The following is a 115,343-nucleotide window of genomic DNA, read 5'->3' as shown; positions in this document are numbered from 1 at the left end:
GTTTCCAATAGACGAAAGAGCTGCTCAAGCTGGAATATCATCTTTATTTCAATACTTAGGTATTATATTCGCCATGGTAGTAACCCCTTTGCTTGTAACTTATACTTATATTAATGGTGAAAAGGTTTATGATTTAAAATTTATGCTTATGTTTTATGCTATTATGTCCATTATAAGTGTAATCTTAGTTTTATTGTTTTTAAAAGAAAAACCTCCAATTCCCCCTGCAAAAGAAAGTTCAGAGAAGAGGTTAAAAACTGTTGAAGGAATTTTGCATATGCTTAAACAAAGAGATATGATATTTTTATTAGTTATATTTTTCTTTGGTCTTGGAATGTTTAATGCTATAAGTACATGTATTGATAAAATATGCGGTCTTAAAGCTTTAGATGCTAATAAGACAGGAATTGTAGGCGGAGTAATGTTAATTGGGGGTGTGGCAGGAGCATGTATACTTCCTGCTCTATCTGATAAATTTAAAAAGAGAAAGTTGTTTTTAATTTTGCCTCTTTTGTTCTCTTTACCAGGGCTTTTAGGGCTTACTTTTGCTAATACTTATATTGAAACTTTAATAGCTTCATTTATTTTTGGATTTTTTCTTATGAGTGCTGCGCCAATAGGTTTTCAGTATAGTGCAGAAATAAGCTTTCCAGCCTCGGAGTCATTATCTCAGGGCTTAATCATACTTTCAGGACAAATTTCTGGGCTTTTCTTTATTGTGGCTATGAACATGTTCTCAACACAGATATGTATGTATATATTTATTTTACTTACAGTAGTTAGCTTATTATTAAGCTTCATTATTAAAGAATCTCCTATGATTTTGTCGGAGGAAAGTAAAGCAAGTTAAAATTAAGGCTGTATCTACTTTAAAAATTAACATTTGTTTAAAGTAGATACAGCCTTATAATATTGGCTAAAGTTTAAATTTAAGAACCATCTCATTTAACTTTTCAGCAAGTTCTGCCTGACTTACAGCAGTTTTTGAAACCTGTTCTATTGCTTTTGTATTTTCATCCACACTTATCTTTATTACATCTGCTTTTTCAGATGATCTTTGAGCTACTTCGGTCATATTTTCTACAGCTTCACTTACTTGTCCAACGGAAGCCGCAAGTTGCTGTGACATTGCAGCAATTTCCTCAGACATTTTGCTTACAAAATCTGAATCATTAAAATACTTATTACCAATCATTTTAAATTCCTCAAATTTTGGATCTACATTATTATTTATAAACTGCAAAACATCACTTCCATTTTCAGAAAGATTTTTGAAGGCATCCTGAACTTTTATAATTGTATCCTGTATACCTATGACTGCTTCTGATGATTGTTCTGCAAGTTTTCTGACTTCTTCTGCAACTACAGCAAACCCTTTGCCCTGTTCTCCTGCTCTAGCTGCCTCTATAGCTGCATTTAATGCAAGCAGATTTGTTTGACCTGATATACTGGCTATAGTGTCTGCCATTATCTTTATATCTTGAACAACCTTACCATCTTCAATGGCCGTCAGCATACTCTTTCTCTTTAATGTATATATGCTCCTTGCTTCTTCTACAGCTTCTTTTCCTTTTTTCTCAGCTTCAGTAGCTCTTTCTTTAGATTCATTTGCATTATTACTTCCATCCATAGCTTTTCCAGATAATACATTAATACTTGAATCTACTTCCTGAACAGATGCAGATATCTCTTCAGAAGTTGCGCTTGTTTCTTGAATTCCATTTGTTATACTTGTTACTGCATTGTCAATTTCTTCAGATTTTGATGAAAGCTCTTCAGCTGTAGCAGAAAGTTCATCACTTGCATCACTCATATTTTTAGAATTTTCCAAAATGTGTGAAATAAGCTGTTTAATATTTTCTTGTGCTTTTGAAAATGCAATACCAGTTTTGCCGAACTCATCTTTTCTTACGATATCAACACTATATGTCAAATCAAAATTAGCCATATGTTCTGCTAAATTAAGCATATTAGATAGCGGTTTGTTTATTTCTCTTGAAACAATAAGTCCAAAAGCAATTGCAACCGCAAATCCTAGCACCGCCATTACATCCATTGTGGTATTTGCTTTAACAAATATTGAATGATTACTGTCATTGTCTTTTTTTGCACTATTACGATTTAAAGTAACTAATTTATCAGCAGTAGCTAATAAATTAGTATTAGCAGCTGCAAGATTATTATATTCCTTAACAGCTTCATCTAAATTTCCATTATCAACAAGATTAATGGCTTTTTCTCTTAGTGTTCTGGACACTTCTATTTGATTATTAAGTTGAGTCCAAACCTGCTTTTCAGCATCCGTCTTTGGCATTTTGTTATAAGTTGCTATGTACTGATCATCTTCATTTTTATTAGCTTGAATATCTTTTTCTAAACTATCCTTCATTGAACTGTCTTTTTCAAAAATCAATCCTAAAGTATCGCTTTTAATTTCAGTTATGTTTTGCTGCATATCCGTCAGCATATAAACGCTAGTCAAGTTATTACTATACATATTTTCTGAATTAGTTTCTACAGTTTTTAATGACTTTATTGCTATACCACCCACTACAGCTATTAATACTGCAACAATGATATAAGAACCGATTAATTTTACTCTAACCTTTAAATTTTTCAAAAGTCCCATTCTACTCCACCCCTTTAATATAAACTAGTATTTATTGCAAAATAATTTTTTTTCCAAATTCATATTCTCCTTATAAACTTTATTTACTGTAACTTGCTAGTTTATAATTATATAATACTAAGCAACCGTTAGCATTGTCAAATTTTAAGTAAAAATAATAAAATCACCTGTAGAGGTAATATAATATTCTTGTCAGCTAAACATTTGTTATGTACATATCCTTTAATTAATTAGCATATTATGTTACAAAGTCTTTGAAGGGAAAGATTCTTATGTATAAGACAAATCCATATTACTTTAATCCCCCAATGTACAACAATATATGTCGTACATGTGAAATATTTTCATGCCCTTACTGCACTAATTCGCAAATTATCACCCCACAATTAGCTAATTGTACAAATGGTGGAAATGGAAATATTGTGAATTTTATTTCCATATTAGATAGAAATGGGTTCATTGTTCAGGAGGGAAAACTAAAATATATAGATATACTTCAACTTTGTAGTGAAGGAATAGTTGACAATTGTATGGGCAACAACGTAGGTGCTCCATATGCAGTATGCTTGCTTCCGCCAGCTCCTAATCAAAACCCATCAAAAGGTCAAAAACCTCCAATAGGATATACTCCTGATAATCCAAACAACTATCCTTATCTAGTTCCTGGATTCACCTTTAAATTGCGTCCTGACGAAGCTATTGTATTAATTGGAGAAACACCTCCACATGTCTTATATTATTGCTTCCGAAGTTACCTAGGCTTTATTGAAAATAAACTAGAGAAAAACTACAGTGAATATATCAAGGCTGGTAATGATTATACAGGCTTTTACCATCTTGTATTTGCAAGTCTAGGCGATCAATTAAATAATTATAACATTTGGACTGATAATACTCCTAATGGAATACCTGGAGAACCTTATAACAGCTCTTCAATTATAATTAGCACCGCTGACAAGAACATAAACAAACAAATTCGAAATGCCTTAGGTATAGCTGGATATAGTTCGGACATTATGAATGATGACAATATTCCTATAGAATTAGTTAATATGGGTTTAGAAGCTGGAAAAGATACCTTCATATATATGATGAGATTTGCATTGTGGGCGGATCAAAATGCTGGCAACCAATACATTAGTAATATTGATAAATTTATTAAAGTATTGCGAATTACACCTAAAGTTCCTCATAACAATCTAAATCCATGGGAAGTACCAACCCTTAAAATCAGAGAAACAGGTATTACTGAATATCAAGTTGTTCCTAACAGTAGGAATGATCTTGATTATCTTCGAAATCAGATTATAAACAAATATGGAGGTACGGAATACAACCATGTAGATTTAGACTTGACTGTGGCCATTCCTGACAATTTTAATGCTATATTGCGGGATGTTAACGTTTATGGAGATGATAGAGATGGTGTGTATTTTAAAACAGAAGATTTCCAATTATCCAGCGATGACGATTTTGTTATTGTATATGGTATAAATCATGAACGAACTGGAAAGGCAATATATTCCAATGCAAGTTTTTATGGAGCAGAATTATTTAATGGAGTTGCCGGAGCATTCAGTACAGTTCAATTTCCAGATACAGCCTTGGAGTTTTTCCCTACTGGATATGAAAATGCTGGATACTATTATGTATATAAAATGGCAAGAAAAGCTGATGAAGAAAATGTTGTTATTATCCCCTATAGTACTGGTAATCCTCTAGGGAAAGCATACGGAGTTGATAATAATCAGGACGCTCGTATACTATTTAGAGTTTATTTAGATAAAATAGCTATGGTTGGTCCATACATTTTTGATATCATTTGGGACCAAGCAATACTTTTTAAAAAATCCAATATTCTTTAATAATACTTTTAAGCTTAAGTTAGTCTTCCAAATAATAACAAGCAGCAGCTGTCAGCTCCTGCTTTATTATTTATTCGGTGAAACCTGAAAGTTAAGGCTTCACCGAATTTGTATTTTTTTGTTTATATTTTTGCTTATATTTGTACATCTTTGTATCCGCTAGCTGAATGATATGATCAATACTGTAATTATTATCAGAATCCACTTGAATTATACCATAACTAAATGAAACATCATACGGTTTTAACTTCTTTGTGTTTTCATTTTCTATATTAGATAAAATTATACTTAATATATTTTCTATATCCTCTTGTTTGCTGTTTGGGAAAAGGATTATAAACTCATCTCCACCAAGCCTACATAAAATATCACTGTCACTAATAACATTTTTTATAAATTTACAGGTCATTACAATAAGTTCATCACCTTCAAAATGTCCAAAGTTATCATTTACATATTTTAAACCATTAATGTCTATGTAACATATAGAAAAATATCCTCTGTTTCTTCGTATATTATTAATCTCATTTTGTAGAAATGTAATTCCCATTCCTCTATTATAGCAACTAGTAAGTGAATCTATGGCAGCAATATATTTAAGCTTCTCCTCTGCCCTAATTCTATCTTTAATTTCCCTTCTTAACTCATTTTGTATTTTATGAAGATATTCTTGCTGTCCATCCCCAATTCTAATTATTTTTTCTGCATCTCTAATTAATTTATCAAACTGATCAACCATTAAAGTAAGCATATTGGTTAAAGTTTTTTCATCATAGTTTTTATTATTAATTAATTCCTTAGCTTCTCTCACCAAAGTATTTTCATCTTCAAATAAACTTAAATTAGTTTTTCCCATACTACCACCACCTTATATTAATTTATTTTATTTTAAAACCAACTATAGTTATGTCATCTCTTTGTTCTTTATCCTTCATATACTGTTCCAATTTAGTTTCATATTCTTCCCTCATAAAACTTAAATTCTTTGCCTCATTTTGTTCAAGCATACTATAAAATCTTTTTTTTCCAAAAGGATAATTTTTATCTCCACCATTTTGATGTAAAAAACCGTCAGTTGTAACTATAAAAATATCATCTTCTTCAATTTGTATAGATTCACTTTCAAATGATTCATTTATATTTATGTAACTATAACCCACACCTCTACACTGAGGCTGCAAAATTTTAACTTTTTCTTTATTTTTTATGTATAAACTTAAATTAGCTCCTGCATATAATAATAGCTTAACCTTATCTTTAATGCAAAATATTGCAATATCTAAGCCATCATCCACACTGTCAGAATTTAAATCCTTATTTAAAGCTTCCTTAAGTCTTATATGCAATTCTTTTAATATTAAGCTTGGATCTTCCTTATTTATAGTTGTAACTATATTATGTAAAATAGCATTTACAGTCATTGTCATAAGTGCACCTGGAACACCATGTCCAGTACAATCACCTACTGCAAAAACAACAACATCTTCTATTTTCCTTAACCAAAAGAAATCTCCACCAACTATATCTCTAGGTCTCCAAATAACAAAATTATCTTTAAATATTTTTTTCATTTCTCCTTGTGACGGCAAAATAGACTCCTGCAATCTCTTTGCATATTGTATACTGTCAATTATCTTTTCATTAGATTCCTTTAATTCTAAAGTTCTTACATCTACCTCATTTTCTAATTCTGCGTTCATTAACATGGCTTGCTTATAGGGGTTAGCAATTTTTTTTGAAGCAAAATAAAATAATACTATAAAGCATAACAATACTATAATTACCGTTAAAATCATGTTAGTTTTCAACGAGCTAATTATAGATACACTCTCTGATCTTGGTATTTGATAAAACAAAGTCCAATTACAAGAACTCAATTTACAATATGCATAATCTACAATTTCATTTTTACTATTAACATATTGTGCTACAGTTATGTTGTCTGTATCTTTACTAGGTTGACTTTTAATGGTACTGATTACCGACTTAGGTAAAAACTTATTATAATTAGTCCCTACATTACTTCTATTGTCAGATAACTTAATTATACCTTTATCATCTATCATCCATAGATTACTGTTTTGTCCAACTTTACATTGACTAAATTGTTTTACTATATCACTAAGACTTAATCCAACTCCACATATACCTACAGGATTATCAGCACTCCCCATCCTAGTATTAATAAAAAGAAAAGTATTGTCCATTACCCTATCGTAATTCACATTAAAATCTACTTGTTTTTTTTCCTTTTGCCAATCAAAAAACCACTTATCTGCTGCATTACTTTCAGATAAAATCGTAGTATTATTTTCACTTTTCTTATTATCAGACTTCTCCGCAAAATAATCATGTCTTGTCTTTATACCTACTATAAAAAAATTGCTATAATCATAATCAGAAGCTATACTATCTACCCTTTTTAAAACTAAATTGCCAAGTTCTTTATTTTTCTCTTCTCCTTCTACCCAATTAACGTTAGATGGATCCTTTGCAAAAATGTAAGATGTTTCTAGCGCTCTATTTAAACGTCCATCTATCTTATTTGCCATAGACTTAACAATAAAAACAAGATCCTGAGATTTCTCCTTACTTATAATAGATTTTTTTGTATTATTATATCCTAAAATTCCCGTGATAATTACTGCAAAAGAAATACTTATACTGGCTATAAATATTATTCTATAAATATTTTTTGTATAAGACTTACTGAATTGTTTACTTTCCATGACTTTTTTCATTTCTATTCCTCATCACTAATTGAAATAAATTCAAAAGGGATGTCTATATCCATTTTAAAGTCTTGTCCCATATCATAATCAAACCCATTTTCTTCATCATAATACCAATTGATATTTATTTTTTTGCCATCTAAATAATTGGTATTTAATTTATCCAAAAGTATAATTAAACATTTTGTGCTACTTGTATTTATATATGAAAGTTGAAAATTTGCACTAAGTTCTTCATGAACTTCAAAATATTCATCTATTAATTTATAAATAGGTTCATAAAAGTTATATGCATTTTCTGGATAAGATTCACCTTTAAAAATTAAAGTCTTATTTGTATAATCGAATTCTACATATGGAGTACTCTTCGTATTATTAACAACAAAATTGTTCATTTATTAATCACCTCATATTAAGACAGTTAACGTATAATAAGAATAACTGTCGTCTATTTTTTCAAATTTATATTGAATTTTATTAGCAGTTTTTCTAGCAATTTGAATTAATCCAAGTCCTGCTTTTTCATTCTTCATATCAATTTCTTTTCTTGATACTTCTCTAAAATAACTTCTAAGTTCTTCTTCATTCATTGATATTATTTTATCTAATTTTTCTTTTAATTTTTCAACATCATCATTAAAAATAATGTTTCCAGAGTTTATACAATGTCCGTTATCATCACTCGAAATAGCTATTACTCCAGAACCCGCAATAACCGAAAATTGTTCTGTATTTTCTTTTGAAACTTCATATTGTTTTATATTTTGTGTTTGCTCAACAAAAGTAAAAAAAACAGAACTAATTTTACTTTTTGCTGCTTGCTGAAGCTGAAGCCTTTGTTTTAATGCTAACCCAAGTTCTTCTATAAGTCCTTGAGAAAATATTCCTGAAAATATAAATTCAATATTTGATTCTTTTAATTTTTTTTGAAGTTCATATATTTGGTTTTTCAATGCTCTCACTCCTATTATATATATTATATTTATATTTATTTTTATTTTTTAATTATACAATACTTGTTATGTAAAGACAATTTATGCTAAATCGTTTTCAAAATTGTGATTCTCTTGTTAATTTAATTAAAAATCCTTCGATAATAGAGCTACAGGCTCAATTTATAATAAAAGGGGGATAAAAAAATGAGTTTTAAAAATATGAAATTAACAAACAAAATCATTTTAGGCTTCAGTACAGTTTTACTTTTAATTGTTGGCATTTGTGCCTTCTCCATAGTAAGGATCAGTCAAATAAATTCTTCTTTTAAAGAAGTAACTCAAATCGATAATAAAAAATGTCAGCTTGCTTATGCAATGAGAGGTGATATATATGCAACATCATTAAGTATTAGAAACCTTGGTATTAGCTCAAGTCCTGACTATATAAATTCGCAAAAGAAAATAATTGATTCTAAATTGAGTGACTATGAAAATAAAAAGAATCAACTAAAAAAATTGATTGTTACTGATGCAGGGAAAAAGGCAATGAAGGTAATTGAAAGTAATGAAAACGTTTCGCTGCCTCTTTTTAATAAAGCAATAGCTATAGGCTCAGCTTCTAATGTCTCCACTGCTGAATTAGAAGATATTTTCAATCAATTTAAAGGCCTTTCAGAAATTGCAGATAAAATTTAAAAAGGCGATTTTACTTTCAAATTAAAATCTAATTCTAAGGATGAAATAGGCCAGACAATTAACTTGCTAAATAATGCAATAGATACGCTGAAAAACACAGTAGGTACAGTAAAAAATGAAAGCATCAATATTACTGAAAGCATTAGGAAAACGGAAGAGATGTTTAATGATGTTAACTCACAAATTGAACAGGTTTCTGCAGCTACAGAAGAAATTTCTGCCGGAATGGAACAATCTTCAGCTTCTGTTCAAGAAGTAGCTTCAATGTCTTTCACTGTAAAAGAAGAAGTTAATACTTCTGCACAAAAAGCTAAAGAAGGACTCTCCATTGCTTTGGAAATCCAAAAAAAAGCTGATGAAATAAATGCCAGCTCCTTAAAGTCAAAAGAAACTGCTGACAAGGTATATGATAAATCTAAAATTAAATTAGAAAAAGCTATAGAAGATTCTAAAGTTGTTCAAAACATATCTGAAATGGCAGACAGTATTTTAGATATTGCTGAACAAACTAATCTTTTAGCATTAAATGCAGCAATTGAAGCTGCAAGAGCTGGTGAGCATGGAAAAGGTTTTGCTGTTGTTGCAGAAGAAGTCAGAAAGCTTGCTGAACAATCATCAGCGGCAGTTAATGAAATCCAATCTAATGTAAAAAAAGTTTTATCAGCAGTAAAAGACTTGTCCACCTCCTCAAGAGATATATTAAATTTTATAGATAAAGATGTTAAAAATGATTATGAAAACCTTGTGAATGTAAGTATTCAATATAAAAATGATGGTACTACAGTAAAAAATATTGTTGAAAACTTTGCAGAAATATCAGAAAACATATCAACTTCTGTTGATCAAATTTCAAAGAGTATGGACGAAGTTGCAACTGCCGTGTCTGAAGTTGCCAAGACATCTGGAGAAATTGCCGAAAATGTCACAATTGTTACTGAACGTACTGATTCAATATGTTCTGAAACAAAAAACAACTCTCTAGGTGCTGAGAAATTGCTAACTTCTATAGAGAAGTTTAAAATAGATTAGTCATCAAAAAATCCAAGGATTTTATTCAAATGAAAGCCTTGGATTTTTTTATATTGGGGTTTATATATAGGTTTCAAGCTCTGTTAATTCATTAATAATTTTTATGATATTGTTTATATAATTTTTTTCTATTTTGAATCCTATCCCAATTTCTTTTTCTTTACTCATTTCAATTCTTTTTCCTATATCCTCAACCTTTAAAGTATCATTATAAAAATCATTTAAATATTCTTCAATGCCGTACACTTCAAATTTATACTTCAATAATCGACTAAAATCATATTTGATGGCTTTATCCCTTTTCATCTTCGTTTCAATAAATATATATTTTATATCAAAACCAATATCACAAAGTTGTGCTACTGTTATTACAGGAATAGGAAAATACTCAGTAATCCAATTGCCACTTTTATCCTTGATTGAATGATTATTATAAAAACCTTTTTTGCTTGCATATCCATTTTTTTTTAAATCATTTTGAATATTTTCACACCATTTGCATATTGGTTCATATATGTTATTTAGCACTTCTATATATTCCACAGTTGTCAACTTCCCCTCATAATATTATACAAACAATTCATAAAGCGTTTTTTAAACATACTTATCCAGGTATTTTATGCTCTAATAATATCCGTTACCCAGCTACTTTCTGGCAAAGGAAGCTCTGGGTGGAGAGCAAAACTTTCAGCAATACCTTGAATAGCACCCCAATATGCCACAGCAAGAGCTACAGGATTACCTTTTTTTATTTCTCCAAGTTTCTGTCCCCTTTCAATGATGGGAATTACGGGATTAATGGCATCAAAACTTTTTAGCATTTCTTTAACGCTTTCTGGTGCAACTTCTGAATTCACTGTTTGCGCCATAAGTAAAAACATTTTTGCAGTAATTGAAGAAGTTTTTAGTGAATCAAAAATACTTTCAGTTATATTTTGAAAAATTTCTATTGGAGATCCTGTTTGGAAATCTAACTTCAACACGTTTCCTGGACCCTCTATTCCAATCCTCACCAATTCCTCATAAACTTCTGCTTTTGATGAAAAATAATTAAAAAACAACCCTAAACTGATTCCAAGCTTTTTTGCTATATCCCGTATCTTAGTAGCTTCATATCCACGACTCACGATCATATCAAGGCTACATAATATTATTTGATTTCTTCTATCTATTCTTTGCTGTTCTCTTTTGTTCATACTATTGCTGTTCACCTTCCGTTTTATATATACTTCTGCACTGAGCTTGCTGCAGACTTACCACTTGCAACTGCTGTACAAATTCCGCCACCTACAGTTGTCCACTGTCCACTAAGATACAAACCCTTAACTCCTTTTACAGTTTTGCTTATATTTTTCTTCAGCAATTCGGGCGTAGGGACAAAACCCTCCCAGGAAGCCTTATAAAGATTTGCATAGCGTATATATGTTGCGGGCGTTGCAACATCGGTCAACTCTATTGAAGCTTTAAAACCTGGAATTCGATGATCTAGATAGTCTGCTACTTTATCTGCAAGTTGCTGCTTCCTAATTCTATATTCATTTATATTCGTATCTCTAAGATTCTTCCAGAAATCTAGTTTTGATCCTAATAGCACCATAACACTACTGCAATTTTCAGGAGCAGCTGACGGATCAAATTCAAAGGATCTTAAATTTAAACTGTAATCCACAAAATCAGGTGCAGTCTGAATACCTTCAGGGCAATCAAAGGCCTGAGAGTAAGGTAAATTAAAACGATTATTAAGGCCAAAGGATACAAGTACAATTGGATGAAAAAGTTCTGCTGATTCAAGCATAGAATCAAGCTGTGGGTGTTTATATCTACCTCCAAGCATATTTTTCAAAGTATCATACATGTCACAAGCTGCAATAACTGCATCAGCAGGATATAAATTCCCCTTTGATTTTATGGAAACGGCTCTCCCATTTTCAATAACAATCTCATCAACTTTTGAGTTGAAGTTTATCTTACCTCCAAGCTGATAATATTTATTTTTCATTCTGCTGATTACTCCATAAGATCCACCAATAGGATAACCTGCATTGTTTCCCATTCGTGTACCTAACATCATAATAAGTGCAACCATTGAGTATTGAGGTGACATTAGTTCATAAATTAGTTTCTTTATTACTGGATCTTTAAATCTTTCTACATATGATTTAACTGGAATCCCAACATATTTTCGGGCCAAACTTAAAAATCCTCGGCTATCTTTTAAAAGGTTTGTTAATTCAGATATGTTCGAAGGTGGTCCAATTGGCATTTGGGTATCTCTCATTGTTTCAATAAGATGACAAAAATCATTTATTAAATCACTGTCTTCAGGAGAAAGTTTCAACATAAAATTCTTAAATTCTTCAAGCTGCATTGGAATTTCATAAAAAGTGCCATCTATCTCTATCTTTATTGATTTTGAATTATATATCTCTGTATCCTCTACAAGAGCATCAACCTCACGGTATATCTCATTAATAGGATTCCCAGGTGCTGTTCCAACCATCCAGTGAATACACCCATCAAATCGGAACCCTTTGCGATTCCATGCAATACACATTCCACCTGCTTCACCGGAAATCTCAAATATTTCTGTCTTCACTCCCATTTTCTGAAGGTGAATGCCTGCACTCAAACCAGTTAGTCCAGCTCCTATAATGATAACTTTACTTCCCATAATCCACACTCCCCAAAACTATTTTATATTAAACATTTGTTCATTGAACATTTGTTTAATATAAGTATAATATAAATTTTACCAAATGTCCATATCTTTTTGTAATGCCATCAGCCGTGTTATGTACTGAAATGATACAAATCTATAATATAGCTGATATAGAAGTATATACTCCTAACAGTGCTATTAATAAAATTGTAATATTCCTAAATATGCGTTCATTAATTTTAGCTGACACTACTATACCAACTAATGCTCCAATTACAAGGGCTAAAAGGTATACTATGGTAAAATGCAAAACTGAAACATTAATAATGCCTTCAAAACAAAAAAGTATAACTGCAAAAACATTGGTAATTAGGCCAAAGAAAGTAAGGTTTGCTCTAAATACGTCCTTTTCTGTATTTTGATTTGTTAAAAACAAAACTATGGGAGGTCCACTAAGACCCGCACTTCCATTTAAAATTCCACTTAAAACACCAACAACGCCATATGATATTCTTTCATTTTTTATCTTGATTTTAAAATCTTTAAACATGAAAAAAGCAGTAATGACACTAACTATTCCTATGATAAGCTTCAAAATTTTAACATTAACACAAATAAGCATATAGGTCCCTATAGGTGTTGCTATTATTGCAAATATAACTAAATACATGATTCTTTTAAAATCAATATGACTTCTGGATTTGTATACGATAATAATATTTGTTATAAGACTACAAATAACAATAATAGGAGTGATATTCCTAAGTTCAGGTATAAAAAAAGAAAGTAACGGAACTGCTATTAATGCAAAGCCAAAACCTGTGACCCCTTGTATAAATGAAGCAAGTAAAATTGATATAAATCCAAACATATTGAACACCCCCCAATATTGTATAGAAAACGATTTCTATATATAGAATATACCGTTCGTTTTACTATGTCAATCTCCCAGCAGGTACTTGAATTTTTACGCTTGCAAATGTCCATATCTTAGAGCCTGTTTCAAAAAAATATAGATAGACTCTTCAGCAGTCTATCTAATGCATGCTAGATTTCTTCGATTTTAAAAAGGTATTCTTTCAAGAATCTTTTTAAAGCATCCTTCCAACAAGGTAATATCTTAAATTCGTTTTGGACTAATTTACTCTTATCCATTCGACTATTTGAAGGTCTAATTGCTTTTGCACCATACTCTTCACTAGATACTGGAATAATTTTAATTTTTTTATCCGTATAAGCAAAAATTTCTTGTGCAAATTCATCCCAGGAGCAAGATTCCTCATTTGAAACATTGTATCTTCCATATTTATCTGTCTGAATCATATCAACCATAACTTTTGCAGCATCCACAGTATATGTTGGGGAACCAACTTGGTCAGATACCACAGTTATTTCATTGTTAGTTTCAGCAAGTTTCAACATAGTTTTAACAAAATTTTTTCCGTTAATTCCAAATACCCATGAAATTCTAACTATAAAATATTTATCAAGTAAACTTTCAACTGCTAACTCTCCTTGATATTTGCTTTTTCCATATTGACTAACTGGTTTTCTTTCATCATCTGGTTTCCATGGTTCTGTACCATGACCACTAAACACATAATCTGTGCTTACATATAATAGTGTTATACCATATTTCTTACAAGCCAAAGCAATATTTTTAGTTCCTTCTACATTGATTAGATTACATTTATCTATTTCAATTTCTGCATTATCAACCGCAGTATAACCGGCACAATGAATAATTGCATTAGGTCTTATATCTTCTATTGTCTTAAACACAGCATTTTTAACTGTTATATCACAATCTTTTGAACCAATGCCAACTACATCTATACTTCTTTTCTTGAGTTCCTTTATAATATCGTATCCTAGCTGCCCTGTTGCACCCGTTACTAACACTTTCATTAACTCTGCATCCTTTCATATGTATATTCAATTAGAATGTTAATCATAATCTATCGTTTATCAATTCATAAGATGGATGATATAATCCTGTAGGTTCATAATAGTTTTTTCCTATATACCTGAACCCAAGTTTTGTCAAAAGCTTTTCTGATGCTTCATTTTCTGGATGATGACCAGCATACAATTTTTCTGCTTTTAAAACTGTAAAGCCATAATTAATTACCAATTTTGAAGCTTCAAATGCATAGCCCATTCTCCAATATTTTTTGCACAGATGAATTCCCATTTCGTAGGAATTAGCTTCAGATTTAAAAGGTCTAAGACCACAGCATCCAATAAGTTCCCCTGAAGCAAGTTCAAAAATAGGCCAATACTGAATATGATAGTGTTTTTCGTTAAATATTTCTGTCCCTAATCGATTGCTAATATCTTGATTTGAAAACTTACCATTTGCACAAATGAATCTGGTAACATCTTGGTCTCCCCATAATTGAATCGATAAATTTAAATCTGTATCCTTCCATTTTGAAAATCCAATTCTATTTGTTTCCATAAAAAAGTCTTTCATTTTTACACCTCCAAATTCGCATTATGTCAGGCTTAACTTGGAATTTGTTAACACATTTATATATTTAAATGATATATAAATGCATCTTCAGTAGGGTTATCATAATAACCTTTATAAGTTTCTACATTTATAAAATTAAAATCACTAAATACCTTTTGCATTGGATAGTTTGTAATTCTCGTCTCTGCTCTAAAATCTTTCATTCCTTCTTTTTTCATTTCATTTATCATTGTTTCTAATAATTTATGAGCTAATTTTTGTCCTCTAAAACAGCTTTTAGTTCCAATGTTGGTAATTTTAACATAATTTTTTTCTTTTCCCCAATTGTATATCATTAAGTATGCAATTATTTCATTATTTTGTTTCACTAAATAAATAATATTATGTTCTAAATCCTCTAAAATTTCTTTCCATAAATCATCATCCCAAATATCTATTCCAAAGCATTCTCTATCTAACTCTAATAATTCATTTTTATCTTTTAAATCAAACTTAGTTATTTCCATAAATTGTCCCCCCTTAACCGTACTGTAATATTATTGACTCTTGCACTTGCAATTTATGGACTTCGTGTCATATTTATAATTTTTCAAGCATCTCATAACTCAATGTACGAAATATTTGACAATAATTTTGAAATCCATCCTGCCCGATAATATAAATATTTGGCATATAGTACATTCTTGTTTTTGAATACATAATACGTTCTAGGCCATTATCTACAGCTGTATGATTGCTTAAAGCAACATCTACCTTTCTACGTGTTGCTTCACTGATAAAGTAATCCAATGACCTTAGATATTGTTTCACTCCATTTTTTGTCCACGGTGGTGTCGTGCCTCCCCATAATGCTGCCATATGTATTTCTTCATCTTCTTTTACAGGGAATATGTAACTTAAGCCTCCCGGAGTATGACCAGGTGTACCGTAAACATATATTATTTTATCACCTAATGTTATGGTATCGCCATCCTGAATATAAGCATCAATTTTGAAATCTTTCCACGTTTCCGGCCTATCAGGTTTTGTTGGATGTTCTTTCCAAAAAACATCATCTACTTTAGAAAGATATGTATCAACATGATATTTTTCAACAAACCATCTTCCACAGCCTGTATGATCGACATGTCCATGCGTCAATACCAATTTTTTTATTGTATCAGGATTCCACCCTACATCTTTAATCGCATCTATGATTGCCTCAAAAGCTTTTTTTACTGGCCAAATAGCGTCTATTACTATGAGCCCATCACTTGTCTTTAATACAAAACAATTTGTTTGTTTTTGTGCAACAATTAGTAAATCATCAAAAATCTTAGCATGTGTGAAAAACGACATATCTTCCATTTCTCTAATTGTTTCTTCCGTAATAACTGGTTTATTTAATCTATCCATTTTTTAATTGTTTCCTCCAATGAAATACATTCTGCATATCTTCCATTCCACATAAATTCATTGTAGTATTCATAGCTTTGCTTAGCTGACATAAACTTATTATTAACTGTTGTATTTGCATATGCTGGAACTATAATATTAAATCCATGTTCAAACCCACATTTTATAGTAGCATCAATACAATAATCAGTTTGAAGCCCTACGATTACTATATCTTTTTCTCCCTTATTTATTAGATATTCTAATAATCCTGATTCTTTAAAAGCACTATTAACCGTTTTATCAAATATCTTTTCATCATTTATCGGTTGAAATTTTTCATATATTTCAAAGTCATCATTTCCTTTTGTTAATTCATTTCCTACTCCATCATCATGACGTACATATATTACTTCAATATTATTTTTTCTAGCCTCATGTATTATTTCTTTAACATTAGACACAAACCTATCAAATTCATATAGTTCTTCATTTGTTATTAATTTTTGTGTATCAATTACCAATAAAACCATTTTAAAACATCCCCTTTTCAAATTGTATTATTATCCTATTGCATCATCCATAAAGTTACCTTATTTAAAACGCTAACGGGCAATATCTTAGAACATGCTACCATAATTCTATTATACCAGCCTGGTATAATTACTCTTTTTCCACGAAGCAATTTACAATACACACTATCGACTACTTGATTTGCACTCATTACAGCTACTCCAAATAATTTTGTTTTTTCTATTCCTGCTTTTATTGCAAATTTAGTATTAGTAGCTCCTGGACATATAATTGTTGCTTTTACACCTGTTCCTTGGAGTTCACCTGCTAATGCATTAGTAAATGAAAGTATAAATGATTTTGTTGCTGAATACACTGCATCTGAAGGAGATGCTATAAAAGATCCTGTTGATCCGATATTTACAATATGCCCATAATTATTTTTTAGCATTTCTTTTAATAACACCTTGGTAAGTTTTATTAATGATGATATATGTACTTGAACCATTTCTAGTTCCCGATTTATAGAGGTTTCATGAAATAATCCACATTCATTAAAACCAGCATTATTAATTAAGATATCTACTGTTAAATTCCATTCTTTTAAGCTTTGTTCTATTATGTTTATTGCATTTTCATCATTCAAATCACAGGTGATATATTTAACATTTTTATTTGCACCTAATTTTTGGGCTTGCAAACTTAACTTTTCTTGATTTCTGGCAACCAAAATAACATTATAACCTTCTAACACAAATTTTTTAGCAAAGGCCTCGCCAATTCCACTTGTAGTTCCGGTAATTAAAACTGTATCCATAAATTCACTCACTTTCTTTAAACATTTTCCATTCATCTAAATATGTGAGGTTACTACAATTTTGTTTTTTAATTTTTTCGTAAAAGCTCAATTTGGAATTTATCAGATTCAATCCATTTTGAATGTATTCCATATCTTTAATCATTTTTTGTTTATATTCTTCGATAAGGTTAATTCTTTGATCAATAGTACTACTTCCTTCTAGCAAAAGTTTAACATAAATCTTAATACTTTTAACTGGAACATTTGCAGACCTTAAACACTGAATCATCTGAACCCAAGTTATATCCTCTTTACTATATTTGCGGCTTCCTAGCTCATTACGACATATTGACGGAATTATTCCCTCTTTTTCATAATATCTTAATGCAGCTGTAGATAAGCCTGTAATTTCACTTGCTTCTTTAGCTGTATAGTTCACCTTGTATTCACCTCATCTCTTACAATAAACTATGAAGTGCACTTCAAGTCAATGATAAAATTTCAAAGGAATCAAAATAACTAATGTAATTTTTAGTAGTTTTATCCTCATTGCACATGTTATTTTTTATTTAATTATTATAGCATACCTCCAAAAGTTTATAAACTTATTACACCACAGGGTTCATCTCCTTTGATACTAGCAAGAATTATCAATAACTGATTATGCGGATGAATCTTAAAATTCCTAACCAATACTTTTTTATTATGATAATAGCCTTGACAAAATACAAAATAATGAATAATCTATAATTAGAGTTCTAATTATAGATAGGAGGTGAGTGTAATTAAAAATTTTGGTATTCTAACAGAAAAAATTGCATGGCTTTTTCTAGAGTGGAGAAGATTTAACCAAAAAAGATTGGTTAGCTATGATATTACCATTCAACAAAGGGCACTATTAAATGAGCTTAATAAAAATGAATTTCTATCACCAAATGAAATAGCAAACTACTTGCATTGCGACCGGCCTACTGCTTCAGTTATCATTAAGAACCTTGAAAAGAAAGACTGGATTTATAGAAAAAAAGATGAAAAAAATGCAAAATTTCACAAAATACTAATTTCGGAGAAAGGTAAAGAGATTTTACAAAGTGTTAATTCCTCAGTTCAACCACTTACAATAAGTCCATTTGATGTGCTAACATCTGAAGAAAGTGAGCAACTATTTTATTTACTAAAAAAATGTGAAGATAGAATGAATGAAATAAAAGATTCAAAGGAGAATAATAATGAATGAAATATTAGAAACAATAAATAACCTACACGCTGTGCATGGAAATTTTACATCTAAGGCCATTGAAGATGAAAAAATTAAAATTATTTTAGATGCTTGTGTTAACGCTCAAAATGCCTCAAATAGACAGAGCTATTCAATTATAGTAATAAGAGGTGAAGATAATGTGCAAAAAATTATTAAATGTGGTTACAAATCGCCAATTGCACTGCTTTTCTGTGTTGATTTTAATAGAATACATGATATAGGAGAGCACCTAGGTTATCCAAGTGACAATGATAATTTAGTTAGCTACTTAACTGCACATACTGATACTGTTTTAGCAGCGCAGACTGCTATTATAGCAGCAACTTCACTAGGCCTAGGAGCTCTTTGCACAAATAGTATACATCATTTATATCGTAAAAATCTTGCTGATTTGTATAAAGAATTAAATTTACCAGATAAACATTTTTTCCCTGTTACTGCTGTGTTATTGGGTTATGAAGACAAAACTAAAGCCCCTCACCATAAAAGTGGAAGACTTAAAAACATCGGGGTTGTACATTATGATACCTATAAAAAACTGACAACAGAAGAAAAGGAAGAGATAATAAACACTGTAAATAATCCAGAAAATCATTTTGGCGTAAAAGGAAGAGAAAACGTTAATTGCAATACTTACCTTGAATTCTACTATACCAAGTGGGCACCACCTAGAAATGCTGAAGTGGTTAAAAAAATGGATAATATGTTATATGAAAAACTAACATCATTTATTAAAAAATAATTTTTAACTCCTTTTGAATTGTTAATGAAATAAAATAATTGTTCATTTTATTTCATTAACTTCACAATCTGGGGGATTGACCACCTATAATTATTAATATAAGAAAATTGTGAATTAAATTTTAATTGTTTTATTTCACCTCGTAATGGAGTTCTACAAATTGATTGAATCTCCTTAGCCCCTTTAACTTTAGTTCTAACTCAAAATCATTTTTTTTAAATAAAGGTATTCCATGACCTATTAGTGTAGGTGATATAGTAATAACAAATTCGTCAACTAACCTTTCTTTAATAAAAGAATTTAGAAGAACACCACCGCCAACAAGCCATATGTTTCCTCCATCCTGTCTTTTGATTTTATTTGTAAATTCTACTACATCTTGATTAATAAATTCTACATTTTCATTCTTACCTTTTTCTGATTTAGAAAATACATAACACTTTTTATTCTTATAAGGAAAGTTTCCTTTTTCTTTCTCAATAATCCAGTCATAAGTTCTTCTACCAATTAGAATAGTATCAACTGTGTTGTAGAATTCAGAATATCCATTATCTCCTTCACCTTCAATTTTAAACAACCATTCCAAGGAATCATCTTCTGTGGCTATGTAACCATCTAAACTTGTTGCAATATATAAAACTAATTTTCTATTGCTGGACATCTATAAACCTCCATTTACTTTTATATTTGTTCAATAACAAACCATGCTTTTGCCAATGCATTCACATCTATACTTCTATTTCAAATCCATATTCGCGCAATATAATGTCATCATCGATTTTTTCTTCATAAACTCCATCTACCTGCGTAAATCCGTTTTTTGAATATAGATTAATAGCTGGTTTATTTATATCCACAACAAAAAGCCTTAAATATTTAGAATGTTTCTGCTTAGTTAGCGTAATAGCATGCTTAAGCATTATACTGCCGATTCCTCGTCTTGAATAATCAACATTAACTCCAAAGCGGTCAAGATATAATGCCTTGTCATGGGTATTTTCCCATTTCACATAACTTTCTCCAGCATTTGATTCACATAATGCAAACGCTGCAACTATATCATCATTCTCATCCACCAATAAATAAAGGCGATTTTTTTCTATATCCTCGCTAAAAAACTGACACGGATAGATCTCGTCCCAAATTTGTATGTTGTTTCTGTTCATATTATCAATTATGTTTCCATACACAGCTTTGAGTTTGGATAAGTCGTTTATATTGGCCAATCTTAAGTTATGATTTGTTCCTTTATTCTGCATAAAAAGATACCCCATCTGTCTCATAACACTTGACTTTACCATCGAAACGTTCTTCAGGTTTCCCATGAACTTTGTTTTCCATTACCTTGCCTGCTGCTGTATAAAGCAAATTAACCGTATTTGCTTCCATTGAAAGTACATTATGAGACGCATATACAGTATCGAATTCCTTCAATTTGCCTTGCAGCTTCCTCATGCTTGCACGATAGGCATTAAAATCACGACCATTTCCAAACATAAATATACTTCCAATCTGTATGCTATCTCCACCAATCAGAAAACGCTTCTCCTTTTCAAGTAATGCAATACTGCCAGGGGTATGACCTGGTATGAGTATAACCTCAAAGCAATAGCTACCAAGATTTATAACATCACCTTCCCAAATTGGCTCCATTGGTACTGTCTTTTCATTCTTACTCTTGTAATAACCAAATTCGCATGGATGCATAAATCGTCGATGGAACTTTTCTGCAGCTCCTACATGGTCACCATCTGCATGTGTAAAGATTACAGTTATGGGAAGCTTGGTTATTTTTTCTACATATTCTTTTAAATTACCATCGCCAACTCCAGTGTCAATAAGTAACGCTTCTTTATCCCCCTCAATCAAAAAACTACGAACAAATCCTTGTTCTATACAATAAAAACCTTGTCTAATTTTATTCGTTATGTAATTTTGCATTTATATCCTCCTAGAATTTTATTTTTTAAAAACAAATGACTTACAACCATTAGGGTGTATGTTTTCTTTGTAAAATGTAAAACCACATTTTTCAGTATAAAAATGGTGATTTCTTTTTGAATAATCTGGAGTTTCAACGGTCCAGCTCTTTGCAGATATATATTTTTGCTGTATATCTTTCCAAACAAGTGTTCCTAAATGTTCATTCCTATACGTTGGATCGATAAAAAGCATTTCTAAAGTATATTCATCATTGTGAGCAATTTCTATTGTATAAGCTCCAACAATATTATTTTCATATATTATTTTATAACTTTGAAAGCCCTCTTGCTCATTAAGTTTTTTTATTAATGTTCCATCATTATATCCTGTAGGCCCATCTTCTTTTAAGTTAGTGTTTATGGCGGTATCTTCATTAAATGCAGATGTCATTATCCTTGTTAGTATCTCATAATCTGTTGAATATATCTTTTTGTATTCTAAATTATTATTCATTATTGATCCCTTTCTGTTTACCAAATATCTTTTTTATATTACCTTTATTTATTATAATAAATATAAACATATTATAATATAAGAATAGAGGTAATTGATATATGAAGTATAATGTAACCTTACTAAAGCAAAAAAATTATAAACCCACTTTTTGGTCTGGAGGCATGGCTACAGAACTTACAACCTATCCATTAAATTCTGATTATGCCAGTAAAAACTTTTTATGGAGACTAGGAGTTGCTAAAATTGATATAGATGAATCTACTTTTACTAATCTGCCAAACATTTCTCGTAAACTTATGGTTATAGACGGTAAAATAACCCTTGACCATGAAAATAAGTATAAGAAAACACTTACTTCTTTTGAACAAGACGCCTTTATGGGTGACTTAACAACTAAAACTTATGGCCAGTCCACTGTCTTTAATTTAATGACAAGGGAAAATTATGATGGTGACTTACTTTACCTTAGCCTTAAACCTAACAGCCAACTTAATTTTGAATATAAAACTCCACCAAATAAAAATTTAGAAACAATTTGTTTTTACACTGTAAGTGGTAGTTTTAAATGCACTATTTATGATAAAGTTTTAGAAGCTGCATCAAAGGATTTAATTTTAATTAAGAATATAGTTTCAAGCTGTAACCCTGAGGTTATGCTTTCTAATACTGCCTTAGTAGAAGCTGATATAATCGTCAGCATAATTTATAAGAATTGATGAGACTGACTTAGGTAAGTCAGCCCCACTTATAAAAATTATGCTTCATTAAAAAACCTTCACAGCCTTGAACTATATCATCGTAAGTTTCATCAAAATTTCCAGTATACCAGGGATCAGCTATATCTCTTGGGCTTTCACTAAAATCCAAAAGCTTGTACACTTTATTTTCTGGATCTTGTCCAAATATCTTAAGCAAGTTCCTTATATTATAACTATCCATTGCTAGGAAATAGTCATACTTATAATAATCACTTTTACTTACTTGCACTGCATATTTACCTTCCACACTTATGCCATAATTAGCAAGCTTTTTTCTTGTGCCATTGTGTACTCTATTTCCTATTTCTTCTGTGCTAGTAGCTGAAGATGAAATATAAAACTCTTTTTCAATACCTCTATTTTTAACAATATCCTTTAAAACAAATTCTGCCATAGGTGAGCGACATATATTGCCGTGGCATACAAACATTATTTTTATCATATTAATTACAATCCTCCAATCCAACACATAACACCTAATAAACTACTAATCTTCCTTTGTATTCTCATCTTTGAATATTATCTCCTTCAAATACCCATATCCTTCTTTTTCCATATCCTCTAAAGGTATAAATTTTATTGAGGCACTGTTAATGCAAAATCTATTTCCACCTTTATCTTTAGGACCATCCTTAAACACATGACCTAAGTGAGTATTTCCATTTTTACTTACTACTTCAGTTCTAAGCATGCCATAGCTATTATCAGTTTTATATTTTACAACTTCCTCTACAACTGGCTTAGTAAAACTTGGCCATCCACATCCTGAATCAAATTTATCTAAAGATGAAAATAGAGGCTCTCCTGTTAATATATCTACATATATTCCTATATTATTGTTATCCCAATATTCATTTGAAAAAGCTCTTTCTGTGTTACTTTCAACTGCAACCTTATATTGAATATCCTTTAGTTTTTTCTTTAACTCATCGTCACTTGGCCTTTTATAATTTTTAGAAGCAATCATTTTTTTAATGTCCATTTATACTCACTCCTTTTTGTAGATAAGCTTATTTTACAAAATATCTCTTAAGCTCATCTAAGTTTTTCATATCAAATACATCTGTAGCAATAAGGTCTAAAGTTTCTTCTGATAGCCTTTTTATGTTTTCTTTATAACTATTTGGAAGGTATTTAAACTTTTTTACTAACATACTTATAGGAAGTTCTGCTTTTCCATCTGCATCTTTGCTTACTACCTGCAATACATCATGTACCTTCTTCATTTCATTGTTCCTTTTTGGGAAACTTATCCAGAAATTTTACTTTCAATCAAAGTATATAAATAGGATTTGATTTTATACTTTATAAATAAATCTACTTTATAGTATACTATATTTAATCATATATACAAATTTTTACGCGGAGGCACATAAAATGGACAAACCTACTAAAACAATTAAAGCTGACAATATAGCTTCATCTATTTCATTTAAGTCTATAGATGAAACCAATAATTCTAATATTAGCAGGGATATAATTGACTCTACAAAAACTGCACTAATTAATAGCGTTATCAATTCCAATTTAGCACTTATGCCTAAACTGCTAATAAATGATTATAGCAAAGGAAGCAAAGTATTAAGCGAAATCATATCTGAGCTAAATAGTTGCAGTGAATTTATGTTCTCTGTTGCTTTTATAACCAATAGTGGTATAACGCCACTTTTAGAAACCTTAAAAATTTTAAAAGAAAAAAATATAAAAGGCAGAATCATAACAACAGATTATCTAAATTTTAGTGAGCCTAAGGCTTTAAAAAAGCTTTTAGAATTTGACAACATAAATCTAAAGATGTATACCAAGGATAGCTTTCACACAAAAGGTTATATTTTTAAGAAAAGTGATCACTATAAAATTATAGTAGGTAGTTCCAATTTAACTCAAACCGCTTTAACAAAGAACAAGGAATGGAACATAAAGATATCCTCTTTAGAAGAAGGTTCTTTAACTGGTGGGGTATTAGATGAATTTGAACTTATGTGGAACCAGGCTGACTTTCTATCAATAGAATGGATAGAAACTTATGAAAAAATATATAAAAAACAAAGAGAAGCTCTTAAAAATAGCACTGTTCCAAGAATATCTCAATATACATTACATCCTAATAAGATGCAAATAGCTGCTATTTCTTCTTTAGACAATCTTAGAAGGAATGGCATAAAAAAAGCAATCCTAATCTCTGCTACTGGAACAGGTAAAACCTATCTATCAGCCTTTGATGTACGAAACTTTAATCCTCATAGGGCTTTATTTATTGTACATAGAGAAAAAATTGCAAAGCAAGCTTTAGAAAGCTTTAAAAATGTTTTTGAAGATACTTTAAGTATGGGACTTTTGTCTGGTAATTATAAAAATACAGATAGTAATTTTCTGTTTTCTACAAATATAATGCTTGCAAAAGATGAAATTTTATTTTCTTTTAAAAGAGATGCATTTGATTATATTATTATTGACGAAGTACATAAAGCTGGTGGAAATACATATCAAAAAATTATAGACTATTTTCATCCTAAATTTTTACTTGGAATGACTGCTACTCCTGAGAGATCAGATGATTTTGACATATTTAAAATGTTTGATCATAATATTGCCTATGAAATTAGACTACAGCAAGCCTTAGAAGAGGACCTACTATGTCCTTTTCACTATTTCGGCATTACAGATGTATCAATAGACGGAAATTTTTTAGATGAAGCATCACAATTTCACAATTTGGTGAGTAACGAAAGAGTTACTCATATCATTGACAAAATTAACTTTTACGGTTTCTCAGGTGATAAAGTAAGGGGATTGGTTTTCTGTAGAAATATAAAAGAGGCTAAAGAACTGTCTAACAGCTTTAATAATAGGGGTTTAAAGACACTTTATCTTGATGGAAGTAGCTCTAATAGCTTACGTGACGAAGCAATTGAACGCCTAGAACTTGCTGGTAATAACAAAAATTATCTTGACTATATTTTTACTGTAGATATTTTTAACGAAGGAGTTGATATTCCTTCTGTAAATCAAATTATAATGCTTCGTCCTACCAAATCTGCAATAGTTTTCGTGCAACAACTAGGTCGTGGTCTTAGAAAATCTGATAATAAAGAGTTTGTTGTTGTAATTGATTTTGTAGGCAATTATAAGAATAATTTTTTGATTCCCATAGCATTATCAGGTGATAATACTTATAATAAAGATACAATTAGAAAATACGTTATGGAAGGAAGTAGAATAATTCCTGGTTGTTCTACTGTGAACTTTGATGAAATTTCCAAGAAACGTATTTTTGAATCTATTGATAATACAAACTTTAATGCAATAAATTTCATAAAAGAAAGTTACAACACTCTAAAACAAAAAATGGGAAAAATCCCATCACTAATGGACTTTGATACATATAACTCTATAGATCCAATAAGAATTTTTGAAAATAATTCTTTAGGTTCCTATCATGTTTTTTTAAAAAAATATGATAAAGATTATAAAATTAACTTTTCAAAAATTCAAAGTCTATTTATAGAATTTATTTCAAAGAAACTTGCTTCTGGCAAAAGAATTCATGAATTAGAGATGCTTAAACTTGCAATATTATATAAGCACGATCTTATGTCAAAACTGAGAGAAACATTAAAATTGAATTACAACATAATGTTTAAGCCTAGTACAGAAATTTCCGTTTTTAATGTTCTTACGAATAATTTTGCTACTGGTACTGGAAAGACTACTTATAGTAACTGTATTTTTTTAAAGAAAACATCTCATGATTATGATATTTCAGAAGTTTTTGAAGATAATTTAAAAGACGAGAAGTTCAAACAAAATGTATTAGATTTACTTGAATTTGGAATATATAGGTTTAAGAAAAATTTCAGTGATAACTACCTTAATACTAATTTTAAGTTATATCAAAAATATACTTATGAGGATGTTTGTAGAATACTGGAATGGGATAAAAATGTAGTTGCAACTAATATTGGTGGCTATGCTTATAATAAAACAACCAATACTTTTCCAGTATTTATTAACTATAATAAATCTGAAGATATAAGCGATTCTATAAGATACAAAGATAGATTCATATCACCTTCAACTATAATAGGACTATCAAAACATCCTAGAAATCTTTCTTCATCTGATATTATGCATATAAAAAATTCTAAGGAAACTGGCTTAGAGATCTCACTATTTGTAAGAAAAAACAAGGATGATAAGATTTCAAAAGAATTCTACTTTTTAGGTAAAGTTACCCCTACTGGAAACTTTACGGCCATCAATATGGATATAACTAACGACCCTGCTGTAGAAATTGAATATTCACTTCATACTCCTGTTAGAGATGATATTTATGATTACATAATTTCTTAAAAAAGAGTGATGTTTTTAAGTATAAGTAAAAACATCACTTTATTTTAAATACTTAAAAGTTTTTTAACTACCTGTATATCTGCCGGAACCCAATCAAATTGTTTTGCTTCTTTAATATCTATCCATTTGGCATCATTATGTGCATTTAATTTTAACTGTCCATAGTATTTAGTACATATATAACAGTGCATTATAAGATGAAAAGTTGAGTAATCATATTCCACTGTTGTTAGATATGTATCCACATTAATATTTAACTCTAATTCTTCCTTTATTTCACGAATAAGTGCTTCTTCCTTAGTTTCTCCTTCTTCCACTTTTCCACCTGGAAATTCCCATAAATTTTCAAACTCACCATAGCTGCGCCTAGTAACAAATATTTTATCTTCATGCTTTATAATTGCAGCTACTACTTCTATTGTCTTCATATTATTCTCTCCTAAACTTCTTAGTAGTATTATTATAGCATAATTTTATATTTTAAATCTTGACAAAAGATTATACCTTTTCTGTAAATTCACTATATATATTCGCTGGAACTTGTTTTTCTAACTTAAAAAGTATTGTTATTGGCTTTTCACCAGAATATTTTACGGTGTCCCCTTTCCCCAAATAAATATATGGTTGTACTACTCCATCAATTTGTTTATACTTTCTTTTATTTCTTCTTCCTTGTGCAAGTCTACAAAAATGAAATATTCATTTCCATTTGTTATAAGCCCACTTCCTCTGAAAGAACTATGAATTTTGTTATAGTTTGATAAAAACGCTGTATCTATCATTTGCTTCTCTAAGGCGAAGTTATAATGCAACATTATTATCATAAATATCATAAATGTTGTCACTATCACTTCTTTCTGGTGTCGCTGTCATGCCTAACAAAAATTTAGGCTTAAAATAATTAATAACCCTTTGATAACTCGGACTACTACTATGATGTGCTTCATCAATAACTATGTATTCAAATTGATTCTCATCAAATTCCTCAAGACTTATATTCATAGATTGAATGGTAGAAAATAAATAGTCAGCTTCTAAATCTTTTTTATTTCCTGTAAAAAACCCCATAGTCTTATCTCTATTTTTAGCAAGCTTTCTGAATGTCTTCATTGCATCTCTCAAAATATCTTCTCTATGTACAATAAAAAGCATTTTTTGTGGATTACAATTTAAAACATCAAATGCAGCCATATACGTTTTTCCTGTACCAGTTGCAGCTATTACAATGCTTCGTTTTTCCCCATTATTTCTGATTCTATTTAAACTTTCTAAAGCCCTTTCTTGCATTTTATTAGGTTTTATAATTTCATAATCTTTAAATTCAAGTTTATTGTTTTTATTATCTTCTTTTATTCTCTTGATAAACTCTGCATATTTGATTAAAAAATTTTCATCTAACTCTGAAGTTTTTTCCCATAAACTTAAATACGCCTCCAAAATTTCCTTAGTGAAATTATTATACTTTTTAGAAATCGCTCTGATATTCCACTCAATATTACTTTTAAGAGCTCTCTGAGTAATGTTAGATGAACCTATAATTATTTTATATTCCTCTTCCATTTCAAAAACATAAACTTTAGTATGAAATCCTAATTCTTTTGTTGCTACAAAGATTTTCAAATCTATATTATTAAACTTTTAATTCTTTCTAAAGCTTTAGGTTCTGTAAAGTTCAAATATGTGGAGGTTATTATTCTCCCTTTTATATTTCTTTCTTCTAAATCTTTAAAACTATCTAATAAAAGCTGTAATCCACTAAAGTTTATAAATGCTACACTAAAATAAAACCCTATGTATTCTTTTAAACAATTTTTTAATTCATTTAGCAAATTACCTTCATTAGAGTTTACTATTAATTTGTTGTTTACAAGATATTCTGAAGTTTCTATTAATTTATATTGTATTTCAGCTATATCAATAAGATTTTCTTCTTGCAATTGTGCTTTTTCATTTTTCATATACTTAGTTCCCCTAACTATCTCTGTATTTTGCCATTATTTTACGTTAGTTCATATTCTCTAAGGTATTTTTCTAGCTCTTATAGGCTTTCAATGTCAAAAAGTCTGTTGCAATTTTATATATTGTTTCTTCTGAAAGGCTTTTTATGTTTTAATAATTGATTTATAAAAAATTCTGACTTTCCATCTGCATATTTGCTTAATATTCCATATACTCTATAAAATAAATGGAACTATGTGAACTATCAAGATCCATTATATAGTTCGCAATATTCGATATATCACCGCTATCAATATAATCTACTTGTAGTTTTATAATTAATTCTGGCAAAGCAACCTTTTGCTTTGATTCTGATTCATATTCTATAGGAAACATCATATCCGTTAATCCATTAATTAATTTATCTTCTTTTTTATTTTGCCTATTAGCATATAATGATTTTAAAATATTATACATTTTATCTGACCATATATATTTATTCATATGCATTAAAATCATCTTTTGAAAAATTAAAATTCTTTTCTAATAACATTCTTTTTAAAAGCAAAATAAAAGAAGTTTTACCACTATTATTGGGTCCTGCTAATATAGTTGTATTTTTCTGCAATTCCAACTCAACATCTTAAGTTGCCTAAAATTCTGTATTCTAATTTTTTTAATATACACATTTTGTGAATTACTCCTTCAATATTCCTACAACAACACCAAGTATCTTTGCTTCTTCACTTGTTATTTGTATAGGCTCGTACTTATCGTTTTCTGGAATTAAAAGAACGCTATTACCCATTTTCATAAATCTTTTAAGAGTGGCAGTTTCATTATCAATTGCTGCAGCGACAATATCACGATTTTCAGATGTTTCTTGCTTTTTCAAAACTACTATATTTCCATTATCAATGTTTGCTCCTATCATACTGTCACCTTTTACTCTAAGTGCAAAATATTCATCGTTTGAATTATACCAAGCTTTAGGCATTAAAATTGTTTCATCACTCTTAGAATTCATGTAAATAGGTATTCCAGCGGCTATACTGCTATAAACATTAATAGAACGTAATTCATCTTCTTCAAATTGTTTATTTGAATTATCTATACTTACACTTATGTCATTCTTAAAATCAGGATCACTTGTAATAGTACATTCTTTATTACGCTTTAGATCTATATATTTTTTATTTTCAAGGCTTTGCTTCAGCATGTTTGAATTAAATGCTGGTATATCATTTACAATTTCAAAATCTTTATTTATTATTATACATTCACTTCCATTGGATACTATTCCATACTGACATGTAGCACAATTACTCATATAACTTTTCAACTGTCCTAATCCTGCTGTAATATTCGTACCTTTAGCCTTTAATTCAGCAAAAATATAAGCTGATTTTGTATTACCATTGTAAATGTTAACGCATATATCTACAAATCCAGATTTAGAAAAATTATTAACTTCATACTCTACATCAATTAAATCCTTTGGATAGCCATAATTATCTTCAAGTTCTTTAAGTATCCATTGTCTAACTTTTTCTTCATTTGAATAGAGATCACTTATTTTATCTTTAAAAACATAATCTTCAATTGAAATATAATAATGCTTGTTTAGCTTGCATTTACCATTTATTCTAAGATATTTAGGATGAATTTCATCAATAAATCTTGATGGTTTTGATGAACTGGATAAATAAAGCTTTTCTGTAGCCCTAGTCATTCCAACATATAGAAGTTTTCTTTCTATTGATTCTAGCATTTCTTGTTCGTCATTTTCGGCATAAGAAATATAAGGAATTATACCTTCATTTATACTTATTAAAAACACAACTTTAAATTCTAACCCCTTAATAGAATGCATAGTGAGAAGTTTTATGGTTTCACCTTCAAAATCATCATATGCTGTTCCTATTAAAATACATGGAAGATTTGCATTATCAAAATAATCTTTCATAGCATTAAGTTGATTTTTATTTTTAGCAGCAATAGCTATATCTTTCAATTTATAAGTCTTTAATAGATCTTTTATTTGATTTACAACATATTGGAATTGTTCTTTTTCATTATTAAGTGATTTGTAAACAGGATATTCTCCCTGTCTATCTATAAGGGATGGCTTTACAAAATTATCATCACCAACTACATTAACGTCATTTTCAATCAAACTATATGCAGCTTTGGATATTTGTGTTGTTGTTCTATAACTTTTAGATAAAATATTGCTCTTACCTTTCATATCAAAACCGAGAGAAGAAAAGCTTCTGCCTTTTACTAGCCAAGAATGTGGATAGATACTTTGAGCAGTATCTGCAACAAACATAAAACTTGAATATTCTTTTTCAAGTTGCAGATGTTTTAAGAATTCCAATTGTACTCTTGTTAAATCTTGACTTTCATCAACTATTATGTGAGTATATTTGCTAATTGGTGAATTGCCCACCTTTTTTAAAGCTAAAAGTGCCATATCTTCAAAATCAATATACCCTTCTTTTTTAATTGTTTCAGTATAAAGTTGCATTAAATTAAATATAGCTTCTCTTGTTCTTGAATTTTTAAGTAGTTTTTGTGGCCCATCAATACTTTTCTTAGATGCACGTCCTATTCTATCTGTATTTTGATATTCTTCAAGTTCTAAATAATCACAAGCCTTAATCCAACCTATTTCATCCAACAAAAATTTTGAGTTTTTAACATCCAAAATACTTACATCACTATATTTCTTTTTCAAATCCATTATAGCTTTATTTAACATATTATATCTATTATTACCAACTATAACTTTATAGTTTTTATTATTATCTTTTTTATAATACTCATATATTATTTTATCCAATGTATAAATATCTAACTTGGAATCATCCATATCAAACAAACTTTGATATTCAATTTTGTTTTCCATCTTATCTTTTTCATATATATATTTTATGTATTTAACTAATGTTTTTGTGAAAGTCACCATTAATATTTTATCATCTTTTTCCAAACAATAGTGATTTAATAAAAAAGGTATTCTATTAACCGCAACAGTAGTTTTTCCACTTCCTGCTACACCTCTTATAAGACTATGTCCACTAGGTTTTATTTGAATTATCTTTTTTTGCTCAATATTTAACTGCATATATAAAACTCCTCTCTACAAATGCTGTATCAATAAAAATCATATTATATTAAAATTACTTAATTTACATTATTATCATGACTTTATACATTCCATTTTACCACCATTTGACCATATTTCCCATTATATTTTTTATTATTAAAAAATTTGTATTTATTTGATTTTATAACCATATAACGTGTAATTAAAGACAAAAATGCTAGTATCACTTTTATGATACTAGCATTTAAAGATAAAATAGTAGTCTATATATCTACTAATCCAAAACCTTCTTCAGCACAATCCCTTCCTCAAAGCCCCCTCTCTCATCTTTCTTCTCATCCCTTTTCTTAATCAATTCTTTCTCACTGAAGCCCAAATTCTTAGCAAGTCCAAATAAAACTTCCATTATATCTGCAAGCTCCTCTATATTCTTATCCTCAATAAATTCATTAACTTCTTCTTGAAGTTTATTCTCCAAAAGTTCTGCTTGTTCCCCCTTTGATGCTATTCTAATATCACACTTTTTCCCATCACCCTCTATTATTTGAGGTATTTTATCTCTAACTAATTTATTATAAATTTTCATATTTTATTTCAAACCTTTCTTTAAAATAAATCAAATATATTTATAAAAATACTTTATTAACTACCTGAAATCCTTGATTTAATGCTATTTGATATAATGGTGAAATACATTGCTTTATGTTGTTTGAAAAAACTATTTTTGTGCAATTTTTATAATAGTCATATGGATTATCCACCCTCAATATATTCGCGTATTCTTCAATAATATTTTTTTCTTTTTTATCGCAGGCATATGAAAACGCTTTGTATTGTATATTGCAAAAATCATCAATATATTTATCAAAAGGTAAAAGAATGTTACTTTTAGAACTATTAATATTCTTAAACGTTGGTACAAGATTCCACATCTCATCATGTAGAACAAAGCTCCAAGGAATAAAGTGATCAATACTTAATTTGCCAAAATTATTGTAGTTAGTTTCATTAAATTCTTTACCAGTATAAATGTCTGTGACACTACTAGAAGCAATTATTTTTTTCCAAAGTTTTGTTGGTTCTGATAGTTTTCTATCTTTTGGTGCTTCAAGTTTAAATACTATTGCTGGTACATTTCGATTTCTTTTTTGTAAAAAGCAGACAAGTTTATAATATATCCATGACTTTATTAGTCTATAATTTTCCGTAAGATATTCTCTCCAACAATCATTAATTACTATTTTATCAGTTTTACCTTTGATAATTTTATATAAGCAAATTTCACTTTTTAGTGACGCTTCAATTATTTTTTTATGCCTTAAAGTATCGCTGTCATTCTTACTAAAAATCTCGTTAAAAAATGGTGATAGTAACCTATATGGAACATTATAAGTTAATTCTTTAAGCATTTTTTTAAGTTCCTTATCCTCATTGTTAACAATAAATTCCAACAATTCTTTTTCATTGCAATTAGCTAAGAAACCATAATTAGAGGCTATGTAGTTTATTGGCTTTTTCAAATTGTCACTTGCTCCAAAATTCAACATATACTGCCTATGTGGATACCAAGCATAAACTATCATTCTAGCTATTATTGTTTTAAATTGTATTTCAACATTTCCTAAACCAACTTCCTCTAATATTCCAAGAAGCCAATACATTTTGTAACTTGCAACCACCTTATTATCATCTAATAACATAGAAAAAATATTAGAATTTATTTTACTATTAATAGGAACATAGCTTTGTATTTCTTTACTTGATATTAATTCTTGAGTATATAACATTGCTCAGGACTCTCTTCCATAATTATATTATAATACTTTATTCTCTATGTTTTACCAAAATCCTTCTAATTTTGCAATCATACTTCCATTTGTTCTGTTAAATACCAATGTAATTGCTATAGCATAACCTATAGTTGCTATTAAAAGCACTTTAAATGATGTACCGTACTGAGCTGTACTAGCTATAAAAAATAAAGGTAAGTGCCAACAAGCCCATACAATTCCAATAACTAAACTGGCTTGAAATGGACTTAATTTTCGCTGAAGTCTTGGTAGTAAAAAAACTCTCCATCCAATTTCTTCACCTAAAGGTCCTCCTAGAACTAATTGAAGTATTGCATAAAATAAGATTATAATAGGATTTTTATAAAAATTAATTTTTAGATTATTACCTGAAAAACTACAAATCAAAAATGCAACACAGAATATTGCCGGCATGTAACAAATCGCAATTATATAATATATAGGATTAAACTTCCATTTAGTTAATCGAATTAGTAATTGCTTTAAGCCTTTCCTTTTATATAAGCAGCCTGTAAGAATTATTGACATAGTACTTGGCATAAATAAACCTAACGTAATAAACAATGTTACATACTCATTATGTAAAGATTTATTAATAATTCCTATGTAGGAACTATATAATATCCACCATATACTCCAGCTACATAAGTATGTTATAAATATGAATGATAATATTTCATGTTTTTTAATATGTTCTATAATTTTATTTATCACTTATACTCCCCCTTTTTTCTCTAATCCATATTTGAGCAAAATAAAAGATGTATAAACAAAAAGTTATACATCTTTACCTTCATTCTTCCTTTTCCCATTCCTTCCAAATGTCCATCATAACACCAACTGTAGCTTTCTTTCCATTTCTCACAATTGGTGTTTTATAAAGCTTGGGGTTTTTTAGAAGCAATTCAGCTTTAATTTCTGAACTTCTAATTTGTTCAACATTTAATTTTTTGTATTCCTTTGCCTTAGTATTAATAAGTTCATTAATACCAACAGCTGTTATTATAGTTTGAAGCTCTCTTTTACTTATTTCTTTTACTTCTAAATCTATATATTGATACTTTATTTTTCTTTCCTTGAAATAACGCTCTGCTTTTTTTGTGTCAAAGCATTTTTTCACTCCAAATATTTGAATGTTCATTTTAAATTCACCTCTAACACTTTTATCTGATGTTTAGCTGCTGTAACTCTCCTCTTTTATTATTTTCTTTATTTAAAAATATTATCATAATAGCAATAACTATAATCCCAATTAAGGAAAATATCAAACTAATTTTAAAATTACTCTGTGCTAATTTTGAATAATTTATATTATTGTCTCAAAACATCCAACACATTATTTCCTCTGATATACTAAACCCAAGTTTTCTTTGAAGTGCTATTGATTTTTTATTAAAAACTTCAATTTGAGCAAAGGGTACTAAATCTTTTTCAAGCATTTTATTTACCATAAAACTTTCAAGGATAGTTCCATACCCTAAGCATCTGTATTCTGGAAACACTTCTAAAAGCCCCATGCTTCCTTCAAAGTGATTTCCGATAAATCCAGCGAGAACTCCATCTTTATATCCACCAAATAGAGAGCCTTCTTTAATAAGTTCTTCTATTTCACTTCTTGAAAGCTTATCATAGTGTAGTGAAATAATATTAGCATCATCAGCACTCATCTCTTTTATTTCTAAATCATTTTTTACAATAAGCCTGTCCTTTTTCATATATGCAGCTTGAAAACATTGTAATCTCTCGGTAAATTTAAATTTTTTAAATATGTAATCAGCCATAGACTCCTGACAAACGGCTATGCCATTACATTCTTCTAAGCTGTCAATTAGCTGTCTTCCTTTTTCAAAATTGGTTGAAGATATCATATGTAGCTTACTTTTCTGTTCTTTAATGAACACTGTATTTTTATCTGAATATAATATCTCAGCTGTATTTCTGCGTATTGGTTCAATCATACACATGTGTAATATAGGTTTTTTCAATAAGTATTCAAGTGCTGTCTCTTTCATGTTTCCTCCTGAAATCATTTATTATTATATCCTTATAGCAATTTTATTTACTAAGGATTTATTTTATTTCAATAATTCTACTAATAAAGTCCATGCCCTCTAGAAGATGAGAAACTACAATTAATATTCCCTCAAAATCCTTTTTCCTCAAAATTCCTAATATTAAATTTCTTGTTTCAACATCCACATTTGAAATTGGTTCATCCAAAATTATTACATCTTTATTGAAGAGAATAACTCTTATAAAAGCTATAACTTGTGCTTGTCCACCTGAAACTCCAGAAGTGTTTTGAGTTATTTCAGTGTCTAAACCTTTCGGCAATTTATTAATATATTCTTCAATCCCTAAATTTTTTATAAGTATTTTCACATCCTCAAGCTTCTTCTCCGTTTGTCCATATAATATATTATCTAAAACAGTTCCTCTAAATAAAAATATGCTTTGAGAAACAATTCCTATTCTTTCCCGTAAGCTTTTATTGTTAATTAACATTATATCTATATCATTATATAATATTTTCCCTTCTGCTACATTATACAAACCTAGCAATAACTTTATGATTGTAGATTTACCCGAACCGTTTTCCCCTTTTATAAGAACTTTTTCCCCTTTGCTTATTTCAAAATTTATATTGTTAAGCACATTTTTTGTATTGTTTTTATATTTAAAGGTTGCATTTTCAAGTTTTATACTTCTGATTTGTTCATGTAAATATAAGGTTTTTCCAGTATTTTCATCCTCCATATCTAAAAGCTCGTAAAGCCTCTCAATACTTAAACATACTGGTTTTATCATAGTTCCTAGCGTACCTATTCCTTGTACACTACCAAAAACTTTAGCTATATATAATGAAAAAGATGTATAAAGTCCTATTGTAAACTGTCCTTTTAAAATGAGAATTCCTGCAACCAATAACACCAAAAGTGATCCAAAATTATTAATAAAGGTTATATTTCCCATGAATACAATCATGGATTTACTTTGTTTTAAGCTGCTTTTTACAAGCTTAGATAACTTATCATTAAACTTTTTGAGGTGACTAGATTTTCCATTAAGTATCTTTATATCCTCAATACCATTAATTATCTCAAAACATTCTCCATTTAGGGTTGCATTATATTCTAACATTTCTTTTGTATTATTCATGAAGTTGCCCATAGAAAGTTTTGTAGCAAAGAAAAACAATGGTGTCAATATAATTACTACTATGGACAGCTTATAGTTTATAGCAAACATTGTTCCAAGTGCCAGTACTGCATCAGTTAAACTCAAGATTATACTTACATAAGACGGTGAAAATATACTACCAACTGAACTACATTCTGCTATTCTACCCTGAACGTATCCTTTCTCAGTATTAGCAAGATAGCTCATGGGCAGCTCCATAACTTTATCCATCACTGAACACCTAAGATCATTAACTACCAAATTGTTAATTTTAACAAACATATATCTTGAAGCAATAGAAACAACATATGTCAAAATATATAGTATAGCTATTATACCAACATACATATATAGCTGAGAATATCCCTTTTTGCCTATGAGCACCTTGTCCATGATAATTCCTATTATATATGGAATCGGTGTAGAAATAATTGAACCTAACAGCATGCCCATAATTCCAGCTACAAAAATTAATCTGTGCTTTTTTATATAAGGTCTTAACTTTAATATACTACTTAGTTTTCCCATAATATTCTCCTTTGATATTAAATTAACCGTACAAATAGTGGTAGCAATAAAATAAAAGGAATAAATGTTGCTGGAAATCCTTTGTACCATTTCTTTTTATAAATAAAGCAAACTATAATCCAATTTATAGCGCATCCCAAAAATACTAAACATGCACCATAAAATAAATAATAATTACTGTTGCTTATCTTATATAGGCCTGAAAGCAGTATGGTGTAAAATACAAAATCACCTAGTCCTTTAGTTGGTACGATATTATTATTTTTTACTGACTTACTATAGACTATTAATTTTGACATTAAATTTTTATTTGACATAACTTTAGCATTTGAAGTTTTTGACCCAATTTTAGTAAAGCTAATAATATCCACTATTGATATAGCAATACCACACGAAATTATACTTGCTAATGGAATCATTTTACCAATTAAATTTCCAATAAAAAGTACACATATCATACATATCCAACTATTAATCATTAAAGATTCTTTGTTATATGGTTTTTTTATATAAATCACTAAAAATATTACTCCTATTATAAAACTTATGACCATGAAAAATATATTGGATAAATCAATAATAATTACAGATGTTATAATTAATGAGATTATCATTACAATTATAGAATGTATGATTGACTCTACTAATTTTTGTTTTAATTCTGACATATACAGTCACTCCCTTCCAAATTTATTTAACCATATTTTACTAAGTAAATTCAACATTAATATAAAATTCATTGATGGGTTTTTTAAGATTATATTCAATTATTTCCCAGGTAATAAATTCCTCTTACCTATTTACTAAAAGGTCAAATATATTATATTTTTAATAGATGTAAAAGTTTGATATCTAGTTTACATCTATATTAGTTAACATAATCTATGTTATGTCTACACGTAGTCTAACACCATATTCCCCCAAATACGTATAAGGACTTGTATTGAAATTAGTGTTACTACTGGTATATAATTGAATTATTATAGCTGAGATAAGGAGATACACGTTATGAATAAAGAATATACTGGAATTATTGTAGAAGAAAGTCTTGATGATAATAGAATACTGAACTCTTTAGATTTTAAAAATCTTCATATATCCCTTGCTGAAAATCCTTTAGACAGATGGCATATGTATCAGGTTAATGTGTCAAAGGAGGAAATACTTGAACTATCTAAACATATTCTTGAGAATTGGTACATGCACTTTTGGGCGGGCACTGATATTATTGCTGTTTTCAAAGATAAAACCTTCGAGTTTAATTATGATGCTAAGGATACTTGGACTGAAGTTTTAAAATATGGTCATTCCCTTGGAATACCAGAAGAACAATTAGATTTTCCAATTCAAGATCTTTAATATTACTTTGACTATTATATAAAAAAATCAGGCACTTCTAACCATTTTTAGGTTAAAGCCCTGATTTCTAAATTGTGATTTCATTTATCGAATTTTATCTATCATTCCAATACATTTTCCTGCCCCAAGAGCAACACACTCAAGTGGTGCTTCCACAATGTGTGCGGGTATATGAATTTCATTAATTATAAGTTTATCTAAACCCCTTAAAAGTGCGCCTCCACCTGCAAGCATAATTCCATTCTCCATTATATCCGCTGCAAGTTCTGGTTCAGTTTTTTCAAGTGTATTTCTAATTGCTTCTATTAGTAAGGTTATAAGATCCTTTAAAGCTTCTCTTATCTCACTTTCAGTTATATCTATAACCGTTGGCAATCCAGTCATTAAATCTTGGCCTCTTATTTGCATATATTTCTCTTCTTCGTTTTTATCTACATAAGCAGAACCTAGTTCAATCTTAACATTTTCCGCTGTCTTCTCTCCTATTAATAAATTAAACTCTCTTTTTACATAGTTAATAATTGCCTGATCTAATTCATCCCCTGCAATTCGTAAAATTTTACTTGTAACAATTCCTCCAAGAGAAATAACTGCAACTTCAGTGGTTCCTCCACCTATATCAATGATCATATTTCCAACTGGTTCATTTACAGGAAGTCCTGCTCCAATTGCAGCTGCAACAGGTTCTTCAATTAACATAACTTTGCGTGAGCCTGCCTCACTTATCGTATCATTAATGGCTCTTTTCTCAACTTCAGTGATGCCTGAAGGATGACAAATAACTATTTTAGAATTTTTAAAAGAGCTTTTACCGGTAGCCTTTTCAATAAATTTTCTAAGCATTTGTCCAGTTACATCAAAGTTTGCGATTGCCCCACTCTTTAAAGGTTTAATAGTAACAATATTTCCTGGTGTTCTTCCAATCATTTCATTTGCTTCTAACCCAACCGCTAAAACTTTTCCATTAGTAGTGTTCAAAGCTACCACTGAAGGTTCATTTAATAAAATACCTTTTCCTTTTACATATATTAAAGTGTTTGATGTGCCTAAATCGATTCCCATGTCTTTAGACGTTATAAAAAATTTTATCATTTGTTCTCCTCTCAGCTTTACAATATATCTAATTTTAAGTCAGATAATATTGAAGATATTATAGGAAAAGTGAATTTCCATTTTTCATAAAGTCATAAATTTAAATAAAAAGTGACTTGGCACTAGTATATATTTCATTGTTCTATTTTTCAACGTACAAATAATAACTGTGATTCTATAATTTGTTATTTAAGCAGAGATACCACTTTCTTTTTTTAACTTAAAAATCTCTTCAACCGCTTTTTTATAACCTCCAGTTTGTTTAAAAGAATCACTTATTTTTTTAATATTTTCAATGTATTTGGGATCAGATAAAACCTTTTTAACAGAACTTTTTAGTATTTCTGGTGTAAGCTTATCTTTATCAAGAGAGATAGCAGCCCCTAGTTCTGCAGCCCTACCTGCCATATAAGGTTGATCTGCACTTATAGGTATTGCTACAAAAGGTACATTATTATATATTAAGTCACTGGTGCTATTCATACCAGCATGAGTTATTGCTACATCAGTATACTTTAAAATTTTAGATTGAGGTACATAATTTCTTACAATAAAATTGTCTGGTATATCAAATTGAGATAAATCTATATTGTATGCTGCCATAACCACAATTGCATCTGTATTAGCAAAAGTTTTAAAGAAAACGTCATAAATGTTGCTATCAGTATTATTAAACACTGTACCTAGTGAAATATAAATAACCTTTTTACCTTCTAATTTTTCAAATGGAAAATCTATATTTTCTTTTCTATCATATATAGGAGGTCCTATAAATTTAAAGCTATCATCATAATACTCAGTATGTGAAACAAAATATTTAGAGGTATATGCAATATTTATATCACCTTTATTGAAAAATAAATCATACATGTTATTAGGTAGTTCTACATCATACTCTCTTTTTAATTGCTCTGAGACTTTTTTATAGATACCATTAACAGGATGATTTTTTAATGCATTTATATCCATTAATTCTTTTCTTTGCTCAATTAGTTCCTTAGGAGTAGCAAAAACTGCAAAAGAAGCAACTGATGGTATTTTCAATATCTCAGCAATAATCTTTCCGAATGGAAACATGGCACCATAAACAACATAATCAAATTTTAAATCTTTAATCTTGTCCAAAATATCTTTTATGATAACATCACTTGATTTTATTATTTCAGACATGTTATCTAAAAGATTGTCAATGCTCATTTCAGATGTAATCTTTCGTTTTCTCGTTAATGGGTTTTTCTCTTTACTGTAACTTTTAAAATTAGCACCAGCTTTTTCAATTTCATTCTTGAATTCATCTGTGCATAAATAAGTTACACTCTCACCTTGTTTTACTAGTCCGTCTACAATTCCTAAGGTTGGATTAACATGACCATAAGCAGGCATATTTAAGAAAAGTACATTCGACATATTTTCACATCCTAACATTATTTTATACTAATATTTTACTACAATGGGCCATTAAGTCAATATGTAACAATGTTTGTATACGTTTAGATTCAAAATAATTTAACAAAATTTTTTAGAGATTAGTTGCATCAATTATTAAAATGCAGTTTTGGGATATGTACCCTTTAAATTATATTGAACTCAGAGCGATAATTTACTTTATATGTATATTATGCTATATTATTATTGAAAATACTTTAAAAGGTATTTTAAAAAGGATTATGGCAAATCCAAGAACTGATTTGTATCTATCTATTAGAACAGCTCTAAATGCCAAATATAATTAAAATAAGAAGATGAATTTTTATGTTAGAAAGTGAAGTATCTAAACAAATTACAATGCCACTAACTGCTCCAGCATTTCCTAGGGGACCTTATAGATTTCATAATCGTGAATATCTTAATATTGTCTATCGTACAAATGCTGATGCTTTACGTAAGGCCATACCAGAGCCCTTAACTTTTGATGAACCTTTAGTTAGATTTGAAATGATGGCTATGCCTGATGTAAGTGGTCTAGGTTCCTATACTGAATGTGGACAGGTTATTCCAGTGAATTTTAATGGTAAAAAGGGTGATTATTTAAATATGATGTATTTAGATAATCACCCCGCTATTGCTGTTGGAAGGGAGCTTAGTTCATATCCTAAAAAGCTAGGCTATCCAAAATTGTTTGTCGACTCAGACACGTTAGTTGGTACATTAGACTATGGAACACTAAGAGTGTTAACTGCCACTATGGGATATAAACATCAATCTCTAGATATAAATACAGCGCGTAACGAAATTTGTCGCCCTAATTTTATGTTGAAAATTATACCTAATTATGATGGAAGCCCCAGAATTTGCGAACTAGTATGTACACAAATTACAGATATCACCATACATGAGGCATGGACAGGACCAGCAAGATTACAATTATTTGATCATGCTATGGCACCATTTAATGATTTACCTGTAAAAGAAATAATATCTAGCTCTCATATTCTTACGGACTTAACTCTCCCAACTCCTACAGTTGTATATGATTACCTAAAAAAATAGCTAACATATGTTAATCTATAAAATGGGCTGTCGCACTAAAATTAGTGTGGCAGTTTTTTTGCGTAATCAGCGCTACTCATGAACGAGTCAATAAATTTTTTTAAGATACAACTGATATATATAAGAATATTTTTTAATTTATTCTTTATTTGACATTTAAATACAGCAACATTATAATAAACATATATGATGCATAGTACAAGTTTATTAAAATTTATTTATTTTAAGCTTACACAATTTAATTACTTTATAGATACATCTAAGAGGAGGGTGGTGAACATTATGCAAGATTTTGAATTTGAAGAGATATCTTCAGAAGTTGTTGAAGTTGTTACAGTACAAGATAATAACATTAACGAAGGCTAATAGGTAAATAAGAATTGCATATGTGGAGTTGTAACTTCATATATGCAATTCTTATTTACTATACTATAAAATAGGAGGTATAACTAATGAATACATTACTTATTTTTCCACCATATTGGTGTTCATCACATCCTTATTTAAGCTTACCTTGCTTATCAGCATATTTAAAAAAAAATAAAGTAAGTGCAGATATATTAGATTTAAATGTAAAATGTATGAATAAATTATTATCATATGACTTTATGAAAAAATGTACCAAACTAATAGAAAATAAATTAGACTCAACGGCATATGAAAAAAATCTGTTGTTGTATGATTATGTAATCAATAACATAGACAGTTCGGTAAAAATTTTTAAAGATAGAGCAAATTTTTTTAGCTTTAATAAATATAATAAAGCTAAAATAACTGTCTCATATGCATTATCAATTATCTCTAAAGCATACGAACCATTAAAGTTAGGCATAAATTCTTTAAGCATTGCAAAAAGTTTGACAATTGAGAACATAATAGATTTTATAAAGGATTCTAACACAAATCCATTTATAGATATGTTTAAGGAAATAATTAACGCAGATATGCTAAGAAAATACAATCACATAGCAATATCATTAATAGGTTTTGAACAAATCTTACCTACATTTACATTATGTAATTATATCAAATCAATAGATCCAGATATACATATAACAATTGGTGGATCTGTTTTTTCTAAACTATATACTGAATTAGAAGAAAGTTTAGAGATATTTAATTATATAGATTCAATCTTAGTATTTGAAGGTGAAGAACCTCTTTATAGGTTAATACTAGCGTTGCGAGAAAATAAAGGTTTTGACACTGTTCCAAATCTAATCTATTATGACCATAAAAGCAGTAAGTTAGTAAAAAATCCAATAAGCAAATTAAGTTGTAATATAAATGATTTACCTGTTCCTGATTTTTCTCAATATGATTTTAGAGAGTATTTATCTCCATATGTTATACTGCCATACTTTCTATCACGAAGCTGTTATTGGAGCAAATGTGCGTTTTGTGATCATGATTATGGGTATGATGGTAAATATAGAATAAAAAATTTTGATAAAATAATTGAAGAAATTAAAATTTTGAAAGAGTTATATAATGTTAAAGTACTTCATTTAATTGATGAAGCAGTATCACCTAAAATTCTAAACACATTTTGTGATAAATTAATTGAATCTAACATTGAAATAAAATGGTTTTGTTATATAAAAGCAAGCTCTGATTTTACTAGTGAACTCTGTAGTAAAATGAAAACCGCAGGATGTTTGCAAATTTTAGTTGGAGTAGAATCATGTTCAAACTCTGTGCTAACATCTATGAATAAAGGTATAAATACACATGATATTGAAGTTACACTTAAAAATATGAATAAATCTGGTATATGGAGTCATGTTTTTCTTATAAATAATTTTCCAACTGAAACGGGTGAAAACAAACTTGAGTCATTGATTTTTATATTGAAAAACCTAGAATATTTTCACTCATTAGGTATGGGGGACTTTTCTCTACTAAAAAATGCTAAGATGCTTAAAAATAAAAAGCTTTATGGCATCGAACAAATTATTGATACATCTCCATTAATTAATAATCTTAAATATAAATCTAAATTAGGGAATGAATCTCGACATAATGACACATTAAATATAAATAAAATTTTTACTAAGTTTAGTAAAACAAATGAGCTTTCTTCCAAGCATATGCTTTATAGGGAGCATTTACCGTTATATTTATCTAAATATGCTTTAATATCAAATAAAAAGTTATTATCTAAATTGTACAATAATGACTACTTATCCAACATTAATGAAGACCATCAACAATATATGTCCTTATTTTTTCTATATAAAGAGTATAAAGATAAAGTAATTCTGTTTAATTTTTATACTGGGAGAACTTATGAAGTCAATTCATATATGAAAGATATTTTAAGTTTTATTTCCAATTCCACTATAACAAAACATAAATTTATTAATACGTTAAAAGAGTTAGGATACAATGATAAAAACATAGAAAGCATTTGGAGTTTTTTAGATAAATGTAACTTTATTAAAAAATATGCTGTATAGAGCAATATCAACATTGTATTATTATGCTAATAACAATTGTATATAAATGTATATCACCTAATGCCATACTAATGTAATATACATTCATATACAATATCTTTCTGCCATATTATGCACTTATTTTAACACTTTCTTTAAAAGTAATTTTTATTGTAGATATACCTGCAATTGTTACTAAAACTCCAGATAATAAGATTAACGGACTAAGCGGAAATTTTGTAGATGCAACTCCACCAGCAAAATATCCAAGAGGAATTGTAATTGTCGCCATTACATTAAATATACTACCGACTCTTCCCATAATCCTATTTGGCACTAATAATTGCATTAATAAATTTAAATTTATATTGGCCATTGCATTTGAAAAACCTATTAATGCTAATGAAATTAATACCTCAACAAAGTTTTTACTTAATCCAAAAGTAATCATAAATAACCCCTCACCTATTACTGCTGCTGTAAGTTTATGATACAAATTACCTTTCTTACTTATAAATGGGAATAAAATAGAAGAAAAGATACCTCCTACAGCCAATACCCCCATAAATATTCCATAGGCACTACTATTTAACTTTAATATCTTTGATGAATATATTGGAATATATATATTTAAAGGAGCAGTTAAAAAGTTATCAATGCAACCTGCTATAATCATAAAATAAAATATGACTTTAATTTTTTTACAGTATAAGAACCCTTCCTTTGCATCCTTTAAAAACTTATTAAATAAATTAGTTTCAATAGTTTTATCTTCAGCTGTAACTATTGGCACAGCTACAAAAACTTCACAAAGAGCTGATACTAGAAAGGAAATACTATTTATTAGAAACAAAATTTTCACGCCAACTAGTGCTATTAAGATTCCTGCAATTGAAGGACCAACCATTCCATATATAGATGATGTGATTTTATTCATTGAATTAGCTTTGGGTAGGTCTTCCCTTTTTACTATAGATTGTATAACTGCTGAAATTGAAGGCGAAAAAAATGCTCCTGTTGACGAAGTTAGAAATGAAATAATATAAATAGCAGATATTGATAATTTATTGTTTAATGATATAATAAATACACTTCCTATAAGTATACTGCTTATCACATCACATATGATAAGTATTCTTTTTCTATTCGCTCTATCTGCGATTACTCCAGCAAAAGTGCTAAAAATTAAAACTGGTACTTGTGTAAAAATTAAAGATATTCCCATTTGAATTGTAGACCCAGTTACGAGCATTACATACCACATTATTGCAATAGAATATACCTGATCACCTAATCCTGATATACTGTGTCCACACCATAGAAGCATAAAATTTTTGTTTTTTAACAAATTATATTTTTTCATAATTAGTCCTTTCGTTCGATATACATCGAATTATATTTTTAAAAAATTTTATAAACTTTGAGTACTTTCCATACAATAAAAGAGCCTATATGCTCTATATTTTCATATAACACCTCGATAAGTAGACACACTCCATAGAAATTCCCCAGTTTTTACGTTGTCTATAATTTTGATAGTAATCACTTCTAATAATTTTTCTTTATATTGATTATATTTCGATATGTATCAAATGTCAAATTTTATTATCAAATGTTTATATTCCCAATTTTATATATCACAAATTTTTGTTAAATAAAGTTAGTTTTAGCCTAATAAAAAGAATGTCTGTCGCACTAACTTTTTAGTGTGACAGACTAATTTTATGTTCTTTTTATCTACTATGTGATAAAAAACATGAATTATATAATATATTTGTCTCACAATAATGCTTGCAATATATCTACTAATATTAATTCTATATATTAACTTTTTACGACACAGGTTTAGATATCCATAATTTTAACGTTATCAGAAATAATTAAGTCAGCATCCGTTAAAGACTTAACTTCATCAATAGTTGTGTTTTTGTTTATTTCTTTTAGTTTTAAACCATCAGATATTACTTCTATTACACAAAGTTCTGTAACAATTAAATTTACTTGACCTTTTGCTGTAAGCGGAAGTGTACATTTTTTTAGAATTTTAGGTTTTCCTTTACGCGTATGTTGCATTGCTACAATTACTGTTTTTGCACCAGTTACTAAATCCATAGCTCCGCCCATTCCTGCTATCATTTTTTTAGGAACAATCCAATTAGCTAAATTGCCAGCTTGATCTACTTCTAATGCACCAAGTACAGTTGTATCAACATGTCCTCCCCTTATTAGTGAAAATGATATGGAACTATCAAAGAAAACACCTTCAGGTAATACTGTTGCATATTGACCACCTGCATTTATTATATTTGAATCTTCATGACCAGGTTTTGGCATTGATCCCATTCCTACAATTCCATTTTCTGATTGAAAGGTAATTTGATATTCTTTGGGAATATAATTTGCAACTAAAGTTGGAAGTCCTATTCCTAAATTTACAAGTTGCCCATCTTTTAGTTCTTTAGCAACTCGTTTTGCTATAATTTCTTTAGCTAACTTTGCATCTGCAATCATTTAAAGTTCCTCCTTCCACTATATAATTTACTAATACTCCTGGGGTCATTGCATACTCTGATTCTAGTTGATCACATCTTACTATTCTTTCTGCTTCAACTATTACAGTTCTACCTGCCATTGCTATATAAGGATTAAAATTCTTAGTCGTTCCTTTATAACAAACATTGCCAAATTCATCTACTACACTTCCTTTTACTAAAGCAACATCTGCTTTTATTGGAAGTTCTAATAAATATTCCTTACCATTAATTTTTATCTTTTGCTTTCCATCTTCTACAACTGTTCCTATACCTGTTTGAGTTAATACTCCGCCCAGTCCTGCTCCACCAGCACGTATCCTTTCAATTAATGTTCCTTGAGGCGAGAGTTCAACGGCTATATCACCATTGATTATTTTTCTTCCTGTTTCAGGGTTTGTACCAATATGAGAAGCAATAACTTTTTTTACCTGACCATTTACTATTAACTTTCCAATACCTCTATCCGGAAAACCAGTATCATTTCCTATAATCGTTAGATTTCTTACATTTAGTTTTATCAGCATATCAATCAATCCATCTGGTGTTCCACAATCTAAAAATCCACCAATCATAATGCTCATTCCATCTTTAAAAATAAATTTTAAGTCTTCAAATTTAACTACCTTATTCATTTTAATCTCCTCTTTTTAACTATTTATTAACTTTCAAAAATGTTAATATATATTTAATATTAATAAAATGTAGTTAAATCATTAGAACTACTAATTAATAAAACTTAGTAATTTTAATAATATGATGTTAAAAAATCATGTAAGATTCATATATTACTAACTCACATAGTATTTTACTACCATACATTTCAAATTCAACCTTTATATTCAAGAAAATAACTTATGTCTACATTAAACGTTACCAAATAAAGCAACAAATGCAATAAGTCCATTGTTTCAAAAACAATGGACTTATATTAAATAAAATACTAATTTTTAAGGTTTTATTCATAATCTAATAACTGTAATTTATCAATCAAAACAATTTATAAACATTTGTTTAATTTCACTTATTAATGGATATCTTGGATTAGCACCTGTACATTGGTCATCAAAAGCAAGTTCACACATTTTATCAAGTGTAGCATAAAACTTAGTATCTGAAACTCCTGCTTCTTTAATTGTCATTGGAACGTTTATTTTTACTTTTAATTCATGAATTGCCTTAATTAAAAGTTCTACCTTTTCATCATCTGTTTTACCACCTAATTGTAAATAATCTGCTATTCTCCCATATCTCCACTTAGCATTTGGATATTTATATTGAGGATATGCTGCTTGTTTTACTGGGTTATCCACTGCATTGAATCTTATTACTTCTTCAATTAATACTGCATTAGCAATTCCATGTGCTATGTGATGTTCAGCTCCCATCTTATGTGCCATAGAATGACATACTCCTAAAAATGCGTTAGCAAATGCCATTCCTGCCATAGTTGAAGCATGCGCCATTTTTTCTCTTGCCTTTTCATTTGTTGTACCTTCAGAATATGCTAGTGGTAAATATTTAAATATTAGCCTTATAGCTTCTAAAGCTAATCCATTTGTGAATTCTGAGGCAAGTACTGATGTATAGGCTTCTATACCATGAATCAATGCATCTATACCAGATGCTGCTGTAAGCCCTTTAGGCATATTCATCATTAATTCAGCATCAACAACTGCCATATCTGGAGTTAATTCATAATCAGCTAAAGGATATTTTACTCCTGTTTTTTCATCCGTTATTACCGCAAAAGGAGTAACCTCTGAGCCTGTACCAGCAGAAGTTGCAACAGCAATCATCATAGCCTTTTCTCCAAGCTTTGGAAAATGATATGCTCTCTTTCTTATATCCATAAATCTCATGGCAAGGTCTTCAAATTTTACTTCTGGATGCTCATATAGTACCCACATTATTTTAGCCGCATCCATTGCAGAGCCTCCACCAAGAGATATTATTGTATCCGGTTTAAAATTCATCATTTCTTGAGTACCTTTTCTAGCTGTAGCCAAAGTTGGATCCGGTTCTACTTCTGTGAATATTTTAAAGTCAACACCTATTTCCTCAAGAACTTTTGTGATAGAATCCACATATCCTAGATTGTAAAGAACTTTGTCTGTTACTATAAATGCTTTCTTTTTATTTAAAGTCTTCAATTCTCTTAGTGCAAATTGAAGACATCCAAATTTAAAATAAACTTTTTCTGGTACTCTAAACCAAAGCATGTTTTCTCTCCTCTCAGCTACACTTTTAATATTTAGCAAATGTTTAGGTCCTACATTCTCTGATACAGAATTTCCTCCCCAAAAACCACAACCTAATGTAAAGGAAGGAGCTATCTTAAAATTATATAAGTCTCCACTTGCACCTTGTGCTGTAGGTATATTTACAAAAGTTCTTACAGTTTTCATAGCATTACTAAATTTATTTATCTTATCTTTTGCCTTTATTATGTCTGCATATATTGCTGAAGTATGTCCAAGTCCACCTAGATTAACAAGAGTTACAGCTTTCTCTAAAGCATCATTAAAATCTTTTGCTCCATACATAGCCAAAACTGGAGATAATTTTTCATGTGCAAAAGGTTCTTCTTCTCCTAAAGAAGTTACTTCTCCTATAAGAATCCTTGTTGTTTCAGGCACTTTAATTCCAGACATTTCAGCTATCTTATATGCAGACTGCCCTACTATTTTTGAATTTATGCTTCCATTTATGAATATAGTGTTTCTAACTTTATCCATTTCATCTTTCTTAATTATATAGGCTCCTCTTTCTTCAAATTCTTTTTTAACTTTATTGTATATAGAGTTTGCAACTATTACAGATTGCTCTGAAGCACAAATAAGTCCATTATCATAAGTTTTTGAAAGAATTATTGAACTAACAGCCATTTTTATGTGTGCAGTATCATCTATTATAACTGGAGTATTTCCTGGACCAACACCTATTGCTGGTTTTCCTGATGAATAAGCAGATTTAACCATAGACGGTCCACCTGTAGCAAGTGTTATATCTGATTTTTGCATCAACATTTGAGTTAATTCAATTGATGGCTCCTCTATCCAATCTATTATTCCTTCTGGTGCCCCTGCTTTAACGGCCGCATCAAGTATTATTTTAGCTGCTGTTATGGTGGATTTTTTAGCTCTTGGATGAGGTGAAAAAATTATTCCGTTTCTTGTTTTTAAAGCTATTAATGATTTAAATATTGTGGTTGATGTCGGATTTGTTGTTGGTATTATTGCTGCTATAACGCCTATTGGCTCTGCTATTTTAGTAATTCCATAAGGCTCACTCTTTTCTATAACACCACAAGTCTTCTCATCTTTATACTGATTATAAATATATTCACCTGCAAAATGATTTTTTATAACCTTGTCCTCAACAAGTCCCATACCAGTTTCTTCTACAGCAAGTTTCGCAAGTGGTATTCTTGCGTCAATTGCTGCCATTGCAGCTACTCTAAAAATTTTATCAACCTGCTCTTGAGAATAGGTTGAAAATTTTTTCTGGGCAATTCTAACTTTTTCTAATTTCATGTCTAACTCATCAGTTTTTGTAATTTTCATAAATACACACTTCCTTCATAAATATTTATTATATTCCAAAAACAATGTCTATAGATAAAGTATAGATATCATTTAGTGAAAACCTATTTATATGATTGATAATTATTTAACATTAATAAGCAGACGAATATATCCTATTTTCAATAAAAAACTATAATATATTCCATTAATTATATTTTTTATTAATTAAGACTACGTTTTCATTATATACCAACATTATCATAATGTCAAAATTTTCACAAACATTTTTTAAAAATATTGTGTTTCAATGACATTAGGTTAACTTTTAAAGTTATGGACCTGTGGCATTAACAAAAAAAATGCTACCGCAGCAGCATTTTTAACATTTTCACTTTCAGAATAGATATCTATTTTAATGATGAAATTACCTCTTCACATGTTCGAAGCTTACCCAATCTAGGGAAGATATACTTACAAACATAATCATGTTCTTCTTTTGATTTCGCTGTCATTGCATCTTCTACAAAAATTTGATTATATCCACGTTGAAATGCTTCTCTTGCAGTAGTATCCACACCAATCCCTGTAGAAACACCACATAATACAATAGTATCAATTCCACGGCGTCTTAACTGTAAATCAAGATCAGTTCCATAAAATGCTCCCCATTGTCTTTTAGTAATAATATGAGCGTTTTTAGTATTTGATATTTCAGTCACAATACTATCAAAACCTTCTGGTATTTGCATTGGCTTAGGCTGCAAATCCAAATTTGGTCTTAACATATCTTTTCCATCAGTAAAAGAAACTCTTACAAGAACTACAAATGCATCCTTATCTGCAAATGCATTAGCTAATTTACTTGCATTTTTTATAATCTCTTCACTAGTATGAGGTTTTCCCTCCATGTTTACAATTCCATTTTGTAAGTCTATAACTACAAGAGCTGTTTTTGATAATTTTAAATTTTCCATTTTATTCTCTCCTTTTATAATTATTCTTATTTTTTGTATGATAATTATTAATTTAAACTAAGTTTTTTATAAACATTAAAATAAACCCACACTGCATTTATTAGTAGCAATAAACTTGTAATAAAAAACACATATCTAATGCCAAACCATGCTGCAATTTGTCCTCCTAAAACTGCACCCCCAAATACGCCTAAGTAACCTGCAGCCATATTAAGTCCAAAAACTCTACCTGTAAGAGAATTTGGTGTAATCTTCTTTATAAGTATATTAACAGAAGGAATAAGTCCTGCAGTTGTTAATCCTAATAAAAATCTAAGCGCCATTAACTGCCAAGGATTTTTTACAAAAGCTTGTGGTATAAAAATCAGTGCCGCCATAACAAGCGCAACTAACATAACCTTCTGTGCGCCAATTTTATCAGAAAGTTTTCCAAGCCTTGGAGCAGCAATTATATTTGCAAGACCTGAAGCTGAGAATGCCATTCCGGCAATCAATGCAACATGACTTGTATTACTTGATAATTGTGTAATATAAACTGTTATGATCGGTTCAACAGAATATAATGCCACAGTTAATACAAAAAAGGTTACAAACATAGTTATAGTAAGGCTTTTTTCTGGCACCTTGTCCCATAATTCTTTTATTTTAATTACCTTTTTCTCCTCACGAGTGAAAGATTCTTTTACAAATAAAACAGTTGTAATAAATGTAATTACCAGAAGTGCACCTGTTATAAAAAATACATTTTGAAGGCCAAAATTTTCTTCAATATAGCCTCCAATCATTGGTCCAAGTAAAGAACCTGCAATATTAGCTGTTGATAGTGTACCCAAGGCTTCCCCTGCATGATCCTTATCTGTCTGAGTGGCAATCAATGCTGTACATGCTGTACTATAACCCGTAATAGCACCTTGTAATAATCTTAGTCCTATAAGCTCATACACATTTTGTGCAAAACCCATACTGAACACAACTATCGCCATACCAAGGCTTGCTCTTAGAAGCATTGGCTTACGTCCGAATTTGTCAGCAGCACTTCCCCAAATTGGTGAAAAAATTGCTGAAATTATATAAGTAACACCAAAGGCAATTCCTGAAAATTGTGCAATTAAACCAGTATTACTAACCCCAAGATGTTTTATATAAAGTGGCAATACAGGAGCAATTTGGCTCATGCCTATGCTTGTTACAAACATTCCAACCCAGCAAACTATTAAGTTCTTTCTCCACATTTTCATAATCATATCTCCTTTCTAAAAACAATTATAAACTATATTTTATAGTTTGTAAACTATAAAATATAGTTTGATAAAAATAGTTTATGCTGTTAAACTATTTTTATAAGGATGTATTTACAAGGAGTGATATACTTATGCAAAAAAGAAATTTATCTAAAGAAAAAATTATTCAAGTTACCTTTGCATTAGCTGATGATATTGGTATTAATCAAGTTACTTTTACAAAAATTGCAGAAAAGCTAGGTATAAAATATCCATCTCTATATAATCATTTTACTAACATGGATAGTCTTAAAATAGCAATGACAGTATCCTTTGTAAATGAGTTGAATTTGCAATTGATGAAAGCATTAATTGGTAAGAGTGGTGAAGATGCTATTAGAGAGTTTGCTTATGTTTATCGTGATTTTGCTTTTCAAAATAAAACTGGTTATGAGCTTTTTATTAACATTGCAAGTAAACAAAATGAGGAATTATATAATTTAGCTAAGGAAACTGGTGTCATTATCCACCAGATTTTAAGTTTCTATATTAAGGATAAATCAGAAATAGTTCATAAAAAGCGTGCATTAAGAAGTTTTTTACATGGTTTTGTATCTTTAAATTCCCTTGGGTATTTCCAAGGTGAAGGAGATTTAGAAGATAGTTTTAGAGTAATGGTAGATGATTTTATTTTTTCACTTTCAAGAAAATAAGCATGTAAAGCTTAATCAACCAATTTTAAAGTCCCTTAAAATTGGTTGAGTTTCTTCTAGCCAATATTTAGAACAATCATTTGTTCTTCCAAGAAACCTATTATTAAAAAGTTCTCTTCTTATAAGGCATCTATCATTAAATGTATGAACGTTATCTATTATTTCATTAACTTCCTTTTCAGTATATATAACCCCTTTTTCAAATTTAGTAGCTAGAAACATTAATGCAAGCAGCTTATATTTCTTCTTTGACGGATATATTTTAAGTCTACCCATATTATCCAAATAATTTTTAAGTTCCATTTTTAAATCCATGTAGATCTCTCCTTATATTTTAATTTAATTTTAACTATTTTAACCAATATTCATTGCAATCCGTTGTTCGTTCCATAAAACCATATTCAATTAAATAACGTCTTATTGTTGCAAAATCTTCATAAATTTCCTTTAGAATTAGGTTAATTTCTTTTTCACTGTATCGTTTATTTCTTTCAAACTGCTCTGCTATCTTTTTCAATATAACAATCTTCTTTTTTTCTTTTGAGGAAAATATCTTTAGTTTTAAAGGTGTAAGCGCTGAAAATGCAGTGAATAAAACCTGATCTTCTTCAGCTTTTGTAATAAAATATCTGTCATCCACCATTTTTGCACCATTATGAACTTCTACAATATCATCTTTACTATCTGGTTTATTCTTGTTTTTTTCCATCCCCTGAAAAGCAAGTTCATAAATAGCTAAATAAAGTTTTGCTTGTTTAGCTTTTTCTCTGAAGGTAAACCTTTGATGTCGAATTGTCGCTGCAGAAACGCCCATTTTTTTTGCAATTTCAATATCTGTCATTCCAGAATAAATGATACTAAGCAATTCTTTTTGATTTTCTGTAATCCCTGTATATTTTTTGTCATATGACATGAGTATCTGTAATACTTCTAAATGATCCCTTTGAATATGAAGTTTAATCATCTTTTTTGCATCAAAGTACCTATTTTCAATTTTAAAAATTTCTCCATTTTCAAATTCTTTACCACAAATATTACAAACATATTTATCTAGCTTTGAGTTAAAGGTGAAACCATTTTTTATTTCTTCTAACGTCATGTTCCAAAATTTATTTATCATCGAAAGCTCCTTATCGTGTTTATTTATTCCATAAACATATATTATATCTGTTCATTAATATTGTCAACTATATTTTAAATAAGCCTATTGAAGTACAATTTGCACTTCAATAGGCTTTAAATTTCTGGAGATTCAATTTTTTTCGATGCATCTAAAAAACATATATATACAAACAACTCACCTATAATGGTTAGAATGACTATTATCAGCATGAAGCAAATAGGCAAAACATGTACATGCGTAAGTTACATATACTTCTTATTCTTCTCCTAATATAATTCTCAAAACAGCGTTAGCTTCATGATTAGCTGCAATTGCAACTCTAGGTGCCATTAATCCACAACCTGGCTTAGCCTCATTTTCTCCATCACCAATTAAATAAAAGTTGTCTCTTATTTTCTTCGTAATAATGGTATTACTTGAAAAATACCCAGCCATTCCAGAAGCTGAAATAATTTTTTTATCACTCATCTTACTTAAAACAGTATTTACTAATACTGACTTAGAGACTGCATTATCAAAGGCTTCGACTATTATATCTACATCTTTGAATGTATCCTCTATATTAGTTTCATCTAAAAACACATCTCTCTTTTCAATTTTTACAAAAGGATTACAGTTTTTTATTACATCATCTAATGCTTCTGTTTTTCTCATTCCTAGATGCTTTAGAAAATACTGCTGCCTATTTAAATTACTTGGTTCTACTACATCAAAATCTACTAAAACTAACTTTCCAATTCCAATTCTAGCTAAGGATAATGCTACATTTGATCCAAGTCCTCCGAGTCCAGCAATTCCAACAGTGATCTTTTTAATTTTTTCATGTACAAAAGGAGTATGTCTTGATACAAGTGCAGCTTCCAAATCCTCTTGTTTTGGGATTTCTCCTTTTTTAATGAATATAACTGTATCGTTTTCCTTCAACTCATAGTCTTGCTTTATTATAAAGCCATTAAACACAGTCACATCTGCATTCTTCTTTACAGTTTCTTTTAATTGAAAAGCACTTGTTCCTTGTTTTACTTCTGTTTTTCTTTCGTTTACATAAATGTTCATTTTAACCCTCCCTCTATTTTATTTATATATATAAAGCGCTGTATTTAATTAATAAAAAAAAGCATAAAAAGTAAATACACCCGCGGTGGTGTACCCCTTTTCATGCTTTTCTAAATTCACATAAAAGTTACGTATCGCTCCATTTTAAATTTTCTTATCATCAAAATTAGTTCTGTTACCATTCATATTAAATTAGTTTAATTATAACACAAGTTTATTTTTTAATGTAATCCAATATCGCTGAGTTAATATTGCATCATTAGGAGCTTTAACTTCATTTTCCAATATTCCACCACAAGATAATATTGTCCTTGCAGAAGCAATATTATCAGCATCACAAGTAAGTAAAACTTTTTCCATTGCCAATTTTCTACATTCCTCTAATGCAATTTTCAGCATTTCCTTAGCATAACCTTTCCTTCGTTCGTTTTTTCTTACGCTATATCCAATATGTCCTCCGTAATTATATAAATATTCATTCAAAGTATGCCTTATATTTATCATCCCAACTAATTTATTATCTTCTTCCCTGATTGCTAAAAACACGTTTGCAGTTACTTCAGTGTGTTTTGTACTTTCTTTTTCGTTATCTAATACAAATTTAATCCATTCTTCACAAACATCATATTTTGCCAAGTATGATGTACCATCCAAACTGTCACCATTCTCTATAAATTCGTTTTTGTATTCTAAAATCTGTTGTTTGTATTCAATAGCTGGTCTTAAAAATTTCATTTAATATTCCCCCCAAATTTTTCATAACAACCTAAGTTTACCTCTTAAGGTCCTTTAACTCTTGTAAAACAAGCGTGTACTCTTTATCTAATTCCTTAATATTATCGTTTTTTCTTGGCATAGATATCTTTCCTATAATTTCTGCTAGTTTATTTTCAAGAACTATTATTTTCTGCTCAAGGTCCTTTCTATCATCTTTTAAATGTTTCTTATTTTCTATATAACTTTCATAATTTCCTGCATAACTTATCAATTTATTATCCTCTAACACAATTATATTTGTGGCTAACTTATTTATAAACCTTAAATCATGGGATACAAAAATCAAATTTCCTTTAAATTCTAGCAATACCTTTTCTACTGCTTCCATAGAATATATATCTAAATAGTTTGTTGGTTCATCTAATATAAGTAAATTTATATCACTTAATATGATTTTAGCAAAAGAAACTTTTACTCTTTCCCCTCCACTAAGTTTTAAAACTTTTTTGTAAACCTCTTCTCTCTTAAATAGAAGCCTAGATAGAGTTATCCTTGAAAAACTCTCATCATAAATACTACTTTCCATTATATTTTCGATAATAGTTTTATTTTCGTCAAGTATAGAAAAATCCTGACTGAAATAACCTATCTTTAAATTTTTTGAAACCTTTATTCCCTGTTCTTTATTTATGATCATTTTTATTAGCGTAGTTTTTCCAGAACCGTTATTACCTACTATTGCTGTTCTTGTTTTATTGTATATTTTAAAATCGCCATATTCAAAAAGCTTATTCTTACCGAAGCCTTTATTAATATTTTCTCCTTCAATTAATATTTTGTTATAAATACCATTGGATTCTTTTAAATCTATTTTTATTTTTTCTGTATTTTTAGGTTTTTCTTTGACCTGTAGTCTATCAAGCCTTGATATTATGGCTTTTTTAGATTTATCTAGGGAAGCCTTTGCCTTTTGATTTCCCATTTTATGAAGTCTTGCTTCTGAATTACCCATTCTTTTAGGTGCGTTTCTCACTACCTTAGATTTGCCTTCTATATCTAAAACAGCTTTTTGTAATTTGTTTTTTTCTTTAATATATTCACTGTATTCAAATTCTTCCCTCTCCAATTTAGCTTTTTTAAGCTTAATAAAGTTACTATAATTGCCTTTGTATGTTGTCACAGTTCCATTGTCTACTTCCATTATGACATTACAGCAATTATCCAGAAGTTCTCTATCATGAGATACCATCATAATAGCTCCCTTAAATCTTTTAATCATATCTTGAAATTTTTGAATACTTAATATATCTAAATTAGCTGTGGGTTCATCTGCAAATAAAACATTTATGTCTTTACTAAAAGCTTGAGCAATTTTAAATTTATTTTTCTCCCCACCACTCAAAAATTCTTTTTTCTTTCCACTTAAATTAAATTCTTTTATAAATTTTTCATCTATAAAATCCTCTTTTGCCTGGTCTAATTGTGTAATATAAGCATACGAACCATAGATCTTTATGTTACCTTCCTCTGGAATAACTTTATTTGTAATTATATCTAACAAAGTGCTTTTCCCTACACCATTTAAACCTACAATACCTATTCTATCTTCACTATAAATCTTTAGTTTATCAATCTGTAAAAGTAACCTATCTCCATAATATTTTTTTAAATTGTTAATTTCTAAAATAACCAAAAAAAATCCACTCCTTTTTTCAGAGAGGATTATACACCAAAAATGTCCACAATTATCAAACCATAACATCATAACTAAACCTGTATGAATAGGCTGCTTTAAAATCATAAAAAGGTATAATAATCCTCTGAGAACTTTTTATATATCACAAAAAAACTTTAAAATTTAAATTGTTAAATTGTGATTAAGTCTTCTAATAAGGATTATATTCTCATTTCTTCTATATACCTTTACCTTTCATAAAATAATGAACCCACCATGATTATACAAAAATATCTTTATATAATCAACTAAAATTTGTTATAAAATTTCTTCAACATTACTATCACCTTCAATATATTTATCTACCTCAGCCAAAGCTGACTTTCTAAAGAACATAAAATATAATGCAAAACCTACAAATATTAGTGCAACTGTTAGAAGTGTAGTAGTATGAAAATCCTTTGGAATTGTAAGTACACAAAGCTCAAATACAAGCCATATTGTGGCAAGAATAAATACTGGTTTTGCTGCTTTATCTAGATTAAAACAACCTTTTTTTATTTCAACATTTTTTCGTGCCAAACCATAGCAAACTATAGTAGTAAGATAAATTGTTCCCGGAAGTACAGATGTAACCCCCACAAGAGTAGTTAATGAATTAGAAAACAATGTGGCAACTATGCCTAAAACTAATATTAATATTGTTGCGCAATAAGGAGATGCGGTTTTAGCTGAAACCTTACAAAACACTTTACTCGCAAAAAATACGTTGTCTCTTGACATAGCATATATTAATCTTGCACCTGAGGTCATAATAACCGTACTACACGCAAAAATAGATATGCTTACTATAATTAGAAATATCTTTCCAACAACAGGTCCAAGGTTTGATTGCAAAATATATGGAATTGGATTACCTGAGGCAGTAGTTTTGGCTAAGTCACTAATTGCAAAAGTAACCGCAATAAGAAATAACATGCCAAAAATTCCGGATATAGTTATAGAGCTTATTACTGCTTTTGGTACAGTTTTTTCAGCATTTACAGTTTCCTCGCTTAGATTAGCAGAAGTTTCAAAACCAACTAAAGTGAAAGCTCCCAATAATAAACTCATGATAAACGGTTGCACATAACTTATTCCATGTCCTGTGTTGCCTGTAGTAAAAAGTATAGTAGGATTATTTCCGTTTTTAAATGCAACCACTATGAGAACTACTGTTAAAACTAATATGCCTACACTTTCTGTAAATACTGCAGCATTATTAATCAAGGTAGCCAGTTTTACTCCAACAATATTAAGTGTTGCCTGAATAATCAAAGTAACAATTACTATAACTGAAATCTGTGTAGGTGAACCAATAATCCCAACTAATGATGCAATTATTGGTGCAAGTCCCCAATCAACTGTTGGAACTAAAAGCACTAAAAGGCAAAAGCATCCCCATCCAGTTATCCATCCCATCATCGGTGTTGATAGTCTTTTTATCCATTGATATGAATAGCCCGAAATAGGAATTACCCCAGAAAGTTCAGCAAAAATCAAACCTACAAGTATCTGACCAACTGCAGTTATTATCCACGACCAAATTCCAGCTGGTCCTGCAGTTGTTAGCAAAAATTGATAATTTGTAAATATGCCTGTGGTAATGGAAATAAAAGAAAAGGCTACTGCAAAAGAACTAAATAGTTTTAAATTTCTTTTGAGTTCCTGTTTATAACCCGAACTCTCTGTTAAAATTTCACTTTCTTTCATAATAAACACCACCTCAATTACTTTAAGTAAATACTATCATTATTTGTTAATAAAATCAATATAATTTTATCAATTTAATATTTTTTAATTGTTTTTATTATTAATATTTCAAAACCACAACTTCCATACGAAGTCAGTCCCATTTGTTGTGAAAAGCATAATGTATAGTTAAACAGGTGTCAGGTTTACTTTTTATATAATTAACATAATCTTAATTATGTTAATTATATGACATTCCTGCTCTTGTAGACGAATTTTGATAATTAGTAAATATATCTGTGGTAAGTGAATAATTGCATTTTGTCCGGTAATCATATCAATGAAAGGAAGTGTTTTATTATGTCACATGCTACAGGAAAAAAAGGAACTCGAAAACAAGCTATGAAAAGTTCAAAGCCAGAAGTTGTTCATAATGATGAAATGAAGAAACATAAAACAGAAAAACTAACAAGAGGTGAAAGGTAGTCAGTTTTAAATAATTATAATCAGACATACCAAAAGGTGACTTAAATTTATCAAGTCACCTTTTCAGAAATATATGTTTTATTTAATTAAGTTGCATACATCATTTGCAAATTGTACTGGATCATCTATAGAAAGTCCTTCGATTAACAATGCTTGATTATATAAAACGTTTGAAAGCATTTTTAATTTATCTTTATCTTCTGCAAATGCCTGTTTGATTGCAGCAAACATCTCGTGATTTGTGTTTATTTCTAGAATTTTATCAGCCTTAACATTTTGATTGTCAGGCATCATTTTAAGCACTTTTTCCATTTCAATTGATAGTTCACCTTCATTAGAAAGACAAACTGGATGATTTTTTAATCTTTTTGATACTCGAACATCTTTAACTTTACCATTTAAGGTTTCTTTCATAAATTCAAATAAATCTTTATTTTCTTCTGTTTCTTTTTGATTTTCTTTTTCGTCAACTTCAAATCCTAAATCTCCACTAGATGCAGATTTGAACTCTTTTTCCTTGTATTTTGTTAGCATTTTAATTGCAAATTCATCAATGTCATCAGTAAAGTATAATATTTCAAAACCTTTATCTTTAATAAGTTCAGTCTGTGGTAATTTTTCAAGTTTTTCTATACTTTCACCTGTTGCATAATATATGAATTTTTGTTCTTCCTTCATACGAGAAATATATTCATCAAGACTTACAAGTTTTTTCTCTGTAGAAGAGTAGAACAATAACAAATCTTGAATGTCTTCTTTATTACTTCCAAAGTCAGAATAAACACCATATTTAAGCTGTCTTCCAAAGCTCTTATAAAATTCATCATATTTTTCTCTGTCATTCTTAAGCATTGAAAGAAGCTCACTCTTTATTTTACCCTTTATGTTTTTTGCAATGATTTTTAATTGTCTATCATGCTGCAAAAGTTCTCTTGAAATATTAAGAGAAAGATCTGCTGAATCAACTAAACCCTGTACAAAACTAAAATAATCTGGTAATAAATCTGCACATTTTTCCATTATCAATACACCATTTGAATAAAGTTCTAATCCCTTTTGAAACTCTTTTGTGTAAAAATCATAAGGTGCATTAGCTGGAATGAAAAGTATAGTATTATAACTTGTAATTCCTTCAACACTTGCATGAATTGCTTTAAGAGGTTTTTCATAGCCAAAATGCTTATCCATATAAAATTGATCATAATCCTCAGGTTTTAATTCATTTTTATTTTTTCTCCAAATTGGTACCATACTATTTAAAATTTCATCTTCAAAATAATCTTCATAATCTTTTTCACTGCCCTCTTTTAGCTTGCTTTTCTTTACAAGCATTTTAATTGGGTATTTTATAAAATCAGAATATTTCTTTATTAAAGATTTTAATTTATATTCATCTAAATATTCATCATATTTTTCATCATCAGTGTTTTCTTTAATTTTTAATATAATTTCAGTTCCTACTGCTTCTTTTTCAGTGTTTTCAATTTCATAACCTTCTGCACCTTTAGATTCCCATTTATATGCCTGTTCTGAATTAACAGCACGACTTTTTACAATAATAGAATCTGACACCATAAATGCTGAATAAAATCCAACTCCAAATTGGCCTATAATATCTACGCCTTCTTTTGCTTCATTTTCATTTTTAAATGCGAATGAACCACTTTTTGCAATAGTACCTAAGTTGTTTTCAAGTTCTTCTTTTGTCATACCTATTCCGTTGTCAGTAATGGTAAGAGTTCTATTCTCTTTATCTGGTGTAATTCTAATATAGAAATCATCTTTGTTAAAACTAATATTTGTATCTGTAAGTGAACGATAATAATTTTTATCAATTGCATCACTTGCATTTGATATAAGTTCTCTCAAAAATATTTCCTTATTTGTGTAAATTGAATGAATCATTAAGTCAAGTAATCTTTTGGACTCTGCCTTGAATTCTTTTGTTGCCATTTTATCATTTCCTTTCAATATAAAATAAAACCTCACCATTCATTGTAGGTGAGGTTATTTTAACATTAGATAGTCGTTCCTCTTACTTCTTCCATCTACAACAAATGCTTTTTAGCTTTTTTTATAAAACCATTACTTTTGTTAGCACTCGCAGTAAATGAGTGCTAACTTTATTTTAGCAATTATTGCTTATTTGTCAATATAGTTTTTGTTAATTATTTATGTTTAATGAAAATTTCTAGCTAAATCTTTAAATTTCATCATATTACAATAGCTTTGCTGCGTCAGTCTTCTCCTCTAATATATAGTAAAAAGGAAGAGAAAATTGAAGATATTTAAATACCCATTTGCCGTTTTCTCTACTTAAGGCTGCTTCAAACCTAAAAGGCCAAACATAATCCTCACCTTTAGCAGTTTCCTTGAAAACACCAGCAATGCTTCTTCTTATCCTGAAAAGCTTCTCTCTATCCTCTATATCATTGATAAATATACTTTTAATTGTATTTATAGTGTTTTCCAGGCTTTCCTTTTCAGAAATTGATTTTTTCATGGTTCCGTGTGTGACTATCCATACTAAATTTTCATTTGAACTAACCAAACAATTTTTATAGTCTAATTCAATTTCATCATAGCAGGCTCTATGGTTTTCTATGAACTCCTCAATTCCTTTTTTATTTGTATAAATGCAGTTATCTGCATTCAAAATTAAAGGATTGTTAACATCAAAATATTTACTAGCTATAATGCCTACTTCTTTACTTTTATCTAAATATTCATTATTAAAGTTTTGTAAAACTCTTAATATTTCCTCTCTATATGAGCATTTGATTTTTTCATAATACTCTTCAATTTGCTTAGTTTCTTCATTAAAATCATCTAAAGCATCACTATAATTATCAATTCTAACTTCTGGCAAATACCCAGCAACAGGAAACGAAAATTGCATATGCTTTATGATCCATCTAGCATCTTTTTTAATTAGCACAAAAGAAATACGCAAATCCCATAAATACTCCCTTTGAATAGTGTCCCTTTGTGTTAGTAAATGACTTAACGTCCAATTTATTTCAGATAACTTAATTTTGTCAGTTTTTTTGTTATCATCAGAATCTTCATTAAAGTAATCTTTTATATATCCTAAATAACGTGTATAAGTTTCACTTTTACTATTAAAAGAATATTTTACAGTACCAGGTGTATAAATTAAAGCAGTATTTCCAAACTCCATTATATTAGCTTTGTCAGAATTAATTCTAACATCCCCCCAATCTTCCCAATCACTTAAAAATAAGTCCTTTATCTCATCATAACCTAAACACCATTCTCCACTGCTTGTACCAACTGCCACAACATCCTCATCTTTATCAAATAGTTTTCCCATAAAAGCATCTATTTTCTTACAATCTCTTTCTACATAACCCTGTTGAAATATATGTAATACTTCAATTAATTCTTTTTTCATATACGTATTCTCCCTTCATCTATAGCCTTATTCACTAGGCATAAAGGTTCTTACTTCTCTATATAATCTAAAAAACTGTAATAAAGCACAGAGCCCTATTACAGTCTAAAATGTTTTACATAACAAAATAAATATACATTAAATAAAATGTAAAACAAAAACTTCTATTTTAGTCCTGTAAGTTTGAAAGTCTCTACTTGCAAATTATAAAGAAGTACAACAAATAAACCTAATTCATTAGGCATTTAAAACTTCTTTTAATATTAATTTTCACTTTGAAAATCAACTAGCAAATAGTAATAATCATCTTACAGCACACCTCCAATATATTTACAAATTTTATTATATACATTTATTAGCATAAAGTCAATGATTTGGATTTTTTTATATTATGTGTTTATCAAGTTTAAAATAGATTATTATATTACAAAGTACTACTTTTTTATTCTAAAATAATTTTTGACAGTTTATATCCACTGATACAAATTGATAACATTATTATAATAACAAGTGGAATTAAAAGTTTGGCATCAAAAATGTCACTTGTCATGAGTTTAAAAGCCCATGTTGCAGGAAAAATCTTGCCTACATTTTGAAGTACATTAGGTAGCATTGTTACAGGAAACATAATACCAGCTAACATAATTGAAGGTAGAAACACAAGCTGTGCTACCATTGTTAGCTTTGATGTGCTGTTAATAATTAGTCCAAGTACCATACCCACTGCTAAGCTAGTTATTATAAAAATTACAAGAGACAAAAAATATATATATAAATTTGAAGGCATTTTTGCATGAAAGGCTATTGGAGATATAAAAAATATAACAAGACTTATTATAATAAGGTGAACAAAAGCAGAGATAAAGTTATTGAGTGCTGCTACCCATATAGGTATGCCACCAACCTTATATGACTTCTTTATTTCGCTTCCATACACCAAAGCAAGTGGCGTTGGTGATCCTAAAATAGCTCCCATTGTTACACCAAATACCGTCATAGATTGAATCAATGTTTCCTTGGCGTGAGGGTTGATTGATGTAAAAATACCACCCATAAAAGTAAAGAAAACAAGCGGTACTACATAATAAGTTATTAGCATTCCTTTATTTCTAAGATCAAGTTTCCACTGCAAAACTACTCCGTATAAAAATGCATTCATTATTTTTCCTCCTTTACTATATCCATGAATCTTTGTTCAAGTGTTGCTCTCTCAACTTTTACATCAATAACTGTGTTTTGTGCCTTCTTGCAGCTCTCGAGCACTTCAAGTAAGGTCTCACCAATATTTTCAGAAGTAAATACTGAATATCCTTGCTCATAGTCAGTTTTCTCTAATGTTCTTTCAGTTTTGATGTAAATTTTACATTGATCTCCCATTCTACTTGTCAGTTCACCTGTCGTTCCAATAAATGCAATTTTGCCTTCTTTTAATATAGCTATCCTATCACATAAACTTTCAACTTCAGCCATATCATGACTTGCTAAAATGATTGTTTTTCCACTGCATTTCAGTTTATGGATTTGCTGGTGAAGTGCAACTCTACCCTGTACATCAAGTCCTGCAGTTGGTTCATCAAGAAAAATAATATCTGGATTGCCTATTAGCGCAAGTGCAAGATGCAGACGTCTTTTTTGCCCTGTAGACATTTGACAATATTGTTTATCTTTTATTCCAGACAATCCAAGACCTTCAAAAATTGATAAATCCACCTTTGATTTATTCCACTTACAAAACAGAATATAGACTTCAATCACTTTTATATTAGCTGGAAGAGAGGACGACTGAAGTTGTACCCCAAAGCTACCATTAATCAAAATTTTTCCACTGTCGTATTTTTTAATGTTCTCGATACACTCAAGTGTGGTGGTTTTGCCCGCTCCATTTGTGCCTAGAAGAGCAAAGATTTCACCTTTGTTTACCTGAAAGGATATTCCTTTTATAACATTTTTCTGTCCATAATTTTTAATAAGATTTTCAACTTTTATTGCTAAGCTCATTAAACTCCTCCTCTGAAAATGTACTTTTTACACCACTGTTTTTAAAATATATTTCCAGTGCCTTTCCTATAAACTCATCAGCTATTAGCTGTTTATTCTTCATTTCTTGTGTCCATGCCTGTTTATTGTTGTTAAATTTCATAAGTTCTGGCAACATACTCATATCACCACCCGTGAAATCCATCACTAATGACCACCACTGCTTTGCAAGCTCTTGACCTTTATTACCTTCTGGTGTTTCCTTCTGATTTTTAAGTAGGACGACTTCATCACACATACTTTTCCATTTTTGAAAGATTGACATACCAAATTCAGGTCTTTCTCCAAACCTATCTCTAATGTGTGTCATAAGTTTATTGTCAAAATATTTAATAACCCAATACCCATCATTTTTTTGGCGAAGTAATGCTATTATATCAGCATACTTATTAAAATCCACTTCATGAATAACTAATACCTCATCTCTTAAAGACTGCACTGCAGACAAAGCTTCGCTTAATTTTTCAATTTGAGATTTAAGAGCCTCCTCCTTAGAATTCAATGCTTCTACAACATCATCAGGGTTATCAATGCAAATCAGCTTGTTCTTGATATCTTCTAAAGAAAATCCCAAATATTTAAGAGATAAAATTTGATGAAGTTGTACCATATCTTTTTTTGTATAAAGGCGCCTACCACCTTCGCTTCTGTGAGATGGTTTGAGCAATCCTTCTTTATCGTAATATTGTAGGGTCCGTACTGTTGTATCCATTAATTTTGCAAGCTCTCCTACTGTCAATAATTCTTTATTTTTCATGTGCCTTACCCCCTTACTAAAATTATACAATATTACGTAACGTCACGAACAAGAGTTTTTTACAAAAATGAAAACATGGATAATCTATGTAAAAACAGACTATATTATTATGAATACTCACAAAATTATAATAAACCTTAACATAAAGTTAATTTTAAGTGTTAATATATAATCGGTACAATTGATAACTATAAATTAAAATTATCTAAACATTTAATATATGGGGGGAATGGACTTTTATGACAAGAGACATAACAAAGGGAAATCCAGCTAAAGTTATTATTTATTTCACAATACCGTTACTTATAGGCAACATTTTTCAGCAGTTTTATAGCATGGCAGATACTCTCATTGTAGGACGTACAATTGGTGTAAACGCTTTAGCAGCAGTTGGATGTACTGGAAGTATTACCTTTCTTATATTAGGTTTTGCACAAGGATTAACTTCTGGATTTTCCATACTCACTGCACAGTGTTTTGGAGCTGGAGATAGGCAAGGTGTACGGCATAGTTATGTGGCAAGCATTATACTAAGCATATTAGTTACAATAATACTCACTATTGTAAGTGTTATTTTCGCACGGCCAATTTTAGAAATGATGCATACACCAAAAGAAATTATAGCAGATGCTTATAATTTTATAATTATAATTTTTTGGGGTATTATAGTTTCAATGTTATTTAACTTATTCTCTAATGTTTTAAGAGCTTTAGGTAACAGTAAAACACCGCTTATATTCCTAGTTATTGCTAGTATTTTAAATATTATTTTAGATTTTGTTTTTATTTTAAAATTTTCTATGGGGGTTGCAGGTGCTGCTTATGCCACTACAATATCCCAAGGTATTTCCGCCATATTATGTTTTGTGTACATTATAAAAAAGATGCCAATTTTGAATCTACACAGAGAGGATTGGCATTTGACAAAAAAAATTTTATTGGATCATTTAAAATTGGGTCTTCCTATGGGTTTCCAAGCTTCTATTATTGCTATGGGTACAATAATTCTTCAATTTGAACTAAATAATTTAGGTGAAGTGTCCGTAGCCGCATATACCGCAGCACAAAAAATTGATATATTAGCTATTCAACCTATGATGTCTTTTGGTATTACAATGGCCACATTTGTAGCTCAAAACTATGGTGCCAATAAAATTGAAAGAATCCGTGTTGGCATAAAACAATGCAGTATTATATCAGTAGTATTTAGTATCGCTGTTGGTGCCTTTAATATTTTAGCAGGTCACTCCCTAATAGAGCTTTTTGTAGGCCACAATCAACCACAAGTGGTATCTCTTGCTCAAGTTTATTTAAACATCAATGGCTCAATGTATTTTATATTAGCCCTGCTTTTCATTTACAGATATAGCCTTCAAGGTCTAGGCCAAAGTTTTGCACCAACTGTAGCTGGTATTATGGAGTTATTTATGCGAACTTTTGCAGCTATTATTTTATCAAAGTATTTAGGTTTTGCAGGTGTGTCCCTTGCAAATCCATTAGCATGGATTGGTTCATGTATACCCTTAGGCATTGCTTACTATTTCACAGCAAAAAAACTTTACGCATTCAATAAACCAATTTCTATAACAGAAAAGTAGTCTTCTTAGTTTAAGTGGCAATAGTATAATATGTTTTGGGACGCAAAAAATAGTATCCTTAAGTTGAGATACTAGCATAAATTTTTATAATAAAAACTATTCGGTTGACCTTTACTATTAATTGATAAAAGGAATTATATCTATAGCTTTTTAGCTATAGAGCTTTTTCATTCACTTGCATTTCTTTTATTGTTTCGTGTATTTCATTCCAGCTGTACACTTTAATTATATTTTTATTTAAAGGTTTCCTGTTGTAATTAGTATCTATAAGTAGCACTTTAAAACCACTTTCTGATAGCTGCAAAGCATTTGCATAAGAGTCTTCTATAAACACATCACATTTCAGCTTTTTAGCCATTTCTACTTTATAACTAGTGCCTAAAACAAAAACATCATCATATGGAATATTCTTTTTCTTTAAATATGAGTAAGTAATAATTTTCAAATCTTCATCTCTTGCAGTAACAAAATATATATTATTTAACTTTATTAACTCCTCTATTGTTTCCTTAGCATTTTCTCTTAAACTTATCTGCTCATTGTGCATTTCTAACTTATTTTTGCTATAAAAATCGTTGTACTCTTCTCTGGTTATTCCCATAACTTTATCAATTTCATACTCTGTTACTTCATCAATAGTTATGTTCTTGTTGAAATACTTATTAGCGATATCTAACCAAAAGTATGGATTCGTAATTGTTCCATCGATATCGATACATATATTAAGATTTTTCACTTTTAACACCTCTCTTTTTTATTAGTATATTACACTACTGTTAAGTTGGTATTAAAATTAAGTAAATTTCATTTGTTCTAAGGTTTACATTTCTATTAGTTTACATAATATTATTTATGTAAATAAGAATGCCATGAGCAAAATAATCAATTCTGTATATAACCCTATATTTTCAAATATATATGATATAATATAAATAAAAAAATTGGATGGTGTCATAAAATATGAAAGAGGATAGAAACATATGGTTAACTTTATTACTTAAAATGCCCTCTTTATTTTTGGGATTCTTTCTGTTCGCTGTAGCAATGCTCTTAGCACTATATTCAAATCTTGGAATGAGCCCCTGGGATGTTTTCCATATGGGTATAGTTAATCATTCACTTTTTTCTTTGGGCCGCACAGCACAAATTGTAGGTTTCTGTGTAATAGCCTTATCAATTTTTCTTGGAGTTATCCCTGGCATTGGAAGCATATTTAACATGATTTTTATTGGAGTTTTTGTTGACTTACTTAATAATACTGGAATATTCAAAACACCCGAAAGCATGCTAGGCAAAATGTTAATGCTTTTATCAGCCATTGTAATTATGGGTATTGCTACATATTTTTATTTGCAAGTTGAACTTGGAGCTGGTCCAAGAGATGGCTTAATGGAAGGACTTGTGATAAAGCTAAATAAACCGGTTTGGCTCATAAGGGCATCTATAGAAATTACTGTTTTAATAATAGGTTTTTTTATGGGTGGACCCGTTGGAATTGGAACCCTCCTTCTTGCAATAACAATTGGACCTTCTGTGCAATTTGCATTTAAAATAGGAAAATATGATTCTAAAAAAGCTCAACATATGGATTTGATAGATCTATATAGAAATATTAGGGGCATAAATAATTAATTATTCCTCTTAATCAATATTATACCTAATACCGAAAGTATAATCGGTATTAGCTGTAGTTGCCATTCTGAAATTCTGCCTATTAAAAATCCTGTAAGCGTTGGCCCTACGAAAAACCCTAAAAAAGTTAGGGTTTGAAGTATTCCATTTGCACTACCCCTGTTATTTTTCTGTACAATTTTGTTTACTGCTGAGGGTATTCCTGATGTAAGAATCATAAATCCAGAAAAGATAAGTATTACCCCGACGGTATTAAAGTAAACAGTTTTAATGACAATACTCGCTGAACCTATTGCTAAAACTACAAAGGCCAACATACTTACCTGCTTAAAATGACCATTGTCAGCTCTACTTGAAGCAAAAATCATAAATATAATTCCACATAATACACCTGGTGTAAATACCATCCACATATTACCTGCACCAATTGTTTTATCTAAAAAAGTCGGTACTAAAAAAAACATTTCAGACATTACGTAATTAAAAATAAATCCACAAACACTAAGTCTTATTAATTGTTTATCCTTAAGAAGTTCAAAAATGCCAGTACTTTTTTCTGCATCTTCAATTTTTCTATCTTCTTTAAGAAATAGCAATATAAAAAACCACGCGCATAACAAAATAAAGGCACATCCTAAAAACATATTTTTTAAGGAAATAGCTTTATAAAGAATCGGTCCTATTCCAAAGGCTGCAACTGCCCCTATTGCTACAATGGTACCTGCGATTCCCATAGCCCTGCTTTTTTTATCGTCGTCAATAACATCTCCAAGCCAGGAATAAGCTATTGCCATTATTGCCCCACTACCTTGAAGAGCTCTAGCTAATATAAATATATAGATATTAGAAGTAACATAACTTAATAAAAACCCTAAAATAAGCTGAAGTAGACCTATTAATATTATTGGTTTTCTTCCCTTTCTATCGCTAATAATTCCATATGGAATCTGAAAAATAGCATTGGTCAATCCATATATTCCAAGTGCAAGTCCACATAGAAAAATAGTGTTTCCTTTTAGTGTTAATCCATAAATACGAATAAAAGGATTTAGCATAGTCATTGATAATTCTCTCATTCCTAGGACAAGTCCCATTGCAATTAAAAAAATTAGTTCTTCTTTATTAAATTCTTTTCTCATAAATATTACTCCATTCAATTAATTTTATATCTAATTAGATCAATATCTAATTAGATATAAAAAGTATACTCTTCTTAAGATTAATTAGCAATATAGTTTAATCCTCCATGGTACTTAAAAAATATTTAATTTCATAAAAATGAAGAAAGTACATATGTTTTGTCTCCAAAATCAATGTACTTTCTCCTATTTATTATAAAAATAATTTTGTAAATTTTTTATAAGTTCATCTATTTCCTCAACATTTGCACTGTAATATTTAGTGTTTTTATCTCTTATCTCTGTTATAAGATTAAAGGATCTTAACAAATCAATGTGATGAGAAATTGTGGCACCAGTGAGTTTAAGTCTATTAGAAAGAATTGTGCCTGAACATGGCTGAAATATAAGAAGCCTTAAAATTTCAAGTCGTGTTTTATCTGAAATTATTTTTAATTCTGAACTCAACTTTTCACCTGTTTTTTTTCTTATTACTGCATTTTCTTTCCTTATATCATATAAAAACAACCTTGCATATTTATTAAAAGCCATTACATAATGAGGATTAATAAAATAAGAAGGTATAAAAATATATTCACGAATTTCAGAATTTTCATCTACAGTCTTGTTCATAATGTAATTTGCAAGGTGAATTGGTGTATGTTTTTTTAGCTTATTATCCATATCCTTTAGTGCCTCTTCATAATCTCTACTCAAAGCATCAAACTTCTTTTCAAACAATGGACTTACTACTTCAGAAATTAATTTTATTAGATTTAGCTTAAATTTCTTAGTATCATTTATAATACACTCGTATAGTTCCCTACTTCCTCTATATAGCCAAGGCATATTATCTATAAATTTTTCAAACTCTTCTTTATCTTCTCTTATTTTGTTTATTTTTTCAATGTCAATTTGTCCACCAGTAAGTATGTATATAAACTGTATATCTTCATAATTCAAAATTTTTTCAGAAAGAAATTTTATATCATTAAAAACCCTAATGTCTAAGATTATTTCAAAAAATTCAATTCCCTGATATGGCAGTTTAGAAATTAATCTTAGCATTTCTGTACTACTTAAAGAAAGTTTTGAATATGTTTCATCTATCCACGTTTTTATGTATTCATGATGTTTTCTATCTGCTAAGATGTTAATCACTGCTACTACTTCGGCCGTCTTTGAAATAACATTAGTTATTTTTATTTCTTTTATGTTTTGCTTCATATCAATAGGCATCTTGTCACCTCTTCTATTTTATTTTAAAACCTCTTTCATTATCTACAATTGAAATTTTTTTAATAGCCATTTCTTCTACTCTTACAAATCTATTTCCTTTTCTTATTTGTGATAAAAATTCATTAATAACCTTAATTTCCCCTTGTACTTCCATTCTAACTGTACCATCATCACAATTTTTTACTAGTCCAGTTATATTATAAGTGCTTGCTGTATATTGTGCAAAATATCTAAAACCTACCCCTTGAACTCTTCCGCATACCTTTATTAAAAATCTTTCCATAAGACACACTCCAATCTACTCTTTAAAATGTACTCTAATGTTTTTTATCCAGAGAACCTCATTAGTAATATGGCTTTATCATTTACAAATGGATTATCGTCACCCATAAGCAACATAACTTGGTTTTTTTGTATTTTAAAATTATGGTTTGAAATTAAATATCTGCACATATCTGTGTTATAAGTATTGCAATCTATTGATATACTTTCATAATTTATATTGTTAGCATAGTTTATACACTTATATAAAATTGAATCCATAGCTGTATTATAATCTGCAGCAGCATCTATTATAACTAATCTTATATGCAAATTTTTTGTGGTAGCTCCCCTCATTGGTTTTGTGTGGCATATTACAATTCCATGAATTTTGTTATTATCTTTTAATGTGAATACAATCCCAAAGTTTTTATATTTTATTAAGTTAAGCTCCGAGGTTAAATCAAATCATTAAATATTTTATTAGACATTTCTCTTAAGCTATTTTTTAAGTGTAAATAATTTGTCTCTTTACTTATATCTAATTGTTCCAAATTGTAGCTACTAGGACCTTCTAAAACTTTAAGAGAATTGATATGCTTCACTAAATTTAATGAAAGTTTATGCGGAGTAAAGCCAAGACTCATATAAAATCCAACATTGTATTGTGATTCAGGCATGGTATTAAGTCCAATGGTAGAAACTTTCTGATCCTCTTTTAAAATTTTTATTGTTTCCACTATTAAAGCTTTTCCAATTCCTTTTCCTTGGAATTTAGGGTGAACTCCAAAGGAACCAAACCATCCAAAAGAACCACATTGATGTATAAAATTATAGCCAACCACTTTATCATTAATTTCGTATACAATGCTTAAATTTTGTCTTATATAGCCTTCAATTCCTTCAGTTGATCTTTTATCATCAGCTTTAAAGCACATTTTATCTATTTCCTGTATTTCACTTATGTCTTTAAATTCCATAGTTCTTATCATACTAACCCTCCATTTGATAATTTTGTTATGACATAATTAAAGTGTAAATCACTAAGTATGAAGTTTCAATAAAAACATATAATTATAAAATAGAAACATTAAAAGTTTTTTATAAATATAGTTTTTACACAAATTAATTTAGGACAAGCAATTTTATATACTAGAGAGCATATAATTAAACCACCTAAGGTATTTATATATGGAGGATAAATTATATGATATTAACTGATAGAGATAAAGACATATTAAGATTTATAGAATATTATAAATCCTCAACAATAAATCAAATTGCAAAAATTTTTTATACTAATAACAAAGAAAGATATCAAATGGCAAGAAAAAGGCTTAAATTATTGTACGAAAATAAGTTTATTAAAAGATATAGAGAAAATAATCGTAGTAATTGTATTTATTATATTAATAAAAGACTTTCAACGGATAGTTTGAAATTATTAGATATATATGCTGAACTAGTTAATGAAGGCATTGAAATAAAATACTTTAAAAAAGAATTTATTGTTAGTACTAGAGAAAATAATTACAGAATCGATGCACTTATTGAATGTAGCTATAATAATAAATTTTATCCAATATTTGTAGAAGTTGATTATTATCATTACAGTGGTCTTAAAAGATTTGAATCTATATTTAAAACTGGGTTTATGCAGTCTAAGTATAAAGAATATGGCAACGATATATTTCCTACCGTTGTCATAATTAGACCTACACTTCCCATTAAACAAGTTAAAAGCGATTTGTTTAATGTAACTTATTTAGATTTTTCTTTAAAGGATTTTAAAGATAAAATTTTTGGTGCATCTCCTTTGTTAGATAACTGTAAATAAAAAACATGATAATGTTAATAAACAATACTTTTTTAATCCACTGTTTGAGCATCTATAATAATGGGACTATTCTCATTTTGTAGCACATTATAGTTTATTCTAATATAGGAATGTTCTGAATTTCTATCATGCATATAAATATCATGTGAAGCTTGGAGTAATCCCCTGATTCCTGCATAATTAGCATTAGTGTTTAGTAGTATATAAGTATTTATAATTGTAGTTGCTATTTCTCCCACCATGATAAATTCATCAAAACTGATTTCTACATCAGTATTATCTCTTACAATTGGTGGTGCTATAACTTTTCCTGCTAAAGTCCATGTCATTTTAATCCCTCCATCTTATTTAAAATAGAGTATGATAACAATTTTATAACATGATATATTTTATTAATAACTGTTATCATACTCTTAAGCTACAACATAAAAAATACTATAAACTAATAGGTTACAGTAGACAAATCAAATAAATCAAAATTATAATTTATTTCAAATTTACCAGTACTAATATTTTCTCCTAAAGTTATAGTTAGATAACTTTGACCTTCAAAATTTATTCTAGTAAGGGGTGACAAGGAAGCCGCATCAAAAAACTCCTGTTCTATGGCATAATCACATATAGCAACATATATTGAAGGCATTATTGCAAAATTCAATTTGTTGTCTGGTCTTATATCAGCCGAAAAAAGTGGCTTTGAATCTTTTAAAACAACAGCCTGCACTCGTGAATCTGTTACATTGTAAACACTCATAGTATTGTCTACAGGTGGCCTTAAATCAGATCGTTCTATATCAATACCTTCAGAATTGTTAAAAATGTCATATCTTTGATTATAATCAACATCTACTAATTTTGTTTTATAAATTCCATCACTTTCTTCAACTCTACCTTGTGCTTGAATTTTTAAAGGTAAAACTGTATAGAATTGTGCTCCTGGAGCAATATAGCCTTTTTCCCATGCACCTACTTTATAATTTTTAACATTTAAATTTATATCTTGCTGATATAAAGTAAAAAATTCTGTATCTCCAAGATTACTAATCACACGAATATTTAAATCTGTAGCCATTATATCTCCTCCAAATATTATTAAATTTTATAATTTTGTTAGTTTAAATACTTAATGTACAAAAACTACAAAATTATAAGTATTCTCTATTTCTATATTAGTTTATGAAATTCAACATAACCTGTGACAAATACTTATTAAATATACTCTGAACGCTACTCTCAAAATAACAATATACAGTACAAATTAAGTTCTAAAAGTGTTGATTTTAACTGCTTAATTGACAGTCTATATACTAGTTATATTTAAAACAAAAATGGGTTTTCCTGATGCTAATTATTTATATACAACAGAGCATATCATGGAAGACTCAAATATTATCCATAAACCATATATCATTTACTGTTTTATTAAGTTTTTTAGATATTTGTAATGCTTTTTGTAAAGTTGGTGTTGAAATTCCACTCTCCCATTTTGAATAAGTTTGAAGCGGAACACTTAAAAATTTTGAGAACTCTGTTTTGCTATCTATTAAGTATTCTTTTAGTCGTATTTTTTTCAAGTTATTTTTTATTTTAATATCTATCACCTCTTACATTTACTAGAATTTTTAAAATAGAAAATCAATTAAGCATCCCTTTATATTTAGACAATAAAAAAAGCGAATCCTTTACGATTCGCTTTCTATGAGTAATCTCCATTTAAAAAAACATTGGCTAGAAACATTTCTTTAAATTAAATGTTTCTACTCTCATATTCAACTAACTATATATAATATTCCAATGATTTTGGTGCACTTGCAAGATTAAGTTTTTCAAGAATTTCTGTACGCAGATGTAGAAAGTTTTCATCGCTTCTTGATCTAGGTCTTGAAAGTTTTACATCTACGATTTCTTCAATTTTTCCAGGGCGAGGTGACATTACGACTATACGGTCACTTAAATATATAGCTTCATCAACATCGTGAGTAACCAATACCATTGTTGTTCCTCTATCCCTCCATAATTCAAGTAATTTATTTTGCAAATCTATTCTAGTGAAGGCATCTAAGGCACCTAAAGGTTCATCTAAAAGAAGTACTTTAGGATTGTTAATTAATGCTCTAACTAGTGATGCTCTTTGTGCCATACCACCAGAAACCTGATGTGGATATGATTTTTCAAAGCCCTGTAGTCCTGCAATCTTTATATAATGTGATACTTTGTCTTTTTGTTCCTTATACACTTTTCTTGCTTTTAAACCGGCGGAAATGTTATTCTCTATAGTTTCCCATGGGAATAAATTTGCTTGTTGAAAAACATATCCCCTTTCATAATTTGTTCCTTTTATAGCCTCATTATCAAGTAGCACTTCACCTTCTTGGGGTTTGTCAAGGCCTGCAATAAGCCTCATCAATGTAGTTTTTCCACAACCTGAAGGTCCTATAAATGAAACAAATTCACTTGGATTTATTTCAAGATTTATATTCTGAAGTGCTTCAACTTCACTGCCATTTGCATCTATATATTTTCTGCTTATATTCTTAATAGTAATTGATCCTGCTTTAATATTTTCAGATGTCATTTTAACAACCCCTTTTGCCATATTAATACTCTATCCCTTATTCTAAATAAAATAGCCATTATAATGGAGAATACAATTGCCATTATAATAAGAGATGCATAAACCTTTGCATAGTTTGACCAACCTTTTGCCCAGTTAATATACCACCCAAGCCCTGCTTTAGCGCCTATCATTTCTGATACAATAAGTGTTGCAAAAGCTATACTTACTCCTGTATAAATTCCTGAAAATATTGATGGCATAGCACCAGGAATAGCTATTTTAAATATTAAGAAATTTTCTTTTGCGCCTAGTGTTCTCGCAGCTTCAAAATATGATTTATGAATATTTCCTATACCTGTGGATGTCATGAAAGCTACTGGGAACCATACACAAAGCACAATTAAAAATACTTCAGCATAAAAACTTGAAGGAAATATAAACATTGCTACTGGAATCCATGCAGTTGCTGGTATTATTCCTATTGCCTTAATAACTGGAAATAACCAATAATACCACTGCTGATACCAGCCAATCAAAACTCCTGTAACAAGTCCTATAATTGTTCCAATTGCAAATCCTAGAAAAAGAAGTCTTAATGAATAGGCTGTACTTATTATTAGTGTTTGGTAATCTTCAAAAATACTTTGAAATATCTGTGCAATGCTAGGGAAAAACGGTAGTGGGAGTAAATTTAATTTGTCTGTTAAAATGTCCCACACAGCTATAACTATACCTATTGCAAAATATAATTTTGCTTTATAATAAACTTTTTTCTTAATGTCTTTATTAAAAGATGACAATATATAAGTTCCAATAAAAAATATAATTAAAAATGATAAGAATATTTGATATGGTTTCAAATTTACTGACTGTTCTTGAGGAATAAAAATGCTAACGCCAAGAACTAATACATAAGAAACTATCTGCAGTATTGGCCAAGCTGTAAACTTTTTATTTATGGTAACTTGTTTACCTTTATTCTTAAGACTTATAGGTTCTATATTGCTTTGTATACTTTTATCCGATAAACTCACGTTTAATCACACCCCTTAAAAATACTTTAATCCACTTATTTCTTAAATACGTCATAATAAACTTTATTTGCGAACTCATCTGGGTCCGTATCACTCTTTAAGAATCCTGTAGTTCTGAATTTTTTTACAAAATATTTAATATCATCTTTAGCTGCACTAGTAGTGTAAACATAGTCGTAGGATTTAAGCATTGATGTAACAAGTTTTAAATCTGTAGTTGCAACATATTTTTTATCAATTTCTATTTTTGCGGCTTCTTCAGGATTTTTTTGTATCCATTGGTCTGCTTCTTTGTATGCTCTAGCAATAGCTGCAACTTTACCTGGATTTTTATCTATTTGTTTTTGAGAAGCATACAAAAAGCAGCAACTTCTACCAGCAAAAAGAGGATCTGTTGAAATGTCTGATAACACCTTGTAACCATGTTGATTTACAGCTAAAGTTCCGTATGGATCCCAGGCTGCAAATGCATCAACTTCACCTTTACTAACAGCTTGAGTTAATTGATCAAGTGGATATGGTTTCCATGTAACATCAGTCTGAGGATTAATCCCGTATTTGGATAAAAGTACTGTTGTAACAGACATAGGTGTTCCACCTACCTCATCTACACCAATTTTCTTTCCTTTAAGATCTTTTCCAGATTTAATTGATGAGTTTGGAGGAACTACTACCTTTATACATCCCTTATGAAGTCCTCCTATAATTTTTAGGTCCATTCCCTGTTGAATTGAAGGAAACCATTGAAAGTCACCATTTGTTACAGTAAATTCGCCAGTTGAAAGACCAGTTTTGTCTTCATCTAAAGTTCCACTTACTAGTTGTACGTCAAGGCCTTCCTTAGCAAAAAATCCTTTTTCATAAGCAATATATGATGGTGCACCACAAGCACCTCCTCCTAATGCCTGGATTTTCAATTTTCCATATTTATATTTTGTATTTCCGGAATTTGAAGAAGTATTGTTATTCTGGCAGGCCGTTATAGATACTGAAGTTGCTACAATCAATAATACGGCAATGATTTGTCTGAGTTTTTTCATAAAATTTCACCCCTATTAATTTTTAATTTTAAATTTCTGTATATGAAAAAATTTTTAGCTTTAAACTTAATGAATTTAATAAAACAGATAATGAACTAAAGGACATTACTAGGGCTCCAATTACAGGGTTTAAATGACCTGTTGCTGCAATTGGAATAGCTACTGCATTATAACAAAAAGCCCAAAACAAATTTTGTTTTATCTTTTTGAAAGTTTCCTTGGATAGTTTTATTGCTAAAGAAACAGCTTCTAGTTCTCCTGAAAGTAATACAATATCACCAGTTTCAATAGCTATATCTGTTCCTGTCCCCATGGCAAATCCTATATCTGCTGCCGCAAGCGCTGGTGCATCATTAATTCCATCACCAACCATTGCCACAATTTTACCTTGATCTTTAAGCTTTGTTATTTCATCTGCTTTGTGTCTTGGATGAACTCTCGAAATCACATTTTTTATCCCAACTTTGTTAGCAACTTTCATAGCACTTTCTTCATTATCTCCAGTAATCATGTGGAGCTCAATTCCCATTTTTCCTAATAATTCAATTGATTTTCCAGCACCATTTTTAATCTTATCTGACAATATAATTGAAGCAACTAACTTATTATTAATTGCAACTAATACAGATGTGACAGTTTTTTTATTGAATTTATCTAATATGTTAATATCAATTTTCTTTTCTTTTAAAAACTCTATATTTCCAATAATTATATTGTTGTTCTTATAAATAGCTGCAATGCCTTTACCTGGTAATACCTCAAAGCCCTCTGGATAGTCTATTTCATGATTAAATTTTTTTAATACAAATTTGTATATAGCAGTGCCAATAGGATGTTCTGATTGTTTTTCGGCAATTGCTATAAGTTCTAGTAATGAATCACTATTTATATCTTCTTTTTCAAACCAAACTATATCATTAACTTGAAAATTACCTTCAGTAATTGTTCCTGTCTTATCAAAAACAATTGTGTCGACCTTACATAATTTTTGCAGAATTTCACCATTTTTTATTAGTATTCCACTTTCAGCACCTTTGCCCATTCCAACCATTATGGCTGTGGGTGTTGCAAGTCCAAGTGCACATGGGCATGAAACTACAAGTACAGAAACCGCAAAAATTATTGGCCTATCTATAATATAAGTCTGCATATCATAAATAAAGAAAAACCATATAGAAAAAGTTAAAGCAGCTATTAATAATATTGTTGGTACAAAAAATGAGGCAACTCTATCCACTATTTTTTCTATAGGTGCTTTGCTTTCCTGTGCTTCAGTAACTAATTTTATTATGCTGGAAAGTACAGTGTTTTCTCCTATTTTAGTTACTTTAAATTTAAAAGTACCATTTTTATTAATTGAAGCTCCTATTACGATATCATTGACTTTTTTGTTAACTGGAATGCTCTCACCTGTAAGCATTGATTCATCAACTGTAGAGTATCCGTCAATTATTACACCATCAACAGATATTTTTTCGCCAGGTTTTACAACTACAATATCTCCTTCAACTACTTTTTCAGTAGCAATTGTTTGCTCAATATTGTTTTTTAATACCCTAACATATTTGGGATTTAGCTTAACTAAATCACCTATGGCTTTTGAAGTTTTATTTTTTGCTATGGATTCTAAATATTTGCCTAGTAATACAAGAGTAATAATTATACTAGACGCTTCAAAATATATATTACTCATTCCTAGGGTGTAACTAATTGTTTGGAAAAATGATATGTAAACACTATAAAAATATGCAGCAGAAGTACCTATAACAACTAGCACATCCATATTGAGGTGTTTTGCTTTTATAGCATAAAATGCATTTTTATAAAATTTAAATCCTACTGTAAATTGTGTAAGCGAGGCTAATATTATTTGAAATTTCCAATTGTGAAGAATATTAGCCTTAAAACGTATTTCAGTAATAAATTTCCCATATTTAGTTATGGAATTAGGATCAAATTGAGGACAACAAAAGCCTGCACTTCCTAATATCATTGCCAGTAATAGAGGCAAACTGAATATAATAGACCATATTAAGCTATTTCTAAGTTTACGTCTTTCAATAACATCTGCATCTAATTGATTTTCACTATTTTCTTTTGTAGAAAATCCTAATTTCTCTATGGATTTTTTAATATCCTCTAACTTTATCTTTTCATTATCATATTCCATTCGTGCATTTTCAGTGGCATAACTAACATTTATTTTATTAACCCCTTCTCTTTTGATAAGAGTAGCTTCTATTTCCATGGAGCATAAAGTACAGGTCATTCCGTATACCTTTAGAGAAACATTTTCAACCATTAATTATCACAACCTTTTATAATACTAAAAGACCCTGTCTAATTCTAAAATAGAAATTAGACAGGGTCTCCAGTTTTCCTAGTCAACCGCAAACATTATAACCAAGTATTCAAATTTGTTATCTTTATTATCGTAATTATACTTTCATTTCCGTAATATGTCAATATATATTTTTATTGACAGAAGCAAGTTATGACATAGTACTTTTTGATGATTTGTTATATTCTTCTGATTTTAAATCAGAAATCCAATGCCTTATACTTTCAAAGAGTATAACTGCCAATATAACTATAAGGATTATAGATAAAACTGTAAGTGTTGTTTTATGGTTTGGTATATAATTATCAGTAATGTTTTCAATTGATGCTGTAAAAGTAGCTACACTTATAAGTATCATAGGCAATATGGTAATAAGTATATATTTTTTCTTCCCCATTCGTATAAGTACTGAGGTACCTATAGCAAAAGTTATACCTGCTAAACTTTGATTTGCTACACCAAATAATGGCCATATGGTTGATATATTACCTGTATACAATAAATAACCCCAACAGAATGTCATAAGAAAACTAAAAAATATTATATTAAACCAAGAATCCTTCTTTTTAAATGGTTTATAAAATTTTCCGAACAAGTCTTGAAATAAATATCTTCCTATTCTTGTTCCTGAATCTATAGTTGTAAGTATAAATAATGCTTCAAACATTATGCAAAAATGATACCAGTAAGACATTAATCCTTTTAAGCCCGGAATTTTATAAAATACATAGGACATACCTACTGCAAGAGAAACAGATCCACCAGTTCTACCAGCTAACTGTTCTCCAACCAAATGTGACAACATTGGAAGTTCTTTTGGAACCATACCTAATTTTGCAAATAAAGCTGGTGCTGAGTTTATTGCAAAGTAATCCGAAGTTGGAAGACATGTTGCTGCTATCAATGCCATCAACGCTATAAAAGATTCTATAATCATTGAACCATATCCAACAGGTAATATATCTTTTTCATTCGATATAAGTTTAGGTGAAGTTCCTGTACTTATTAGTGAGTGAAAACCCGATAATGCACCACAAGCTATAGTTATAAATATAAATGGGAATACCTTTCCCGGAACTATAGGTCCACCACCATTTACAAATTTAGTAACAGCAGGCATTTGAATAGTTGGTCTGACTAATACAATTCCTACTACAAGTATTAACATAACGCCAACTTTCATATAAGTGCTTAGGTATCCTCTTGGCAACAACAATAACCACACAGGAAGCACAGCTCCACAGAACCCATATATAGCAAGTATAAGTGATATTTGCTTTATGTTAAATGTAAGATATGGGGCAAGCGCTGAATGTTGTATAACTGGTCCTAAAATAACTCCTGCAAATATTAGAAGCATCCCTATTACAGTACCTTCACCTATTTTACCAGGTCTTATAAATTTAAGATAAATTCCTATGAATATTGATACCGGAATAGTGAAACCTACTGTGAAAGTACCCCAAGGACTGCTGGCAAGAGAGTTAACTATAGGAAGCCCAAGCCCAGCCATAGTTATTATTAATATAAATATAACTGAAATTGATGTTATATACCCCATCCTATTACCAAGATTTTTTCTAGCAATTTCAGCAATAGTTTCTCCATCTTGCCTAACAGATGCAAATAATATAACTATATCATGAACTGCACCTGCTAATACGCCACCAATTAAAATCCAAAGTGTGCCTGGAAGATATCCAAACTGAGCTGCTAAGACAGGACCAATAAGTGGTCCCGCACCAGCTATTGCCGCAAAGTGCTGTCCTAGAAGCACCCATTTATTTGTAGGTAAATAGTCATGTCCATCTTCAAATTTTTTAGCTGGAACTTCTCTTGTCTCATCTAATGCTAAAACTTTTGCTGCTATAAAACAGCCGTAAAACCTATAGCCTAATGCCAAAACTAAAAGTGCTATTATTACAAGAACTATAGAATTCATATAAAAACCCCCTTTTTTAAATATGATTGTTAATTAATTATCAAATCGTTTACACATAAATAGCTTAAGTGCAAGTTTCACTTTATTATAAATTTAATTCTTTTAGTTTTGTACTTATTTGGGGTAAACGGGTAAAAAAAGTGGATGAATAGTAGAAATTTGTGCTTGTTTAACATTTTCAATCACTTCGCATTTGTTATATAATTTAATTATTAATAAATATAAAGTTATTTTTATATAAAAAAGGGGGACTTCATTAACAAATGGATATGGTAAAATGTGTTATTATAGAAGACGAATTTCCTTCCGCTGAAGAATTAAAATATATACTATCAAAGCACAAAAATATGTCTGTGGTTGGGGTAGCTTATGATGGTGACACAGGCATTGAACTAACAAAAAAACAAAAACCTAATGTTGTATTCATAGATATAAATATGCCTGTAAAAAATGGAATTGAAGTAGCCAAAATTATAAAAGATTTTAATTATCCTATTGATATAATATTTGTAACAGCATATGCAAAATATGCTGTACAAGCTTTTGAAATGTATGTTCTTGATTATGTACTTAAACCTTTTGATGAAAGTCGAATAAATATTACTATAAACAGAATCATTGATAAATGGAATAAAACAAGAATACAAACTGAAAAAATACCTAATATGTTGAATACAATAATTGATAAAATAGACAAGGATAAAAAACTACTTAAAAAAGTACCTTGTGAACGAAAAGGTAAAATAATACTAGTTGATTTAAAAGACATTTATTATTTTTTTATAGAAAACGAGAAAACCTATGTGAAAACACAAAATAATAAATATATAGTTGGATATACCCTATGCCAAATACAATGTAAAACAAATTTCTTTAGATGTCATAGAAGTTATCTTGTAAATATGGACAACGTAAAGGAATTTTATTCTTGGTTTAATGGAAGTTATAAATTAGTTATGGCTGATAATGAAAAGTCTGAAATACCTATAAGTAGAACCAACGTAAAAAAATTAAAAGACTACTTTGAGATATAACAGACTATTTATGGTCTTATGTAGGCATATCCCTCTGCTTGTTTATTTATAAGTTCCAAAACTTCTACTGGAACTATATCTATAGAATCCATCAATTTTTCCTTTTTTATGCCGTATACATTTAATAAATTATTGCATTTGTATATATTTTATCTTTCTAATGGTAAAATATACGATCCTGTCCCTCCTGAAATATTCACAACATTATATCCTTGACTAGATAGTTCTTTACAAGTTTTTGCGCTTCTTGCTCCTGATTGACACACTATGTGATATTCCTTTGATTTATTAATGTACTTTTCTGGATCCGTTAAAATCACACTCATAGGTACATTTTTAGCTGTTGGTATATGACCACCTTGGAATTCATAACTTTCCCTAACATCTATTAAATTAATCTTTCCTAGCTTACCATCTAAATCATGAACACTTATTGAATTAAAATTGTTTTTTTCGAAAATAGAAAACATATTTATTGCCTCCAAATTTTAACATTAGTATATTAGAAACTTATTATGCACTAAATAAAAAAGACATGCAATCAGTTTTATCCAATAATTTATAATTTGTGAGCTTACTCTGCCCACGTCTATTAATGATTATTATGTTCTCCATGATGATTACAAACTACATTTTTATCTTCTAATTTTCCATTAATATACTCTTCAATAACTTTTGTATATTGACCTGCTGCCCCTTTTATTACCTTAAGACCATTTTGCTGTAAACCTGAAAGTGCACCGTTGCCTATACCTCCAGTTATAACTACATTTGCTCCATGTTTTACAAGTAACTCTGATAATCCCTGATGCTGATGTGCAAACTCTACAGCAGATATTTTTTCAATTTCTATAATTTTCTTGTCTTCTACTGATGCAATAATAAAACTCTCACTCTTTCCAAAATGTTGATTTACCATATCTCCGTTATTAGGTATTGCTATTTTCATATTATCTCCTCCATTTTTTATTGTCATATGCTATTTATATTATATAGCAGGCATTTATTATTGTCAAATGCCAATAACAAAGTATCAATTGTATCTTAACGCAATTGGTACTTTTGTGATTATATTAGAAATTACTTGCTTTTAGTTAATTTCTTGCATGATTTACTGCAAAAATTATCTTTTTTACTGCAAATTACTTTTTCAGATCCACATATCGGGCATACGCTTCTGTCTTCTTCATATTTTATTTCATATACATTTCCACAATCTCTACATTTAAATTCACATACATTTCTTGTATAATTTCCACCACTTATATTTATTCCTTTTCCTTCTATAATAGCAGTCGCAATCTTTTTTCTCGCACTATCAATTATATTTTGAAACGTTTGTCTTGAAACATGCATTCTTTTAGCACATTCTTCTTGATTTAATTCTTCAATATCTTTAAGTCTCATTGCTTCAAGTTCTTCAACTTTAATTATTATATCCTCTATTTCACACTTTCTTCTGCCTGCTGGTATAAAGTATGTATATTGGGGTAAATTCTCAACTCTTCGGAACTTAACTGGTCTTGGCATTTTTTATCCTCCCTGCATTTATAAATATTAAAATTACCTTTATGCAATTATACTACAAGCAATGCATGTAAGCTTTTGCTTCAGCTCCACTAACTAAAAATCCCTCCCCTTTTGAACAAAAGATTGAAGTAGAGGTATAATTTATATCTGCATTTTTATCATAACCTATTTTGTTAATTACCTCTTCTGAATTGTGACAAATGTCGTATCCAGAAAAACTAAAACTTAACTTTCCTTTGCCTTTTGTGAATGCTGTAAATTCCTTGCTGTAATCCATAAATGTAGCTACAGGACCTTTTCCTGTTATAATAACCTTATTATTAATTGTTTGCATGGGCTCAAAGAAACCATTTAATTTTTGTATATCTGATAAAATTCTTCCCATATAATCCAAGTCTGCTTCCATTTTAAAATTATAATATGGCTCCAACAAAGCATTTTCTGTACTCTCTAAGCCTTGCCTAAGTGCCCTTAAGGTTGCTTCCCTAAAATCTCCTCCACTAGTATGTTTGTTGTGATCTCTTCCTGTTAATAGTGTGATTTTCAAATCAGTTATAGGTGACCCTGTTAATATGCCATGATGTTCTTTTTCATATATATGAGTTTTAACTAAATTCTGATTACCAATAGTTAAATTATCTGAATGACACAAGCTTTTAAACACAATTCCACTATCTCTTTCTCCTGGTTCAAGCTTAAGATGTACTTCTGCATAATGTCTAAGCGGTTCAAAATGTCCATAACCTGCTGTCCCTTGTAAAATAGTCTCTTTATAAGCAATTTCGCAAGGTCCAAAATTTATTCTTAAATTAAATCTATCTTCTACAAGTTGTTTTAAAACTTCTAATTGAACAGTTCCCATTACATTAATTTGTATCTCTTGGTTTTCTTCCTCCCATGTTACGTTTAATGCTGGATCTTCTAGTTCTAAAATTTTAAAATATTTTAAAACATCCTGTACTTTTAAACTGTCATCAAATATTACTTTTGATTTAAGTAATGTAACCATATTATTATAAGTTTTCTGTTTTAAGCTGCCAACACCATCACCTATTAAAGCATTTTTTAGTCCTGAAGCCGCGAAAATTTCACCTGCAGAAATCCCATCTACATTTTTAAATTTATCACCATTATAAATTCTTATTTGATTGATTTTTTCATAAACATTATTTTCTTCATTTCCTATATGTATTTCATCTTTAACTTTTAAAGTTCCAGTTAATGCTTTTATGTAGGTTAATCTATTTCCCCCATCATCATGACGTATTTTATATACTATTCCACTAAATTCTTCTCCAGCATAATAATTTGTAGTTGTTAGCATATCTAGCTTTTCTAAAAAGTTTTCTATTCCAACATCTTGAAGCGCTGAGCCACTTAGACAAGGGAAAATTTTGTTTTCTATAATCATTTTTTTCATATTATAAAGCCATACGTCTTTCTCATAACCTTCTTCTAAATACTTTTGAAAAAGCATATCATCTTTTTCGGCAATAAACTCTGTAAGTTCTAAATCCATTTCTTCATCTTTAAAAGAATCTGTAATAAAGCATACATCTCTTGTAAAGTTTGATTTTATTTCTTCAACTACAGCCTCTATATTTGCTCCAACCCTATCTGTTTTATTAATAAAGAAAAAAATTGGAACTTTATATTTTCTAAGTAATTCCCATACTAATTCAGTTTGCCCTTGAATACCCTCAACTCCACTTATTATAAGAATAGCATAGTCCATTACTTTAATTGATCTCTCCATTTCTGAAGAAAAATCCACATGACCGGGGGTATCTATTAAATAATAAGTTGAGTCATTATAATGAAAAACTGCCTGATCGGAGAAAACTGTAATTCCTCGTTCCTTTTCTATATCATGACTATCTAAAAAAGAATTTTTATGATCAACTCTACCTCTATTTTTAATACTTTTTGTATGATATAAAATTTGCTCTGCAAAAGTAGTTTTGCCTGCATCTACGTGAGCTAATATTCCAATTGTTTTATTCATATTCTACACCTCTAATTCATTCCTATTATACTACATTACATCTTTATTTTATTTTTAATATTTTTTGTTTTACTACTTATTTAAATTGAGTAAAAACATTATAAAACTTCTACGTTTCTTAATATAATTAATTATCAATTTTATTATATTAAGTATTGTTAATATAATAATTTAATTATTTAATTTTATTATTGATTTATTTAAAATATTGCATTATAATAAAAACATAGAAAAGGAGCTGTTGTCTATGGGGTATAAAGTCCTAATCAAATGTCCTATATGTAATGAAAAACTTAAAATCACCAAACTTAAATGTAATAAGTGCGGTACTGTTATTGAAAATGACTTTGAGTTTTCTAAGTTCGAAAGTTTAGGTAAAGAGCATCTTAATTTTATAGAAGTTTTTTTAAAATGCAGAGGTAATATTAAAGATGTAGAAAAAGAACTTGGTGTTTCATACCCTACTGTAAGGGCTAAACTGGATGATGTTCTTTCTGCTCTTGGTTATGTTGATGTAAAAAAATCCACAGTGACTAACAAAGAAGTATTAGACATGCTTGAGAAAGGCGAGATATCTGCCGAACAAGCCGTAAATATGATAAAAGAAAACTAAATTTGAAAGGATTGATTTTGAAATGAAAGAAGAAATAAAAAGAATCTTAAAAATGGTTGAAGATGGAAAAATCGATTTAGATAAAGCTAGTGAACTAATTGAAGCTATAAATAAAACAAACAATACTTTACAACAATTACCTGTATCTGAAAATTCAGAAAAAATGCTAAAAGTGCGAGTGTTTTCAGCTACAAAGGACGTTGTAAATGTTAATGTGCCAGTTAAATTTTTAAAGTCTATAGGCAATGCCGTTAATAACATTAAAATTCCTGGAATTTCAGAAGCAGATGGCATAGATGTAAAAATGATCATGGAATCCATTGACTCTGGACTTGAAGGTAAAATAGTGGATGTAAAAAGTAGCAATGGCGATATAGTGGAAGTTTCTATAGAATAAAGGTTTCCCTTTATTAATGAAAGGAAGAATAAATTTGAAAATATATATAAAGCTTAAAGATGGAAAAAGTTTTAAAATACCAGCACCATTAGGACTGGTAAAAGCCATCCTAGGATTAGGAGGTTTTGGAGCAACAATTGCCAAACGATACATTCCTGCTGAAAATAGGCAATATATTGACTGCGTTAACTTTAGGGAACTTAAAACTGGCTTTGATGTATTAAAAGATTATAAAGGACTAAAACTTGTCGATGTAAAAACCCATGATGGAGTAACTGTAACAATAATTGTTTAAGCTAAAGCCTTGTAAATAGCTTTAGCTACTCCATCTTTATCATTTGTATCCGTTACATACTTTGCTGCTTTCTTTATTTCAGGAATTGCATTACCCATGGCAAAGGATATTGGGAACTCAGTAAACATTGACCAATCGTTAAAACTATCTCCAACTACCATAACTTCTTCCTTTTTTAGTCCCATTTTTTTAGCAACCTTAGCCAATATAATTCCCTTTTGAGCTTCTATATGATTTATTTCTATATTTGTTATGAAACTAGATGAGATAGCTAGTCCATCTATTGCCTCAAGTTTCATTTTCAATTTAGAAATCTTGTCTACTGAATTGAAAAATGCAACAAATTTACCTATTTTTACGTCTGTATTTAAAAATTCGTTTATATCCTTAATATAATTTAAATTTATGAAATGAGTATTTTCTTTGGCTTTTATAAGTGCTTCTTCGTAACTTTTTATTTCCGGATTAAAGGTTTGGACTCTATATGCCATTCCCTTTAAAGTTTCCTCCTCAGTATTAATAGTGTAGAAACCTTTGTCTGTATATATTTCAGATGTAAAACCTTCTCCCCCCATTATGTTCAAAATATCTCTAACCTTATTTATATCTATATAAATACCTTGTAATATTGTTCCCTTTTCATCTCTATACTCTGCACCATTTTGTGTTATACATTCGCAGTTTAATTTATATTTATCAAGAAAAGGCTTAACATCTTCATATGCTCTGCCTGTAGCAATTGAAAAATGCACCCCCATTTCTTCTGCTTTTCTTATTGCTTTTAAATTTCCTTCTGATATGTCATGATCTTTACCAAGTAATGTTCCATCCATATCCGATACAATCAATTTTATCAATTTTTTATTCCTCCACCTTTAAACATTTGTTTTAATAATAAATCCTATTCAAACATCTTTATATAGATTCACATAAAGCTTTTTATTAGAATCAACTTCGGCATAAAATACATCTTTTGGTTTTGCTTTGGATGTTTTATGTAACTCCCGAAGAAGCCAATCCTCATTTATTTTAGCATAAGTTAATATGTTTTTATTTATTTTTCCATCTATAATTACGGCAAATGTAAGTCCTTCATCTGGAACATTAAGATTCATGTCCTCGGTTGTTGGAGGTCTTGAGCTACTTTTAGGGATTACAGATATTTGTCCTCCAGGCTCTAAAATAGCATAATTTACATCTGCAATTTTATTATACCCTTGAAATCGTAACATAGATAAAAGAGTATATATGTTTAAGTGATTTCTCTTAAGTTCATTTTTAATAAGTTTTCCATTTGCTATTATAACACTTGGCATCCCATCTACTCCATAAAATTTACGAAATAGTGATAATCGTGATATTATAAGTATTCCTACAGCCAGAATTATTACACCTAAAGCCGTTTTAAATAAATCTTTATTTACAAGTGGCTGAGATATAACATTAGAAATAATGAAGAGAATTGCAACATCATATGGCGTAAATTGAGCTAATGATTTTTTTCCTATAAAGTTACAAATTAGCCATGTTGTAATAATCATGACAAAACATCTTATTATATACACTAATAACGCAATCATTTGTAATCATCCTTTCTATGGATTAGGTGAAACTGACGTTATATTTTTGAAAAGCAAAATGCATGCTTTTCCTTCACGTTGAGCACCATACCTGTCTTTTGTATTAATTGCACCTCTTAACCTAGAAATTCCAATCTTTAAAAATGAATAATCCTGATCTGCATACTTAATAGCAATTAATGTCTGAGCTTTATTCCATTTTTCTTCAACTTTTGTTAAGGTTTCATCAGCCTTATCCCATTGATTTTTAGAGGAGTATGTTATTACTTCCTCTATCATATTAGGAAAAGTTGGATTACCCACATAAAACATTATATGTTGAACTATAAAAAGTGATATAAACAAAATTACTAATATAGAAGTAAGAATTATCGTAATTTTTTTTTGCTTCATAAAAATCACCATCCTAGCTATATTAGTATTTGTTTTGTATTATTTATTATTCATCTGAATTTTTAATTTTTCTTCTTTTCTATTTTAAGCCTAACATTTTGCTTAGTTGCTTGTTTTTTGTTATTATTGCTCCTTTAGGACAAAGTTCCTGACAACAAAAACAACGTATGCAATTACTATAATTCCATTTCGGTATTACCTTATTGTTATGTTTTACAAAAGATATCACCTTAGGTTTTTCTGGACAAACTTCACTGCATTTCCTACATCCAATACACTTTTCTTCAATTACAACTGGATTAGGTGCAGTGAGTGAGGCCACAAAATTATTTAGTGATGGACTTACAAAGTTAATTACCTTTGCATTTCGTGAGAGTTTAAAATTTTTACATTTCATATTCTCAACCTTTTCTCCTAGGATCTCTATTTCTTCTGGCATTACTGCTCCCCATTTTGTATCATGAGCAACTTTTAAAATTGGTATGGACAGTACATTATCATACCCAATTAACCTTACTGCCGTAGAATCAACTGCTGTAAGGCACTTTCCCATAATTATAGTATCCATTTTTTTAGGTGTACCATTTCTAGGACCATTCCCTTCCATTGCAATTATGCCATCAAGAATTGCAAAACTAGTTTTCACAACAGAATTTAAGTCAAGTAACATCTTACTGAAGTTAACTGCATCAGGTAATTTTGTGTGCCATGCTGCTTTTTGAGAACCAGGTACACATCCAAATTGATTTTTAACTGCTCCTGTATAATACATCATTGCATGAGTTTTTAACTTAGGTAAAGTTATAACTACATCTGCCTCATAAGGTGCTTTAGCAATATTCCAAAACTTGTACATTATTGGGTTTTTAAGTTCAACATGCGTTTGATCATTGAAATCAACAAACCTAACTCCATATCTTTCTGCAACTTCCATTAATCCTGACTTTTCAGCAGCTTTTTTAGTATCACCTGAACCTGGTGAATCTCCAAATACTATGTTGCTGCTATACTCCTTAACTATTCTAACGACAGCTTCAAACACAGCATAATGTGTTATAACTGGAGATCCTTTTTCAATTACACTTAGAAAATTAGGTTTTAATAATACCTTACTATTTTCTGGTATAAGTTCTTTCAAAAAAGAATCCCCACCCAAAAGTTCAAAACCTTCTCTAAGCTTTTTTTCAATATTATCTACATCGTAATCCGTACACTTTAATAAAGCAACCTTCTCCATAAAATATCCATCCCCTTATGTTATTTTCTTAAAACTAATTATAACAAGTTAATGGGAATTTTTATATAGCATACTTTATTCTTATCTTTTTGAACATTCTTTAAATATAATCTTTAATATCCAATTTAAAATTTTTGCAAATCTCCTCTATTTCTTTTAAAGTATTATCATTCATAGGAATTCCATTTTTAATTCTATCATTATATGCTTCAGCCTCTTTTTCTCCATGAATGTATATTCTATGTGCTCCTTGAGCTTTTTTAGATTGCCTTATTTCTTGTAGATATTTAGAAAAATTATTCTCAACAATTTTTTTATCGCCAAATATTCCATAATCAACTGCTATGAATGAATGACATGTCCCTGAAACACCACCTACATGTACATAATTAGCAGTTAATCCACCTGACAGAATTGCTGTAAACAGTTCAACCGCAAGTGCAAAACCATAACCTTTATGTCCTCCTAGCATTTCTTTGGCTCCACCTAATGGAACTATGCCTCCACCTTTTTTATTTGCTATATTATATAAAACTTCCTGTGCACTAAAGGCATCTTCACCTTTAGAATCAAGAGTCCAACCTACTGGAAGCTTTTCGTTCCTTTTGTTGTATACTTCTATTTTGCCTCTAGTTACAACGCTTGTAGACATATCCATTAAGAAAGAATGTGGAGTTGCTGGCATAGCTATAGCAATAGGATTACTTCCCATCATGGCTTCTCTCCCAAAAATCGGAACTGTGATTGCTGGAGAATTGGTCATTGAAATACCAAGAAGCCCTTCTTTTTCTGCCATTTTTGCGTAATATCCAGCTATTCCATAATGATTAGAATTATTTACCAAAACTATTCCTATTCCTGAACTCTTTGCTTTTTCTATTGCCATATTCATGGCTTTTTTACTAACTATCTGTCCTATACTTTCATTTGCATCTATAACAGTGGATATTTGAGTTTCTTTAATTACTTTTATTTTTGAATTTACTTTTATAAGACCATTTTTTATTTCTTTATAATATTTCGAAAGTCTCTGTATTCCATGAGATTCAATTCCAAATAAGTCTGAAAGTAATAATACATCAGTTATTGTTTCACTATCTTCTTCATCAAATCCAAACTTTTCAAAAACTACATTGCATAGTTTTTTTAAATTTTCATATCTATATTTTTTATAGACCATTATATCCTCCTTAAATTTAAATTTTATCCCACGAAAATTTAGGTTCCCCTTTGTAAAATTTCACATCTTCAGCTTCAGTTAGAACCTCCAATTTGGGATTTGATTTTACTTGTTCTAAAATAGGTTCACTAATTATAATGTTTTCTAATTCCATTGTATTTTTTATCCAAACAATTTTATGCTGTCCACCCATAACACCATTACAAGTTTTAACTGCAATCTTTATGGCATCCTCTGAATTTGATGCAACCATAGGTATTTTACATGGTTCCATATATGTACTAGTAAAGCAATTTGTGTACATAGCTATAAAGTCTATTTTATCAAACAATCTTCTAGTAATAATATCTGAAACACCTACTCCATTTGCATTTCCATGGGATTCTTTAGTTATATCAAGAATAACACATTTTTTAAACTGAGGTCCCCCACTAACACACCCTGTAAAATATAATCCAGTTACATTCGGATCTTGTCCATTACCACTTATATTTTTGCCTATTTCATCTATTACAAGTACATCAAATTTAGGTATAAATATTTTTCCCATAAGCTTTCTACTCTCTTCAAGTAGCGCTGCTTCCTTTTTTAAATTCAATATTTCATCTTTATTTATAACTTCTATCTTATAGGTTTCATCATATGCATTTTCAACTATAGCCACTGCAAATAAGAGTTTTGTTTTTCTTGCTATAAGCCGTCCTACTTCCGGTATTAATTCAGGAAATTTTTCAAACCCCTTGCTATGAATTGACTCTGCTCCTTTTTGTTTTCCAAGACCGATACAAAGCATTTTACAAACTCCACTTTCAATTTTACCTCTAAAGCCTGTATGTGGTTTTACTCTAGGTATTATAACTATTCCATCAGCTAGAAGTGCACTTTTTGCCACATATACTGGTAAATCCAATCCATACATTCCTATAAGTTCTGTATCCATAGAAGCATCTATACTAGTTCCCATAGTAGTCTCATTAATTCCATATGAATCTAGAATCTTCTTCTGTCCAGCTTCGTCTCCTCCTCCATGACTACCCATAGCTGGAACTATAAAAGGTATAGCTCCAGCTTCTTTTAAACACTCTATAACTGCTTTGGTTATTATATCAATATTTGCTATTCCACGACTTCCAACACCAACTGCAATTCTTTTATTGCTTAAATTACATAGATGTGCTTTAAATCGTTTTTTTACTTCCTCTTTAATGTCTGTAATTCTGTCACTTCTAAAATTTTGTCTTAACTTTAAAAATTTAGGTAATTGTATTTCTTCAAATTTGCTCAAATTGAGAGAGTTCATAATAACACCTTCTATTAATTAAATACCTGATGTTTTACTTTATTCCTGCGCCTTCTAGGTAAGTTTTGTCTATAAGATCATTTATATTTACATCTTTTCTTATAGTATTATTTTCTCTTAAAGTTTTGATAGTAGATGTAAGTGATTTTACAGCCTCATCTGTAAATCTAACATCAAGATCTTCCTTATCAAGGCCTTTTCTTGCGATATCTTTATTTAATTTAAGTTCTTTTGAAAGTATATCTGCTGCTTTATCTGGATTTGCTTCAACCCACTTTTCTGATTTATTGTAAACCTTCAAAAGTCTTTTAACTATATCTGGATTACTTTTTGCAAAGGAATTACTCGCTAGAAGTAGGTTAACTTCATACTTTAGGTTAGTTCCATCACCTATTTTATAAGCTGCATTTTCAGCCTCAATAGCAGATGCATATGGTTCCCAAACAATTGCTGCATCTATGTTTTTTGAATCAAAAGAAGTTTTTATATCTGTTGGCTGTAAGTTAACAAGTTGTATATCACTTTGTTTAAGTCCAACTGATGCTAGATACCTATTAAGAAGCATATGTGCAGAAGATCCAACTGTTACAGCAACCTTTTTTCCCTTTAAATCCTTGGCTGATTTTATGTTTGAGCCGGTTGCCGCAAGTATTGAATTTAATTTATACCCTTGTGCATATACGCCTATGGCTTTAACATCAACATTATTTGCTTTTGCTTGAATCGATGGTTGATCCCCAACTCCACCTATATCTAGTCTTCCACCAGCAAAAGCCTCAATCATTGGTGGCCCAGATACAAAACTTTCAAATTTAATATTTATATTATCTTTTTTAAATTCATCTTGAAACCATCCTTGATTTTTTGCAACAATTACAAGTGTATGATTTATTCCCGGTTGATACCCTATTGTTATTTCTTTTGGTTTAGACGAATTTTTGTTGCTTGCTGTTGAGTTTGTACTACTTCCCCCATTACATGCTGTAAAAGATAATATACTTATTAGAATTATTGAAATTATAGCAGTAATTTTTTTCATTTTATTAGCCCCCTATTATATTTAAATATCTGAATCAATTTCAAGTATCGGTAGTTTTTCGTCCACTAAGTTTGCATATTTTAGCCCACTTCCAGTATTTAAAAGTACAACCTTCTCCTCTTCTTTTAGGAACCCATCTTTAACTAATTTATTAACCGCAGCAACTAAAGTTGCTCCTTCTGGTGCTATGAATAATCCCTCTGCTTTAGCTAGAAGATTAAGAGATTCTATAATCTCAGAATCCTTCACCTCAACTGCTGTTCCTTTACTTTCCCTAACAGCATCAAGTACTAAAAAATCTCCTAGTGCTTTAGGTACACGAATTCCACCTGCTATAGTATTTGCATCTTCACAAAATTCAGATGCTTCTTTGTCTTCATTAAATGCTTTTACTATAGGATTGCAACCTTCAGATTGTACTGCTATAAGTTTTGGAATTTTATTTTTTATCCAACCCAATTCTTCTAGCTCCTTGAAAGCTTTCCATATACCAATTATTCCAACACCACCTCCAGTAGGATAAAGAATAGCATCTGGAAATTCCCAATTGAAATATTCTGCAATTTCAAGTCCCATGGTTTTTTTTCCTTCAATTCTATATGGTTCTTTAAGTGTAGCTGCATCAAACCATCCATGCTTTTTTACACCTTTGGCTATTATTTTGCCTGCATCAGATATGAGGCCTTTTACAAGATAAGTTTTTGATCCATATATATATGCTTCTTTTTTAGCTAAATCTGGTGCATCATATGGCATAGCAACCACAAGTTCAATTCCTGCTTTAGCCGAATAAGCCGACCAAGCACCACCTGCATTTCCTGCTGTTGGCATTGCTATTGTTTTTATACCTAGTTCTTTAGCTTTTGATACACCTACCGCTGCACCTCTTGCTTTAAACGTTCCAGTTGGATTAAGTCCTTCATCCTTAATATATAAATTTTTTAGTCCTATTTTATCTCCTAATTTTTCTAATTTAAAAACTGGTGTATCTCCTTCCCCTAGAGTAACTATGTTTTTTTCATCCTCAACTGGTAAAAGTTCTTTAAATCTAAATAGCCCTTTTTCTCTGCCTTTAAATACATTTTTGTCCACATTCTTTTTTATCGCTTCCAAATCATACCTTACAAGCAAAGGTGCCCCACACTCACATAAATTATGTACTTCTTTTGACGAATACTTATTACCACATTTTGAACATTCTAAATAACTAAAATAACTCATTAAAAATTTCCCCTTTCGTTTATGTTTAAATTTATATAGTATATGAAAATGGATTTTCTACTTTTGTAAAAAATTCATTATATATCTCACTTTTGACATAAGTAAAATCATAGCTGCTCCTATCACGAGGTCTTGATAAATTTACTGGTACTATTTTTTTTATTTTCCCTGGCCTGCTAGATAACACTACAACTCTGTCTCCAAGATATATAGCTTCGTCTATATCGTGAGTGACAAGTATCATAGTAGTTTTTTGTTTTTCCCATATTTTCAAAATTTCTTGCTGCATATTAATACGTGTCATAGCGTCTAAAGCTCCAAAAGGTTCATCTAATAACAAAAGTTTAGGTTTGTTTATAAGTGCCCTTGCAATACTTATTCTTTGCTTCATACCTCCTGATAATTGACTTGGATAAGCCTTAGCAAAATTATGTAAGCCAACTAGTTCTAGCTCTTCCTCCACTAATTCTTTTCTCTCTGAATTCGATAACTTTTTGCTAATACCAAAAGCTATGTTTTTTTCTACTGTAAGCCATGGGAAAAGTCTAGACTCCTGAAAAACCATCCCCCTATCAACTCCTGCACCTTTAATAGACTTTCCATATGATAAAATGCTTCCTGAAAAATTCTTATCAAGACCAACTATCATTCTAAGAAGAGTGCTTTTACCACATCCACTAGAGCCTACAATGCTTAAAAACTCTCCAGCATCCACAAATAGATTTATATCATTTAGTACATTAAAGTCTCCACTATCTATTTTAAACGTCTTGTTTAAATCTTTTATTTCAATAGCCTTCTCACTTTTATTCATATTCACATTTACCTCCCTCTAAGCTTCACTATTTGAATCCCATTTTATAATCACAACTTGTAATTTTTTTATTAAATAATCGATTAAGAATCCCACTATACCTATTGAAAACACACCAACTAACATAACATCTGGTTGAGATAATTCTCTAGCATATGCTATTTGATATCCTATTCCCGAAGTTGCAGCAATAATTTCTGCTGTAATAACACTCATCCATGCACTACCAATTCCAATACGAAGTCCAGTAAAAATAGACGGTAGTGCTGATGGGAATACAATTTTTACTAGAGTTTCAAGTTTATTTTTTTCTAATATTGTTGAGACTTCTAAAAGTTTTTTATCTGAACTTTTTATGCCATGAATAGTATTTATAAGTATTGGCCAAAAACTTCCTATTGCTATTAATGTTACTTTAGACCCTTCATCTATTCCCATCCAAAGTATAAGCACAGGTACCCAAGCTACAATAGGTATTGGTCTTAAAAAACCTATTAGTAAATCTAAAGATTTTTCTACACCTCTAAATAATCCAATTGTTATTCCTAAAACTATTCCTAAAAAAGCACCAATTGCATATCCCTTTAGAACTCTTGATATGCTTATGTATAAATTTTTAAACAACTCCCCGCTTTCAACAACATTTAAAAAAGCATTGTATATTACATGTGGAGATGGAAGTATAGCTGACTTAATAGTCCCATTATCACTTAAAAATTGCCATAATATTAATATTAATATTGGAACAATCAATGCTATAACTATGTTTTTAATTGTCTTGATTATTTTATTTAGAACCTTATTAAAATTCACATTTACACCCCTTTCACTTTATCATGTATGCGCCCAATAATATATTTAACCTATCGGAAAACTATATTATTGGGTAAAAAAAATTTCTATTTCTTAATATTATAAGATAGAAATTGCATATTAATCTGCTATGTTCCTTGTAATAAATTTAAATTTTTTAATAAATTTCTAAATTATCGCTTTTATAATTCCTTAACCTTGTGTATGATTATAACAAACACATATGTATATTTCAAATATTTTAAAAATATCAATTCAATACCTAATCGGTATAAATGGATTCGTAGAGAGGTGACCTTCAAAAATGGACATTAGACAACTTAGATATTTCCTGACTATTGTAGAAGAAGGTAGTATAACTAAGGCTGCCGCTAAATTACATATAGCACAACCACCGCTAAGTCATCAATTAAAATTACTTGAGGAGGAACTTGAAATAAAACTTATAGAACGTAATACAAGGAAAATTCAAATAACTGATGCTGGAAGAATACTACAATATCGTTCTAAACAAATTCTAGAATTAGCAGAAAACACAAGACAAGAACTGAAGGATTTAAAAGAAGGTTTTAAAGGAGTATTATCTTTAGGAACTGTTCCATCTTCTAGCACTACAATTTTACTAAACAAATTAAATGAATTTCACAACAAATATCCTCATGTTAATTTTAAAATAAGAGAGAGTAATACTTCTGAAATATTAAAATTACTATCCATTGGCACAATAGAAGTAGGTATTATTTTAACACCATTTAATTCCGAAAAATTTGAATCTCTTTTGCTTCCTAGTGAACCTATGATGGTAGCAGTTAAATCTAACATGTATTTTAGTAGCACTGAAACTTCAGTTGATTTAAATGATTTAATAAATAAGCCTTTAATAATAGATAACAAGTTTAAGGACATGCTAATCACTTCATGTCAACAAGCTGGTTTTGAGCCAACAATTCTTTGCGAAAATGAGGATGCACGAGCAGTACTTTTATGGGTTAATGCAGGGATTGGCATAGGTATAGTTCCTAAATCAGCAGCTAATTTAATTCCAAGTTTAAATTTAAAATACATAGAAATAAATGAACTATCCTTAAAAACCAATCCTGCTGTTGTATGGTTAAAAAACAGATATTTATCTGATGTTGTTAAAAATTTTATCGACATTTTTAAATCAGTATGAATATACGGATTTTTAAATTTATAAAAATAATTTTAAAAATCCACATATTCATGTAGCTCAAGAGGAATACTGTCTATTAAAAATGTATTTAAGTAATAATAAATATAATTTCCTTCTCGCTCTTTATAAAGTAATTCCACATCATAAAGTATTTTTAAATGTTTTGATATGCATGCCTCTGTAAAATTTAGTTCTTTTGCAAGGCTTTGCGTTGAGCCTTTGCTTTTGCTTAATTTTCTTATTATTTTAAGTCTAGTTTCATCAGATAATGCTTTCATCAATTTTAATAAATCCATTGGAACCTTATCAATTTTTGTGTCCAAATGAGCAATAGTTGTAACTTGAACCATTTCTTTGCCATAGTCCATTAAAAGGTGTGGACTTATAAAACTACTTACTCTTATTATTAATCTCTCTAACGTGTCAAACGGTATTGTAAACAATGTGAATTTGTGAAATAAAAAAGCTTCTTCTGTTACTTCTATTCTACTATGTAATTCGTTAACATAATTTAAAATTCCATTACTTGCGCATAATTGTGAGTCTCTCTTAAGACAACGTATCAATAGAGGCTCTATATATCTGAGTTCCTTTTCAAAATAAGTTAAATAATATTCTTTTAAAACTCTAACCATTTTACTCTTAAGCTTTAAGTTAAAATCAATATATTTAAGTTCATTATATTTTTGGAACACAAGATTAAAATCCCTCTCACTTAAATCATCCATAAAATCCAATGCAGACATTATATTAAAATCATCACACTGTGCATAAACGTTGCATAAATCCATTATGCCACACCACTCACATGTTATCTTCCCGAAATAAACCAATTCTTCATATAAATTATTCGTGACTGTTTTTTTTGTTTTTTCAGCCCAAACAATTCTTTCTAAATGATGTTCTGAATTTATAAGCACATGAATGCTACATAACATTTCAAATAATGGAGAGTATGTAAATTCAATTTTCCAATTGTCTTTATTTGCTGTATATACCTTCATAAAATCACCTTTTAAATTCTTTTTTTATAGCCATTACAATTTCTTCAATCATTTCTTTTATTTGAAGATTTCTCGTTCCTGGAATATAAATACCATGTTTTTGTAGAGGAAGCAAATATTTTATACAATCAATATCTAATATTGATTGTGAAATGTTACCTGTTATTTCTCCATTTATAGCTCCGGTGCACAATATTCCAATTGGTCCAATTATGCAATCAATTTTATTTGTTTTTAAAAATGTACAGATAGCTTTTTCTCCACTAATACCAACATTTGCACCAGCTTTTAGCATATTTGATGTGGCTACAGCATTTGTTCCAAGCGCCACTATACATACATCAGTATTTATCTCCTTCAGAATTCTTTTTATTATTGTTTGTCCAATTCCTGCTCCTTGTGCATCAATAACCACTACTTTCATTATTATGTCTCCCTAAAAAATTTATACATTCTCACTTTCTTATTGATAGTGTTCTATTTAAGTATATTACTTTGTGCTAACTACAAGTCAAGCTGTTTACAATTTTTTTTTGATTTAGTATAATTATATAGGTATTACTAAGGTATATCAATTAGTGTTTACACTATACACATATGTAAATATTTAATTAACCACTAAACTAATTATACGAGGAGAATTTAAATGAATTCTAAAACTGAAATACCAGAGTGGTTGTTAAACAATGGAGAGCTTGGCATGTGTCCATGCGGGTGTATCGGAAAAAGAAAGAAAGTCAGCTTTTTAGAAAAAACTGTTAATGATATTGCAAAACTTTTAAAGGAAGTCATCTTTTTTGAAGATATAGCTTATGAAAAAGGTTTTTTACAAAAATTAGACCCAAGGGTAAAGATAATATCTTTGCTTATACTAATTTTAACAACTACTTTGCTTCACAATGTGCTTATATTGACTATTATATATTTATTATCATGTATTTTAGCAAAAATATCATATTTGTCCTTAAAATTATATTTCAGACGAATATGGATGATTATACCTCTTTTTACAGGCCTGATGGTATTGCCGTCAATTTTTAACTTTGTAAGACCTGGCAATAGTTTAATTTCACTTATAAATTTTGGCCATCAATTACATTTAGGCCCATTTGCATTTCCAGCAGAACTTACTATTACAAAACAAGGAGTAACTGGCGCTATTTTGTTAATTGTCAGAGTTGGTGTAGCAGTTTCTTTAGCTTTTTTATTTACTTCTACCACACGCTTTTCTAATTTGCTTAAGGCATTTAGAGTTTTGTTTTTACCAAAAGTATTTATAACAATCTTGGAAATGTGCTATCGTTATATTTTTATGTTGCTAAATATTACAACAGATATGTTTGTTGCAAGAAAAAGTAGAACTTTTGGTAAAATTGATTCAAAAGAGGGACGACGTTTTGTCTCAAATTCTATAGGAAGCCTGTTTGGTAAAAGTTATACTTTAAGTGAAGAAGTATATAGTGCTATGCTATCAAGGGCTTATAAAGGAGAACCAATTATTATAAACAGATTCAAATTTACGCTGCTTGACTTTCAATGGCTTTTATTTTTAATAATTTGTGTTCTTGCAGCTTTTGGAGGTGAAATTATTCTTGGATAAGAATAAAATAATGCAGCTACACAATGTGTCATTTGAATATTTAACCAATGAACCTGTACTTAAAGATATAAACTTAGATATTTATACCGGTGAAAAGTTAGTTATTTTAGGAGCTAACGGTTCAGGTAAATCTACTCTTCAGAAAATTCTTAACGGTTTGATATTTCCAAGTAAAGGCGAATACAAGGCATTTGGTGAACTTGTTACTGAAGAAACATTAGATGATGAGCAATTTTCAGAAGCTTTTCGTAAAAGAATTGGCTTTATATTTCAAAATTCGGATGCCCAATTGTTTTCCGCCAATGTGTGGGAAGAAATAGCCTTTGGCCCTCTCCAGATGAAACTTGATTTTAATGAAGTAAGTAAACGAGTAAATGAAGTTATTCAAATGCTTGGTTTAGAAACTTTGCAGGATAGACCACCTTATAAATTAAGTGGTGGTGAGAAAAAGAAGGTAGCTATTGCTTCAATATTGTCAATGAATCCTGAAGTTTTAATATTGGATGAACCCACTAATGGCTTAGATCCACGCACCCAAAGATGGCTTATTAATCTATTGTTAGAACTCAATAAGGCTGGCAAAACTTTAATTACATGTACCCACAATTTAGATATTGTTGACGAGATTGCTGATAGAGTATTAGTTTTTAGTGAAGAACATAACATAGTTGCTCAAGGCTCACCACAAGATATATTGTCAAATAAAGAGTTATTACTTTCTGTAAATCTTATAGATGAGCATTATCACAGACATGTCCACAGATTTGATTCAAACGAAAATCATAGTCATTATCATAGCCATGAACTATAATTTTCTTCTTTAATCATATAAAAGCAGTTGTTTTAAGTTAAATTTAATTATATAATTAACTAGTATCACGAAGATACAAGTAATGGCTTAAAAGTAATATTCAATCTAAAAATAATGTACCACGAAGGTTCATTCCTAATAAAGGAAACCTTCGTGGTTATTTTTTGAATAAAATATTTATATGAATATGAAACTAATTTTTAATTTTAGGAGGAGATAAAATGCACATACCTGATGGATATTTAAGTCCACAAACTTGCGCAATAATGGGGGCTGTTATGGTTCCCGTATTAGGCACTGCAGCCGCAAAATTAAAAAAAACATTAAAAGATAAGCAGGTTCCTTTATTAGCAATTGGAGCAGCTTTCTCCTTTACAATTATGATGTATAATATACCTATCCCTGATGGAACTACAGCACATGCAGTTGGTGCTTCTCTTTTGGCCATCATTTTAGGACCTTGGGCTGCCACAGTTGGAGTAAGCATTGCTCTCATAATTCAAGCTTTTTTCTTTGGTGATGGTGGTATTCTAGCACTTGGAGCCAATACATTTAACATGGCATTTGTAATCCCTTTCGTTAGTTATTATATATATAAATTAATAGCTGGTAATTCTGAAATATCTTCAAACCGTAGATTTATTGGCTCAATTATAGCTGGATATATGGGAATTAATATGGGTGCTTTATGTGCTGCAATAGAACTTGGTGTTCAACCATTATTATTTCATACACCAAATGGTACCCCTTTATACTCACCATATAGTCTTATACAAACTGTTCCTGCCATGTTGTTTGCCCATGTTACCTTAGCAGGACCATTAGAAGCAGCAGTAACAGGCTTCTCAGTAAAGTATCTGCAAAAATCAAATCATGCCATGCTCCAAATTTATCCACCTAAAAAATTAACAACTGAAAATTTGGAGCTTGTAGGTCTTAAAAAGAAGTATTGGTATGCATTGATTGCTTTAATTATTTTTGCGCCTCTAGGATTATTAGCTCATGGTACCGCCTATTCAGAATGGTCCGGGGATGAGTTAAAATCAAGGCTTGGATTTATTCCAACAGGAATGACTAAGCTCGGTGACAAATGGAAAGCATTGCTACCAGATTATTCTATACCCGGATTCAATAGTACTTTCTTAAAATCTTCTTTAGGTTATGTCTTTTGTGCAATTGTTGCTTTAGCATTTATATTGTTATTAACTTCAATTTTCAGTTTTTTTAGAAGAAGAAAGAACACAGACAAACTTGATTAAAACAATGTCATATTACCCGTTTTTTTAGCATGTTTTTCTCCTAACTTTAAACAAACATTTATTAATATAAACATAAATAATATTATAAATATACTGCATATAATAAAACTTTTAACTTCACCTAAATTGTATCCGGTTAAAAACACTTTTCTAATTGCATCAAGTGCATAGGTTAGTGGAAAAATTAAGCTTATACACTTGGCCCAAAGCGGAAATATTGTTGTAGGCACTTTAACTCCAGAAAATATCTCCATAGGTTCCTCTAATATGGTAAATAAAAAACCTGAATCCCTTGAAAAAAGAAATAATGCATTTAAAAGCATCCCCCACATAATTGCCATAAGTACCATAAGCAAAAAAGTTATAATTGCTGCAGGAATATTTATATTGAGATACTGATGTTTTAATATAAATATGCTTATTGAAAACACAGCCATAACCCAAACACTTTCAAATAGAGATGACAATGCATTTCCAAGTATTACAGCTAGCCTATTTACAGGCGAAAGATATATATATTCTAAGGTTCCAGATATCCTCTCAAAAGAAAAATTCCATGCTGATTGCACAAGCGATCTAAAAAAGCTCATGCAGATATATCCTAAGAGTATGAATATCAATAGATTTTTCCCATTAAGGTACGATACCGTGCTACTTCCAATATTAAAGGGTTTAAAACTAAAGTATGCAGAAATAAAACTTAATACAGGCCAGATAAAAAGAGACACATATATTACCTTGCTATGAAAATAAACCTTATGCTGTTTAAGCATTTCGGCTTTCATAGCTTTAAAAAAATTTATCATAAGTTAGGCCTCCTTAGCAAACCTTATTATAGCGTCTTCAAGTTTTGGTTCTTCCTCGTAAAGCTTTATAATAGGCACATTATTGCTCATACAAAATTTTGACAAAGTTAAATTCAAGTCTAAAGCCGATGTTATAGTAAATACATTTTTACTATTATCCTGCTTAATAATTACAGACTTGTCTTCTATACTGCAAGCACTACATAACTTTTCATAAATACTAAAACCTTCTTCAACTTTCAAATAAATAGTTTTATTTTTAAGACCTAATGTTGCAAGCTGTTTTGGTGTACCCTTTTCGATAATTTCGCCCTTGTTTAAAATGTATACATAATCACAAAGCTCCTCAATTTCCTCCATATAATGTGAGGTAAGAAGTATTCCCTTTCCTTCTTCACAGGCAATTTTTTTAACATGACTTCTAAGTTCTTTTGCTATTAGTGCATCAAGTCCAAGCGTTGGTTCATCCATAAATATATAATCAGGATTATTTATAAGTCCTCTGGCAATTTGTAGTCTTTGTTTCATACCCTTTGAATAATTTTCAACAGGTGTATCTTGCTTTTCAGTAATTCCAACTAATCTTAAAAGTTCGTCTATTCTTCTTGAAAGAATTTTATTTTCGATACCGTAAATCTGCCCGTAATACCAAAGATTTTCTCTTCCTGTGAGCCTCCAATATATCATTCTTTCTCCGCCTGCTACCATATTTATTCTCTTTTTGACTATCATTGGATTCTTTATTGCATCAATCCCATCAACATCAATACTTCCAGAGGTCGGTAGTAATAATGTTGAAAGCATTTTTATTGTTGTTGTTTTGCCAGCTCCATTTATACCAAGAAGACCTACAATCTTTCCTTTTTCAATTTCCATGCTTATGTTTTTTACAGCTTCAAGATGTGTTTTTTCAGATTTAAAAAATCCTTTTCTAAGTTTTGTCTCATATATTTTTTTTAAATTTTTTACTTTAATCATTATAAACTCCCCTTAACCTTGAATTTTTTCTAATGCTATGTATTCAATTCTTTTCATAAGCTTAAAGCCTATAACACAATACGCAGCACTTAATATAAATACATAAAGCATAGTACCCATTTGATCTTTTATCCCAAGTCCTAAAAGTGATGAACCTCTTATTAACGTTACTGCATCCGTTATTGGTATTAGGTTAGATGCCACTCTAACTACTTTTGGAAGATATTGAACTGGATAACTTATACCACATAATAAAAATAAAGCTAAGAAAAGAGTATTTTGAGAAATATATGTATCCCTAAAATACAGCATTATACAAGCCAAAACCATTGATAATGAAAAAAATGAAAAAAGACTTATAATAAATGAAATTATAAATGAGATTAGATTGAAGTTTGGAAATTTAAGTCCAAATGGTATGCTTACTACAATAGCAATTATTATTTCACCACTGGTAGTAATTGTTTGTTGAAGCATACTACCTACAAAATATTGTATTCTGTTGAATGGAGCTATCATAATGCTTTCAAGCGTACCCGTTCTAAGTTCAGTTATTAAACTTCTACTTACATTTAGACATGTTCTAACAACATATAAGTAAACAGCTGTTCCAACAATAACATAACTTATATAATCGCCAGTACCTGCATATTGCTGAAATGAAGTTTGCATATTGCCTTTAAAGAGTAAATTATACATAAAAAATGCAGAAAGCGATGTATATACGCCTGTTAGAAGATTTCCAATAAAAAATTCTTTTGGATAAGCTCTTAGTTGAACAATAAAGTTTCTCACAAATGTTGCGTTTAGAGTTTTAAAATTCATAAAAACACTCCTCTGATGATTTTAATTAACTGATTAGCTAATCATCTAATACTATTCCTTAAGGTGAAAGAATTATAATCATAAGCCTGTAGCTTGTCAATACTGAAAAAGTTAAAAAGGTGCTACTTCCTCAAAATGAACTTATCAATCATTTCAAGGAGTAGCACCTTATTTCTTATTCCTGCACTAATTATTTTGGAATTAAAGCATCAAATATATGTCTATATTCTTTTTTTCTTTCTTGCAAATGCAATAATTAGTGCACCAACCAATATTAAAATACTTCCACCTTTTATTAAATCTAAATTATTAATAGCAGAGCCTGTTTTAGGTAAAACTAATCCAGTTGGTTTTTCAAATGCAAAGTAATCACTACAATGATCAAGTGTAATAGTTATATAGCCATTAGCGTCAGCTTTATACTCACCAACAATTTCATAAGTATTTTTATCTGAATAATACCTTGCTATTGTTAATGTCTTATTTGCCCACTTAGCTCCAAGTAATACAGTAACTGTAGCTTTTCCTGGAAGCGAACCATCATAATTAAAAGAGAATGGAGCTATATCTGTTGCTTTCCCAATTAAAGCTTTTACTTTTGCCTCCTCTTTTGCTTTTAACTCAGCACTAACATTTTTTAATGCTAAATCTATATCCATTGTTGTGTAATTTGTAATATCTTTTCCTCTAAAGGTCCAAGTTACATTTCCAATTGATATAATAAGAGTTTTATTTGTTCCTTTTAGGGCGTTAAAAACATCTTTTGATATTACACTATTTTTATTTGCATCAACTAATATTGTTGATATATTTGTATCTTGTATTTTGCTTTTTATTTCATCAATATTATTACTAATTTGAGCCGTTCCAGTTTTGATATTTCCAGAAGTTGAACTGCTATTATTAGTATTGGGGTTTGTATTACCACTATTATCAGAGTTTCCTCCGTTATTAGTATTACCGCCATTATTGTTTCCATTAGAACCTTTGTTAAAACTTTCTGAATCAGCTAATACCATAGATGTTCCTGCTGGTACTACAACTTTAGAACCAGTAATCGTACCAAGATCATCTGTTCCTGCTTTTTCACCTTTAACAACCACGGTCCACCCTGCTGCTGGAAGATTGACCTCTGTATCTTTTTGTCCTGCATTTATAACTACAGCTATTTTGTTCCATGAGTCATTATTTGCATTGTTTGAAATAGTGTAACCAATAGTACTGTCATTAGTATCAAAAAAGTTTAGATTTTTCTGAATTTCATCGGTAGTAGCCATTCTAAAGGCTGGGTGAGCTTTTCTAAGTTTAATAAGTCCTTCATAATAGTTAACAACATTTTTATAAGTATGTTTTCTGTTCCAGTCAATTTGATTTACCGAATCAGGTGAATTATAGCTGTTGTCTACAAAACCTTTTCCACTTGGATCAGGTTTAGTACCTAGCATTTCTTGACCGTTTTGAAGGAATGCTATACCTTGGGAAGTTAATACTATAAAACTTGATTGCTCATCCATTTTTATTTTTTCTGCTTCCGTTGCATCTGGCTTAGCTAAAGATATTCTGTCCCAAAGTGTGTTATTATCATGACAAGACACATAATTTACAGTTTGAGTTGGCTCTTTTGCCCAAGGCTTTGATGCATAAGGAGCTTTTGCATAGTCAATATCCTGGTGCTGAGTTGATGCCACAATCCCAAATTTAACTTGTTCCTTTAATTCTGCCATGGTATATGGCACCTTTTCATCATTTAACCAAGTACCATTATAATCTGTAAACCCTCCAGAAGTAGCATTAAATACATGCCCTTTTACCCCATCTCTCATATCATCACTAAATGAAGCTATTCTGTCACTAAGTTTGCTTTCATTTGTTTTAGTTGCTTTTTGAGCATCGGTTATTGTTACCTCATTGCCAAGATCCCATCCCTCACCATACATTAATATATTTGGGTTGATTTTGTCTAATGCTGCTCTCACATCATTCATAGTATCAACATCATGTAGACCCATAAGATCAAATCTAAAACCGTCTATATGATATTCCTTTGCCCAGTAAGTCACTGCATCTATCATATATTTTCTATACATAGATCTTTCGGAAGCTGTATCATCTCCACACCCTGAGTTATTTACCATTGTCCCATCTTCATTTTCACGGTAATAATAATCCGGAACAGTCTTGGTAAATGAAGACGACGTGTAATCGTAAGTATGATTGAATACGCTGTCCATTATTACTCCTATTCCAGCTTTATGAAGAGCTTCTATCATTTCTTTCATTTCCTTTATTCTTATACTTCCGAAGTATGGATTAGTAGAATAGCTACCCTCTGGAGCTAAAAAATTTTTAGGATCATATCCCCAATTGTAATTATTTAAATCTAACTTGATCTCATCAATGCTTGCAAAATCAAATGAAGGAAGAATATGAACTTCGTTTACTCCAAGTTCCTTAAGATGATCAATACCTGTAGCTTCACCTTCGTTACTCTTTGTTCCTGTCTCTGTAAGTCCCAGAAATTTTCCTTTCATTTTAATACCAGAATCTTTGGATACAGTTATATCTCTAATATCAACTTCGTATATTATGGCATCTGTCTGATTTTTAAGCTGTGGTCCTTTATCATTTTGCCAATTCATAGGATTAGTTTTTGAAAGATCAACTACCATACTTCTATCACCGTTAACCCCAACTGCTTTTGAATATACATCTTGAGTTTCATTGGTTTTACCGTTAACTGTAATTTCATATGTATAGTAAATTCCAGCTAAATCACCAGTTTTATCTATACTCCAGACACCTTTATCGTATTTTTTCATAGGTACAGTTCCAATAAGATTATTACCTGATCCTTCACTATATAGTTTTAATGATACATTATCAGCAGTGGGCGCCCAAACTTTAAAAGTGGTTTTAGTCTTTGTGTAAGTTTCACCTAAATCATCTCCACTATAATCATAAAGAGCCTTAAAATCATCACTGCTTAATACAGCACCTAGTGTCACATTCCCACCTTTGTATTGGTCAATTGCAACTGTATACTTAGTATTTAAGTCCAAACTATCTGTTGTCCTAATGTCACCACTTTTTTTATCATCTGAAAGTTTAATTGTTGCATTTAATTGTCTATTGCCACTCATTAATTTTACAGAATTTGAACTATCAACAGCTACATTAACAGCAAACTTAATATTGTGAAAGTCTTCAAGCTTTGCTTGATCTATTTTTCTTGATTTATCCACCTGATCTGGAGAATAATAAATATTTGCATCCTTTTGAAGTAAGTAAACATCGAGATTTCCCTGTTTATCTGCATATGCAAGATTTATTGTTCGATTTGCATCAACATCTTTTTCTGACCAGTCAGGTTTTCTAACAATAACACCCATACCACTAACTCCCTCCATATTGTCTAAAGTATATGAGGCTACTTCCCCATAGTTGTCTGTTGAATTAAATTCATAAGCACTGCCATTACCATTTAACGGCCACATCCATAAATCCCAGTTTGAATAATTGTTATCAAATCTAAAATAATGTACTTTTAAATTTACTTTATTATAATTATAATTTAGAGGTTTTTGCGTAATTTCAGGGCTGCCTTGCTTATCTGTTGATTTAATATATACATCTACATCTCCCTTTGAAGTATCAACATATATATTATCAGAGTCTTTGTCCCAATTATCTGTTTTTACAATTATTCCTACTTTTGTAGTACTTGGAGTAATATTTATTGCAGTAAATGCACCATCTTCATCTTTGCCAGTGAAAGTGTATCTTAAGCCGTTACCGTTATTTGCAGCATCCCACACCCAAAGATTCCATTTAGAATAGTCACCATCTGCTCTTAGATAGTGAATTTTAACTGTAGTAGTACCAGTAGGAACTGCTTTTACATTTATTGTTCCAGTAAAAATTGATATCATCATTATACATACAGTTATAAGTGCTAGTAATCTTTTTCTTGTAATTCCCATAAAAATCCCCCTTAACATAAAATGAACAGATAAGATTGCGCAAACGTTTCCATAGATTCAGAAAGCTATCCTCCTTTTTTATTGTAAACGTTTAATCTCACATTGTTATTTTATACCACATTTTATGGTAATACAATAATTATTTTACTGTTTATTCCATAATTTAACTCATCATGAGATAAATTGCATTTCATTCTCTTATTGTTGTTCCTTTACTCTTGAAATCCATTCATTAATTAATGAATTAAATAGTTCTTCCTGTTCTATTTGCAAATTATGTCCCGCTCTATCAAGTACAGCAAAAGTCGCTCTTGAAAAGTTTTCTAATATATTCCATGCATCTTTATATCCCATGCAATCATCCTGCCTTCCTAATAATATAATAGAAGGTTTATCAAATTTTTTATTCATTTTATCTGCATCAAATGATAATCCGTATCCATTTTCCATAAGGTTTTCTAAAAATTCATTGTTCGCTACCTTAACCCCTGACAATATTTCATTTTGATATCTTTCATATATTCTTTCACTTTGTACTACCGCAGAAGAATTAAAGTCTTCCCCCTCCTCTAAAGTTAGTTTGGATAACAACATCTTATCTTCTACTAGAATAACATGCTCAGGAACATTTCGTTTTCTATAATCAGGTATTAACAGTGGACAAATTAATAAAGCTCCATCAACCCTATCTTCCATCTTATATATTACTCCTGCTAACAAATAAGCTCCATATGAATTACCTGCAATTAAAAAATTTTCATCAGGAATTATTTCTTTAATAAAATCAATTATAATGTCAAGCATAATATCTGAATTTGTAATCCACTCTGCACTTTCTGATGCTCCCATACCAGGTAGGTCAATGTAAATCCTTTTATAATCTTTTTTAATGCTTTTTACATTTTCCATACACCCCAACATTAATCTGTGATCCACACAATATCCATGTAACATAATAATTGGTATTCCCTCACCAATAATCTCATAGTTTATCAATACATTTTTTATCTTACGCTTCATTTCTTATACTCCCTTACTTAATATTCTAATATTTATATATTCTCTACTATCCGTACAGTCTTATTTTAATTTTTATATATACAAATTTAAAGATAATAAACATTTCTATATGATTTTTTATACAAAAAAAAGCTACCACTCATTATAAAAAAGAGTAGTAACCTTATATTTATTTATTTTTTGTATATACAATTTTCCTTATGCTATGCTCCGAAAGAAAAAACTCCTCAGCTAAATTTTTAATTTTATATCCACTAATATATTTGCTACGTATATTCTCATTCCTATCTTTTATATAAATTTTACTTCCTGAATTTTCTCCCCATTTTTTTCTTTTTTCTAATTGGCATGGAATATATATATATTCACCTTGAATATATTTTTGAATCTCCTTAACTAAATTATCTGGTAAAATTGTTTCAACCTTTACATATTTCACAAAACTCAGCTCCCTAAATATATATTAAAAATTAAAGAGACAAAGTCTGCATATATGAACTTTAAATATTAAAAAAACACTATATTTATAACCCCTGTACAAGTCTCCTTTTTATGCCATATTTACAGACTTTGTGCAGAGTACTTTGAGTTGATCACGTTCTAGAAGTTCAAATCTCATATTCTAAATACCTCCATTAAGTTTTCATTTTATAAATAATACCAAATATCCTGTAAATTATCAACTTATTCCTATAACAATTCAAGAACTTATTCTTAATCTGCATAATTTTAAATTCATTAAATTGATAAATACATCCAAAAATGTTACTATTTATTTAAAGTACTGTATAAGGGTAATGCTATAAAAACTATAAATCATTTTAAAATTAATCTTACAGGGAGAAAACAAATGAAAAAAATTTTTATTTTTATAATTTGCGTATTTGTAATTGCTATAACATCTTTATTATGTTATAAAAATTTATTTGATGAAGACCCACTTTCTTTTATTAAACCGAAAGTTGAAATTGATAATGTTCGATGTGCCAGTGATAAAAATAAAAACGGTATTGATGATCTTGATGATATAGTTGTTGGTGCACGCCAAGAGACCGTTAATAAAACAAAATATAAAGATGCTTATTATGTTGGTGGTTACCCACCAAACAATGAAGGTGTCTGTACTGATGTTATCTGGAGAGCTTTAAAATATGCTGGATATGATTTAAAGACTGCTGTTGATACTGATATTAAACAAAATCCAAAGGATTATTCAGAATCAGTAAAGACTCCAGACCCAAACATAGACTTTAGACGTGTAAAGAATTTAAAAATCTTTTTTAAAAAATATGCATTAAGCTTAACTACTGAGGTAATCCCTAATGATAAGAAGAACCTTTTCCATTGGCAACGAGGTGATATAGTAGTTTTAGATAATCAAGAGCATATAGGTATTATATCAGATAAGAGAAGACGTGATGGTGTACCTTACGTTATTCATAATTCATATCCAAGTGCAAGAGAAAGTGATTCACTCTTAATTTGGTACAAGCAAAATAGGATAGTTGCACATTTTAGGTTTCCAAAATAAAACCAAGCATATTTTATTAGGTGGTGAAATTTATGAAAAATTCAAAAAATATATTACATAAAGCAAAAATAGGTGATAAAAAAATCCAAAGAAATTTAGCTATTGCTTGTATTTCAGCTGTAGTTATTTTATGTTTCATTTTTTTACTTTTGAAAATCACTATTTTAAATGATAAAAATTCTAATGTTATGAATTCCACTAAAAATTTCAATACAGAAGTTGGTAAACAAAATTTAAATAATACTATAATAATTCCTTATATGAATTCTCAAATTGTAACAGGTAACAACTTGGTTTATTGTTCTACTTTTCAACTTGCTTGGAATGAATTAAAAGATAATATTATTAAAGGTAACATTATTATTGATGGAAATCCTGCGGGTGTTAACTTTTTAAATGAAGGACTATCTACAAAAAATGATATTTCAGAAAAATATTATTTAGCTATGGCTGGCTATAATAAGGATGATATTATAGGAAAAATTAATAGGAATTTAAAAGAAAAGTTTGGTGGTAGTGCTCCAAAAGTCACCGAAAAACTAGTATATCCAGAAGATATATTAGCTTATTCATATCTAAACGTTGATTTGCAATTTATGTATAAATTTAACGAGCTAAATCAGCCAATAAATTTTAAAAATACCAAAGTAAAAGCGTTTGGAATAAAGAAATATAACTATAGTGATGCTAAGATAGGAAACCAAGTAAATATTTTATATTATAAAAATGATTCAGATTTCATTATTAACTTAAAAACTCAAAACTCAAAAGATGAAATAATTTTAGCTAACATAAATCCTCAAAATACTTTACTGGATACCATTCTGACCCCATAACAGTCTTCGACAGTTTCTAACGAGCATGGTAATATAAGAATATACGATGGAGGTTAGAAATATGGCTAGAAGAAAGTTTACACTAGAAGATAAAATTAAGATTGTTGATGAGTTGAATAATGGTTTAACTCATGCTCAAGTCTGTAAGAAATATGAATTGACATCATCCACTCTATGTACCTTTAAGAATCAACTTGGTGTAATTAATGCTACAGAGCCTAAAGATTATAAATCAAGTATTAAAGAAAAAGCATTGGAAGATGAAAACCGAAAACTTAAAGAACTAATTGGTAAAAAAG

The 115,343-nt window shown here is 29.7% G+C and carries 119 protein-coding genes (1 of these 119 running past the window's edge); 27 read left to right on the top strand and 92 right to left on the bottom strand.

Annotation, left to right across the window (positions count from 1 at the left end; genetic code table 11):
* Window positions 1-850: the 3' portion of an MFS transporter gene (locus B8978_RS00580; protein WP_084113339.1), read on the top strand. Its footprint begins 392 nt before the window's first position; the window shows 850 of its 1,242 coding nt (coding positions 393-1,242); the start codon falls outside the window, past its left edge; its stop codon occupies window positions 848-850.
* A 66-nt stretch (window positions 851-916) separates the two neighbouring features.
* On the opposite strand, the gene B8978_RS00575 is transcribed toward B8978_RS00580, so the two are convergent.
* A complete protein-coding gene (locus B8978_RS00575; RefSeq protein ID WP_084113338.1) occupies window positions 917-2,629 on the bottom strand; it encodes a methyl-accepting chemotaxis protein in 1,713 nt (570 codons plus the stop codon).
* Between the two features lie 272 nt (window positions 2,630-2,901).
* Between B8978_RS00575 and B8978_RS00570 the strand changes: the two genes are divergently transcribed.
* Window positions 2,902-4,494, top strand: coding sequence for a hypothetical protein (locus B8978_RS00570; RefSeq protein WP_084113337.1), 1,593 nt, complete (start codon window positions 2,902-2,904; stop codon window positions 4,492-4,494).
* Between the two features lie 91 nt (window positions 4,495-4,585).
* On the opposite strand, the gene B8978_RS00565 is transcribed toward B8978_RS00570, so the two are convergent.
* Genes B8978_RS00565 through B8978_RS00550 form a run of 4 tightly spaced genes read right to left on the bottom strand, consistent with a single transcriptional unit; the run spans window position 4,586 to window position 8,188 of the window.
* On the bottom strand, window positions 4,586-5,350 hold the full coding sequence (locus B8978_RS00565) for a GGDEF domain-containing protein (RefSeq protein WP_084113336.1): 765 nt from the start codon (window positions 5,348-5,350) through the stop codon (window positions 4,586-4,588).
* 22 nt (window positions 5,351-5,372) lie between these two features.
* Window positions 5,373-7,235, bottom strand: a complete 1,863-nt coding sequence (locus B8978_RS00560; protein ID WP_084113335.1) for a SpoIIE family protein phosphatase — start codon at window positions 7,233-7,235, stop codon at window positions 5,373-5,375.
* Window positions 7,236-7,237: 2 nt separating this feature from the next.
* Window positions 7,238-7,621 (bottom strand): DUF1987 domain-containing protein, encoded by a 384-nt coding sequence (locus B8978_RS00555; protein WP_084113334.1) that lies wholly within the window; start codon window positions 7,619-7,621, stop codon window positions 7,238-7,240.
* Between the two features lie 12 nt (window positions 7,622-7,633).
* The gene (locus B8978_RS00550) at window positions 7,634-8,188 is read right to left on the bottom strand and encodes a SiaB family protein kinase (protein WP_242950446.1); all 555 of its coding nucleotides are present in this window, start codon (window positions 8,186-8,188) and stop codon (window positions 7,634-7,636) included.
* 177 nt (window positions 8,189-8,365) lie between these two features.
* Here B8978_RS00550 and B8978_RS20125 point away from each other — a divergent pair, with 177 nt between their 5' ends.
* A complete protein-coding gene (locus B8978_RS20125) occupies window positions 8,366-8,857 on the top strand; it encodes an MCP four helix bundle domain-containing protein (protein ID WP_242950445.1) in 492 nt (163 codons plus the stop codon).
* Between the two features lie 63 nt (window positions 8,858-8,920).
* Window positions 8,921-9,886, top strand: a complete 966-nt coding sequence (locus B8978_RS20120; protein ID WP_242950443.1) for a methyl-accepting chemotaxis protein — start codon at window positions 8,921-8,923, stop codon at window positions 9,884-9,886.
* A 60-nt stretch (window positions 9,887-9,946) separates the two neighbouring features.
* Here the strand turns inward: B8978_RS20120 and B8978_RS00540 are convergent, their stop codons facing one another.
* The 11 genes from B8978_RS00540 to B8978_RS00490 form a co-directional block, all read right to left on the bottom strand.
* Window positions 9,947-10,429, bottom strand: a complete 483-nt coding sequence (locus B8978_RS00540) for a DUF3201 domain-containing protein (RefSeq protein ID WP_084113332.1) — start codon at window positions 10,427-10,429, stop codon at window positions 9,947-9,949.
* 74 nt (window positions 10,430-10,503) lie between these two features.
* Window positions 10,504-11,097 carry a TetR/AcrR family transcriptional regulator gene (locus B8978_RS00535; protein WP_242950442.1) on the bottom strand — a complete coding sequence of 198 codons (594 nt, stop codon included), beginning with the start codon at window positions 11,095-11,097 and terminating at the stop codon, window positions 10,504-10,506.
* An 8-nt stretch (window positions 11,098-11,105) separates the two neighbouring features.
* On the bottom strand, window positions 11,106-12,557 hold the full coding sequence (locus tag B8978_RS00530; RefSeq protein ID WP_084113330.1) for a phytoene desaturase family protein: 1,452 nt from the start codon (window positions 12,555-12,557) through the stop codon (window positions 11,106-11,108).
* Between the two features lie 142 nt (window positions 12,558-12,699).
* On the bottom strand, window positions 12,700-13,416 hold the full coding sequence (locus B8978_RS00525) for a sulfite exporter TauE/SafE family protein (RefSeq protein ID WP_084113329.1): 717 nt from the start codon (window positions 13,414-13,416) through the stop codon (window positions 12,700-12,702).
* A gap of 176 nt (window positions 13,417-13,592) precedes the next feature.
* On the bottom strand, window positions 13,593-14,453 hold the full coding sequence (gene rfbD / locus B8978_RS00520) for a dTDP-4-dehydrorhamnose reductase (protein ID WP_084113328.1): 861 nt from the start codon (window positions 14,451-14,453) through the stop codon (window positions 13,593-13,595).
* Between the two features lie 43 nt (window positions 14,454-14,496).
* Window positions 14,497-15,021: a GNAT family N-acetyltransferase gene (locus B8978_RS00515; RefSeq protein WP_084113327.1), complete on the bottom strand. Its 525-nt coding sequence runs from the start codon at window positions 15,019-15,021 to the stop codon at window positions 14,497-14,499.
* Between the two features lie 56 nt (window positions 15,022-15,077).
* Window positions 15,078-15,527, bottom strand: coding sequence for a GNAT family N-acetyltransferase (locus B8978_RS00510; RefSeq protein WP_084113326.1), 450 nt, complete (start codon window positions 15,525-15,527; stop codon window positions 15,078-15,080).
* Window positions 15,528-15,600: 73 nt separating this feature from the next.
* Window positions 15,601-16,416, bottom strand: coding sequence for an MBL fold metallo-hydrolase (locus B8978_RS00505; protein WP_084113325.1), 816 nt, complete (start codon window positions 16,414-16,416; stop codon window positions 15,601-15,603).
* Window positions 16,404-16,928, bottom strand: coding sequence for a cysteine hydrolase family protein (locus B8978_RS00500; protein WP_084114389.1), 525 nt, complete (start codon window positions 16,926-16,928; stop codon window positions 16,404-16,406). Before B8978_RS00500 ends, B8978_RS00505 begins: the two co-directional genes overlap by 13 nt.
* Window positions 16,929-16,963: 35 nt before the next feature.
* A complete protein-coding gene (locus tag B8978_RS00495) occupies window positions 16,964-17,725 on the bottom strand; it encodes an SDR family NAD(P)-dependent oxidoreductase (RefSeq protein ID WP_084113324.1) in 762 nt (253 codons plus the stop codon).
* 4 nt (window positions 17,726-17,729) lie between these two features.
* The gene (locus B8978_RS00490; RefSeq protein WP_084113323.1) at window positions 17,730-18,146 is read right to left on the bottom strand and encodes a MerR family transcriptional regulator; all 417 of its coding nucleotides are present in this window, start codon (window positions 18,144-18,146) and stop codon (window positions 17,730-17,732) included.
* Window positions 18,147-18,482: 336 nt separating this feature from the next.
* Between B8978_RS00490 and B8978_RS00485 the strand changes: the two genes are divergently transcribed.
* Both B8978_RS00485 and B8978_RS00480 read left to right on the top strand, forming a co-directional pair.
* Window positions 18,483-18,944: a MarR family winged helix-turn-helix transcriptional regulator gene (locus tag B8978_RS00485; RefSeq protein WP_084113322.1), complete on the top strand. Its 462-nt coding sequence runs from the start codon at window positions 18,483-18,485 to the stop codon at window positions 18,942-18,944.
* Window positions 18,937-19,710, top strand: coding sequence for a nitroreductase family protein (locus tag B8978_RS00480; RefSeq protein WP_084113321.1), 774 nt, complete (start codon window positions 18,937-18,939; stop codon window positions 19,708-19,710). Before B8978_RS00485 ends, B8978_RS00480 begins: the two co-directional genes overlap by 8 nt.
* Before the next feature lie 130 nt (window positions 19,711-19,840).
* On the opposite strand, the gene B8978_RS00475 is transcribed toward B8978_RS00480, so the two are convergent.
* The 4 genes from B8978_RS00475 to B8978_RS00460 all read right to left on the bottom strand — a co-directional run bounded on the left by B8978_RS00475 (window position 19,841) and on the right by B8978_RS00460 (window position 22,146).
* Entirely contained in the window at window positions 19,841-20,371 is a 531-nt protein-coding gene (locus B8978_RS00475) for a dihydrofolate reductase family protein (protein ID WP_084113320.1), read from the bottom strand.
* Window positions 20,372-20,438: 67 nt separating this feature from the next.
* Window positions 20,439-20,969 carry a GNAT family N-acetyltransferase gene (locus B8978_RS00470; protein ID WP_084113319.1) on the bottom strand — a complete coding sequence of 177 codons (531 nt, stop codon included), beginning with the start codon at window positions 20,967-20,969 and terminating at the stop codon, window positions 20,439-20,441.
* Entirely contained in the window at window positions 20,959-21,651 is a 693-nt protein-coding gene (locus tag B8978_RS00465) for an MBL fold metallo-hydrolase (RefSeq protein WP_084113318.1), read from the bottom strand. The genes B8978_RS00470 and B8978_RS00465 overlap by 11 nt, the downstream gene beginning before the upstream one ends.
* A gap of 18 nt (window positions 21,652-21,669) precedes the next feature.
* Window positions 21,670-22,146, bottom strand: a complete 477-nt coding sequence (locus tag B8978_RS00460; RefSeq protein WP_084113317.1) for a GNAT family N-acetyltransferase — start codon at window positions 22,144-22,146, stop codon at window positions 21,670-21,672.
* A gap of 101 nt (window positions 22,147-22,247) precedes the next feature.
* Between B8978_RS00460 and B8978_RS00455 the strand changes: the two genes are divergently transcribed.
* Window positions 22,248-22,865, top strand: a complete 618-nt coding sequence (locus B8978_RS00455; protein WP_084113316.1) for a HutD family protein — start codon at window positions 22,248-22,250, stop codon at window positions 22,863-22,865.
* Between the two features lie 19 nt (window positions 22,866-22,884).
* Here the strand turns inward: B8978_RS00455 and B8978_RS00450 are convergent, their stop codons facing one another.
* The 3 genes from B8978_RS00450 to B8978_RS00440 are packed head-to-tail and all read right to left on the bottom strand — an operon-like array spanning window position 22,885 to window position 24,133.
* The gene (locus tag B8978_RS00450; RefSeq protein ID WP_084113315.1) at window positions 22,885-23,349 is read right to left on the bottom strand and encodes a low molecular weight protein-tyrosine-phosphatase; all 465 of its coding nucleotides are present in this window, start codon (window positions 23,347-23,349) and stop codon (window positions 22,885-22,887) included.
* A gap of 45 nt (window positions 23,350-23,394) precedes the next feature.
* Window positions 23,395-23,889 carry a peptide-methionine (R)-S-oxide reductase MsrB gene (gene msrB, locus B8978_RS00445; RefSeq protein WP_084113314.1) on the bottom strand — a complete coding sequence of 165 codons (495 nt, stop codon included), beginning with the start codon at window positions 23,887-23,889 and terminating at the stop codon, window positions 23,395-23,397.
* Window positions 23,890-23,917: 28 nt separating this feature from the next.
* Entirely contained in the window at window positions 23,918-24,133 is a 216-nt protein-coding gene (locus B8978_RS00440) for a DUF4351 domain-containing protein (protein ID WP_084113313.1), read from the bottom strand.
* A gap of 151 nt (window positions 24,134-24,284) precedes the next feature.
* On the opposite strand from B8978_RS00440, the gene B8978_RS00435 reads away from it, so the two are divergent.
* Complete coding sequence (locus B8978_RS00435; RefSeq protein ID WP_084113312.1) at window positions 24,285-27,260, top strand: DEAD/DEAH box helicase; 2,976 nt, start codon at window positions 24,285-24,287, stop codon at window positions 27,258-27,260.
* A gap of 44 nt (window positions 27,261-27,304) precedes the next feature.
* Here B8978_RS00435 and B8978_RS00430 read toward each other — a convergent pair whose 3' ends face one another.
* From B8978_RS00430 to B8978_RS00370, 14 genes are all read right to left on the bottom strand, one after another.
* On the bottom strand, window positions 27,305-27,688 hold the full coding sequence (locus B8978_RS00430; RefSeq protein WP_084113311.1) for a (deoxy)nucleoside triphosphate pyrophosphohydrolase: 384 nt from the start codon (window positions 27,686-27,688) through the stop codon (window positions 27,305-27,307).
* Window positions 27,689-27,889: 201 nt separating this feature from the next.
* The gene (locus B8978_RS00425) at window positions 27,890-28,042 is read right to left on the bottom strand and encodes a DUF3427 domain-containing protein (RefSeq protein WP_176212558.1); all 153 of its coding nucleotides are present in this window, start codon (window positions 28,040-28,042) and stop codon (window positions 27,890-27,892) included.
* A gap of 19 nt (window positions 28,043-28,061) precedes the next feature.
* Window positions 28,062-28,880: a DEAD/DEAH box helicase family protein gene (locus B8978_RS00420; RefSeq protein ID WP_084113309.1), complete on the bottom strand. Its 819-nt coding sequence runs from the start codon at window positions 28,878-28,880 to the stop codon at window positions 28,062-28,064.
* A 2-nt stretch (window positions 28,881-28,882) separates the two neighbouring features.
* The gene (locus tag B8978_RS20115) at window positions 28,883-29,218 is read right to left on the bottom strand and encodes a phospholipase D-like domain-containing protein (protein WP_084113308.1); all 336 of its coding nucleotides are present in this window, start codon (window positions 29,216-29,218) and stop codon (window positions 28,883-28,885) included.
* 199 nt (window positions 29,219-29,417) lie between these two features.
* Window positions 29,418-29,702: a hypothetical protein gene (locus tag B8978_RS00410; RefSeq protein WP_139795935.1), complete on the bottom strand. Its 285-nt coding sequence runs from the start codon at window positions 29,700-29,702 to the stop codon at window positions 29,418-29,420.
* Window positions 29,695-29,832: an AAA family ATPase gene (locus B8978_RS19360; protein ID WP_139795934.1), complete on the bottom strand. Its 138-nt coding sequence runs from the start codon at window positions 29,830-29,832 to the stop codon at window positions 29,695-29,697. The genes B8978_RS00410 and B8978_RS19360 overlap by 8 nt, the downstream gene beginning before the upstream one ends.
* Before the next feature lie 63 nt (window positions 29,833-29,895).
* Window positions 29,896-32,328 carry a S24 family peptidase gene (locus B8978_RS00405; RefSeq protein ID WP_084113306.1) on the bottom strand — a complete coding sequence of 811 codons (2,433 nt, stop codon included), beginning with the start codon at window positions 32,326-32,328 and terminating at the stop codon, window positions 29,896-29,898.
* A 256-nt stretch (window positions 32,329-32,584) separates the two neighbouring features.
* Window positions 32,585-32,896, bottom strand: a complete 312-nt coding sequence (locus tag B8978_RS00400) for a nucleoside triphosphate pyrophosphohydrolase (protein WP_084113305.1) — start codon at window positions 32,894-32,896, stop codon at window positions 32,585-32,587.
* A gap of 40 nt (window positions 32,897-32,936) precedes the next feature.
* The gene (locus B8978_RS00395; protein ID WP_084113304.1) at window positions 32,937-34,097 is read right to left on the bottom strand and encodes an HNH endonuclease domain-containing protein; all 1,161 of its coding nucleotides are present in this window, start codon (window positions 34,095-34,097) and stop codon (window positions 32,937-32,939) included.
* 51 nt (window positions 34,098-34,148) lie between these two features.
* On the bottom strand, window positions 34,149-34,835 hold the full coding sequence (locus tag B8978_RS00390) for a CPBP family intramembrane glutamic endopeptidase (protein WP_084113303.1): 687 nt from the start codon (window positions 34,833-34,835) through the stop codon (window positions 34,149-34,151).
* 79 nt (window positions 34,836-34,914) lie between these two features.
* The gene (locus B8978_RS00385) at window positions 34,915-35,262 is read right to left on the bottom strand and encodes an arsenate reductase family protein (RefSeq protein ID WP_084113302.1); all 348 of its coding nucleotides are present in this window, start codon (window positions 35,260-35,262) and stop codon (window positions 34,915-34,917) included.
* A 178-nt stretch (window positions 35,263-35,440) separates the two neighbouring features.
* Entirely contained in the window at window positions 35,441-36,133 is a 693-nt protein-coding gene (locus B8978_RS00380) for a GNAT family N-acetyltransferase (protein ID WP_084113301.1), read from the bottom strand.
* A gap of 58 nt (window positions 36,134-36,191) precedes the next feature.
* Window positions 36,192-37,829: an ABC transporter ATP-binding protein gene (locus B8978_RS00375; protein WP_084113300.1), complete on the bottom strand. Its 1,638-nt coding sequence runs from the start codon at window positions 37,827-37,829 to the stop codon at window positions 36,192-36,194.
* A 17-nt stretch (window positions 37,830-37,846) separates the two neighbouring features.
* On the bottom strand, window positions 37,847-38,497 hold the full coding sequence (locus B8978_RS00370; protein WP_084113299.1) for a hypothetical protein: 651 nt from the start codon (window positions 38,495-38,497) through the stop codon (window positions 37,847-37,849).
* A gap of 340 nt (window positions 38,498-38,837) precedes the next feature.
* Here B8978_RS00370 and B8978_RS00365 point away from each other — a divergent pair, with 340 nt between their 5' ends.
* Entirely contained in the window at window positions 38,838-39,188 is a 351-nt protein-coding gene (locus tag B8978_RS00365; protein WP_084113298.1) for a hypothetical protein, read from the top strand.
* Between the two features lie 84 nt (window positions 39,189-39,272).
* On the opposite strand, the gene mreB is transcribed toward B8978_RS00365, so the two are convergent.
* Together mreB and B8978_RS00355 are read right to left on the bottom strand one after the other, a co-directional pair.
* Window positions 39,273-40,277 (bottom strand): rod shape-determining protein, encoded by a 1,005-nt coding sequence (gene mreB, locus B8978_RS00360; protein ID WP_084114387.1) that lies wholly within the window; start codon window positions 40,275-40,277, stop codon window positions 39,273-39,275.
* A 192-nt stretch (window positions 40,278-40,469) separates the two neighbouring features.
* A complete protein-coding gene (locus B8978_RS00355; protein ID WP_084113297.1) occupies window positions 40,470-41,687 on the bottom strand; it encodes a macrolide family glycosyltransferase in 1,218 nt (405 codons plus the stop codon).
* Between the two features lie 345 nt (window positions 41,688-42,032).
* Between B8978_RS00355 and adc the strand changes: the two genes are divergently transcribed.
* Together adc and B8978_RS00345 are read left to right on the top strand one after the other, a co-directional pair.
* Complete coding sequence (gene adc, locus B8978_RS00350; protein ID WP_084113296.1) at window positions 42,033-42,770, top strand: acetoacetate decarboxylase; 738 nt, start codon at window positions 42,033-42,035, stop codon at window positions 42,768-42,770.
* A gap of 452 nt (window positions 42,771-43,222) precedes the next feature.
* Window positions 43,223-45,229 (top strand): B12-binding domain-containing radical SAM protein, encoded by a 2,007-nt coding sequence (locus tag B8978_RS00345; protein WP_084113295.1) that lies wholly within the window; start codon window positions 43,223-43,225, stop codon window positions 45,227-45,229.
* 109 nt (window positions 45,230-45,338) lie between these two features.
* Here B8978_RS00345 and B8978_RS00340 read toward each other — a convergent pair whose 3' ends face one another.
* From B8978_RS00340 to B8978_RS00315, 6 genes are all read right to left on the bottom strand, one after another.
* Entirely contained in the window at window positions 45,339-46,571 is a 1,233-nt protein-coding gene (locus B8978_RS00340) for an MFS transporter (protein WP_084113294.1), read from the bottom strand.
* A 482-nt stretch (window positions 46,572-47,053) separates the two neighbouring features.
* The gene (gene ctfB / locus B8978_RS00335) at window positions 47,054-47,719 is read right to left on the bottom strand and encodes a butyrate--acetoacetate CoA-transferase subunit B (RefSeq protein ID WP_084113293.1); all 666 of its coding nucleotides are present in this window, start codon (window positions 47,717-47,719) and stop codon (window positions 47,054-47,056) included.
* Window positions 47,694-48,374, bottom strand: coding sequence for a 3-oxoacid CoA-transferase subunit A (locus B8978_RS00330; protein ID WP_084113292.1), 681 nt, complete (start codon window positions 48,372-48,374; stop codon window positions 47,694-47,696). Before B8978_RS00330 ends, ctfB begins: the two co-directional genes overlap by 26 nt.
* A 351-nt stretch (window positions 48,375-48,725) precedes the next feature.
* Window positions 48,726-51,305: a bifunctional acetaldehyde-CoA/alcohol dehydrogenase gene (adhE, locus tag B8978_RS00325; RefSeq protein ID WP_084113291.1), complete on the bottom strand. Its 2,580-nt coding sequence runs from the start codon at window positions 51,303-51,305 to the stop codon at window positions 48,726-48,728.
* A 368-nt stretch (window positions 51,306-51,673) separates the two neighbouring features.
* Window positions 51,674-52,240 carry a hydrolase gene (locus B8978_RS00320; RefSeq protein ID WP_084113290.1) on the bottom strand — a complete coding sequence of 189 codons (567 nt, stop codon included), beginning with the start codon at window positions 52,238-52,240 and terminating at the stop codon, window positions 51,674-51,676.
* Window positions 52,241-52,287: 47 nt separating this feature from the next.
* The gene (locus tag B8978_RS00315; RefSeq protein ID WP_084113289.1) at window positions 52,288-53,478 is read right to left on the bottom strand and encodes a multidrug efflux MFS transporter; all 1,191 of its coding nucleotides are present in this window, start codon (window positions 53,476-53,478) and stop codon (window positions 52,288-52,290) included.
* A 134-nt stretch (window positions 53,479-53,612) separates the two neighbouring features.
* Here B8978_RS00315 and B8978_RS00310 point away from each other — a divergent pair, with 134 nt between their 5' ends.
* A complete protein-coding gene (locus B8978_RS00310; protein ID WP_084113288.1) occupies window positions 53,613-54,173 on the top strand; it encodes a TetR/AcrR family transcriptional regulator in 561 nt (186 codons plus the stop codon).
* A gap of 15 nt (window positions 54,174-54,188) precedes the next feature.
* Here B8978_RS00310 and B8978_RS00305 read toward each other — a convergent pair whose 3' ends face one another.
* The 6 genes from B8978_RS00305 to B8978_RS00280 all read right to left on the bottom strand — a co-directional run bounded on the left by B8978_RS00305 (window position 54,189) and on the right by B8978_RS00280 (window position 60,496).
* A complete protein-coding gene (locus B8978_RS00305) occupies window positions 54,189-54,488 on the bottom strand; it encodes a DUF2087 domain-containing protein (protein WP_242950441.1) in 300 nt (99 codons plus the stop codon).
* A 34-nt stretch (window positions 54,489-54,522) separates the two neighbouring features.
* On the bottom strand, window positions 54,523-55,293 hold the full coding sequence (locus tag B8978_RS00300) for a DUF2087 domain-containing protein (protein ID WP_084113287.1): 771 nt from the start codon (window positions 55,291-55,293) through the stop codon (window positions 54,523-54,525).
* Window positions 55,294-55,551: 258 nt separating this feature from the next.
* Window positions 55,552-56,352, bottom strand: a complete 801-nt coding sequence (thiF, locus tag B8978_RS00295; RefSeq protein WP_084113286.1) for a sulfur carrier protein ThiS adenylyltransferase ThiF — start codon at window positions 56,350-56,352, stop codon at window positions 55,552-55,554.
* A gap of 201 nt (window positions 56,353-56,553) precedes the next feature.
* The gene (locus B8978_RS00290) at window positions 56,554-57,087 is read right to left on the bottom strand and encodes a GNAT family N-acetyltransferase (RefSeq protein WP_084113285.1); all 534 of its coding nucleotides are present in this window, start codon (window positions 57,085-57,087) and stop codon (window positions 56,554-56,556) included.
* Between the two features lie 37 nt (window positions 57,088-57,124).
* Window positions 57,125-58,762 carry a ribosomal protection-like ABC-F family protein gene (gene abc-f / locus B8978_RS00285; RefSeq protein ID WP_084113284.1) on the bottom strand — a complete coding sequence of 546 codons (1,638 nt, stop codon included), beginning with the start codon at window positions 58,760-58,762 and terminating at the stop codon, window positions 57,125-57,127.
* A gap of 300 nt (window positions 58,763-59,062) precedes the next feature.
* Window positions 59,063-60,496, bottom strand: coding sequence for an APC family permease (locus tag B8978_RS00280; RefSeq protein ID WP_084113283.1), 1,434 nt, complete (start codon window positions 60,494-60,496; stop codon window positions 59,063-59,065).
* 339 nt (window positions 60,497-60,835) lie between these two features.
* Here B8978_RS00280 and B8978_RS20310 point away from each other — a divergent pair, with 339 nt between their 5' ends.
* Window positions 60,836-60,961: a hypothetical protein gene (locus B8978_RS20310; protein ID WP_278326456.1), complete on the top strand. Its 126-nt coding sequence runs from the start codon at window positions 60,836-60,838 to the stop codon at window positions 60,959-60,961.
* Between the two features lie 78 nt (window positions 60,962-61,039).
* On the opposite strand, the gene htpG is transcribed toward B8978_RS20310, so the two are convergent.
* The 5 genes from htpG to B8978_RS00255 all read right to left on the bottom strand — a co-directional run bounded on the left by htpG (window position 61,040) and on the right by B8978_RS00255 (window position 67,170).
* Window positions 61,040-62,914, bottom strand: coding sequence for a molecular chaperone HtpG (gene htpG / locus B8978_RS00275; protein ID WP_084114383.1), 1,875 nt, complete (start codon window positions 62,912-62,914; stop codon window positions 61,040-61,042).
* A gap of 265 nt (window positions 62,915-63,179) precedes the next feature.
* Window positions 63,180-64,376: a nuclear transport factor 2 family protein gene (locus B8978_RS00270; protein ID WP_084113282.1), complete on the bottom strand. Its 1,197-nt coding sequence runs from the start codon at window positions 64,374-64,376 to the stop codon at window positions 63,180-63,182.
* A gap of 442 nt (window positions 64,377-64,818) precedes the next feature.
* Window positions 64,819-65,535, bottom strand: coding sequence for an ABC transporter permease (locus tag B8978_RS00265; RefSeq protein ID WP_084113281.1), 717 nt, complete (start codon window positions 65,533-65,535; stop codon window positions 64,819-64,821).
* Complete coding sequence (locus B8978_RS00260; RefSeq protein WP_084113280.1) at window positions 65,535-66,374, bottom strand: ABC transporter ATP-binding protein; 840 nt, start codon at window positions 66,372-66,374, stop codon at window positions 65,535-65,537. The genes B8978_RS00265 and B8978_RS00260 overlap by 1 nt, the downstream gene beginning before the upstream one ends.
* The gene (locus B8978_RS00255; RefSeq protein ID WP_084113279.1) at window positions 66,352-67,170 is read right to left on the bottom strand and encodes a MerR family transcriptional regulator; all 819 of its coding nucleotides are present in this window, start codon (window positions 67,168-67,170) and stop codon (window positions 66,352-66,354) included. Before B8978_RS00255 ends, B8978_RS00260 begins: the two co-directional genes overlap by 23 nt.
* Before the next feature lie 239 nt (window positions 67,171-67,409).
* Here B8978_RS00255 and B8978_RS00250 point away from each other — a divergent pair, with 239 nt between their 5' ends.
* Window positions 67,410-68,768, top strand: coding sequence for an MATE family efflux transporter (locus tag B8978_RS00250; RefSeq protein ID WP_084113278.1), 1,359 nt, complete (start codon window positions 67,410-67,412; stop codon window positions 68,766-68,768).
* 154 nt (window positions 68,769-68,922) lie between these two features.
* Here the strand turns inward: B8978_RS00250 and B8978_RS00245 are convergent, their stop codons facing one another.
* On the bottom strand, window positions 68,923-69,504 hold the full coding sequence (locus B8978_RS00245) for a 5' nucleotidase, NT5C type (protein ID WP_084113277.1): 582 nt from the start codon (window positions 69,502-69,504) through the stop codon (window positions 68,923-68,925).
* Window positions 69,505-69,728: 224 nt separating this feature from the next.
* On the opposite strand from B8978_RS00245, the gene B8978_RS00240 reads away from it, so the two are divergent.
* On the top strand, window positions 69,729-70,400 hold the full coding sequence (locus tag B8978_RS00240; RefSeq protein ID WP_084113276.1) for a YczE/YyaS/YitT family protein: 672 nt from the start codon (window positions 69,729-69,731) through the stop codon (window positions 70,398-70,400).
* On the opposite strand, the gene B8978_RS00235 is transcribed toward B8978_RS00240, so the two are convergent.
* The 5 genes from B8978_RS00235 to B8978_RS20105 all read right to left on the bottom strand — a co-directional run bounded on the left by B8978_RS00235 (window position 70,397) and on the right by B8978_RS20105 (window position 74,010).
* Window positions 70,397-71,539 (bottom strand): MFS transporter, encoded by a 1,143-nt coding sequence (locus B8978_RS00235; RefSeq protein ID WP_084113275.1) that lies wholly within the window; start codon window positions 71,537-71,539, stop codon window positions 70,397-70,399. The genes B8978_RS00240 and B8978_RS00235 overlap by 4 nt on opposite strands.
* A gap of 186 nt (window positions 71,540-71,725) precedes the next feature.
* Entirely contained in the window at window positions 71,726-72,757 is a 1,032-nt protein-coding gene (locus tag B8978_RS00230; protein ID WP_084113274.1) for an ArsR/SmtB family transcription factor, read from the bottom strand.
* Between the two features lie 13 nt (window positions 72,758-72,770).
* Entirely contained in the window at window positions 72,771-73,040 is a 270-nt protein-coding gene (locus tag B8978_RS00225; RefSeq protein WP_084113273.1) for an acylphosphatase, read from the bottom strand.
* A 44-nt stretch (window positions 73,041-73,084) separates the two neighbouring features.
* Window positions 73,085-73,375: a hypothetical protein gene (locus B8978_RS20110; RefSeq protein ID WP_242950440.1), complete on the bottom strand. Its 291-nt coding sequence runs from the start codon at window positions 73,373-73,375 to the stop codon at window positions 73,085-73,087.
* A gap of 101 nt (window positions 73,376-73,476) precedes the next feature.
* A complete protein-coding gene (locus B8978_RS20105; RefSeq protein ID WP_242950439.1) occupies window positions 73,477-74,010 on the bottom strand; it encodes a GNAT family N-acetyltransferase in 534 nt (177 codons plus the stop codon).
* Window positions 74,011-74,225: 215 nt separating this feature from the next.
* Here B8978_RS20105 and B8978_RS00215 point away from each other — a divergent pair, with 215 nt between their 5' ends.
* A complete protein-coding gene (locus B8978_RS00215) occupies window positions 74,226-74,855 on the top strand; it encodes a hypothetical protein (RefSeq protein ID WP_139795932.1) in 630 nt (209 codons plus the stop codon).
* A gap of 32 nt (window positions 74,856-74,887) precedes the next feature.
* On the opposite strand, the gene B8978_RS00210 is transcribed toward B8978_RS00215, so the two are convergent.
* From B8978_RS00210 to B8978_RS00175, 8 genes are all read right to left on the bottom strand, one after another.
* The gene (locus tag B8978_RS00210) at window positions 74,888-75,184 is read right to left on the bottom strand and encodes a hypothetical protein (RefSeq protein ID WP_084113272.1); all 297 of its coding nucleotides are present in this window, start codon (window positions 75,182-75,184) and stop codon (window positions 74,888-74,890) included.
* 113 nt (window positions 75,185-75,297) lie between these two features.
* Entirely contained in the window at window positions 75,298-75,927 is a 630-nt protein-coding gene (locus B8978_RS00205; protein WP_084113271.1) for a hypothetical protein, read from the bottom strand.
* A gap of 310 nt (window positions 75,928-76,237) precedes the next feature.
* Entirely contained in the window at window positions 76,238-76,429 is a 192-nt protein-coding gene (locus tag B8978_RS00200; protein ID WP_341435422.1) for a helix-turn-helix transcriptional regulator, read from the bottom strand.
* Between the two features lie 203 nt (window positions 76,430-76,632).
* A complete protein-coding gene (locus tag B8978_RS00195) occupies window positions 76,633-77,451 on the bottom strand; it encodes an ABC transporter ATP-binding protein (RefSeq protein WP_084113270.1) in 819 nt (272 codons plus the stop codon).
* On the bottom strand, window positions 77,427-78,446 hold the full coding sequence (locus tag B8978_RS00190; RefSeq protein ID WP_084113269.1) for an ABC transporter permease: 1,020 nt from the start codon (window positions 78,444-78,446) through the stop codon (window positions 77,427-77,429). Before B8978_RS00190 ends, B8978_RS00195 begins: the two co-directional genes overlap by 25 nt.
* Before the next feature lie 35 nt (window positions 78,447-78,481).
* Window positions 78,482-79,486, bottom strand: a complete 1,005-nt coding sequence (locus B8978_RS00185; RefSeq protein ID WP_084113268.1) for an ABC transporter substrate-binding protein — start codon at window positions 79,484-79,486, stop codon at window positions 78,482-78,484.
* Window positions 79,487-79,514: 28 nt separating this feature from the next.
* Window positions 79,515-81,788 carry a heavy metal translocating P-type ATPase gene (locus B8978_RS00180; RefSeq protein WP_084113267.1) on the bottom strand — a complete coding sequence of 758 codons (2,274 nt, stop codon included), beginning with the start codon at window positions 81,786-81,788 and terminating at the stop codon, window positions 79,515-79,517.
* 190 nt (window positions 81,789-81,978) lie between these two features.
* Entirely contained in the window at window positions 81,979-83,769 is a 1,791-nt protein-coding gene (locus B8978_RS00175) for a carbon starvation CstA family protein (protein ID WP_084113266.1), read from the bottom strand.
* Window positions 83,770-84,032: 263 nt separating this feature from the next.
* On the opposite strand from B8978_RS00175, the gene B8978_RS00170 reads away from it, so the two are divergent.
* Window positions 84,033-84,803 (top strand): LytR/AlgR family response regulator transcription factor, encoded by a 771-nt coding sequence (locus B8978_RS00170; RefSeq protein ID WP_084113265.1) that lies wholly within the window; start codon window positions 84,033-84,035, stop codon window positions 84,801-84,803.
* Window positions 84,804-84,952: 149 nt separating this feature from the next.
* Here the strand turns inward: B8978_RS00170 and B8978_RS00165 are convergent, their stop codons facing one another.
* The 4 genes from B8978_RS00165 to B8978_RS00150 form a co-directional block, all read right to left on the bottom strand.
* Window positions 84,953-85,273 (bottom strand): rhodanese-like domain-containing protein, encoded by a 321-nt coding sequence (locus B8978_RS00165; protein WP_084113264.1) that lies wholly within the window; start codon window positions 85,271-85,273, stop codon window positions 84,953-84,955.
* Between the two features lie 122 nt (window positions 85,274-85,395).
* On the bottom strand, window positions 85,396-85,752 hold the full coding sequence (locus tag B8978_RS00160) for a NifB/NifX family molybdenum-iron cluster-binding protein (RefSeq protein ID WP_084113263.1): 357 nt from the start codon (window positions 85,750-85,752) through the stop codon (window positions 85,396-85,398).
* A 131-nt stretch (window positions 85,753-85,883) separates the two neighbouring features.
* A complete protein-coding gene (locus B8978_RS00155) occupies window positions 85,884-86,333 on the bottom strand; it encodes a DUF134 domain-containing protein (RefSeq protein ID WP_084113262.1) in 450 nt (149 codons plus the stop codon).
* 52 nt (window positions 86,334-86,385) lie between these two features.
* Window positions 86,386-88,338 (bottom strand): GTP-binding protein, encoded by a 1,953-nt coding sequence (locus B8978_RS00150; RefSeq protein ID WP_084113261.1) that lies wholly within the window; start codon window positions 88,336-88,338, stop codon window positions 86,386-86,388.
* A gap of 247 nt (window positions 88,339-88,585) precedes the next feature.
* Between B8978_RS00150 and B8978_RS00145 the strand changes: the two genes are divergently transcribed.
* From B8978_RS00145 to B8978_RS00135, 3 genes are read left to right on the top strand one after another with little or no spacing between them, the layout of a single operon-like run.
* On the top strand, window positions 88,586-88,951 hold the full coding sequence (locus B8978_RS00145; RefSeq protein ID WP_084113260.1) for a DUF2089 domain-containing protein: 366 nt from the start codon (window positions 88,586-88,588) through the stop codon (window positions 88,949-88,951).
* Window positions 88,952-88,973: 22 nt separating this feature from the next.
* Window positions 88,974-89,348, top strand: coding sequence for an SHOCT-like domain-containing protein (locus tag B8978_RS00140; protein ID WP_084113259.1), 375 nt, complete (start codon window positions 88,974-88,976; stop codon window positions 89,346-89,348).
* A gap of 16 nt (window positions 89,349-89,364) precedes the next feature.
* Window positions 89,365-89,643 carry a hypothetical protein gene (locus tag B8978_RS00135; RefSeq protein WP_207651859.1) on the top strand — a complete coding sequence of 93 codons (279 nt, stop codon included), beginning with the start codon at window positions 89,365-89,367 and terminating at the stop codon, window positions 89,641-89,643.
* On the opposite strand, the gene B8978_RS00130 is transcribed toward B8978_RS00135, so the two are convergent.
* The 10 genes from B8978_RS00130 to B8978_RS00085 all read right to left on the bottom strand — a co-directional run bounded on the left by B8978_RS00130 (window position 89,640) and on the right by B8978_RS00085 (window position 99,220).
* Window positions 89,640-90,500 carry a Cof-type HAD-IIB family hydrolase gene (locus B8978_RS00130; protein ID WP_084113257.1) on the bottom strand — a complete coding sequence of 287 codons (861 nt, stop codon included), beginning with the start codon at window positions 90,498-90,500 and terminating at the stop codon, window positions 89,640-89,642. The genes B8978_RS00135 and B8978_RS00130 overlap by 4 nt on opposite strands.
* 48 nt (window positions 90,501-90,548) lie before the next feature.
* Window positions 90,549-91,223, bottom strand: coding sequence for a DUF421 domain-containing protein (locus B8978_RS00125; RefSeq protein WP_084113256.1), 675 nt, complete (start codon window positions 91,221-91,223; stop codon window positions 90,549-90,551).
* A 15-nt stretch (window positions 91,224-91,238) separates the two neighbouring features.
* The gene (locus tag B8978_RS00120; protein WP_176212556.1) at window positions 91,239-91,616 is read right to left on the bottom strand and encodes a DUF4363 family protein; all 378 of its coding nucleotides are present in this window, start codon (window positions 91,614-91,616) and stop codon (window positions 91,239-91,241) included.
* Between the two features lie 79 nt (window positions 91,617-91,695).
* Entirely contained in the window at window positions 91,696-92,853 is a 1,158-nt protein-coding gene (locus tag B8978_RS00115; protein WP_084113254.1) for a DUF362 domain-containing protein, read from the bottom strand.
* 100 nt (window positions 92,854-92,953) lie between these two features.
* Window positions 92,954-94,033 (bottom strand): Ldh family oxidoreductase, encoded by a 1,080-nt coding sequence (locus tag B8978_RS00110; protein ID WP_084113253.1) that lies wholly within the window; start codon window positions 94,031-94,033, stop codon window positions 92,954-92,956.
* Between the two features lie 16 nt (window positions 94,034-94,049).
* On the bottom strand, window positions 94,050-95,333 hold the full coding sequence (locus B8978_RS00105; RefSeq protein ID WP_084113252.1) for a nickel pincer cofactor-dependent isomerase, group 22: 1,284 nt from the start codon (window positions 95,331-95,333) through the stop codon (window positions 94,050-94,052).
* Window positions 95,334-95,367: 34 nt separating this feature from the next.
* Entirely contained in the window at window positions 95,368-96,372 is a 1,005-nt protein-coding gene (locus B8978_RS00100) for an ABC transporter substrate-binding protein (protein ID WP_084113251.1), read from the bottom strand.
* Window positions 96,373-96,393: 21 nt separating this feature from the next.
* Complete coding sequence (locus B8978_RS00095) at window positions 96,394-97,593, bottom strand: threonine synthase (RefSeq protein ID WP_084113250.1); 1,200 nt, start codon at window positions 97,591-97,593, stop codon at window positions 96,394-96,396.
* Between the two features lie 31 nt (window positions 97,594-97,624).
* Entirely contained in the window at window positions 97,625-98,407 is a 783-nt protein-coding gene (locus B8978_RS00090) for an ABC transporter ATP-binding protein (RefSeq protein WP_084113249.1), read from the bottom strand.
* Between the two features lie 18 nt (window positions 98,408-98,425).
* Window positions 98,426-99,220, bottom strand: coding sequence for an ABC transporter permease (locus tag B8978_RS00085; protein ID WP_084113248.1), 795 nt, complete (start codon window positions 99,218-99,220; stop codon window positions 98,426-98,428).
* Between the two features lie 304 nt (window positions 99,221-99,524).
* Here B8978_RS00085 and B8978_RS00080 point away from each other — a divergent pair, with 304 nt between their 5' ends.
* Window positions 99,525-100,394: a LysR family transcriptional regulator gene (locus tag B8978_RS00080; protein ID WP_084113247.1), complete on the top strand. Its 870-nt coding sequence runs from the start codon at window positions 99,525-99,527 to the stop codon at window positions 100,392-100,394.
* A gap of 32 nt (window positions 100,395-100,426) precedes the next feature.
* Here the strand turns inward: B8978_RS00080 and B8978_RS00075 are convergent, their stop codons facing one another.
* Both B8978_RS00075 and B8978_RS00070 read right to left on the bottom strand, forming a co-directional pair.
* The gene (locus B8978_RS00075) at window positions 100,427-101,398 is read right to left on the bottom strand and encodes an ArsR/SmtB family transcription factor (protein WP_084113246.1); all 972 of its coding nucleotides are present in this window, start codon (window positions 101,396-101,398) and stop codon (window positions 100,427-100,429) included.
* Between the two features lie 4 nt (window positions 101,399-101,402).
* On the bottom strand, window positions 101,403-101,822 hold the full coding sequence (locus B8978_RS00070; RefSeq protein WP_084113245.1) for a DUF3842 family protein: 420 nt from the start codon (window positions 101,820-101,822) through the stop codon (window positions 101,403-101,405).
* Window positions 101,823-102,044: 222 nt separating this feature from the next.
* Between B8978_RS00070 and cbiQ the strand changes: the two genes are divergently transcribed.
* From cbiQ to cbiM, 3 genes are all read left to right on the top strand, one after another.
* Window positions 102,045-102,998: a cobalt ECF transporter T component CbiQ gene (cbiQ, locus tag B8978_RS00065; RefSeq protein WP_084113244.1), complete on the top strand. Its 954-nt coding sequence runs from the start codon at window positions 102,045-102,047 to the stop codon at window positions 102,996-102,998.
* Window positions 102,991-103,809: an energy-coupling factor ABC transporter ATP-binding protein gene (locus B8978_RS00060; protein ID WP_242950437.1), complete on the top strand. Its 819-nt coding sequence runs from the start codon at window positions 102,991-102,993 to the stop codon at window positions 103,807-103,809. Before cbiQ ends, B8978_RS00060 begins: the two co-directional genes overlap by 8 nt.
* Window positions 103,810-104,030: 221 nt before the next feature.
* Window positions 104,031-105,068, top strand: a complete 1,038-nt coding sequence (gene cbiM / locus B8978_RS00055; RefSeq protein ID WP_084113243.1) for a cobalt transporter CbiM — start codon at window positions 104,031-104,033, stop codon at window positions 105,066-105,068.
* Here cbiM and B8978_RS00050 read toward each other — a convergent pair.
* The 6 genes from B8978_RS00050 to B8978_RS00025 all read right to left on the bottom strand — a co-directional run bounded on the left by B8978_RS00050 (window position 105,065) and on the right by B8978_RS00025 (window position 113,116).
* Window positions 105,065-105,874, bottom strand: a complete 810-nt coding sequence (locus B8978_RS00050) for an ABC transporter permease (RefSeq protein WP_084113242.1) — start codon at window positions 105,872-105,874, stop codon at window positions 105,065-105,067. The two genes, cbiM and B8978_RS00050, sit on opposite strands and share 4 nt — an antisense overlap.
* 3 nt (window positions 105,875-105,877) lie before the next feature.
* Window positions 105,878-106,852 (bottom strand): ABC transporter ATP-binding protein, encoded by a 975-nt coding sequence (locus B8978_RS00045; protein WP_084113241.1) that lies wholly within the window; start codon window positions 106,850-106,852, stop codon window positions 105,878-105,880.
* A gap of 12 nt (window positions 106,853-106,864) precedes the next feature.
* On the bottom strand, window positions 106,865-107,677 hold the full coding sequence (locus tag B8978_RS00040; protein ID WP_084113240.1) for an ABC transporter permease: 813 nt from the start codon (window positions 107,675-107,677) through the stop codon (window positions 106,865-106,867).
* Between the two features lie 221 nt (window positions 107,678-107,898).
* Window positions 107,899-111,657, bottom strand: coding sequence for a type I pullulanase (pulA, locus tag B8978_RS00035; RefSeq protein ID WP_176212555.1), 3,759 nt, complete (start codon window positions 111,655-111,657; stop codon window positions 107,899-107,901).
* 198 nt (window positions 111,658-111,855) lie between these two features.
* On the bottom strand, window positions 111,856-112,677 hold the full coding sequence (locus tag B8978_RS00030; protein WP_084113238.1) for an alpha/beta fold hydrolase: 822 nt from the start codon (window positions 112,675-112,677) through the stop codon (window positions 111,856-111,858).
* A gap of 169 nt (window positions 112,678-112,846) precedes the next feature.
* Window positions 112,847-113,116, bottom strand: a complete 270-nt coding sequence (locus B8978_RS00025; protein WP_084113237.1) for a CD3324 family protein — start codon at window positions 113,114-113,116, stop codon at window positions 112,847-112,849.
* Between the two features lie 411 nt (window positions 113,117-113,527).
* On the opposite strand from B8978_RS00025, the gene B8978_RS00020 reads away from it, so the two are divergent.
* From B8978_RS00020 to B8978_RS00010, 3 genes are all read left to right on the top strand, one after another.
* Complete coding sequence (locus B8978_RS00020; RefSeq protein ID WP_084113236.1) at window positions 113,528-114,208, top strand: DUF1287 domain-containing protein; 681 nt, start codon at window positions 113,528-113,530, stop codon at window positions 114,206-114,208.
* Between the two features lie 32 nt (window positions 114,209-114,240).
* A complete protein-coding gene (locus tag B8978_RS00015) occupies window positions 114,241-115,044 on the top strand; it encodes a hypothetical protein (protein WP_084113235.1) in 804 nt (267 codons plus the stop codon).
* Between the two features lie 61 nt (window positions 115,045-115,105).
* Window positions 115,106-115,343: transposase (locus B8978_RS00010; protein ID WP_084113234.1), on the top strand; the 238-nt coding region annotated here is incomplete at its 3' end.

It is taken from the genome of Clostridium acidisoli DSM 12555 (genome assembly GCF_900176305.1).
GTDB classification, from domain to species: Bacteria; Bacillota; Clostridia; order Clostridiales; family Clostridiaceae; genus Clostridium_I; species Clostridium_I acidisoli.
The sequence above is the reverse complement of the archived record's forward strand: the minus strand, read 5'-3'. Positions and strand labels throughout refer to the sequence as shown.

What these genes read in the sequence shown, in the direction of transcription:
- B8978_RS00575 (WP_084113338.1), bottom strand. Translation starts at nt 2,629, where the DNA reads ATGGGACTTTTGAAAAATTTAAAGGTTAGAGTAAAATTAATCGGTTCT.
- B8978_RS00570 (WP_084113337.1), top strand. Translation starts at nt 2,902, where the DNA reads ATGTATAAGACAAATCCATATTACTTTAATCCCCCAATGTACAACAAT.
- B8978_RS00565 (WP_084113336.1), bottom strand. Translation starts at nt 5,350, where the DNA reads ATGGGAAAAACTAATTTAAGTTTATTTGAAGATGAAAATACTTTGGTG.
- B8978_RS00560 (WP_084113335.1), bottom strand. Translation starts at nt 7,235, where the DNA reads ATGAAAAAAGTCATGGAAAGTAAACAATTCAGTAAGTCTTATACAAAA.
- B8978_RS00555 (WP_084113334.1), bottom strand. Translation starts at nt 7,621, where the DNA reads ATGAACAATTTTGTTGTTAATAATACGAAGAGTACTCCATATGTAGAA.
- B8978_RS20125 (WP_242950445.1), top strand. Translation starts at nt 8,366, where the DNA reads ATGAGTTTTAAAAATATGAAATTAACAAACAAAATCATTTTAGGCTTC.
- B8978_RS00530 (WP_084113330.1), bottom strand. Translation starts at nt 12,557, where the DNA reads ATGGGAAGTAAAGTTATCATTATAGGAGCTGGACTAACTGGTTTGAGT.
- B8978_RS00525 (WP_084113329.1), bottom strand. Translation starts at nt 13,416, where the DNA reads ATGTTTGGATTTATATCAATTTTACTTGCTTCATTTATACAAGGGGTC.
- rfbD (WP_084113328.1), bottom strand. Translation starts at nt 14,453, where the DNA reads ATGAAAGTGTTAGTAACGGGTGCAACAGGGCAGCTAGGATACGATATT.
- B8978_RS00515 (WP_084113327.1), bottom strand. Translation starts at nt 15,021, where the DNA reads ATGAAAGACTTTTTTATGGAAACAAATAGAATTGGATTTTCAAAATGG.
- B8978_RS00510 (WP_084113326.1), bottom strand. Translation starts at nt 15,527, where the DNA reads ATGGAAATAACTAAGTTTGATTTAAAAGATAAAAATGAATTATTAGAG.
- B8978_RS00505 (WP_084113325.1), bottom strand. Translation starts at nt 16,416, where the DNA reads ATGGATAGATTAAATAAACCAGTTATTACGGAAGAAACAATTAGAGAA.
- B8978_RS00500 (WP_084114389.1), bottom strand. Translation starts at nt 16,928, where the DNA reads ATGGTTTTATTGGTAATTGATACACAAAAATTAATAACAAATGAAGAA.
- B8978_RS00495 (WP_084113324.1), bottom strand. Translation starts at nt 17,725, where the DNA reads ATGGATACAGTTTTAATTACCGGAACTACAAGTGGAATTGGCGAGGCC.
- B8978_RS00480 (WP_084113321.1), top strand. Translation starts at nt 18,937, where the DNA reads ATGAATGAAATATTAGAAACAATAAATAACCTACACGCTGTGCATGGA.
- B8978_RS00475 (WP_084113320.1), bottom strand. Translation starts at nt 20,371, where the DNA reads ATGTCCAGCAATAGAAAATTAGTTTTATATATTGCAACAAGTTTAGAT.
- B8978_RS00470 (WP_084113319.1), bottom strand. Translation starts at nt 20,969, where the DNA reads ATGCAGAATAAAGGAACAAATCATAACTTAAGATTGGCCAATATAAAC.
- B8978_RS00465 (WP_084113318.1), bottom strand. Translation starts at nt 21,651, where the DNA reads ATGCAAAATTACATAACGAATAAAATTAGACAAGGTTTTTATTGTATA.
- B8978_RS00460 (WP_084113317.1), bottom strand. Translation starts at nt 22,146, where the DNA reads ATGAATAATAATTTAGAATACAAAAAGATATATTCAACAGATTATGAG.
- B8978_RS00455 (WP_084113316.1), top strand. Translation starts at nt 22,248, where the DNA reads ATGAAGTATAATGTAACCTTACTAAAGCAAAAAAATTATAAACCCACT.
- B8978_RS00450 (WP_084113315.1), bottom strand. Translation starts at nt 23,349, where the DNA reads ATGATAAAAATAATGTTTGTATGCCACGGCAATATATGTCGCTCACCT.
- msrB (WP_084113314.1), bottom strand. Translation starts at nt 23,889, where the DNA reads ATGGACATTAAAAAAATGATTGCTTCTAAAAATTATAAAAGGCCAAGT.
- B8978_RS00440 (WP_084113313.1), bottom strand. Translation starts at nt 24,133, where the DNA reads ATGAAGAAGGTACATGATGTATTGCAGGTAGTAAGCAAAGATGCAGAT.
- B8978_RS00435 (WP_084113312.1), top strand. Translation starts at nt 24,285, where the DNA reads ATGGACAAACCTACTAAAACAATTAAAGCTGACAATATAGCTTCATCT.
- B8978_RS00430 (WP_084113311.1), bottom strand. Translation starts at nt 27,688, where the DNA reads ATGAAGACAATAGAAGTAGTAGCTGCAATTATAAAGCATGAAGATAAA.
- B8978_RS00425 (WP_176212558.1), bottom strand. Translation starts at nt 28,042, where the DNA reads ATGATAGATACAGCGTTTTTATCAAACTATAACAAAATTCATAGTTCT.
- B8978_RS20115 (WP_084113308.1), bottom strand. Translation starts at nt 29,218, where the DNA reads ATGAAAAATGAAAAAGCACAATTGCAAGAAGAAAATCTTATTGATATA.
- B8978_RS00410 (WP_139795935.1), bottom strand. Translation starts at nt 29,702, where the DNA reads ATGAATAAATATATATGGTCAGATAAAATGTATAATATTTTAAAATCA.
- B8978_RS00405 (WP_084113306.1), bottom strand. Translation starts at nt 32,328, where the DNA reads ATGCAGTTAAATATTGAGCAAAAAAAGATAATTCAAATAAAACCTAGT.
- B8978_RS00400 (WP_084113305.1), bottom strand. Translation starts at nt 32,896, where the DNA reads ATGAAAATTTATAATAAATTAGTTAGAGATAAAATACCTCAAATAATA.
- B8978_RS00395 (WP_084113304.1), bottom strand. Translation starts at nt 34,097, where the DNA reads ATGTTATATACTCAAGAATTAATATCAAGTAAAGAAATACAAAGCTAT.
- B8978_RS00385 (WP_084113302.1), bottom strand. Translation starts at nt 35,262, where the DNA reads ATGAACATTCAAATATTTGGAGTGAAAAAATGCTTTGACACAAAAAAA.
- B8978_RS00380 (WP_084113301.1), bottom strand. Translation starts at nt 36,133, where the DNA reads ATGAAAGAGACAGCACTTGAATACTTATTGAAAAAACCTATATTACAC.
- B8978_RS00375 (WP_084113300.1), bottom strand. Translation starts at nt 37,829, where the DNA reads ATGGGAAAACTAAGTAGTATATTAAAGTTAAGACCTTATATAAAAAAG.
- B8978_RS00370 (WP_084113299.1), bottom strand. Translation starts at nt 38,497, where the DNA reads ATGTCAGAATTAAAACAAAAATTAGTAGAGTCAATCATACATTCTATA.
- B8978_RS00365 (WP_084113298.1), top strand. Translation starts at nt 38,838, where the DNA reads ATGAATAAAGAATATACTGGAATTATTGTAGAAGAAAGTCTTGATGAT.
- B8978_RS00355 (WP_084113297.1), bottom strand. Translation starts at nt 41,687, where the DNA reads ATGTCGAATGTACTTTTCTTAAATATGCCTGCTTATGGTCATGTTAAT.
- adc (WP_084113296.1), top strand. Translation starts at nt 42,033, where the DNA reads ATGTTAGAAAGTGAAGTATCTAAACAAATTACAATGCCACTAACTGCT.
- B8978_RS00345 (WP_084113295.1), top strand. Translation starts at nt 43,223, where the DNA reads ATGAATACATTACTTATTTTTCCACCATATTGGTGTTCATCACATCCT.
- B8978_RS00340 (WP_084113294.1), bottom strand. Translation starts at nt 46,571, where the DNA reads ATGAAAAAATATAATTTGTTAAAAAACAAAAATTTTATGCTTCTATGG.
- ctfB (WP_084113293.1), bottom strand. Translation starts at nt 47,719, where the DNA reads ATGATTGCAGATGCAAAGTTAGCTAAAGAAATTATAGCAAAACGAGTT.
- B8978_RS00330 (WP_084113292.1), bottom strand. Translation starts at nt 48,374, where the DNA reads ATGAATAAGGTAGTTAAATTTGAAGACTTAAAATTTATTTTTAAAGAT.
- adhE (WP_084113291.1), bottom strand. Translation starts at nt 51,305, where the DNA reads ATGAAAATTACAAAAACTGATGAGTTAGACATGAAATTAGAAAAAGTT.
- B8978_RS00320 (WP_084113290.1), bottom strand. Translation starts at nt 52,240, where the DNA reads ATGGAAAATTTAAAATTATCAAAAACAGCTCTTGTAGTTATAGACTTA.
- B8978_RS00315 (WP_084113289.1), bottom strand. Translation starts at nt 53,478, where the DNA reads ATGAAAATGTGGAGAAAGAACTTAATAGTTTGCTGGGTTGGAATGTTT.
- B8978_RS00310 (WP_084113288.1), top strand. Translation starts at nt 53,613, where the DNA reads ATGCAAAAAAGAAATTTATCTAAAGAAAAAATTATTCAAGTTACCTTT.
- B8978_RS00305 (WP_242950441.1), bottom strand. Translation starts at nt 54,488, where the DNA reads ATGGATTTAAAAATGGAACTTAAAAATTATTTGGATAATATGGGTAGA.
- B8978_RS00300 (WP_084113287.1), bottom strand. Translation starts at nt 55,293, where the DNA reads ATGATAAATAAATTTTGGAACATGACGTTAGAAGAAATAAAAAATGGT.
- thiF (WP_084113286.1), bottom strand. Translation starts at nt 56,352, where the DNA reads ATGAACATTTATGTAAACGAAAGAAAAACAGAAGTAAAACAAGGAACA.
- B8978_RS00290 (WP_084113285.1), bottom strand. Translation starts at nt 57,087, where the DNA reads ATGAAATTTTTAAGACCAGCTATTGAATACAAACAACAGATTTTAGAA.
- B8978_RS00280 (WP_084113283.1), bottom strand. Translation starts at nt 60,496, where the DNA reads ATGAAAGAAAGTGAAATTTTAACAGAGAGTTCGGGTTATAAACAGGAA.
- B8978_RS20310 (WP_278326456.1), top strand. Translation starts at nt 60,836, where the DNA reads ATGTCACATGCTACAGGAAAAAAAGGAACTCGAAAACAAGCTATGAAA.
- htpG (WP_084114383.1), bottom strand. Translation starts at nt 62,914, where the DNA reads ATGGCAACAAAAGAATTCAAGGCAGAGTCCAAAAGATTACTTGACTTA.
- B8978_RS00270 (WP_084113282.1), bottom strand. Translation starts at nt 64,376, where the DNA reads ATGAAAAAAGAATTAATTGAAGTATTACATATATTTCAACAGGGTTAT.
- B8978_RS00265 (WP_084113281.1), bottom strand. Translation starts at nt 65,535, where the DNA reads ATGAATGCATTTTTATACGGAGTAGTTTTGCAGTGGAAACTTGATCTT.
- B8978_RS00260 (WP_084113280.1), bottom strand. Translation starts at nt 66,374, where the DNA reads ATGAGCTTAGCAATAAAAGTTGAAAATCTTATTAAAAATTATGGACAG.
- B8978_RS00255 (WP_084113279.1), bottom strand. Translation starts at nt 67,170, where the DNA reads ATGAAAAATAAAGAATTATTGACAGTAGGAGAGCTTGCAAAATTAATG.
- B8978_RS00250 (WP_084113278.1), top strand. Translation starts at nt 67,410, where the DNA reads ATGACAAGAGACATAACAAAGGGAAATCCAGCTAAAGTTATTATTTAT.
- B8978_RS00240 (WP_084113276.1), top strand. Translation starts at nt 69,729, where the DNA reads ATGAAAGAGGATAGAAACATATGGTTAACTTTATTACTTAAAATGCCC.
- B8978_RS00235 (WP_084113275.1), bottom strand. Translation starts at nt 71,539, where the DNA reads ATGAGAAAAGAATTTAATAAAGAAGAACTAATTTTTTTAATTGCAATG.
- B8978_RS00230 (WP_084113274.1), bottom strand. Translation starts at nt 72,757, where the DNA reads ATGCCTATTGATATGAAGCAAAACATAAAAGAAATAAAAATAACTAAT.
- B8978_RS00225 (WP_084113273.1), bottom strand. Translation starts at nt 73,040, where the DNA reads ATGGAAAGATTTTTAATAAAGGTATGCGGAAGAGTTCAAGGGGTAGGT.
- B8978_RS20110 (WP_242950440.1), bottom strand. Translation starts at nt 73,375, where the DNA reads ATGAGGGGAGCTACCACAAAAAATTTGCATATAAGATTAGTTATAATA.
- B8978_RS20105 (WP_242950439.1), bottom strand. Translation starts at nt 74,010, where the DNA reads ATGATAAGAACTATGGAATTTAAAGACATAAGTGAAATACAGGAAATA.
- B8978_RS00215 (WP_139795932.1), top strand. Translation starts at nt 74,226, where the DNA reads ATGATATTAACTGATAGAGATAAAGACATATTAAGATTTATAGAATAT.
- B8978_RS00210 (WP_084113272.1), bottom strand. Translation starts at nt 75,184, where the DNA reads ATGACATGGACTTTAGCAGGAAAAGTTATAGCACCACCAATTGTAAGA.
- B8978_RS00205 (WP_084113271.1), bottom strand. Translation starts at nt 75,927, where the DNA reads ATGGCTACAGATTTAAATATTCGTGTGATTAGTAATCTTGGAGATACA.
- B8978_RS00195 (WP_084113270.1), bottom strand. Translation starts at nt 77,451, where the DNA reads ATGGCAAAAGGGGTTGTTAAAATGACATCTGAAAATATTAAAGCAGGA.
- B8978_RS00185 (WP_084113268.1), bottom strand. Translation starts at nt 79,486, where the DNA reads ATGAAAAAACTCAGACAAATCATTGCCGTATTATTGATTGTAGCAACT.
- B8978_RS00180 (WP_084113267.1), bottom strand. Translation starts at nt 81,788, where the DNA reads ATGGTTGAAAATGTTTCTCTAAAGGTATACGGAATGACCTGTACTTTA.
- B8978_RS00175 (WP_084113266.1), bottom strand. Translation starts at nt 83,769, where the DNA reads ATGAATTCTATAGTTCTTGTAATAATAGCACTTTTAGTTTTGGCATTA.
- B8978_RS00170 (WP_084113265.1), top strand. Translation starts at nt 84,033, where the DNA reads ATGGATATGGTAAAATGTGTTATTATAGAAGACGAATTTCCTTCCGCT.
- B8978_RS00165 (WP_084113264.1), bottom strand. Translation starts at nt 85,273, where the DNA reads ATGTTTTCTATTTTCGAAAAAAACAATTTTAATTCAATAAGTGTTCAT.
- B8978_RS00160 (WP_084113263.1), bottom strand. Translation starts at nt 85,752, where the DNA reads ATGAAAATAGCAATACCTAATAACGGAGATATGGTAAATCAACATTTT.
- B8978_RS00155 (WP_084113262.1), bottom strand. Translation starts at nt 86,333, where the DNA reads ATGCCAAGACCAGTTAAGTTCCGAAGAGTTGAGAATTTACCCCAATAT.
- B8978_RS00150 (WP_084113261.1), bottom strand. Translation starts at nt 88,338, where the DNA reads ATGAATAAAACAATTGGAATATTAGCTCACGTAGATGCAGGCAAAACT.
- B8978_RS00145 (WP_084113260.1), top strand. Translation starts at nt 88,586, where the DNA reads ATGGGGTATAAAGTCCTAATCAAATGTCCTATATGTAATGAAAAACTT.
- B8978_RS00140 (WP_084113259.1), top strand. Translation starts at nt 88,974, where the DNA reads ATGAAAGAAGAAATAAAAAGAATCTTAAAAATGGTTGAAGATGGAAAA.
- B8978_RS00135 (WP_207651859.1), top strand. Translation starts at nt 89,365, where the DNA reads ATGAAAGGAAGAATAAATTTGAAAATATATATAAAGCTTAAAGATGGA.
- B8978_RS00125 (WP_084113256.1), bottom strand. Translation starts at nt 91,223, where the DNA reads ATGATTGCGTTATTAGTGTATATAATAAGATGTTTTGTCATGATTATT.
- B8978_RS00120 (WP_176212556.1), bottom strand. Translation starts at nt 91,616, where the DNA reads ATGAAGCAAAAAAAAATTACGATAATTCTTACTTCTATATTAGTAATT.
- B8978_RS00115 (WP_084113254.1), bottom strand. Translation starts at nt 92,853, where the DNA reads ATGGAGAAGGTTGCTTTATTAAAGTGTACGGATTACGATGTAGATAAT.
- B8978_RS00110 (WP_084113253.1), bottom strand. Translation starts at nt 94,033, where the DNA reads ATGGTCTATAAAAAATATAGATATGAAAATTTAAAAAAACTATGCAAT.
- B8978_RS00105 (WP_084113252.1), bottom strand. Translation starts at nt 95,333, where the DNA reads ATGAACTCTCTCAATTTGAGCAAATTTGAAGAAATACAATTACCTAAA.
- B8978_RS00100 (WP_084113251.1), bottom strand. Translation starts at nt 96,372, where the DNA reads ATGAAAAAAATTACTGCTATAATTTCAATAATTCTAATAAGTATATTA.
- B8978_RS00095 (WP_084113250.1), bottom strand. Translation starts at nt 97,593, where the DNA reads ATGAGTTATTTTAGTTATTTAGAATGTTCAAAATGTGGTAATAAGTAT.
- B8978_RS00090 (WP_084113249.1), bottom strand. Translation starts at nt 98,407, where the DNA reads ATGAATAAAAGTGAGAAGGCTATTGAAATAAAAGATTTAAACAAGACG.
- B8978_RS00080 (WP_084113247.1), top strand. Translation starts at nt 99,525, where the DNA reads ATGGACATTAGACAACTTAGATATTTCCTGACTATTGTAGAAGAAGGT.
- B8978_RS00075 (WP_084113246.1), bottom strand. Translation starts at nt 101,398, where the DNA reads ATGAAGGTATATACAGCAAATAAAGACAATTGGAAAATTGAATTTACA.
- B8978_RS00070 (WP_084113245.1), bottom strand. Translation starts at nt 101,822, where the DNA reads ATGAAAGTAGTGGTTATTGATGCACAAGGAGCAGGAATTGGACAAACA.
- cbiQ (WP_084113244.1), top strand. Translation starts at nt 102,045, where the DNA reads ATGAATTCTAAAACTGAAATACCAGAGTGGTTGTTAAACAATGGAGAG.
- cbiM (WP_084113243.1), top strand. Translation starts at nt 104,031, where the DNA reads ATGCACATACCTGATGGATATTTAAGTCCACAAACTTGCGCAATAATG.
- B8978_RS00050 (WP_084113242.1), bottom strand. Translation starts at nt 105,874, where the DNA reads ATGATAAATTTTTTTAAAGCTATGAAAGCCGAAATGCTTAAACAGCAT.
- B8978_RS00045 (WP_084113241.1), bottom strand. Translation starts at nt 106,852, where the DNA reads ATGATTAAAGTAAAAAATTTAAAAAAAATATATGAGACAAAACTTAGA.
- B8978_RS00040 (WP_084113240.1), bottom strand. Translation starts at nt 107,677, where the DNA reads ATGAATTTTAAAACTCTAAACGCAACATTTGTGAGAAACTTTATTGTT.
- pulA (WP_176212555.1), bottom strand. Translation starts at nt 111,657, where the DNA reads ATGGGAATTACAAGAAAAAGATTACTAGCACTTATAACTGTATGTATA.
- B8978_RS00030 (WP_084113238.1), bottom strand. Translation starts at nt 112,677, where the DNA reads ATGAAGCGTAAGATAAAAAATGTATTGATAAACTATGAGATTATTGGT.
- B8978_RS00020 (WP_084113236.1), top strand. Translation starts at nt 113,528, where the DNA reads ATGAAAAAAATTTTTATTTTTATAATTTGCGTATTTGTAATTGCTATA.
- B8978_RS00015 (WP_084113235.1), top strand. Translation starts at nt 114,241, where the DNA reads ATGAAAAATTCAAAAAATATATTACATAAAGCAAAAATAGGTGATAAA.